Origin of the sequence: Metasolibacillus sp. (assembly GCF_025291715.1) — a bacterium.
GTDB classification, from domain to species: Bacteria; Bacillota; Bacilli; order Bacillales_A; family Planococcaceae; genus Metasolibacillus; species Metasolibacillus louembei.
In genome coordinates this window covers 1-113,958 of sequence record NZ_JAMBIZ010000008.1, presented here as the reverse complement: position 1 = coordinate 113,958, position 113,958 = coordinate 1, and the positions used below count along the sequence as shown (strand labels likewise).

At 38.9% G+C, this 113,958-nt stretch carries 112 protein-coding genes, 3 pseudogenes and 1 other annotated feature; of the genes and pseudogenes, 22 read left to right on the top strand and 93 right to left on the bottom strand.

The genetic code is table 11. The features are described from left to right. A partial coding sequence (locus tag M3Z76_RS07785) for an IS4 family transposase (protein ID WP_295655778.1) occupies positions 1–960 on the top strand: 960 nt, incomplete at its 5' end. Between the two features lie 210 nt (positions 961–1,170). Continuing rightward, positions 1,171–1,680, top strand: a complete 510-nt coding sequence (locus tag M3Z76_RS07780; RefSeq protein ID WP_293921948.1) for an Rgg family transcriptional regulator — start codon at positions 1,171–1,173, stop codon at positions 1,678–1,680. 228 nt (positions 1,681–1,908) lie between these two features. Here the strand turns inward: M3Z76_RS07780 and M3Z76_RS07775 are convergent, their stop codons facing one another. The 6 genes from M3Z76_RS07775 to M3Z76_RS07750 form a co-directional block, all read right to left on the bottom strand. After that, positions 1,909–3,552, bottom strand: a complete 1,644-nt coding sequence (locus tag M3Z76_RS07775; protein ID WP_293921950.1) for a DAK2 domain-containing protein — start codon at positions 3,550–3,552, stop codon at positions 1,909–1,911. Between the two features lie 19 nt (positions 3,553–3,571). Further along, entirely contained in the window at positions 3,572–3,934 is a 363-nt protein-coding gene (locus tag M3Z76_RS07770; protein WP_107839200.1) for an Asp23/Gls24 family envelope stress response protein, read from the bottom strand. 235 nt (positions 3,935–4,169) lie between these two features. Next, positions 4,170–5,780, bottom strand: coding sequence for a M20/M25/M40 family metallo-hydrolase (locus tag M3Z76_RS07765; RefSeq protein WP_293921955.1), 1,611 nt, complete (start codon positions 5,778–5,780; stop codon positions 4,170–4,172). An 18-nt stretch (positions 5,781–5,798) separates the two neighbouring features. Then, positions 5,799–7,139 (bottom strand): amino acid permease, encoded by a 1,341-nt coding sequence (locus M3Z76_RS07760; RefSeq protein ID WP_293922198.1) that lies wholly within the window; start codon positions 7,137–7,139, stop codon positions 5,799–5,801. A gap of 146 nt (positions 7,140–7,285) precedes the next feature. After that, positions 7,286–8,047, bottom strand: a complete 762-nt coding sequence (locus M3Z76_RS07755; protein WP_293922201.1) for a dimethylarginine dimethylaminohydrolase family protein — start codon at positions 8,045–8,047, stop codon at positions 7,286–7,288. Between the two features lie 79 nt (positions 8,048–8,126). Continuing rightward, positions 8,127–8,999: a dimethylarginine dimethylaminohydrolase family protein gene (locus tag M3Z76_RS07750; RefSeq protein WP_293921957.1), complete on the bottom strand. Its 873-nt coding sequence runs from the start codon at positions 8,997–8,999 to the stop codon at positions 8,127–8,129. Between the two features lie 204 nt (positions 9,000–9,203). Here M3Z76_RS07750 and M3Z76_RS07745 point away from each other — a divergent pair, with 204 nt between their 5' ends. Both M3Z76_RS07745 and rpmB read left to right on the top strand, forming a co-directional pair. Beyond that, the gene (locus M3Z76_RS07745) at positions 9,204–9,941 is read left to right on the top strand and encodes an IclR family transcriptional regulator (protein WP_293921959.1); all 738 of its coding nucleotides are present in this window, start codon (positions 9,204–9,206) and stop codon (positions 9,939–9,941) included. 147 nt (positions 9,942–10,088) lie between these two features. Continuing rightward, positions 10,089–10,277, top strand: coding sequence for a 50S ribosomal protein L28 (rpmB, locus tag M3Z76_RS07740; RefSeq protein WP_004227417.1), 189 nt, complete (start codon positions 10,089–10,091; stop codon positions 10,275–10,277). A 189-nt stretch (positions 10,278–10,466) separates the two neighbouring features. Here rpmB and spoVM read toward each other — a convergent pair whose 3' ends face one another. The 15 genes and pseudogenes from spoVM to M3Z76_RS07665 all read right to left on the bottom strand — a co-directional run bounded on the left by spoVM (position 10,467) and on the right by M3Z76_RS07665 (position 24,224). Continuing rightward, the gene (spoVM, locus tag M3Z76_RS07735) at positions 10,467–10,550 is read right to left on the bottom strand and encodes a stage V sporulation protein SpoVM (protein WP_295655779.1); all 84 of its coding nucleotides are present in this window, start codon (positions 10,548–10,550) and stop codon (positions 10,467–10,469) included. Between the two features lie 18 nt (positions 10,551–10,568). Further along, positions 10,569–11,216: a thiamine diphosphokinase gene (locus tag M3Z76_RS07730; RefSeq protein WP_293922007.1), complete on the bottom strand. Its 648-nt coding sequence runs from the start codon at positions 11,214–11,216 to the stop codon at positions 10,569–10,571. Continuing rightward, positions 11,213–11,881, bottom strand: coding sequence for a ribulose-phosphate 3-epimerase (gene rpe, locus M3Z76_RS07725; protein WP_293922008.1), 669 nt, complete (start codon positions 11,879–11,881; stop codon positions 11,213–11,215). Before rpe ends, M3Z76_RS07730 begins: the two co-directional genes overlap by 4 nt. 3 nt (positions 11,882–11,884) lie before the next feature. After that, positions 11,885–12,766 carry a ribosome small subunit-dependent GTPase A gene (gene rsgA / locus M3Z76_RS07720; RefSeq protein ID WP_293922009.1) on the bottom strand — a complete coding sequence of 294 codons (882 nt, stop codon included), beginning with the start codon at positions 12,764–12,766 and terminating at the stop codon, positions 11,885–11,887. 11 nt (positions 12,767–12,777) lie between these two features. Next, positions 12,778–14,730 carry a Stk1 family PASTA domain-containing Ser/Thr kinase gene (gene pknB / locus M3Z76_RS07715; RefSeq protein WP_293922011.1) on the bottom strand — a complete coding sequence of 651 codons (1,953 nt, stop codon included), beginning with the start codon at positions 14,728–14,730 and terminating at the stop codon, positions 12,778–12,780. A gap of 3 nt (positions 14,731–14,733) precedes the next feature. After that, complete coding sequence (locus tag M3Z76_RS07710; protein ID WP_293922012.1) at positions 14,734–15,483, bottom strand: Stp1/IreP family PP2C-type Ser/Thr phosphatase; 750 nt, start codon at positions 15,481–15,483, stop codon at positions 14,734–14,736. 9 nt (positions 15,484–15,492) lie between these two features. Beyond that, positions 15,493–16,632 (bottom strand): dual-specificity RNA methyltransferase RlmN, encoded by a 1,140-nt coding sequence (gene rlmN / locus M3Z76_RS07705; protein ID WP_293922014.1) that lies wholly within the window; start codon positions 16,630–16,632, stop codon positions 15,493–15,495. Positions 16,633–16,637: 5 nt separating this feature from the next. After that, positions 16,638–17,996, bottom strand: coding sequence for a 16S rRNA (cytosine(967)-C(5))-methyltransferase RsmB (gene rsmB, locus M3Z76_RS07700; protein WP_293922016.1), 1,359 nt, complete (start codon positions 17,994–17,996; stop codon positions 16,638–16,640). Beyond that, the gene (fmt, locus tag M3Z76_RS07695) at positions 17,993–18,934 is read right to left on the bottom strand and encodes a methionyl-tRNA formyltransferase (RefSeq protein WP_293922018.1); all 942 of its coding nucleotides are present in this window, start codon (positions 18,932–18,934) and stop codon (positions 17,993–17,995) included. The genes rsmB and fmt overlap by 4 nt, the downstream gene beginning before the upstream one ends. Before the next feature lies 1 nt (position 18,935). Next, on the bottom strand, positions 18,936–19,421 hold the full coding sequence (gene def / locus M3Z76_RS07690; protein ID WP_293922020.1) for a peptide deformylase: 486 nt from the start codon (positions 19,419–19,421) through the stop codon (positions 18,936–18,938). A 17-nt stretch (positions 19,422–19,438) separates the two neighbouring features. Continuing rightward, positions 19,439–21,853, bottom strand: a complete 2,415-nt coding sequence (gene priA, locus M3Z76_RS07685; protein WP_293922022.1) for a primosomal protein N' — start codon at positions 21,851–21,853, stop codon at positions 19,439–19,441. 17 nt (positions 21,854–21,870) lie between these two features. Next, positions 21,871–22,404 (bottom strand): annotated as a pseudogene (gene coaBC, locus M3Z76_RS07680) (bifunctional phosphopantothenoylcysteine decarboxylase/phosphopantothenate--cysteine ligase CoaBC); the annotation flags it as partial. Between the two features lie 76 nt (positions 22,405–22,480). Beyond that, the gene (gene rpoZ, locus M3Z76_RS07675) at positions 22,481–22,705 is read right to left on the bottom strand and encodes a DNA-directed RNA polymerase subunit omega (RefSeq protein ID WP_293922024.1); all 225 of its coding nucleotides are present in this window, start codon (positions 22,703–22,705) and stop codon (positions 22,481–22,483) included. A 3-nt stretch (positions 22,706–22,708) separates the two neighbouring features. Next, positions 22,709–23,326 (bottom strand): guanylate kinase, encoded by a 618-nt coding sequence (gmk, locus tag M3Z76_RS07670; protein ID WP_293922026.1) that lies wholly within the window; start codon positions 23,324–23,326, stop codon positions 22,709–22,711. Between the two features lie 22 nt (positions 23,327–23,348). Next, positions 23,349–24,224 (bottom strand): YicC/YloC family endoribonuclease, encoded by an 876-nt coding sequence (locus M3Z76_RS07665; RefSeq protein ID WP_293922028.1) that lies wholly within the window; start codon positions 24,222–24,224, stop codon positions 23,349–23,351. 156 nt (positions 24,225–24,380) lie between these two features. Here M3Z76_RS07665 and M3Z76_RS07660 point away from each other — a divergent pair, with 156 nt between their 5' ends. The 4 genes from M3Z76_RS07660 (at position 24,381) to M3Z76_RS19765 (ending at position 27,432) form a co-directional block, all read left to right on the top strand. Beyond that, entirely contained in the window at positions 24,381–26,045 is a 1,665-nt protein-coding gene (locus M3Z76_RS07660; protein WP_293922030.1) for an Rqc2 family fibronectin-binding protein, read from the top strand. Between the two features lie 164 nt (positions 26,046–26,209). Further along, positions 26,210–26,353, top strand: a complete 144-nt coding sequence (locus M3Z76_RS07655; protein ID WP_293922032.1) for a hypothetical protein — start codon at positions 26,210–26,212, stop codon at positions 26,351–26,353. Positions 26,354–26,485: 132 nt separating this feature from the next. Continuing rightward, positions 26,486–27,265 (top strand): class I SAM-dependent methyltransferase, encoded by a 780-nt coding sequence (locus tag M3Z76_RS07650; protein WP_293922033.1) that lies wholly within the window; start codon positions 26,486–26,488, stop codon positions 27,263–27,265. 17 nt (positions 27,266–27,282) lie between these two features. Next, positions 27,283–27,432 carry an NUDIX hydrolase gene (locus M3Z76_RS19765; protein WP_363319858.1) on the top strand — a complete coding sequence of 50 codons (150 nt, stop codon included), beginning with the start codon at positions 27,283–27,285 and terminating at the stop codon, positions 27,430–27,432. Positions 27,433–27,925: 493 nt separating this feature from the next. On the opposite strand, the gene pyrE is transcribed toward M3Z76_RS19765, so the two are convergent. The 12 genes and pseudogenes from pyrE to lspA form a co-directional block, all read right to left on the bottom strand. Continuing rightward, the gene (gene pyrE, locus M3Z76_RS07640; protein WP_293922036.1) at positions 27,926–28,555 is read right to left on the bottom strand and encodes an orotate phosphoribosyltransferase; all 630 of its coding nucleotides are present in this window, start codon (positions 28,553–28,555) and stop codon (positions 27,926–27,928) included. A gap of 1 nt (position 28,556) precedes the next feature. Then, on the bottom strand, positions 28,557–29,264 hold the full coding sequence (gene pyrF / locus M3Z76_RS07635; RefSeq protein WP_293922038.1) for an orotidine-5'-phosphate decarboxylase: 708 nt from the start codon (positions 29,262–29,264) through the stop codon (positions 28,557–28,559). Beyond that, positions 29,264–30,175 carry a dihydroorotate dehydrogenase gene (locus M3Z76_RS07630; RefSeq protein ID WP_293922040.1) on the bottom strand — a complete coding sequence of 304 codons (912 nt, stop codon included), beginning with the start codon at positions 30,173–30,175 and terminating at the stop codon, positions 29,264–29,266. The genes pyrF and M3Z76_RS07630 overlap by 1 nt, the downstream gene beginning before the upstream one ends. Beyond that, positions 30,172–30,945 (bottom strand): dihydroorotate dehydrogenase electron transfer subunit, encoded by a 774-nt coding sequence (locus M3Z76_RS07625; RefSeq protein ID WP_293922042.1) that lies wholly within the window; start codon positions 30,943–30,945, stop codon positions 30,172–30,174. The genes M3Z76_RS07630 and M3Z76_RS07625 overlap by 4 nt, the downstream gene beginning before the upstream one ends. After that, complete coding sequence (gene carB, locus M3Z76_RS07620) at positions 30,942–34,142, bottom strand: carbamoyl-phosphate synthase large subunit (protein WP_293922044.1); 3,201 nt, start codon at positions 34,140–34,142, stop codon at positions 30,942–30,944. The genes M3Z76_RS07625 and carB overlap by 4 nt, the downstream gene beginning before the upstream one ends. Next, on the bottom strand, positions 34,135–35,229 hold the full coding sequence (locus M3Z76_RS07615; protein ID WP_293922045.1) for a carbamoyl phosphate synthase small subunit: 1,095 nt from the start codon (positions 35,227–35,229) through the stop codon (positions 34,135–34,137). Before M3Z76_RS07615 ends, carB begins: the two co-directional genes overlap by 8 nt. Positions 35,230–35,231: 2 nt before the next feature. Continuing rightward, a complete protein-coding gene (locus tag M3Z76_RS07610; RefSeq protein WP_293922046.1) occupies positions 35,232–36,506 on the bottom strand; it encodes a dihydroorotase in 1,275 nt (424 codons plus the stop codon). A gap of 1 nt (position 36,507) precedes the next feature. Then, positions 36,508–37,386, bottom strand: coding sequence for an aspartate carbamoyltransferase catalytic subunit (locus tag M3Z76_RS07605; protein WP_293922048.1), 879 nt, complete (start codon positions 37,384–37,386; stop codon positions 36,508–36,510). A 28-nt stretch (positions 37,387–37,414) separates the two neighbouring features. Continuing rightward, a pseudogene (locus M3Z76_RS07600) lies at positions 37,415–38,625 on the bottom strand (uracil-xanthine permease family protein). 221 nt (positions 38,626–38,846) lie between these two features. After that, positions 38,847–39,425 carry a bifunctional pyr operon transcriptional regulator/uracil phosphoribosyltransferase PyrR gene (gene pyrR, locus M3Z76_RS07595; RefSeq protein ID WP_293922049.1) on the bottom strand — a complete coding sequence of 193 codons (579 nt, stop codon included), beginning with the start codon at positions 39,423–39,425 and terminating at the stop codon, positions 38,847–38,849. A 217-nt stretch (positions 39,426–39,642) separates the two neighbouring features. Further along, the gene (locus tag M3Z76_RS07590) at positions 39,643–40,548 is read right to left on the bottom strand and encodes an RluA family pseudouridine synthase (RefSeq protein ID WP_293922050.1); all 906 of its coding nucleotides are present in this window, start codon (positions 40,546–40,548) and stop codon (positions 39,643–39,645) included. Then, entirely contained in the window at positions 40,545–41,024 is a 480-nt protein-coding gene (gene lspA, locus M3Z76_RS07585) for a signal peptidase II (protein ID WP_293922052.1), read from the bottom strand. Before lspA ends, M3Z76_RS07590 begins: the two co-directional genes overlap by 4 nt. 146 nt (positions 41,025–41,170) lie before the next feature. Here lspA and M3Z76_RS07580 point away from each other — a divergent pair, with 146 nt between their 5' ends. Both M3Z76_RS07580 and M3Z76_RS07575 read left to right on the top strand, forming a co-directional pair. Continuing rightward, on the top strand, positions 41,171–42,253 hold the full coding sequence (locus M3Z76_RS07580) for a type III polyketide synthase (RefSeq protein WP_293922054.1): 1,083 nt from the start codon (positions 41,171–41,173) through the stop codon (positions 42,251–42,253). Continuing rightward, entirely contained in the window at positions 42,241–42,777 is a 537-nt protein-coding gene (locus M3Z76_RS07575; RefSeq protein ID WP_293922055.1) for an isoprenylcysteine carboxyl methyltransferase family protein, read from the top strand. The genes M3Z76_RS07580 and M3Z76_RS07575 overlap by 13 nt, the downstream gene beginning before the upstream one ends. Before the next feature lie 79 nt (positions 42,778–42,856). Here the strand turns inward: M3Z76_RS07575 and M3Z76_RS07570 are convergent, their stop codons facing one another. The 34 genes from M3Z76_RS07570 to M3Z76_RS07405 form a co-directional block, all read right to left on the bottom strand. Next, positions 42,857–44,086 carry an EAL and HDOD domain-containing protein gene (locus M3Z76_RS07570; protein WP_293922056.1) on the bottom strand — a complete coding sequence of 410 codons (1,230 nt, stop codon included), beginning with the start codon at positions 44,084–44,086 and terminating at the stop codon, positions 42,857–42,859. Between the two features lie 397 nt (positions 44,087–44,483). Beyond that, a complete protein-coding gene (gene ileS / locus M3Z76_RS07565) occupies positions 44,484–47,243 on the bottom strand; it encodes an isoleucine--tRNA ligase (RefSeq protein WP_293922058.1) in 2,760 nt (919 codons plus the stop codon). Between the two features lie 48 nt (positions 47,244–47,291). Further along, positions 47,292–47,517: a binding site (T-box leader), on the bottom strand. Positions 47,518–47,579: 62 nt separating this feature from the next. Next, positions 47,580–48,101 carry a DivIVA domain-containing protein gene (locus tag M3Z76_RS07560; protein ID WP_293922059.1) on the bottom strand — a complete coding sequence of 174 codons (522 nt, stop codon included), beginning with the start codon at positions 48,099–48,101 and terminating at the stop codon, positions 47,580–47,582. A gap of 92 nt (positions 48,102–48,193) precedes the next feature. Beyond that, the gene (locus M3Z76_RS07555) at positions 48,194–48,982 is read right to left on the bottom strand and encodes a YlmH family RNA-binding protein (protein ID WP_293922061.1); all 789 of its coding nucleotides are present in this window, start codon (positions 48,980–48,982) and stop codon (positions 48,194–48,196) included. A 57-nt stretch (positions 48,983–49,039) separates the two neighbouring features. Beyond that, a complete protein-coding gene (locus M3Z76_RS07550) occupies positions 49,040–49,303 on the bottom strand; it encodes a YggT family protein (protein ID WP_293922063.1) in 264 nt (87 codons plus the stop codon). 22 nt (positions 49,304–49,325) lie between these two features. Next, positions 49,326–49,823 (bottom strand): cell division protein SepF, encoded by a 498-nt coding sequence (locus tag M3Z76_RS07545; RefSeq protein ID WP_293922065.1) that lies wholly within the window; start codon positions 49,821–49,823, stop codon positions 49,326–49,328. 16 nt (positions 49,824–49,839) lie between these two features. Further along, positions 49,840–50,508, bottom strand: coding sequence for a YggS family pyridoxal phosphate-dependent enzyme (locus M3Z76_RS07540; RefSeq protein WP_293922067.1), 669 nt, complete (start codon positions 50,506–50,508; stop codon positions 49,840–49,842). Positions 50,509–50,711: 203 nt separating this feature from the next. Beyond that, positions 50,712–50,954 (bottom strand): YlmC/YmxH family sporulation protein, encoded by a 243-nt coding sequence (locus tag M3Z76_RS07535; RefSeq protein ID WP_293922069.1) that lies wholly within the window; start codon positions 50,952–50,954, stop codon positions 50,712–50,714. A gap of 242 nt (positions 50,955–51,196) precedes the next feature. After that, a complete protein-coding gene (gene sigG / locus M3Z76_RS07530; protein ID WP_293922072.1) occupies positions 51,197–51,970 on the bottom strand; it encodes an RNA polymerase sporulation sigma factor SigG in 774 nt (257 codons plus the stop codon). Between the two features lie 91 nt (positions 51,971–52,061). After that, complete coding sequence (sigE, locus tag M3Z76_RS07525) at positions 52,062–52,766, bottom strand: RNA polymerase sporulation sigma factor SigE (protein ID WP_066170302.1); 705 nt, start codon at positions 52,764–52,766, stop codon at positions 52,062–52,064. Between the two features lie 16 nt (positions 52,767–52,782). Continuing rightward, positions 52,783–53,607 carry a sigma-E processing peptidase SpoIIGA gene (locus tag M3Z76_RS07520; protein WP_293922077.1) on the bottom strand — a complete coding sequence of 275 codons (825 nt, stop codon included), beginning with the start codon at positions 53,605–53,607 and terminating at the stop codon, positions 52,783–52,785. Between the two features lie 341 nt (positions 53,608–53,948). Then, positions 53,949–55,091, bottom strand: a complete 1,143-nt coding sequence (ftsZ, locus tag M3Z76_RS07515) for a cell division protein FtsZ (protein ID WP_293922079.1) — start codon at positions 55,089–55,091, stop codon at positions 53,949–53,951. A gap of 40 nt (positions 55,092–55,131) precedes the next feature. After that, the gene (ftsA, locus tag M3Z76_RS07510) at positions 55,132–56,424 is read right to left on the bottom strand and encodes a cell division protein FtsA (protein WP_293922080.1); all 1,293 of its coding nucleotides are present in this window, start codon (positions 56,422–56,424) and stop codon (positions 55,132–55,134) included. 286 nt (positions 56,425–56,710) lie between these two features. Next, positions 56,711–57,073, bottom strand: a complete 363-nt coding sequence (locus tag M3Z76_RS07505) for a small basic family protein (RefSeq protein WP_293922081.1) — start codon at positions 57,071–57,073, stop codon at positions 56,711–56,713. A gap of 3 nt (positions 57,074–57,076) precedes the next feature. After that, on the bottom strand, positions 57,077–57,796 hold the full coding sequence (locus M3Z76_RS07500; RefSeq protein ID WP_293922082.1) for a DUF881 domain-containing protein: 720 nt from the start codon (positions 57,794–57,796) through the stop codon (positions 57,077–57,079). A 12-nt stretch (positions 57,797–57,808) separates the two neighbouring features. Then, positions 57,809–58,537, bottom strand: coding sequence for a DUF881 domain-containing protein (locus M3Z76_RS07495; RefSeq protein ID WP_293922084.1), 729 nt, complete (start codon positions 58,535–58,537; stop codon positions 57,809–57,811). After that, positions 58,515–59,336 carry a cell division protein FtsQ/DivIB gene (locus M3Z76_RS07490; RefSeq protein WP_293922086.1) on the bottom strand — a complete coding sequence of 274 codons (822 nt, stop codon included), beginning with the start codon at positions 59,334–59,336 and terminating at the stop codon, positions 58,515–58,517. Before M3Z76_RS07490 ends, M3Z76_RS07495 begins: the two co-directional genes overlap by 23 nt. Before the next feature lie 83 nt (positions 59,337–59,419). Beyond that, a complete protein-coding gene (gene ftsW / locus M3Z76_RS07485) occupies positions 59,420–60,505 on the bottom strand; it encodes a putative lipid II flippase FtsW (protein WP_293922088.1) in 1,086 nt (361 codons plus the stop codon). 19 nt (positions 60,506–60,524) lie between these two features. Then, positions 60,525–61,877 carry a UDP-N-acetylmuramoyl-L-alanine--D-glutamate ligase gene (murD, locus tag M3Z76_RS07480; RefSeq protein WP_293922090.1) on the bottom strand — a complete coding sequence of 451 codons (1,353 nt, stop codon included), beginning with the start codon at positions 61,875–61,877 and terminating at the stop codon, positions 60,525–60,527. Continuing rightward, the gene (gene mraY, locus M3Z76_RS07475; protein WP_293922092.1) at positions 61,874–62,848 is read right to left on the bottom strand and encodes a phospho-N-acetylmuramoyl-pentapeptide-transferase; all 975 of its coding nucleotides are present in this window, start codon (positions 62,846–62,848) and stop codon (positions 61,874–61,876) included. The genes murD and mraY overlap by 4 nt, the downstream gene beginning before the upstream one ends. 21 nt (positions 62,849–62,869) lie before the next feature. Beyond that, positions 62,870–64,798 (bottom strand): penicillin-binding transpeptidase domain-containing protein, encoded by a 1,929-nt coding sequence (locus tag M3Z76_RS07470; protein WP_293922093.1) that lies wholly within the window; start codon positions 64,796–64,798, stop codon positions 62,870–62,872. A gap of 72 nt (positions 64,799–64,870) precedes the next feature. Beyond that, positions 64,871–67,021, bottom strand: coding sequence for a penicillin-binding protein (locus tag M3Z76_RS07465; RefSeq protein WP_483310150.1), 2,151 nt, complete (start codon positions 67,019–67,021; stop codon positions 64,871–64,873). A gap of 65 nt (positions 67,022–67,086) precedes the next feature. Then, positions 67,087–67,464 carry a cell division protein FtsL gene (gene ftsL / locus M3Z76_RS07460; RefSeq protein ID WP_293922095.1) on the bottom strand — a complete coding sequence of 126 codons (378 nt, stop codon included), beginning with the start codon at positions 67,462–67,464 and terminating at the stop codon, positions 67,087–67,089. Positions 67,465–67,479: 15 nt separating this feature from the next. Next, the gene (rsmH, locus tag M3Z76_RS07455) at positions 67,480–68,418 is read right to left on the bottom strand and encodes a 16S rRNA (cytosine(1402)-N(4))-methyltransferase RsmH (RefSeq protein WP_293922097.1); all 939 of its coding nucleotides are present in this window, start codon (positions 68,416–68,418) and stop codon (positions 67,480–67,482) included. A 21-nt stretch (positions 68,419–68,439) separates the two neighbouring features. Continuing rightward, positions 68,440–68,871 carry a division/cell wall cluster transcriptional repressor MraZ gene (mraZ, locus tag M3Z76_RS07450; RefSeq protein ID WP_042471679.1) on the bottom strand — a complete coding sequence of 144 codons (432 nt, stop codon included), beginning with the start codon at positions 68,869–68,871 and terminating at the stop codon, positions 68,440–68,442. A 176-nt stretch (positions 68,872–69,047) separates the two neighbouring features. Continuing rightward, the gene (gene bshC / locus M3Z76_RS07445) at positions 69,048–70,664 is read right to left on the bottom strand and encodes a bacillithiol biosynthesis cysteine-adding enzyme BshC (protein ID WP_293922100.1); all 1,617 of its coding nucleotides are present in this window, start codon (positions 70,662–70,664) and stop codon (positions 69,048–69,050) included. A gap of 94 nt (positions 70,665–70,758) precedes the next feature. Further along, positions 70,759–71,148 carry a DUF3397 domain-containing protein gene (locus M3Z76_RS07440; protein WP_293922103.1) on the bottom strand — a complete coding sequence of 130 codons (390 nt, stop codon included), beginning with the start codon at positions 71,146–71,148 and terminating at the stop codon, positions 70,759–70,761. Then, positions 71,145–72,050: a 2-dehydropantoate 2-reductase gene (locus M3Z76_RS07435; RefSeq protein WP_293922105.1), complete on the bottom strand. Its 906-nt coding sequence runs from the start codon at positions 72,048–72,050 to the stop codon at positions 71,145–71,147. Before M3Z76_RS07435 ends, M3Z76_RS07440 begins: the two co-directional genes overlap by 4 nt. Positions 72,051–72,162: 112 nt before the next feature. Then, positions 72,163–73,698, bottom strand: coding sequence for an acyl-CoA carboxylase subunit beta (locus M3Z76_RS07430; RefSeq protein WP_293922107.1), 1,536 nt, complete (start codon positions 73,696–73,698; stop codon positions 72,163–72,165). Positions 73,699–73,719: 21 nt separating this feature from the next. Beyond that, on the bottom strand, positions 73,720–73,932 hold the full coding sequence (locus M3Z76_RS07425; protein ID WP_042471665.1) for an acetyl-CoA carboxylase biotin carboxyl carrier protein subunit: 213 nt from the start codon (positions 73,930–73,932) through the stop codon (positions 73,720–73,722). 116 nt (positions 73,933–74,048) lie between these two features. After that, positions 74,049–74,438, bottom strand: a complete 390-nt coding sequence (locus M3Z76_RS07420) for a transcriptional regulator (RefSeq protein WP_293922109.1) — start codon at positions 74,436–74,438, stop codon at positions 74,049–74,051. Between the two features lie 184 nt (positions 74,439–74,622). After that, positions 74,623–75,387 carry an enoyl-CoA hydratase/isomerase family protein gene (locus M3Z76_RS07415; RefSeq protein ID WP_293922111.1) on the bottom strand — a complete coding sequence of 255 codons (765 nt, stop codon included), beginning with the start codon at positions 75,385–75,387 and terminating at the stop codon, positions 74,623–74,625. 143 nt (positions 75,388–75,530) lie between these two features. Continuing rightward, positions 75,531–75,704 (bottom strand): 50S ribosomal protein L32, encoded by a 174-nt coding sequence (gene rpmF / locus M3Z76_RS07410; RefSeq protein WP_107839265.1) that lies wholly within the window; start codon positions 75,702–75,704, stop codon positions 75,531–75,533. Positions 75,705–75,727: 23 nt separating this feature from the next. Further along, on the bottom strand, positions 75,728–76,261 hold the full coding sequence (locus tag M3Z76_RS07405; RefSeq protein ID WP_293922114.1) for a YceD family protein: 534 nt from the start codon (positions 76,259–76,261) through the stop codon (positions 75,728–75,730). 187 nt (positions 76,262–76,448) lie between these two features. Between M3Z76_RS07405 and M3Z76_RS07400 the strand changes: the two genes are divergently transcribed. Further along, positions 76,449–77,648 (top strand): nucleotidyltransferase, encoded by a 1,200-nt coding sequence (locus tag M3Z76_RS07400; RefSeq protein ID WP_293922115.1) that lies wholly within the window; start codon positions 76,449–76,451, stop codon positions 77,646–77,648. Positions 77,649–77,715: 67 nt separating this feature from the next. Here M3Z76_RS07400 and M3Z76_RS07395 read toward each other — a convergent pair whose 3' ends face one another. Beyond that, positions 77,716–78,762, bottom strand: coding sequence for a SepM family pheromone-processing serine protease (locus M3Z76_RS07395; protein ID WP_293922117.1), 1,047 nt, complete (start codon positions 78,760–78,762; stop codon positions 77,716–77,718). 377 nt (positions 78,763–79,139) lie between these two features. Between M3Z76_RS07395 and M3Z76_RS07390 the strand changes: the two genes are divergently transcribed. Further along, positions 79,140–80,057 (top strand): hypothetical protein, encoded by a 918-nt coding sequence (locus tag M3Z76_RS07390; RefSeq protein WP_293922119.1) that lies wholly within the window; start codon positions 79,140–79,142, stop codon positions 80,055–80,057. A 63-nt stretch (positions 80,058–80,120) separates the two neighbouring features. Here M3Z76_RS07390 and coaD read toward each other — a convergent pair whose 3' ends face one another. The 3 genes from coaD to M3Z76_RS07375 are packed head-to-tail and all read right to left on the bottom strand — an operon-like array spanning position 80,121 to position 82,620. Next, positions 80,121–80,609: a pantetheine-phosphate adenylyltransferase gene (gene coaD / locus M3Z76_RS07385; RefSeq protein WP_293922121.1), complete on the bottom strand. Its 489-nt coding sequence runs from the start codon at positions 80,607–80,609 to the stop codon at positions 80,121–80,123. Then, positions 80,602–81,177 carry a 16S rRNA (guanine(966)-N(2))-methyltransferase RsmD gene (gene rsmD, locus M3Z76_RS07380; protein WP_293922123.1) on the bottom strand — a complete coding sequence of 192 codons (576 nt, stop codon included), beginning with the start codon at positions 81,175–81,177 and terminating at the stop codon, positions 80,602–80,604. Before rsmD ends, coaD begins: the two co-directional genes overlap by 8 nt. Positions 81,178–81,192: 15 nt before the next feature. Beyond that, entirely contained in the window at positions 81,193–82,620 is a 1,428-nt protein-coding gene (locus tag M3Z76_RS07375) for an RNA polymerase II (RefSeq protein WP_293922125.1), read from the bottom strand. 55 nt (positions 82,621–82,675) lie between these two features. On the opposite strand from M3Z76_RS07375, the gene M3Z76_RS07370 reads away from it, so the two are divergent. Further along, a complete protein-coding gene (locus tag M3Z76_RS07370; protein ID WP_293922126.1) occupies positions 82,676–83,071 on the top strand; it encodes a DUF7147 family protein in 396 nt (131 codons plus the stop codon). On the opposite strand, the gene M3Z76_RS07365 is transcribed toward M3Z76_RS07370, so the two are convergent. Next, positions 83,066–83,338, bottom strand: coding sequence for a YlbG family protein (locus tag M3Z76_RS07365; RefSeq protein WP_293922127.1), 273 nt, complete (start codon positions 83,336–83,338; stop codon positions 83,066–83,068). The genes M3Z76_RS07370 and M3Z76_RS07365 overlap by 6 nt on opposite strands. Before the next feature lie 407 nt (positions 83,339–83,745). Between M3Z76_RS07365 and M3Z76_RS07360 the strand changes: the two genes are divergently transcribed. Next, the gene (locus M3Z76_RS07360) at positions 83,746–84,654 is read left to right on the top strand and encodes a glycerophosphodiester phosphodiesterase family protein (protein ID WP_293922129.1); all 909 of its coding nucleotides are present in this window, start codon (positions 83,746–83,748) and stop codon (positions 84,652–84,654) included. 52 nt (positions 84,655–84,706) lie between these two features. On the opposite strand, the gene M3Z76_RS07355 is transcribed toward M3Z76_RS07360, so the two are convergent. The 4 genes from M3Z76_RS07355 to M3Z76_RS07340 form a co-directional block, all read right to left on the bottom strand. Beyond that, positions 84,707–85,153, bottom strand: a complete 447-nt coding sequence (locus M3Z76_RS07355; protein WP_293922130.1) for a YlbF/YmcA family competence regulator — start codon at positions 85,151–85,153, stop codon at positions 84,707–84,709. 126 nt (positions 85,154–85,279) lie between these two features. Further along, positions 85,280–86,245, bottom strand: a complete 966-nt coding sequence (locus M3Z76_RS07350; protein WP_293922131.1) for a 2-hydroxyacid dehydrogenase — start codon at positions 86,243–86,245, stop codon at positions 85,280–85,282. Between the two features lie 127 nt (positions 86,246–86,372). Then, complete coding sequence (locus M3Z76_RS07345) at positions 86,373–87,830, bottom strand: UDP-N-acetylmuramoyl-L-alanyl-D-glutamate--2,6-diaminopimelate ligase (protein WP_293922134.1); 1,458 nt, start codon at positions 87,828–87,830, stop codon at positions 86,373–86,375. A gap of 47 nt (positions 87,831–87,877) precedes the next feature. Beyond that, positions 87,878–88,954, bottom strand: a complete 1,077-nt coding sequence (locus M3Z76_RS07340) for a CAP domain-containing protein (RefSeq protein ID WP_293922137.1) — start codon at positions 88,952–88,954, stop codon at positions 87,878–87,880. 149 nt (positions 88,955–89,103) lie between these two features. Here M3Z76_RS07340 and M3Z76_RS07335 point away from each other — a divergent pair, with 149 nt between their 5' ends. Beyond that, complete coding sequence (locus M3Z76_RS07335; RefSeq protein ID WP_293922139.1) at positions 89,104–89,460, top strand: YugN family protein; 357 nt, start codon at positions 89,104–89,106, stop codon at positions 89,458–89,460. Positions 89,461–89,497: 37 nt separating this feature from the next. On the opposite strand, the gene M3Z76_RS07330 is transcribed toward M3Z76_RS07335, so the two are convergent. After that, positions 89,498–90,385 carry a DMT family transporter gene (locus M3Z76_RS07330; RefSeq protein ID WP_293922142.1) on the bottom strand — a complete coding sequence of 296 codons (888 nt, stop codon included), beginning with the start codon at positions 90,383–90,385 and terminating at the stop codon, positions 89,498–89,500. A gap of 212 nt (positions 90,386–90,597) precedes the next feature. Between M3Z76_RS07330 and M3Z76_RS07325 the strand changes: the two genes are divergently transcribed. Continuing rightward, positions 90,598–91,083: an Lrp/AsnC family transcriptional regulator gene (locus tag M3Z76_RS07325; RefSeq protein WP_293922145.1), complete on the top strand. Its 486-nt coding sequence runs from the start codon at positions 90,598–90,600 to the stop codon at positions 91,081–91,083. A gap of 264 nt (positions 91,084–91,347) precedes the next feature. Here M3Z76_RS07325 and M3Z76_RS07320 read toward each other — a convergent pair whose 3' ends face one another. Continuing rightward, complete coding sequence (locus M3Z76_RS07320; RefSeq protein ID WP_293922148.1) at positions 91,348–91,809, bottom strand: DUF420 domain-containing protein; 462 nt, start codon at positions 91,807–91,809, stop codon at positions 91,348–91,350. Between the two features lie 23 nt (positions 91,810–91,832). Further along, a complete protein-coding gene (gene ctaG / locus M3Z76_RS07315) occupies positions 91,833–92,747 on the bottom strand; it encodes a cytochrome c oxidase assembly factor CtaG (RefSeq protein ID WP_293922150.1) in 915 nt (304 codons plus the stop codon). A 252-nt stretch (positions 92,748–92,999) separates the two neighbouring features. On the opposite strand from ctaG, the gene dapF reads away from it, so the two are divergent. Continuing rightward, positions 93,000–93,839, top strand: a complete 840-nt coding sequence (dapF, locus tag M3Z76_RS07310) for a diaminopimelate epimerase (protein ID WP_293922152.1) — start codon at positions 93,000–93,002, stop codon at positions 93,837–93,839. Positions 93,840–93,868: 29 nt separating this feature from the next. Then, a complete protein-coding gene (locus tag M3Z76_RS07305) occupies positions 93,869–95,047 on the top strand; it encodes an LL-diaminopimelate aminotransferase (protein ID WP_293922155.1) in 1,179 nt (392 codons plus the stop codon). Positions 95,048–95,169: 122 nt separating this feature from the next. Here the strand turns inward: M3Z76_RS07305 and M3Z76_RS07300 are convergent, their stop codons facing one another. The 4 genes from M3Z76_RS07300 to coxB are packed head-to-tail and all read right to left on the bottom strand — an operon-like array spanning position 95,170 to position 99,195. Beyond that, positions 95,170–95,511, bottom strand: coding sequence for a cytochrome C oxidase subunit IV family protein (locus tag M3Z76_RS07300; protein ID WP_293922158.1), 342 nt, complete (start codon positions 95,509–95,511; stop codon positions 95,170–95,172). 1 nt (position 95,512) lies between these two features. Next, positions 95,513–96,148, bottom strand: coding sequence for a cytochrome (ubi)quinol oxidase subunit III (locus tag M3Z76_RS07295; RefSeq protein WP_293922161.1), 636 nt, complete (start codon positions 96,146–96,148; stop codon positions 95,513–95,515). Further along, positions 96,148–98,088 carry a cytochrome c oxidase subunit I gene (locus M3Z76_RS07290; RefSeq protein ID WP_293922204.1) on the bottom strand — a complete coding sequence of 647 codons (1,941 nt, stop codon included), beginning with the start codon at positions 98,086–98,088 and terminating at the stop codon, positions 96,148–96,150. The genes M3Z76_RS07295 and M3Z76_RS07290 overlap by 1 nt, the downstream gene beginning before the upstream one ends. A gap of 39 nt (positions 98,089–98,127) precedes the next feature. Beyond that, positions 98,128–99,195 carry a cytochrome c oxidase subunit II gene (coxB, locus tag M3Z76_RS07285; protein ID WP_293922164.1) on the bottom strand — a complete coding sequence of 356 codons (1,068 nt, stop codon included), beginning with the start codon at positions 99,193–99,195 and terminating at the stop codon, positions 98,128–98,130. A gap of 858 nt (positions 99,196–100,053) precedes the next feature. Here coxB and M3Z76_RS07280 point away from each other — a divergent pair. Then, positions 100,054–100,974: a COX15/CtaA family protein gene (locus M3Z76_RS07280; RefSeq protein ID WP_293922167.1), complete on the top strand. Its 921-nt coding sequence runs from the start codon at positions 100,054–100,056 to the stop codon at positions 100,972–100,974. A gap of 121 nt (positions 100,975–101,095) precedes the next feature. Here M3Z76_RS07280 and pyc read toward each other — a convergent pair whose 3' ends face one another. The 3 genes from pyc to M3Z76_RS07265 are packed head-to-tail and all read right to left on the bottom strand — an operon-like array spanning position 101,096 to position 106,057. Continuing rightward, positions 101,096–104,530, bottom strand: a complete 3,435-nt coding sequence (gene pyc, locus M3Z76_RS07275; RefSeq protein WP_293922170.1) for a pyruvate carboxylase — start codon at positions 104,528–104,530, stop codon at positions 101,096–101,098. Positions 104,531–104,545: 15 nt separating this feature from the next. Beyond that, positions 104,546–105,718 carry an FtsW/RodA/SpoVE family cell cycle protein gene (locus M3Z76_RS07270; RefSeq protein WP_293922173.1) on the bottom strand — a complete coding sequence of 391 codons (1,173 nt, stop codon included), beginning with the start codon at positions 105,716–105,718 and terminating at the stop codon, positions 104,546–104,548. Between the two features lie 57 nt (positions 105,719–105,775). Next, entirely contained in the window at positions 105,776–106,057 is a 282-nt protein-coding gene (locus tag M3Z76_RS07265) for an Fpa/YlaN family protein (protein WP_293922176.1), read from the bottom strand. A 391-nt stretch (positions 106,058–106,448) separates the two neighbouring features. Between M3Z76_RS07265 and M3Z76_RS07260 the strand changes: the two genes are divergently transcribed. After that, on the top strand, positions 106,449–106,946 hold the full coding sequence (locus tag M3Z76_RS07260) for a peptidyl-prolyl cis-trans isomerase (protein WP_293922179.1): 498 nt from the start codon (positions 106,449–106,451) through the stop codon (positions 106,944–106,946). A 14-nt stretch (positions 106,947–106,960) separates the two neighbouring features. Then, positions 106,961–107,164, top strand: a complete 204-nt coding sequence (locus M3Z76_RS07255; protein WP_293922182.1) for a YlaI family protein — start codon at positions 106,961–106,963, stop codon at positions 107,162–107,164. A 183-nt stretch (positions 107,165–107,347) separates the two neighbouring features. Here the strand turns inward: M3Z76_RS07255 and M3Z76_RS07250 are convergent, their stop codons facing one another. From M3Z76_RS07250 to typA, 5 genes are all read right to left on the bottom strand, one after another. Further along, entirely contained in the window at positions 107,348–108,187 is an 840-nt protein-coding gene (locus M3Z76_RS07250; RefSeq protein WP_293922206.1) for an ABC transporter permease, read from the bottom strand. Next, positions 108,123–108,893 (bottom strand): ABC transporter ATP-binding protein, encoded by a 771-nt coding sequence (locus M3Z76_RS07245; RefSeq protein WP_293922185.1) that lies wholly within the window; start codon positions 108,891–108,893, stop codon positions 108,123–108,125. Before M3Z76_RS07245 ends, M3Z76_RS07250 begins: the two co-directional genes overlap by 65 nt. Before the next feature lies 1 nt (position 108,894). Continuing rightward, positions 108,895–109,890, bottom strand: a complete 996-nt coding sequence (locus tag M3Z76_RS07240; protein WP_483310149.1) for an ABC transporter substrate-binding protein — start codon at positions 109,888–109,890, stop codon at positions 108,895–108,897. 237 nt (positions 109,891–110,127) lie between these two features. Then, complete coding sequence (locus M3Z76_RS07235) at positions 110,128–110,538, bottom strand: YlaH-like family protein (RefSeq protein WP_293922188.1); 411 nt, start codon at positions 110,536–110,538, stop codon at positions 110,128–110,130. 29 nt (positions 110,539–110,567) lie between these two features. After that, positions 110,568–112,418, bottom strand: a complete 1,851-nt coding sequence (gene typA, locus M3Z76_RS07230; protein WP_293922190.1) for a translational GTPase TypA — start codon at positions 112,416–112,418, stop codon at positions 110,568–110,570. Positions 112,419–112,543: 125 nt separating this feature from the next. Here typA and M3Z76_RS07225 point away from each other — a divergent pair, with 125 nt between their 5' ends. Beyond that, positions 112,544–112,759 carry a DUF5325 family protein gene (locus M3Z76_RS07225; RefSeq protein ID WP_293922193.1) on the top strand — a complete coding sequence of 72 codons (216 nt, stop codon included), beginning with the start codon at positions 112,544–112,546 and terminating at the stop codon, positions 112,757–112,759. Positions 112,760–113,210: 451 nt separating this feature from the next. On the opposite strand, the gene M3Z76_RS07220 is transcribed toward M3Z76_RS07225, so the two are convergent. Both M3Z76_RS07220 and M3Z76_RS07215 read right to left on the bottom strand, forming a co-directional pair. Continuing rightward, positions 113,211–113,600 (bottom strand): hypothetical protein, encoded by a 390-nt coding sequence (locus tag M3Z76_RS07220; RefSeq protein ID WP_293922195.1) that lies wholly within the window; start codon positions 113,598–113,600, stop codon positions 113,211–113,213. A 30-nt stretch (positions 113,601–113,630) separates the two neighbouring features. Continuing rightward, positions 113,631–113,840: pseudogene (locus M3Z76_RS07215) on the bottom strand (IS110 family RNA-guided transposase); the annotation flags it as partial. Positions 113,841–113,958: the final 118 nt, after the last annotated feature.

The window sequence follows — 113,958 nt, the reverse complement described above, 5'->3', positions numbered from 1 at the left end:
GAAAGTTTACGTGCTGTCAGTGAGACATTGTTTTCAGACGACCTTCAAAAAGCAACGGATTTAGAATCGATTAGCTTTTCGCAATTAGGCCGCCGATTAAATCAAATTCCAACAGACGTGTTCCAGCAAGTTTTTCTGGATTTAGTCGCTCAGATTCATGAGAAATCTCAATATGAGCAGCGCCGGAAAACGACAACACCGCTGAAAATCATTGATTCGAGTACGTTGCCACTCAATTTGAATAATCACAAATGGGCGGAGTTTCGTAAAACAAAATCAGGTATCAAGCTTCATTTGCGCCTTGTTTACGCAGAAAAAGGCTGTTCCTATCCTGATAATGCGGTGCTGACAAATGCAAAAGAACACGATCGTGGCCAGCTAGAGGTACTCGTTGACGACAAAGAATGCATGTACGTTTTTGATCGTGGTTACTTAGATTATGAGCGATTTGACCGCATGATCGATGATGGCTATTTCTTCGTCTCACGCTTGCGAAAAAATGCGGTCATTCATGTCGTAGAGCCATTTAAACTGCCAATCGATTCAACTGTATTGTCGGATGAAATGATTCTGATCGGCACCACACAAAATCGTGCAGAAAATGTCTTTCGCCTCATCAAAGTGCTCGATTCAAAAGGTAACGAACTGCATCTAATTACGAATCGATTTGATTTAAGCGCCGATGATATCGCTGAATTGTACAAATCGCGCTGGGCAATCGAGTTATTTTTCAAATGGTTGAAGCAGCACCTGAACATCAAAAAGTTCTACGCGCAGAGCGAACAAGGCGTACATAATCAAGTGTATATCGCAATGATTGTCTATTGCCTAAATGTACTGGCACAGCTGAACACGAACAGTTCAAGGACGTACTTACAAATTAGTCGCTTACTCAAAGCGGCACCATGGAAATCCGCTCATTTATGGCTACGAAAAATCGTAGGGAAAACCGTGCCCTAAAGAATTTCACAGGTCTGTTGCACTCGTCAAAGGTTATAGTGAAAAAATGGATGTTAACTACCTCTATTCAAATGTCTTTGTTTTTCTTCTCATGAGTAAAAACAAGAAAACAGAAAATTCAGTTAAAATTTATGCGACGCTAGTGAAAAAATACACAAAGACTATAAAATATTTTTAGATAAGAACGATGACATCTTACTAGGGAATATATTGATTATATTAGAAAGTTTAATTATATTATCTGAAACTCATGATTTTAAAAAAGCAGCCCGAAAAGTGGCACCAATATGGACCCAACTACAAAAACGTAACACATTATATTTCATAGACTTGTTTATTTTAAGTTCTATTTTATTTTTCTTCCCATTAGAAACAGCACTTGATATTAGAAAATTTGCTGAACGAAATATTAATAAGTATAAAACGTTTCAGAACATTCATCGTTTGAAAATAAATCTATCAATAAATTCAATGTTACTGTTAATGAAAGATAACCAATTTAATATAGCACTTGAAGAAGCAGAAAAAGCGATTGTGCTCTGTCAAGAAGAACAAATGTATATACATCTATCTGTATTTTATATTAGAAAGGGGATTTGTTTATCAAAATTAAATAAAGGTGGTGATGAATGGATTGAAAAAGGCCAAAATATATTGAATGTACTTGAACAAAAATCTCTCGCACAGCTTATGAGTAATGAAGTGCTACGCTACAAATGATTATGATAAAAGGAACAAAAAGTTTTACTGTAACTTAGAGTTGTCATACACTCCATTACTTTATATCTGTTTTAAAAACTATAAATAAGGCTAATCTCTTCAGTAAAGATAAGCAAATAGGTAAATAAATCTCTTTAGAATGAATTGTTTTTTAACTTTCTTAACAAAAAACTCCCTACACCCATATTTTGGGGAGGGGAGTTTTCCTACATAATTTTCAATTCAATTTTATTCCACTGATAAAATAAACGGATATAACGCTTGCTTTCCTTCAACAACTTCTACTTCTGCATCAGGATAATTTTCTTCGATAAATGCAGCTAGCTGTGCGGCTTCATCTGCTGTTGCATCTTCACCGTAAATAACTGTGACAATTTCCGCATCTTCGTCAACAAGTGATGTAGCAACTGTTTGCGCCGCCTCCATCATCGTCGGTGTTGATAAAATAATTTTGCCCTCAGCTAATGCCATAAACTCGTCTTTACGGATTTCTACACCATCAATCGATGTATCGCGTACCGCAAATGTTACTTGCCCTGTTTTCACATGTGCAAAGCTATCTACCATGCTTGCTTGATTTTCCTCCACAGATACCTCTGGGTTGAATGCTAAAATCGCAGCCATCCCCTGTGGAATTGTTTTTGTTGGCACAACCGCTGCCTCAATATCTAATAATTCAACCGCTTGCTCAGCAGCCATAATGATGTTTTTGTTATTAGGTAAAATAACAACGCGCTCTGCACCGATTTCTTTTACGGCTTTCACGATATCCTCTGTTGAAGGATTCATCGTTTGTCCGCCTTCAATGACATATGAAGCACCGATTGAACGCAATAAATTCGCTACACCTTCACCCATTGCAATCGTCACAACCGCGTATGGATGCTTTTCCACTTTTGGTACTGTTGCTACAGGGGCTTCCCCAACAATTGCAGAATGTTGCTCACGCATATTATCTACTTTAATTTTGATTAAGCTACCATATTTTTGCCCTGCTGCAAGCACTGCTCCTGGTGTTTCTGAATGAATATGCACTTTAGCAATTTCATCATCCGAAATAACAAGCAAGGAATCACCCATCGGATTTAGCTCTTGGCGGAATTGTTCCTCGTCGAACGGCTCTTTATCTGACTCAAAGCGCACCATAATTTCTGTACAATAGCCAAATTCAATATCTTCCGTGTTCATAAAATCTTGCACACGATGATGCTCGGCATTGATTAAATCATCTAATGAAGATTCATTTTTTTGTGGCAGTGGCTCGCCTTTTAATGAAGCAAGGAAACCTTCGTATACAAACAATAAGCCTTGTCCACCGCTATCGACTACGCCTACTTCCTTTAAAACAGGAAGCTGCTCTGGTGTGCGTGCAAGTGAGGCTTTCGCTTCTGCTACAAGCGCCTCCATGACAACAATAATATCATCTTCATCTTGCGCTACTTCCACTGCCTTTGCAGCCGCTTCACGAGCTACTGTTAAAATTGTTCCTTCAACAGGCTTCATTACTGCCTTATATGCTGTGTCAACACCTGCTTGGAAAGCATCAGCAAAGCCAATTGCATCGATTTCTGCGTCCTTTTCAATCGCTTTTCCGAAACCACGGAATAATTGCGACAAAATAACACCCGAATTTCCACGTGCACCCATTAATAGGCCTTTCGCTAATCCTTGTGCTGTTTTCCCGATATGCTCCTGTGCTTGTACCTCTGTTTCTTTTGCACCTGATGTCATCGACAAATTCATATTCGTTCCTGTATCACCATCTGGTACAGGGAATACATTTAATGAATCTACATAAGCCGCATTTTGATATAAATGGTGTGCCCCCATTTGTACCATTTCTGCGAATTTCATTCCGCCTAAAGACTTCATTAGATTTGCTTCCTCCTCATTACACATTCATCACACGAACGCCTTGCACGAAAATATTAACGGACTTCACGCTCATACCTAATGTTTTATTTACTGTATATTTTACTGTTGATTGTACTTGATAAGCAATTTCAGAAATTTTTGTACCATAGCTTACAATAATGTACATATCAATATGTAAGTCTTCGCCTTCTTGACGAACTAGCACACCTTTTGTAAAGTTCTCTTTACGTAAAATATCTGTTAATCCATCTCGAATTTGATGTTTGCTTGCCATTCCAACAATACCGTAGCACTCAACCGCTGCGCCACCTGCAATTTGTGCAATCACATCATTCGAAATATCGATTTGTCCGAATTCATTGTGGATTTCTATTGACATAAATACGCCCCCTAAGTACTTTTAAACTACTCTTTATTGTACTACATAAACAATAATTATAAAAGAAAACGCCATAATTCGTCTAGTGCCGCTTAAGATAAATTAAAAACAGACTGTCAATTTAACAGCATGACATGAATAAAACGCATGAAATCAAAGTGCAAAGCTTTAATCTCATGCGCTACTATTTAACATTTCTGTTATTTCAATATTATATATGAAATACTTCTGAATATCACTTTAGACCTACCTCAGATAAACTTTTAATAAGCTTCTCAATCATCACAGGCATTTCTACAAAGGCACTATCAACATGCAATCTTTCTGTTTTTTGATGCGGGTCTTTACCAAATGGTCCTACATTTAACACTGGACCTTGTAGCGCTGCCATCATATCAAAAGGAATGCTATATGTTTCTCCCCAAACAGGTGTATTTTTCTCGAATGCTAACCAACCATTCTCACTATCTGAATAATTAACATAGCTTAAATCACATATGCCGTTAAAATAATGAATTTGTTCAACTTCATTATTAAATGTCTTCGCTACCTCTTTCAGCAATTCAATTGATTGTTCAACAATTGGATGGTTCGATGCGTTAATTGCTGGATAATATGGTGGTGCATAAAGTAACACCGTTGCAGGTGCTAGCTCCTGACAACGAATCATCAGCTGATCCACAATGCGAATGGATTTCTCTCGATCATCCCAGCTCTCATGATGAATAACTCGCTGTTTAATTGCCTCCACCTCTGCTTCTCCAAGCTTCTCTATAGCAAGCTCTAAAAGTGCCTCATAACGTATAACCTTTACAGCACCTACACCTTTGACACCCTCACGCTGGCAAACTTGCTGATAATGCGTATTACAAGCGTTCATAGCTTCCACTGCCACCTGTTCAAAAATATCCATCACCTCTGTCGCTGTGCGCTTCATTAAAAAGACATTATACAGCGCTGCAGCACGATAAGGTGTTTGTGTCGAATATTCCATCTTCAAATCCTTTAATTGCAGCGATACTGGAAGGGGTGTACTTTCACCTAAATCTTGCTCACGGAAAATAGGGTTCCATTCCATATGCTGTGTCATATAGGAAGCAATAAAATTAGCTGTCATGCCTTTTAAAGGTTCTCCTACATGTGTTTCTTTTCCATAAAATAAAGCGGCAGGCATAATTTTCCCAATAGTGCCAGAGTAAATATATTCTTTAATATCAGTAGGCTCTTGTGAGAAGGAGGGCTCACTATTTAAAAATAATTTATATGTTAGATGATGCTGCTCACGTAACCGTACTAATTCTACAACTGCTGCTCGCATTCCAGCGGAGTTCACTTCTTCATCTGGAACAGCGGTTAATAGAAGGTTGATTGGCCATTCTTCAACGCTTGCCTTCTCCATTAACTGCATATGCAATGCTAGTCCCATTTTCATATCCATCGTGCCGCGCCCAAATAAATACTTCCCCGACTCCAAATCAATTTTCACTTGTTCTGGTAAATCTTTAAAATACTTAGGCTCCATCAGCTTTTTTGTCAGCTTTTCTGGATAAAAGGCAAGCGGCTCTAACTCACCATACTCCTCTGTATGCACCGTATCAAAGTGACTGATTAGTACTACCGTTTCTGTTGCGGTTGGATGCTTATAAAGAGCCGTTACGGCATGTCGACCAAGTCCCGCATCATGCAATTCAACAAATTCAGGTTGTTGTTGAAAATATGACAATGTCTGCAATTTATCCTTTAATTTATAAGCAAATTCATTTTCACCTTGTGTTAATGTCCTGCTTTCCCAGCTGACAATTTCACATAATAATGCGCGTAGCTTCTCTGGTGTATTCCAATTCATAAACAATTCTCCCCTATGTTATCCATGCTGTTGTTTACTTAATTTTACTTTATAAAAAATCATACATGCAATAAAGAAAGCAATTCCATATATTAAGCCAATTAATTGTGTTGGATCAAATGCTAAAAATACAAGAATTAATACACAAAAGGCTATGCAAACTAGCGGAATTATTGGATAAAACGGTATTTTAAATTTTAAATCAGCAATATTGCCTCCCTCTTGAATAAAGCGACGTCGAAACATAAATTGCGATGCACAAATCCCCATCCAAGATATCGTCACAGAAATACCTGCTACTGACATTAAAATAACAAATACTGTATCCGCTTCCATAACGCTTGTTAATAATGATAACAATGAGAATAACATTGTAAATATGAGCGCATTTAATGGCACTTTATTTTTAGTTAAACGCCCAAACATTTTAGGCGCCATCCCTTCATTTGACATCGACCATAGTAAACGAGTTGAAGCAAATAGACACGAATTCCCTACCGATAAAATAGCAGTTAAAATAACAAAATTCATAATATCCGCCGCATATGGCACTCCCGCAATTTTCATTAAAGTAACGAACGGGCTTTCTAACAAACCAAGCTCAGATGCTGGGAAGATGGCTGATAATACAATAATAGAAGCGATATAAAAGACAATGATTCTAAAAATAATTGTACGTATTGCCTTCGGTATATTTTTTTCTGGCTCCTCTGTTTCCCCAGCTGCAATTCCTACTAGCTCAGACCCCTGATAAGAAAAAATAACATTCATCATCGTCACAAAAATAATGGCAATACCTGCTGGAAACCATCCAGATGGGGCTAAATTTGTGAAGTGTGGCGTTGGACGGTCTGCTAAAGGAATAATTCCTAAAATAGCTGCTGCTCCAATTACGATAAAGGCAATCACTGCAACCACTTTAATGCCTGCAAACCAAAACTCTGCCTCTGCAAATCCTCTTGTTGTCAAAGCATTCAAGCCAAATAACAGCGCCATAAACACAGCACACCATATCCAAATCGCTACATCTGGAAACCAATGCTGCATTAATATACCCGCAGCAGTAAATTCAACACCTGCTGTAGCAGCAGAGCCAACAAAGTACATCCAGCCTAAGGAAAAGCCTGCTGCTGGACTAATAAAACGAGTTGCATATGTTTGAAAAGAACCTGTTACAGGCATATAAACTGCTAATTCTCCAAGGCAATTCATTACCATAAATAAAATTAAGCCACCAAATAAATAACCAATTAACGCACCACCAGGTCCAGCTTGATTAATTGTATAGCCAACATTTAAAAATAAACCTGTCCCAATAACACCACCAAGTGATAGCATTAATAAATGGCGGCTTTTCATGGAACGCTTTAATGTATTATCGTGCTGCTGTTGTCCATTGCTCACTGTTCTCTCCTTCTTTCCATACAGCATTGACTCTGAAGTCTACTATTTTTAATGAAAAACCCTTTGGATTAACTCAATTAGCTAGCACATATTTACTATCATTAAAAACGCAATGACAAACAGCTTAAGCCACCATCATGCTTGCGAAATTCAGACATATTTAATTCAATTGTTTGATAGCCTAATTCTACTAATTTTCGATTTGTTTCTGGGTAGCCTGCTGGGATAATAACGTAATCATTTACTTGAATACAGTTTGCTGAGTATTCATCCTCTTTTGGAATAATAATTTTGTCATAAGAAGTAAAAGCAGGATGATCAATAAACTCTCCAGCAAGCACCATGCGATTATCTCCTACATAAGCAATCCCCGTCTTTAAATGGAAAAACTCTTTTAATGGAATAATCGTCGCCTCATAGCCTTCCTTTTCAACAATTTCTTTAAACTGACGTGCCCCTTCTTCATTTGTACGGTCAGAAATCCCTACATAAAACTTCTTCTCTGCCTGTAACACATCTCCACCATCAAGTGTACCTGGAGCTTTAATATAATAAATCTTGTCGTAAAATTGTTGAATTGCTGGCTCTATCGTTTCAATTTCGCGATTGCGTGCCTCTGCACCAGGATTTGAAATAATCGCAAACTCAGCTGTTAAAACAGCCGTATCTTCCACAAATGTAGAATCTGGAAATGTCTCATCTGCCGCTAGCTGCGTCACTTCCACACCGCACTTTTTTAATGCCTCTACATATTGTGCATGCTGCTCAAATAATTTTTCTAATATCGGTTTTCCTAAATCGCTCGTTGTTAAGCCATTTACAAAGCTATTTCCTGGATTTTTCACAATTACATTTTTAAACATCATTATTTTTCTCCTTTTTTCTAACAATAGTTATTTGTTTCGTATTAAACATATGATAGCGTGTAAAAAAAGCCTTGCTTTATCCTCTAACTACTGGGCAAGTTAAACATGTTGGTCCACCTGTCCCTTTGACCGTAATTTCATCACCTTTATATTCATAAACAGTCGCACCTGCATCTATTAGTTGCTGCTTTGTAACTGGATTACCAGCAGGAATGACACAAACTCTTGGTGCTAGTGCTAACACATTGCAGCCTAGTACATCGTATTCTTCCTTTGGTACTTCAATTAACTGAATCCCGCGTGCTAATAACAGCTGTCGGAAAAAGACCGGCATTAATCGTGAGTGTACAACAGCTAAATCTTTATCAACCATGCTAATAAAGGACATCAGATGTAGGCACTCTGCTTCACCCAAATCATGCGGGAGCTGGACAACGATAAATTCATCTACCATATCAGCCGTCATTTCCTTTAACTGACGAATAGCCTCATCATTCGTACGATAGCCTCGCCCTACTGCTAATGTGCGATCATCTAACCAAACAATATCGCCTCCATCCGATACAGCTTCACCTGTTAGCTCACCAATAATCGGTATATCCTTAGCCTGTAAAAATTCCTTATAAACCTTTGCCTCTGGCTGTCTCAATTCTTTGCCTGACTTTAAAATGATAGCCCCTTTTGGTGTGAATTTCACTGGATCATGTGCATAAAGCGAATCCAAGCCAACAGATTCAGATTTTGGTAAATAATCAATATGCTCAACATAATCTTCTAAAATAGCAATAAAATCAGCATATTCATTAATCGCTTCCGCATAATTTGGTTCTGCTAAATAGTTAAATGTTTGCCACTCTGCATGCAAATAATTTTGATTTTGAAAAGCATCTTTTGGATGTTTCACAATTACATGCTTCAATGGCGCATACATAGATGAACAATAATACATTACACCACTCCTTTTTCCGTTAAACGGAAATAAATTCCGTACAAAGGAAAGTTTATATAAAAAATATATGCTCTCTACACCCAGATGTCAATATATTCAGAAATTTTATTTTTTAGAGCACTCTATTTGTTGAAAACTGCTATTCTAAAACTAGACGCATCGTCAAAATCACAATAGAATAGACGAAGAAGAGGTGATATATTTATGCAATTATTAGAACGAGCAATGACTATCACAAAAATTTTAGCATCTAAAGCAAACGATGCTGGCATGTCCATTTCCGAGCTATCTACAAAATGCGATTTACCATTAAGTACATTACATAGAATTTTGCAGGCAATGATTAAACAAGGTATGGTTGTACAAGATAGCCAAACAAAGCATTATCATCTCGGAACAATATGGATGGAAATTGGCTTGCAAGTATATGATTCAATGGATTATATTAGCAAAATCAGAGTGGAATTAGAGCAATTAGCCCGATTAGTAGGAGAAAGCGTTTATTTGAATAAACCTGCAGATTTAGACACAATTATTATCGAAAGAATTGATAATCCTACCAATCCTATTCGCATTTATGATCAATTAGGTATTCGTGTCCCAATGCATATTGGTGCAGCTAATAAAGCGATTCTTGCTGCACTGCCACCACAGCGCGCTAAAGAAATTTTACAGCAGCTTGTGTCTAAAGAGGAAATGGAGCGAATTGAGACACAGCTGGAGCAAATTAAAGCTCAAGGCTTTGCCATCAGTCATGGTGAACGTACAGCTGGAACTTCCGCTATAGCTGTTGCTATTTTTAATGGCTTTGGTGACATTGTTGGTGCTATTAGTATTGGCTTTGTTAGCTTCAATGTATCTACAGAAAGAATTGAACAATTAACACAACAACTAATCACCACAGGTCGCCAAGTTTCTATGAAGCTTGGTTACCGTGGATAATAACAAAATTGCTGTAAAGGTTTTTTTCTTGAAAGGTTGTTGAAAAATTGTTGCACTCACATGGAGACTGTGTTAAATTAATATGGTATGTGAAATATCGAACTGAAATATATTGCTTTCAGATTCAACTGTAGGGAGGGAATTTACATGCCAAAACAATGTGTTATCACTGGCCGTAAAGCTCGTACAGGCAACAACCGTTCACACGCAATGAACGCTAACAAACGTACTTGGGGTGCTAACCTTCAAAAGGTTCGTATCTTAGTTGACGGTAAGCCAAAGCGCGTATGGGTTTCTGCTCGTGCATTAAAATCAGGTAAAATTGAGCGCGTATAATCGCGATAAAAAACATCGACCATATAAATGGTCGATGTTTTTTGTTTATAAAGCATTGGATGTTAATGGACTAATAATTGTCTAAAGTTTGTCGTAAATTCTATCAAAAATATTCCTAGATACCTTAAAATAAAAATGCAAAATAGCTGTCGGAAAAGACTTGCCTAGGCAAGTTTTTCCGACAGCTATTTAACTCTTCTTCTCTTTCTTAAATAGCTTCAAACACGCACGTGTCATCGAACTAATAAACTTTGGTAATTGAAATGTGTACACCTTCACACTCGCTCCCCCTTAATCAGCACTTCTTATCATTAAACATATGCCAGATGTAAAGGTAATATGCGCTTGTTCCACAATCTCATTACTTGTAAAGCGCGATGACCATAAGCTAATTTCCTCATTCGTCGTTTCATATTTCACGCCACGCAACGTCACATTTTGCACAGCTTCCCCATAAGCAAAGAAAGATAAATAAGGATAATCTAAATTGTCGTAAATTGTGTGTGTGCCTGGCACTAAAAAGCGTAGCTGGTTATGGCGGTTGCAGATTTCAAAGACGATATCGCTATATTTTTGCTGCAAGCCACACACGGTCCGTAACACCGCCTCATAATGATCTAAACGCCCTCCAGTTACACCTGTGAGCACAATTTTATTTGGCTGATAGGAAATCGCTTTTAGCAAGGCTAAATCGGTATCCGTTTCATCTTTTTCTGCAGCATATATATCAATAGGAATGCCTGTCTCTACTAATGCTTGACGTTCATTTGGTGTAATAGAATCCAAATCACCGACGATAACAGTGGGACGAATTCCTCGTTCTAATAGATGGTATGCTCCTCGGTCAGCGCCAATAAAAATAACATCTTCCCCATGAATAAAAGGCTCAAATGAACAAAGCTCTTCGCTTGGTCCACCTGAGCAAATTACGGCAATCATCGCACGTATGCCGCTTCACCAGCTGCTTTAATGGCTTGTAATGCAGCTGCGCGGTCTTCTTGATTGTAAATCGCAGAGCCTGCAACAAAAATATTGGCGCCCGCTTCTGCACATGGAACGATTGTTTCTGCTGTAATACCACCATCAATTTCAATATCAATAGTTAAACCACGCTCTTTAATGATTTTTGATAATGCAGCGACTTTCGGTACAACCGATGAAATAAACTTTTGTCCGCCAAAGCCTGGATTGACCGTCATAAACAATACCATATCAATATCCTCTAACACATGCTGAATCGTTTCAATCGGCGTATGTGGGTTTAACACCACACCTGGCTTCACACCATATGAACGAATTAATTGAATTGTGCGATGTAAATGGCGACAAGCCTCCACATGCACTGTAATATAATCCGCTCCAGCTTTTGCAAACTGCTCAATATATTGATCTGGATTTTCAATCATTAAATGCACATCAAGTGGCAATGACGTTAAAGGACGAATTGCATCTAAAACGATTGAGCCGAATGAAATATTCGGAACAAAATGTCCATCCATAACATCGATATGAATCAACTCTGCGCCAGCAGCTTCTACTTCCTTTACTTCTTGTCCTAATTGCGCGAAATTCGCAGCTAAAATAGATGGTGCGATTTTAATCATCTTTTAATACCTCGGCTTTCGTTCCATAATTTCTTGTAAAAATTGTTCATAATGCTCATAGCGATATTGACGAACCTCTCCACTTGCTAATGCTTCTTTGACCGCACATTTTGGCTCCTTCGTATGTAAGCAGCCACGGAATTTACAATTTTCGCTCAAGCGTTGAAACTCTGGGAAACATGCTGTTAGCTCCTCTTTTTCAATCGTATCAAAATCAAAGGAGCTAAAGCCTGGTGTATCCGCCAGCAAGCCATTGCCTACTTCAATCAGCTCAACGTGACGTGTCGTATGCTTACCACGCCCTAAACTTTGCGAAATCTCTCCTGTTTTCAATTGTAAATCAGGTAATAATGTATTTAATAACGTAGACTTACCGACACCAGACTGTCCTGCTAACACGCTAATTTTCTCTTCTAATAGCGGATATAATCGCTCCATCAGCGTGCTATCATCTTGATAAGTTGTTAAGACCGTATAACCAATTGCCTCATAATCTACAATTTTCTCTTGTAGCCGCTGCTTTTCGTCCGCTGTTAGTAAATCCATTTTTGTTAAACAAATAACAGGCTGAACGAAAAATGATTCAAGTACAACTAAAAAGCGATCTAATAATAGTGTATTAAAATCAGGCTCCTTTACGGAAAAAACTAAAATTGCTTGGTCGATATTAGCAATAGGTGGTCGCACGAGCTCATTTTTACGAGGGTGAATTTTCATCACATAGCCATCTGAGTCACCCTCTTTTGTATAATCAACAATATCTCCAACGAGCGGAGATTCGCCGCGATTGCGAAAAACACCACGCCCACGGCATTGAACAAGCTCCCCGTCCTGATATACATAATAATAACCACTTAATGCTTTACGAATTTGGCCTTGCGCCATCAAATGCCCCCTTACTCTGGATATGGAATTGTACCTTCAGCAATTTTGAAGGAATCACGATCAATACGGTAGGCAGCCTCGCTACCTTCCTCAATTTCGAAATTCATGCGATACTTCGTAGTTTCTGTAATTGTCAATGTATCATATATTTCATGCATTTTATTGTTTTTATCTTGAATATAAATATGGATTGTCTGTTCTCGATATTCCTCTTCGCCCTCTTCATTAAATATTGGCTCATACGGAATTTCAACTTCTATGCTTCTAAACCTGACTTGCTTAGCAGGTGGTCCTGCTGAAATAACGACTTCAATCGTTTGTCCTTCCTCAACCTCTTCTCCTGCACCAGGTTTATGGGAAATAACACTGCCTTTAGGAATCGTTTCAGATGTTTTTTCATCTACAGCACGCCATTTTAAATTATTTCGCTCTGTGTATTCGTCAAGTGCCGCATTAGAGAAATTAGCAAGGTCAATCAATTTCACCGTCTTTTTGCCTTCACTAACAACGAGTGTAACGACTGTATCCTTCACGATAATGTCCTCTCCAGCAGCTGGCTCTTGACGAATAATTGTGCCTTTTTCGGCATCGCTATTTTCGTATTCTATTTTGTGCTCTTTAAAATCGTCAAGTAGTGATGTTACTTGCTCAAGCTTTTGATCCACATAATTTGCCATTTTGGAAGTTTGTGCTCCTTTACTTGCGATAAGCTTTATTTCGCTACCTTTTACTCTTAAAGTACCTGTTTTAGGGCTTGTTTCGATAATTTTACCTTCTTCGATTTCCTCATCAAACCGTTCCTCTGTTTCGCCAACTTTAAAGCCTAATGATTTTAGCTCCTCTGTTGCTTCCTCTATCGTCATCCCAACAATTTCTTTCGGAATTTCCACTTTTTTCGGCTTCAAAAAGTAAACGGTAGCTATTGCAATGATGATAAGTAGTACGATACCCCCAACTACCATAGGCCATTTCTTCCTTTTTTGCGGTGCTGGTGGCTGTTGTTGAGGTGGTGCTTTTTTCACAGCCTCCATTTTTTTCGTTTCTGCTATATCATGCACTGGCATTTTATTATCTTTAATAATCGGTAAAATTTTCGTTGCATCATCATCAATAGGTAAGCTGAATTTCGCTTCATGAATACGCTCCGCTGATAAGCATGTTTCTAAATCGTGCTCCATTTCCTCTGCGCTGTTGTAGCGATGGCTTGCATCCTTAGCAGTTGCCTTTAATACGATATTTTCAACGCTTTGTGGAATGGAACCATCAAATGCACGAACAGATGGCGTTTCTGTTTGTAAATGCTTTAAAGCAATCGCTACTGCTGATTCACCTGAAAATGGCAATTCTCCTGTTAATAGCTCATAAAAGACAATGCCTAATGCGTAAATATCTGATTTGCCTGTTGCGATACCACCACGTGCCTGCTCTGGTGATAAATAATGCACCGTTCCAATGACCGAATTCGTCTGCGTATAGCTCGTTGCACTTAATGTTGTCGCAATACCAAAATCCGTTACTTTTACATTGCCTTCTAAATCCATTAAAATATTTTGCGGTTTAATATCGCGGTGAATAATGCCATTTTCATGTGCATGAGCAAGTGCTGATGTAAGCTGCTTCATAATATGAACACTTCTTGCAGGCGATAAAGGAGAAAATTCCTGTATGTACTGCTTTAACGTTTTACCTTTAATATATTCCATGACAATATAATGCATATCGCCATCTTCACCAACATCATAGACGCTGACGATATTAGGATGTGTAAGGCTCGTTGCTGAAAGTGCTTCACGTTGAAATCGGCGATGCAACTCTTCTTCATTCGTAAAATCATAGCGTAAAATTTTAATCGCCACATCGCGGTTTAAAATCATATCATGCGCTAAATAAACATTGGACATGCCACCGCCGCCAATTAACTCAATTATTTTGTAACGGTCACTAATTCGTTTGCCGATCATCATTCCTTACACCTCCTTATCCTTCAGTGTCAATAAAATAAGGGAAATATTGTCCTCACCACCGAGTTCATTTGCTAGCTGTACGAGCTTTTTCCCCTTTTCCTGTAAAGCAAGCGGCAATGTAATCAAAGCCGCCATTTCATATAAGCTCAATTTATCACTTAAACCATCTGAGCAAATAAGCAAATAGGAATCCTCTTGCAGTTCCATGCTGTAAAAATCTGCCTGAATCGTTAATTCAGTGCCTAACGCTCTTAAAATAAAATTCTTTTTTGGATGATGCTGTGCCTCTTCCTCGCTGATTTCACCATTATCAACTAGTACATTGACATAGGAATGATCACGTGTAATAAGCCTGCCATCCTCTTCCGTAAAGTGGTAGACGCGGCTATCACCGATATGTGCAATTGTACAATTTGCCTGATCGATTATGACAGCGATTAGCGTCGTCCCCATGCCTTTACAGCCTTCATGTGATAATGAATAATGATAAATGTCTTCGTTTATTTGCGATATCACGGTTTCAAGCCATTGCTGTCGCTTTTCCTCCGTCAATAGTGCAGCAGCATCCACTTGCATGAATGCACGCTGCAACGCCGTAATCGCCATTTCACTTGCTACATCTCCCGCATTATGTCCGCCCATACCATCAGCTAATATCGCTAGCTTATAGTTATCTAACCGTTCACAAAAAGCTACTCGATCCTCATTTTCTGAACGCTTTAAGCCAACATCACTTTCAACTGTAAAGTTCATACTTTCCACCTACTTTGTTTCTTGTGCTCGCTCCTTTGCACGCAGCTGTCCACATGCTGCATCAATATCCGAGCCATGTTCGCGACGAATTGTCACATTAATGCCGTGCTTCTTTAACGTTTTTTCAAAATCAAAGATTTGATTGCGTGGTGTTCTCACATAGTTTCGCTCTGGCACATAGTTCACAGGAATTAAATTAACATGACACTTAATGCCTTTAATTAATTTTGCTAGCTCCTCTGCATGCTCAACAGAATCGTTTTCGCCACCAAATAAACCGTACTCAAAGCTCACGCGACGTCCCGTTTTCTGTGTATAATAACGAATCGATTCCATTAATTGTTCCAGCTTGTAAGCACGTGCGATTGGCATAAGCTTTTGGCGCAATTCTTGATTTGGTGCATGTAGCGATAGCGCAAAATTAATTTGTAGCTGCTCATTGGCAAAATCATAAATTTTTGGCACGATACCTGAAGTTGACACTGTAATATGGCGAGCGCCAATATTTAAGCCTTTTTCATCATTAATGACCTTTAAGAAATTCATCATCGCATCATAATTGTCGAATGGCTCCCCAATCCCCATAATAACGATATGGCTCACACGCTCCTCAACTTCATCCAAAGCTTGCTGAACCTTGACAACTTGCTCAACAATTTCACCAGCAAGTAAGTGGCGCTTTAAGCCGCCTAATGTAGAGGCACAGAACGTACAGCCAATACGGCAGCCTACTTGTGTTGTTACACAAACAGAATTGCCATAATCATGGCGCATTAATACGGTTTCAATTGAATAACCATCTTGCAATTGGAATAAAAATTTAATTGTGCCATCCTTCGATTCCTGCTGAATAATTGTCGATAGTGTTGTTAATGCAAAGTTTGCACTTAATTTTTCACGCAAAGATTTTGATAGGTTTGACATTTCCTCAAATGTTTTGACGCGCTTATGATAAAGCCAATCAAAAATTTGTCCTGCACGGAATGCTTTTTCTCCATTTTCTACTAACCAATTTTGCAATTCATCAGGGCGCAATGAATAAATCGATTCCTTTAATTGCGGCTTTTCTTTTTTCTCACGGCGTACGGGCTTTTCTTCTGCTTCCTCGACTAAGTCTAAAATACGTTCATCGAATTTATTTTGTTCCATAAAGTTTAATTTGTCTCCTTTTTTACGAAGGCAGCAACGAAAAAGCCATCGCTGTCCATATGTTGTGGGAATACTTGAAGCATTCCGTTATGTTGCTCCTCAGCAAGCTGTTGTGGTAAATTTTCTAGCAAGATTGCTTCCATCATCGGATGTGCTGCCAAAAAGGCTTGTACCGTACCTTCATTTTCTTCTTTATCGATTGTACATGTGCTATAAACGAGGCGTCCATTCGGCTTTAATAGCTCCACTGCATTTGCTAAAATACCAAGCTGAATCGCTTGTAAATTGGCGAAATCCTCTAGTCTTTTTGTGTATTTAATATCTGGCTTGCGACGCATTACACCAAGCCCTGAGCACGGTGCATCAATTAAAATCGCATCAAAGCTTTCCTTTTGTAATGTGCTAGCTGCTTTGCGCCCATCTAATGGCGCTGTTTGTACAATCTCAATGTCTAAGCGCGCTGTGTTTTCATCGATTAGCTCAAGCTTATGTGGATGCAAGTCGAGCGCTAGCACTGAGCCTTGATTATGCATTTTTTCTGCTAAATGTGTCGTTTTCCCGCCTGGTGCTGCACACATATCGAGTACACGCATCCCTGGCTGTGGGTTTAAAACGTTTGCTGGTAACATCGAGCTTTCATCTTGAATCGTAATGAATCCTTTTTTGAATGCTTCTGTACGTGCTGCTTGTCCACCTGTCAATGTTAAGCATTCAGGTAGAAATTCGCTTTGTACCGCTGTAATCCCCTCTTGCTCAAGTAGTGCAATCGCTTCAGCTGACGTCGCCTTTAATGTATTGACACGTACTGTTTGCTTTGCTGGCAAATTGTTATACGCAAGCATTGTTGCTGTTTGTTCAATGCCATATGTCTCGATATAGCGCTCCACTAGCCATTGTGGATGGCTTGTTGCAATCGCTAAACGCTCCATTTCATCCTGAATTTCATCTGTCGAACGCACACCTTGTCGTAAAATTGAACGCAAAATACCATTAACCATTGAGGCAATTCCTTGATGCCCACGTCGCTTTGCAATTTCCACTGCCTCATTCACTGCGGCATGTGGTGGGATGCGTGTTAAATAATGCATTTGGAATAATGAAAGGCGCAGTAACCATTGCACCCATGCTTCTACTTTCCCTCTTACAAATGGTGCTAAATAATAATCAAGCGTTAATTTGTGCTGCAATGTACCATACGTGATTTCCGTTAATAACGCACGGTCCTTTGCTTCTATTTTATATTTTTCAATTGTTTGATGTAGTAGCAAGTTGCTATATGCTTGATTTTTATCAACTGCTAATAAAATGCTTAACGCCGCATCTCGTACATTACCATTCCAAATTTGCTGTTTTTTCTTTGTCATTCAAAGCGATCTCCAATCTGCAATTTTGCCCCTGTGCCACGCAAATATTCCTCTGCGCTCAGACGCTTTTTCCCCGCAGGCTGTAAATCATAAACAGCAAGCGCCCCGCCTTCACCTGTTGCAATTTCAAAATAATCTTTCGCAATATGCACAACCTCACCTGGTGTAGCTGTGTGCTTCGTACTACCAATTTGTGCCCACCAAATTTTCACATTGCTTTCTTCCAAAGTTGTGTAGGCAACAGGCCATGGATGCAAACCGCGTACTTGATTGTAAATCGTGCGTGCGTTTTGCTGCCAATCAATGCGTTCTTGCTCACGACTAATATTATGCGCATAAGTAACCAATGTTTCGTCTTGGACTGTACGATTATTTGTACCTGCTTCAATTGCAGGCAATGTTTGCTTTAATAAGTCACGTCCTACAATGCTTAGCTTGTCAAATAAACTGCCTGTATGATCCGTTTCTTCAATCGAAATCGCCTGTTGACTAATGATATCGCCAGCATCTAGCTTTTGTGCCATATACATAATCGTCACACCAGCTTCCTGTTGTCCATCTATAATCGCTTGATGAATTGGTGCACCACCTCGGTAAGCAGGTAGCAATGAAGCATGAACGTTGATACAGCCTAAGCGTGGTGCATCAAGCAACACTTTCGGTAAAATTTGTCCAAATGCCGCTGTCACGACTAAATCTGGCTGTAATGCTAAAATTTGCTCTAATTCTACTGAGTCACGTAGCTTTTCTGGTTGAATAACAGGTAAGCCTAAACGCACAGCCTCCTCCTTAACAGGTGGTGGCGTTAATACTTTTTTACGCCCAACAGGACGGTCAGGCTGTGTTACCACTGCTAGCACATTGTAGCCCTCTTCATGTAGCATGCGTAAAATTGGTACAGAGAAGGCTGGTGTGCCCATAAAAACGATGGATAACATACTATTCCTCCTCTGCATACATTTCTTCGAGCTCTTCCTCTGTTAGCACACGCGTAATTTTTGAGTCGAATAAAACGCCATCTAGATGGTCAATTTCATGTAAAATCGCGCGTGCCTCAAAGTCCTCTGCCTCTAGCTCATAAATGCGTCCTTCACGGTCAGATGCTTCAATTTTCACATATGTCGGGCGCTTTACCATGCCGAATAATTCAGGAAAGCTTAAGCAGCCTTCCACATCTTCCTCTTCCCCTTTTGTCTCTAATACAATCGGGTTAATCATTTCTAAAATATCTTCCCCTAATTCCACAATGGCTACACGTAAGCCTACATTAATTTGCGGTGCCGCAATGCCAACACCATCGTATTCCACCATCGTGTCATATAAATCATCTAACAGCTCAATAATTTCCTCATTGATAACCTCGACTTCCTTGGTCGCTGTTGTTAAAATTGCTGCTGGGTTTTTCACTACTTCTTTAATCGCCATTTTCTAAGTCCTTCTTTCTAAATAACAGATGGGTCAAGGTCTACGATGAGCTGAATCCCCTTCTTACTCCAATCTGTGCGGTATATTTTAATCAATTGTAATAATGTTTCGATCAAATTCGGTTCTACTTTGTATTTTATCAAACATTGATAGCGATATCTATTGTTGAGACGGCTAATGCTAGCAGTCGTCGGACCAATAATAGCAACATTGAATGAGAGCTTTTCACGTAAATAATCAGCTACTCGACCCGCATATTCTGCCGCCATCATAACATCCTCATGCGATACTTGGACGAGCGCTAAATAATAATACGGTGGGTAACCCGCTTGATGACGTGAATACATTTCTCTTGTATAAAATGGTTCATATTGCTGTGCTTGCGCTAGCTCAATCGCATAATGCTCTGGCGTATACGTTTGAATAATTACCTCACCTAATAAATCATGGCGTCCTGCACGACCACTTACTTGTGTTAGTAGCTGGAATGTGCGTTCACTTGATCTATAATCAGGTAAATGTAATGATGTATCCGCACTTAACACACCAACTAACGTAATATTTGGGAAGTCAAGCCCTTTAGCAATCATTTGCGTGCCGAGTAAAATATCAGCTTGTCCGCTGCCGAATATATCTAAAAGCTGTTCGTGTGCACCTTTTTGTGACGTCGTATCAACATCCATACGCACGATTCTTGCCTCTGGAAACAGCTTATAAATTTCCTCTTCAACCTTTTGTGTACCTGTGCCGAAAAAGCGAATATGCTCACTTTGACATTGCGGACAGCTTTGCGGTACATATTCATCGTAGCCACAGTAATGACATTTTAATTTTTCGTTGTAGCGATGATAGGTTAAGGAAATATCACAGTTAGGACATTGCACAACCGTTCCACAATCACGGCATAACACAAAGCTCGAATAACCTCGTCGATTTAAAAACAAGACGATTTGCTCTTTGCGCACTAATCGTTCACGCATTGCCTCGATTAAGCTCGTTGAAAACATCGAGCGATTGCCGAGCTTTAGTTCTTCACGCATATCTACAATTTCTACAGTTGGTAATGCTTGCTGCTTGGCACGCTCTTTTAATGTTAATAATGTATAAACATCTTTTTTCGCCCGTGCAAACGATTCAAGCGCCGGTGTTGCACTACCGAGAATCACAGGGCATTGATGAAACTTACTGCGCCATATTGCCACATCACGTGCATGATAGCGAGGAGCATCCTCCTGCTTATATGTCGATTCATGCTCTTCATCTAAAATAATGAGCCCAACATGCTGAAATGGAGCAAAGATTGCTGAACGTGCACCAACAACAACCTTTACTTTGCCTTGCTGAATTTTGCGCCATTCATCATATTTTTCACCAACAGATAAGCCACTATGCATTACAGCGACCATCTCGCCAAAGCGTGAGCGAAAACGCTCTGTCATTTGTGGTGTCAAGGAGATTTCAGGCACAAGCATAATCGCCTCTTTGCCGTCCTGTAAAGCCTGCTGAATCGCTTGCAAATACACTTCGGTTTTGCCGCTTCCTGTAATACCATGCAATAGAAATGTTTCATTATGTTGTTTTTTCATTGCCGCTGTGATGTAGCTCAATGCCTGCTCTTGCTCAGCTGTTAAATTTAGTGCTGTCGTTTGCGCTACATCCTTTGTAAATGGGTCGCGATATACTTCCTCTTGAATAAATTTCGCTGCACCCATTTCAATCAGTGCCTGCAAAACTGTTGCAGTGACGCCTGCTTGTTCGTATATTTCCTCTGGCGAGAAAATTTCACCACAATGTGTTTTCATCCACTGCACTAAGTGAATTTGCTTTTTTGCTCGCTTCGATATTTGCTGCTCAATTTCAGCTATATAGCTTGCCTCCGCATGAATTTGCACTTTACGGACTTCCTTAATATTACCTTGCTGCTTTACTTCGTTTTCAATGCGAACATGCCCTTTGTTAACTGCTTGCTTTAATTCTTTTAACAATGATTCCTTTTCAAATTGCTTGAAATTTGCCTTTGCGGATTTTTTGAAAAAGGCTGCAAGAATAGGGTCTAACTGTTCTATCGCTACTTGTAAGTGCACTATTTTCTCATATTTCGCACGCAATGCCGATGGCAACATCACCTGTAATGCATCAATTTCATAACAAATTGTCTGTGTTTTTAGCCATTTTGCTAAGCTGAGCATTTCCTCTGTTAAGACAGGCTCAATATCTAGCACTTGGGTAATTGGCTTAATTTTATCGAGAGGCACGTCTGTTTTGCTTGCAAGCTCGACCACAAAGCCAAGCACATTGCGTGGTCCGAATGGTACTTTGACGCGACAGCCACATTCCATTAGATCATGCCAATCTGTCGGTACGAGATAGTCGAATGGGCGATCAACTGGGTATGCCGCCACATCAACAATCACTTTGGCAATACGTGTCATTGCTGTCCGCCTTCTTTAAAATACGACAACACTAATGCCGTTATTTTCTCTGGCTCCTCTAAGCGTCCTTTGCCAATATAACCACATGCTAAAAATCCTTCAGAGGGCTCAATAAAATGACAGCCATCCTCATGTAGCTGTTGAATATTGCGCTTTACTGCTGGGTGGTCATACATATGCACATTCATTGCAGGTGCAATCCATACAGGTGCCGTTGTTGCGAGTAGTGTTGTCGTCACCATATCATCCGCAATACCGTTTGCCAGCTTCCCGATTACGTTGGCTGTCGCTGGTGCCACAATGACTAAATCTGCCCAATCAGCTAAATCAATATGGGCAATGACACTTGAATCCTTTTCATCAAATGTATCAAAAAAAACATCATTTTTAGACATGACTTGGAAGCTAAGTGGCGTGACAAATTGTCTTGCAGATGCAGTCATCATAACCTTTACATTCATTCCTGCCTGTGATAGCTTGCTGACGAGTGCTACCGCCTTATAAACTGCAATGCCACCTGTCACACATAATAAAATATTTTTTTTGCTCATCGCTTTCCCACCCTTTCAAACGATAAGCTCCCAAAGAACATTTCCTCGGGAGCTACATCATCAGTCTTTAAATCGCTTAAATTTCGTCCTCGTAAACAGTTGAAGCATCTTCTGCCTCTCTGCGTAAAACGCCTGCTGCTACTTCCTCTAGCGCACGACCTACTGGTTTATAAGATACGTACTTGTTTAGCTTTTCGCCACCTTGCTCCTGCATTTGGCGTGCACGCTTAGAAGCTAGGCTCACAAGTGAATATTTTGAATCAATTTCCTTTTTTAAGGCATCTACTGATGGGTATAACATGAATTATTCTCCTTTCAACATTGACAAATATATTTTTTCGACGCGCTCACGTCGGCAATGCTCTGCTTTAATAATAGCATTAATTTTATCGCATGCGTTTTGCACTTCATCATTTTCTACAACATAATCATAAAGACTCATCATTTCAAGCTCTTCACGCGCTGTTGCAATACGCTTTGCAATAATATCTTCCGTTTCTGTTCCTCTTCCAACCAAACGATCCTTTAACTCTGAAAGGCTTGGTGGCGCTAAAAAGATAAATAGCGCATCAGGTGCTTTCGCACGAATTTGGGCAGCTCCTTGCACTTCGATTTCTAAAAAAACATCTCGCCCTGCTTCTAGCGTATCATTTACATAAGCAAGTGGCGTACCGTAATAATTGCCAACAAACTCCGCATGCTCTAATAAACCACCTTGCTCAATTAGCCCTTCAAATTCCTCACGCGTTTTAAAGAAATAGTCTACACCATCAACCTCTCCTTCGCGAGGTAGACGTGTTGTCATGGAAATCGAATATTCATAATTTGTATTCGCTTGTGAAAATAGCTCTTTTCGAACCGTTCCTTTTCCAACACCAGATGGACCGGATAATACGATTAATAAGCCACGTTGTTTTCTCATTGATTATTAAATCTCCCTTTAGCTATTCGATATTTTGAACTTGCTCTCGCATTTTCTCTAAAATGGCTTTTGCTTGTACGACCGCTACTGAGCTTTCAGAGGATTGATTTTTGGAGCCAATCGTATTAATTTCCCGATGCATCTCCTGCATTAAGAAATCAAGCTTACGCCCAATTGCACCATGCTCCTGCAATATTTCCTCTAGCTGACCAAAATGACTATCAAGACGGTCTAGCTCCTCCGTAATATCTACTCGTTCTGCGAATAATGCCACTTCCATTAACAAACGTTCCTCCAACAGCTGCCCACTCGCAATTTCTTCGATACGCGCTTTTAAACGCTCTCGATATTTCATTACAGCATCTGGTGACGTTGCACGGATCTGTGCAATTTGCTGTTGTAATTGTTCTTTATATTGTAACATAACTAGCTTCAACTCTTGTCCTTCACGCTCACGCATTTGCACTAAATTTTCAATTGCTTCCTGCATCGCTCGCTCTACCGCAATTAAAAAGTCTTCTTGCATCGCCTCTTGCTTTTCAACAACTAACACTTGATCAAGCATAGCAATTTCCTGCATTGACCATTTTTCCTGCATCGCAATTTTTTGTGACAATGCTTCCTTTGCTTTTATGTACGCTTCAAGTAAAGCCCAATTAATTGTTACGTGCTGTTCTTCTACTTGCAGCTCCTTCACCGCAATGAGTACATCTAGCTTTCCGCGTGAAACAGCTGTTGAAAGCATTTTTTTCGCTAACACTTCCGATTCCATCCACTCTTTCGGAAATTTTGTGCTTATTTCTAAAAAGCGATGATTCACAGCACGAACTTCAATCGTTAATTGATACGATTTTGTCGTTGTGACACCCCTGCCAAAGCCTGTCATACTACGCACCAAGGTCCGTCACACCTTCCTTTAAAATACTGCACACCATTATAACATACTCTGAACTGTTTTTTCGTACATTTTGCAAGAAAAACATCTAACTAGAGCATGACATAAGAAAAATGCTATGATAGAAGAATCAAGTACTGAACGAAAGAGGAATCAATTATGGCTTTTGATGGATTATTTACACGCGCAATGGCGCTAGAGCTACAACAATTAGTAACAGGACGCATTACGAAAATTCACCAGCCGAATGCAATGGAAGTAATGCTTCATATTCGAGCAAATGGGGCAAATCATAAACTGATTATTTCTATCCATCCATCCTATGCACGTATACATGTAACAGAACAAACGATTGATAACCCTGCTGAGCCTCCGATGTTTTGCATGCTTTTGCGCAAACATTTAGAGGGAGGCTTTATTCATTCAATCACACAGGATGGAACCGAGCGTATTTTACATATTACAGTTGAAAGTAAAAATGAAATTGGCGACCCAATTATGCGCAAGCTCATTATCGAAATTATGGGCAGACATAGCAACTGTATATTAGTCGATGCAGATAACGATAAAATACTCGATAGCTTAAAGCATTTACCACCTTCATTAAACAGCTACCGTACCGTTTTACCAGGGCAAACATATATCGCACCACCTGCACAGCATAAGGTAAATCCGTATGAATCGACAGAGGAGCATTTTTTTGCTGAGCCGAAAAATGCCAAGGAGGTCGTTGCGCATTTTGCAGGCTTCTCTCCATTGCATGCCGAGGAGCTACTAGCGCGTTTGGCGCAAAATTCATCAGCATTCCAGCCATTTTTACAGGAGTTAGCGCGCGCGGCAAATCCTACTTATGTTGAAACTGGTGGAAAAGCTGCATTCTCACCAACTAATTTGACACATTTACAAGGGCATGTCACGACATATCCAACACTCGGTGCTTTGTTAGATCGCGTCTTTTTCGCAAGAGCAGAACGAGACCGTGTCAAACAGCAGGCCGGTGATTTAGAACGCTGGCTAAGCAATGAAGTTGATAAGCTAAAGCTCAAAACAAAAAAGCTTGAAAAGGATTACGAGCAGGCTTCAAAGCTCGACCAATTGCAGCTATATGGTGAGCTGTTGATGGCCAATATTTATCAGTTTGAAAAAGGGCAAGACAGCGTAACGGTGGAAAACTATTATAATGGTGAAACAGTAACGATTGCGATTAACCCTCGTAAAACGCCAATTGATAACGCACAGCATTACTTCCAACGCTACAACAAGGCAAAAAATGCACTTGTCATGATTGAGGAACAGCTAGCAAAAACACGTACAGATATCGATTATTTTGAAATGCTCGCACAGCAAGTTGCCCAAGCAGCGCCGAGCGATATCGAGGAAATTCGTGAGGAATTAGCAGAACAAGGCTTTTTACGTTTACGTGCCTCAAAGAAAAAGAAAAAACCGACAAAGCCAATGCCTGAACAATTTGTATCTTCAACAGGTATGACGATTTCTGTTGGTAAGAATAATAAGCAAAATGATTTTTTAACATTTAAATTAGCGAAGAAAAATGACATTTGGCTGCATACAAAGGATATTCCAGGCTCACATGTCGTCATTCATAACGAATCACCTGATGAAACGACATTACATGAAGCCGCTATGCTTAGCGCTTATTTCAGCAAAGCACGCGAATCTGCCTCTGTCCCTGTTGACTACACAGAAATTCGCCAAGTGAAAAAGCCAAATGGTTCAAAGCCCGGCTTTGTCATTTATTTCGAGCAAAAAACATTGTACGTGACACCTGATGAGGAATTGGTGTTGAAATTGAAGAAAAAATAAACGAAAGGGGTTTATCTGAAGTGGATAAACTCCTTTTTTAAGCTTGGTTGAGTGAGTTGCTACTTTTGAGATAATAAATTGCTGTCTAAACTTTTAATTTACCTATTTTAAAAACATTCTGAATATTGTATAATTAAGAAATATTCTATCTGGAGGTGTTGCATATGCCATATCAAGCATATTTAGAGCAAGTACAAAGCAAGTATCCGTACACATACGAGGAAACTTGTGACCACAATAATAATTCTTATTTACATGAAGAGCGTTGTGAAGATACATTTGATTACTTCGGTGATAATGACTTCTAACAGAGGGGTATAGGCTATGACAATTGAAGACATCTAGAAAATGTATGGTGGATGATGCCATGCATTTTTTGTTGTTTTAACTGAGTTATGTTAAAATTTGTATCCACTTTTTTTATAAAGGAGCATAAATATATGACATTACTGAATCCAACTACTTTCTCGAACTGGTTAATACCTCACTCACTCGAGTGGTATGCACAATTAGGTGAACTACAGCAACGCTATGAATATCCATGGGCTTCCTCTCTTGCAAAGCCGAATGGCGAGTCGATGTTTGATGAAATTTTAGCTCAAACAATTGTAGGGAAGAAAGTATTAGATGTCGGTTGTGGACACGGTGAATTTACATTAAAGTGCAGCTTATTAGCGAGGGAAATCACTGGCTTTGATGTAACCAATCATTTTATTCAAAAAAGACTTAACACTGCAAGATCAAATGCCTCCTTTGTTGTTGGAAATACAAAAAACGGGTTACCTTTTCAAACAAATGAATTCGATTGTGCCTACATAAGAAAAGGCCCTACCTCTGCTTACCCCTCTCTTAAAAATGTTGTGAAAAAAGGCGGCGCAATTATTGGATTACACCCTGGAGATGCGCTAGGGAGAGAGTTACCTATTTTATTTCCTAATCTTTTTGAATCAACAATTGGAACACCTATTTTAAATAAGATTAAAGAAAACCTTGCAAATAGTGATTTTTCAGAATCAACAATTGAAACAGTCAATAGTACTGAATATTTCCAGTCTCCAGAAGACATATTGAAGCTTCGTTGCTTCGGTCAGCATCCATCTATTTATGAAACATTGACAGTTGAAAACTTAGATGAAATCGCCTCTACTTTTAAGCAACATGCAACAGCAAATGGGTTGCCTATTACATATTCACGCTATATTGTAAAAGCAATTATTTAATAGAGTGAGGTGAGAAAATGAAATATCAGATGACGTCGGCATGTCTAGTATTAAACAATCAACAAGAAATCCTTTTAAAAAAAGACCCAAAGCGTGGCTGGGAGCTACCTGGTGGCATGGTCGAATTGAATGAAACTTTTAAAGAAGCTGCTATACGAGAAGATTGAGCGATTTTGTGGTATCTCACAAGAATTAAGTAAGCAATTATGCAATATTTGGTGGGTAGGTAAACCTGTAGGTGGGAGTCTAACAACCAGTAATGAAAGCTTAGAAGTCGGGTTTTATAGTCTAGAACAGGCTTTGCAATTAATGAAGAACGAAGATTTTAAAGCGGAGCTGCTAGCCTGTTTTAATGAGTCCACTCAGCCGTTCACTCTGTTCTTCGATTAACTATCTATTCCACGTTTTTGCGGATTTATTCCACGTTTTCAAACATTTATTCCACGTTTTTCGAGTTTTATTCCACGTTTTCGGAAGTTTATTCTACGTTTGAAAAAATCTCCTTTAAAATTAGAGAAAAGTTCGGCTGTTTGCCGAACTTTTCTCTGTGTTGCAAAACTTAAAGCTCTCCGGCTTTAAGCGGTGAAGATTCAGCCATTGCTGAATCTTCTATCCCCTGTGCTCCTGCGGTGGCTGCGCCATCCTCGTCGCATGCAAAACTTAAAGCTCTCCGGCTTTAAGTTTTGCATGCCACTCCTTCAAGAACGGAATGTGCTCTTCTGCAACGTTGCCTGATTCAGAGGCTGCTTCTACTAAGTAATCAAAGTTTGTTAAAGAAACATATTTTACGCCGATTTCATCGAAGGCTTTTTCTGCTTTTGGTAGGTTGTATGTGTAGACACATACTACACCTAGCACTTCACAGCCCGCTGCGCGTAGTGCTTCTACCGCTGTGATGGATGAGCCGCCTGTTGAGACGATGTCTTCTACTACGACCACTTTTTGACCCGCAGCATATTTACCTTCAATTTGTTTACCACGACCATGTTCTTTTGCTTTTGAGCGCACATAAACCATTGGTAATTGTAAAATATCTGATACCCATGCAGCATGTGGTATGCCTGCTGTTGCTGTGCCTGCTACCACTTCTACTTCTGGGAAAAATTCCTTAATGTTTGCTGCTAAGCCGTTTGCGATTTGCTTACGGATGGCTGGGTCTGAGATTGTTAGACGTGTGTCACAGTAAATTGGTGATTGGATGCCTGATGCCCATGTGAACAAGTCTGTTGGATTTAGCTCTACTGCACCTACTTGTAGCATGCCGGCAGCAATTTCTTTTTGTAATGTCATGTTATTTTGCCTCCCATAATTGACGAACTTCTTTGTATGCTTCAACTGGATTTGCTGCGCCTGTAATTGCGCGCCCTACAACGATTAATGAAGAACCGTCACGTTTTGCGCCATCCGGTGTTGCGATGCGCTTTTGGTCATGAGCATCGCCACCTAGCATGCGGATGCCTGGTGTTACGCGTAAAAAGTCTTCGCCACAAGCATCTGCGATTGCTTTTGCCTCATGTACCGAACATACGACGCCATCTAAGCCCGCTTCTTTTGTTAGCTTCGCATAATGCAATACCGACTCTTGTAAAGATAAAGCGATTTTTTGCTCATCTCGCATTTGCTCTTCCGTTGTTGATGTTAATTGTGTCACAGCGATTAATGCTGGGCGCTTGTTGCTTGCTGCTGTACCAGCTTCTAAGCCTTCTAAAGCGCCTTCCATCATTGATTTGCCACCCGCTGCATGGACATTGATTAAATCAATGCCTAAACGCGCTAAACCTTTCATTGCAGATTGCACTGTGTTTGGAATATCATGAAGCTTTAAATCTAAAAAGATAGCGTGTCCTTGCTCCTTGATTTTGCTCACAATGCTTGGACCTTCCTGCATATAAAGTTCCATGCCGACTTTCACGAACAATGGCTCATTAAATTGCTGTAAAAAGCTAAACACTTCTTTCTCACTTGGAAAGTCGAGTGCAATAATTGGTTTGTTATTCATTAGCGGTGACTCCTTCCAATAATCTCTGAAATATGGCTTACACCTAGCTCATCTAGCTTCGCTGGCAATGCATCGATAATATTTGGGCAAACGAAGTGGTCGACGAAGTTCGCTGTGCCAACTGCTACAGCCGATGCACCTGCCGACATAAAGTCGATGACGTCCTGTGCATTCGTGATGCCGCCCATGCCGATAATCGGAATTTCGACTGCTTTGTAGACATCGTAGACCATGCGAATCGCAACTGGCTTTACGGCTGGACCAGATAAACCGCCAGTACCGTTTGCGATAACGGGCTTTCCTGTTTTTTCGTGTAAACGCATGCCAACTAATGTGTTAATCATCGTAATACCATCTGCCCCGCCTGCTTCTACTGCCTTTGCAATATCTACAACATTCGTTACGTTTGGTGATAGTTTCACATAGACAGGAACGCTCGATACGGCCTTAACAGCCGCTGTTAATTCCTGTGCTGTCGCTGGGTCTGTACCGAATTGAATACCACCACATTTAACATTTGGACAGGAAATATTTAATTCAAGTGCTTTGACATTTGGTGCAGTAGAAATTTGACGTGCTACCTCTACATAATCAGACACTTCTGTCCCTGCTACATTGGCGATAATTGGCACATCGTAGCCTTCTAAAAATTTTAATTCTTCGTTCATTACTTTTTCAAGGCCAGGATTTTGCAAGCCGATTGCGTTTAACATCCCTGCCGCGGTTTCTGCTACACGTGGTGTTGGATTACCTGCGCGTGTTTCAAGCGTCGTCGCCTTAATCATGATTGCGCCTAGCTTTGACAAATCATAAAGCTGTGCATATTCGCGACCAAAGCCAAAGCAGCCTGATGCTGGCATAATCGGGTTTTTCAACGATAGTCCTGGTAATTCTAAGTTAATGCGGCTCATAGTTGGACAACTCCTTTCGGGAATACTGGCCCATCTGAGCACACTTTTACGTAATCTTTCTCCACTTGATCTGTTGTTTGACAAACGCAAGCGAAGCAAGCGCCAATGCCACAGCCCATACGCTCTTCAAATGATAAATAGCCTTCTTTTTCTGGATAGGCATTTTCCATCGCCTTTAGCATTGGTAGCGGTCCACAACAGTAAAATGCATCAAATTCTGGCTTTAACTCATCAAGCAATGTTGTGACAAAGCCTTTTGTCCCTTTTGTCCCATCTACCGTTACATAATACGTATCGCCTAGTTTGCTAAATTCTTCCTCATAAAATGTTACATTTTCCGATTGGAAGCCAAGTACATGAATTGTGCGTACACCACGCGCATTCAACTGCTTCGATAGCTCATGCAGCGGTGGTACACCGATTCCTCCGCCTACTAATAGCGCTGTGCCACCAGCAGGTACGGCTTCAACAGGGAAACCATGACCAAGCGGACCTAGCACGTCTACCTTTTGACCTGTAGCTGCTAATGATAGCACCTCTGTTCCACGACCCTCTGCACGATAAATCATCGTAAACTGGCTATCTTGCTTGTTGACATCCGCAATACTAATTGGTCGGCGCAATAGTGGCTCCAATGTATCCGATACTTTGACATGGACGAACTGCCCAGGCGTCATATCCTGGACTAGTTCTCCTTGTAATACAAGCTCGAAAATATTATGAGCAATTTTTGCTTGGCGAACGACTGTCATACGTTCACTTTGAATCATGAATGTTTAACCTCCGCCTTTGGCATTTCTTCTGCTGTAAATGTCATGGATTCAATGACACGCAGCATTGCCTCTGCTGTATCTAATGATGTTAAACATGGCACACCATTTTCGACTGACTCACGGCGAATACGGAAGCCATCACGCGCTGGCTGTTTGCCTTTTGTTAATGTATTAACAACTAATTGTGCCTCGCCATTTTGAATAACATCAATTAATGTTTTACCTTTTGCACCGATTTTTTCAACAACATCTGTGCGTACGCCCGCTGCCTCAAAGCTACGTGCTGTACCTTCTGTTGCCATAATACGGTAGCCTACTTTTGAGAAGCGCTTTGCAATGGCGATTGCTTCTTCTTTATCTTTATCCGATACCGTAAATAATACTGTACCGTATGTTTTAATTTCTGTACCAGCTGCTACTAAGCCTTTATAAAGTGCTTTTTCTAATGTTGCATCTTTCCCCATTACTTCACCTGTTGATTTCATTTCAGGTCCTAATGTAATGTCTACGCGACGTAATTTCGCAAATGAGAATACCGGTACTTTAACGAATACGCCTGGTTGCTCTGGTGCTAAGCCTGTTGGGTAGCCTTGTGCTGGAATTGATTGACCTAAAATTGCTTTTGTTGCGATATTGGCCATCGGGATGTTCGTAATTTTACTTAAGAACGGTACTGTACGTGATGAGCGTGGATTTACTTCGATTACGTAAATTTCGCCTTCGCTCATAACATATTGAATATTCATTAAACCAACGATGCCTAAGCCTTTAGCTAAGCGTGTTGTGTAATCTACTAACGTTTCTTGCTGTGCAGCTGTTAATTTTTGCGGTGGGTAAACAGAAATCGAGTCACCTGAGTGAACGCCTGCGCGCTCAATATGCTCCATAATACCTGGAATTAAAACATTTTCACCGTCACAAATTGCGTCAACCTCGATTTCTTGACCTGTTAAATAACGGTCAACTAATACCGGGTGGTCTGGAGAAGCCTCTACTGCATGCTCCATATAATGCGCTAATTCTTCCATGTTATAAACAATTTCCATCGCACGACCGCCAAGTACGTAGGATGGACGTACTAACACTGGGAAGCCAAGCTTTTCAGCAATCGCCATTGCCCCTTCTGCTGAAGTTGCTGTATCACCAGGAGGCTGTGGAATATCCAATTGTTGTAACGCTTGCTCGAATTTATCGCGGTTTTCCGCGCGGTCGATATCTTCCAATGTCGTACCTAAAATTTTCACACCGTTTGCTTCTAATTTATCTGCTAGATTAATTGCTGTTTGTCCACCGAATTGCACCACTACACCGATTGGTTGCTCTAAATCGATGATGTGCATAACATCTTCAATTGTTAATGGCTCAAAGTACAGCTTATCTGAAATCGAGAAATCTGTTGAGACAGTTTCAGGGTTGGAGTTAATAATAATCGCCTCATAGCCTGCCTCTTGAATAGCCCATACAGAATGCACTGTTGCATAGTCGAACTCTACACCTTGACCGATACGAATTGGACCCGAGCCTAGTACGACAACAGATGGCTTATCAGAGCGCACTGATTCGTTTTCCTCTTCGTATGTCCCATAGAAGTACGGTGTTTGTGATTCGAATTCTGCCGCACATGTGTCTACCATTTTATAAACAGGGATAATGCCGTTTTCTTTACGGAATGCGTAAATTGCTGCTTCTGTTGTTTCCCAAAGCTCTGCAATCTTTTTATCTGCAAAGCCTAAGCGTTTTGCTGTGCGCAAGATGTCTTTGTCATTTTTATTGGCAGCTACTGTGCTTTCCATTGTCACGATTTTTTCTAATTTTTTCAAGAACCATAAGTCAATTGCTGACCATTCATGAATTTGCTCGATTGTAACACCGCGACGCAATGCTTCACCGATGAAGAATAAGCGCTCATCACCTGCTTTGCGAATACGTTTTTCAATCCATGTGTCTGTTAATTCTTCCGCATGCTTCATTTCGATATGGACATGACCTGTTTCAAGTGAGCGTACTGCTTTTAACAATGCCTCTTCAAATGTACGACCAAGTGCCATGACTTCGCCTGTTGCCTTCATTTGTGTTCCTAAATTACGCTTCGCTGATTCGAATTTATCAAATGGCCAGCGTGGAATTTTTGCAACGATATAGTCAAGTGCTGGCTCAAAGCAAGCATATGTTGAGCCTGTTACAGGGTTTTTAATTTCATCCAATGTTAAACCTACTGCGATTTTCGCTGCTAGCTTGGCAATTGGGTAGCCCGTTGCTTTTGAAGCTAATGCAGATGAGCGAGAAACACGTGGGTTTACTTCGATTACATAGTATTGGAAGCTATTTGGGTCTAACGCTAATTGGACGTTACAGCCACCTTCGATTTTTAGTGCGCGGATAATATCTAAAGAGATATTGCGCAGCATTTGATATTCGCGGTCAGATAATGTTTGAGATGGTGCAACAACGATAGAATCACCTGTGTGAATACCAACAGGGTCAAAGTTTTCCATGTTACATACAACGATGGCATTGTCTGCTGCATCACGCATTACTTCATATTCAATCTCCTTAAAGCCTGCGATTGACTTTTCAAGTAAGCATTGTGTCACTGGTGAATATTTTAAGCCTGATGTTACGATTTCCTCTAGCTCTTGGTCATTGTGACAAATACCACCGCCTGTACCACCTAAAGTGAAGGCTGGACGTACGATTACTGGGTAGCCAATTTTGGCAACAAAGCGCTTCGCTTCATCTAAGTTATGAATAATATCTGATTCAGGTACTGGTGCGCCTAGCTCATACATTAAATTACGGAATAAATCGCGGTCTTCCGCCTTATGAATGGCATCAAGCTTTGTTCCTAAAATTTCAATGCCTAGCTCCTCTAAAATACCCGATTCATCTAACTCAATCGCCATATTTAAGCCTGTTTGCCCACCAAGCGTTGGTAAAATTGCATCTGGGCGCTCTTTACGTAAAATACGTGAAACGAATTCTAATGAAATTGGCTCGATATATACTTTATCTGCAATTTCTGTATCTGTCATAATTGTCGCAGGATTTGAGTTAATTAAAATAACACGGTAGCCTTCTTCTTTTAATGATAAACAAGCTTGTGTACCAGCATAGTCAAATTCTGCTGCTTGACCGATGACGATTGGACCTGAGCCGATTACTAAAATTGTGTTAATATCTGTACGTTTAGGCATGTTTTTTCTCCTTTTCTGCTTCCATCATGTCAATGAATTCATCGAATAAATGATTTGAGTCTTCTGGGCCTGGTGAAGCTTCAGGGTGATATTGCACCGTGAATACTGGGTGTGTTTTATGACGTAAGCCTTCAACTGTCCCATCATTTAATGCAATATGTGTAATTTCTAAATCTGTATTCGCTAATGATTCTACATCAATCGCGTAACCATGGTTTTGTGATGTCAATTCTGTGCGACCTGTGCGTAAGTCTTTTACAGGGTGGTTCGCTCCGCGGTGTCCAAATGGTAATTTAAAGCTTGTTGCACCGCTCGCTAATGCAAATAGCTGGTGACCTAAGCAAATTCCAAATATCGGCACTTGACCGATTAATTTTTTAATTGTTTCAACACCCTCTGTTACATCCGCAGGGTCTCCAGGGCCATTTGACAGCATGACACCATCTGGATGCCACGCTAAAATTTGCTCTGCTGGTGTGTTGTAAGGTACTACTAAAACATCACAATCGCGTTTATTTAACTCGCGTAAAATACCGTGCTTCATACCAAAGTCCATTACCACAACACGCTGACCGCGACCTGGAGATGGGTATGCTGCTTTTGGTGATACTTCTTTTACATGATGTGTAATCAATGGTGTTGCTTGTAATTGTGCAACGATTTCATCTACATTTACTTCTTCATCTGCCGCTGTTAAAATGGCACGTACCGCACCTTTTGAGCGAATAATGCGTGTTAATTTGCGCGTATCAATGCCTTCAATCCCCGGGATATCTTGGCTAGTTAAATAGTCGTTTAATGTTGTATCAGAGCGGAAATTTGATGGATGCTCCTCTAGCTCACGCACAACAAAGCCGCGAATCGCTGGTGTAATGCTTTCAAAGTCGTCACGATTAATACCGTAGTTTCCGATTAAAGGATATGTCAATGTAACAATCTGTCCATAGAAAGAAGGATCTGATAATGTTTCTTGATAGCCTACCATACCTGTTGTAAAGACAACCTCACCTTGTGATGCTTTGTCGCTACCAAATGCAGTACCGCTAAATACTGTACCATCCTCTAAAATTAATAAACGCTTCTTCATACTTATTGTGCCTCCTCGAATGCGATTTTACCTTCTACCATCGTTAATACCGGCCAGCCTTTTGCTACCCAACCGTTAAATGGCGTGTTGCGACCTTTTGAAACAAATCCTTCTGCATCAACTGTTTGCTCTTTGTTTAAGTCAATGATTGTTAAGTCTGCTGACGCACCTACTGTTAATGTACCGTATGGTAAATCAAAAATTTGAGCAGGCTTCACTGTCATCCAATCAATTAATTGCTTTAATGTCCATTTTCCTGTTTCTACAAAGCTTGTATATAAAAGCGGAAATGCTGTTTCAAAGCCAACGATACCGAATGGCGCGCCTACCATACCACAGCATTTTTCCTCTACTGTATGTGGTGCATGGTCTGTTGCAATACAATCAATCGTGCCGTCTAACAATGCCGCATGTAAAGAATCTTTATCTTCTGTTGCACGTAATGGTGGGTTCATTTTCCAGTTCGCATCATCTGAAGGGATGTCCATTTCCTCAAGCAGTAAATGGTGTGGACAAACCTCTGCTGTCACGCGAATACCTGCCGCTTTTGCATCGCGTACTGCACGTACAGATTCCTTTGTCGATACGTGACAAACGTGATAGCGAGCGCCTGCCGCTTCCGCTAATAATACGTCACGTGCGATTTGTACCGATTCACAAATTGACGGAATTCCTGGCAAGCCAAGCTCTTTATTGCGTTTACCCTCATGCATCACGCCGTCATAAATTAGTGAGTTATCCTCACAGTGTGCAACTACAACCGCATCAATGCGAGCCGCTTCCTTCATTTGTTCATACATTGTTGCTGCTAGTTGAATGCCGACACCATCATCTGAAAAGGCCACTGCGCCCTGTGCTTTTAGCTCCTCCATATTTGTACGTACTTCACCTGAAATATCTTTTGTTAATGAGCCGTATGGCAATACGCGAATAACAGCACTCTCTTTAATTAAGCCATTAATCAATTGCATGTTTTCAATTGAGTCAGGCACTGGCTTCGTATTTGGCATTGCGCAAATTGTCGTAAAACCACCTTTGGCTGCAGATGCCGTACCTGTTGCAATCGTTTCTTTATGCTCAAAGCCTGGCTCACGTAAATGTGTATGTACATCAACGAAGCCTGGTGCCACTAAATTGCCTTGCCCATCAATCACTTGTGCATCTGCTGGCTGTTCGTCACCGATTGCTGTAATTTTGCCTTCTTCAATTGTAATACTTGTCGTTATTAGCTCGCTTGCTTCGTTCACCATTTTGATGTTGTAGATAAATGTTGTCATATTATTCTCTCCCCTTCAAAATTGTTTCTAAAATTGCCATACGTGCAAAAACGCCGTTACGTACTTGCTGGAAAATACGCGAACGCTCACATTCCACTAGCTCATCTGCGATTTCCACATCGCGATTCACCGGCGCAGGGTGCATAATGATTGCTCCATCCTTCATTTGCTTCTCACGCGCTACTGTTAAACCATATTGCTCATGATAGCTTTCTTTTGAGAAGCTTTTGCTTACTGAATGACGTTCATGCTGAATGCGCAATAGCATAATCACATCGCTATCATGGATTAGCTCGTCCCATGAATGATGCGCCTCAAATTGCCCTGCCCATTCTTCTGGACACAGAAAGTGAACGTTCGCTCCTAGCTTTACTAACGCAGCTGCATTCGATTTTGCTACACGACTATGAGAAATATCTCCAACAATCGTAATATTTAAGTTTTCGAATGTGCCAAATTCCTTCTGAATTGTGTATAAATCAAGCAAGCTTTGCGATGGATGCTGTCCTGCACCATCTCCTGCATTAATCACAGCGCAATGAATGCCTTCTAGCAGCTCATTGTAATATTCATCTTCCTTTGCACGAATTACGACTGCATCTAACCCAATCATTTCAAGCGTCTTTACTGTATCGTACATCGTTTCACCCTTTAATGCACTTGAAAATTCCGCATCAAACGGAATGACTGTACAGCCTATGCGTCGCTCCGCCATCTCGAAGCTTGTTTTCGTTCTTGTGCTTGGCTCAAAAAATAAATTAGCGACATTGTAGGAGCGTGCTAACTGTGGCTCTTCACCATTTTCAAAAGCTTTCGCTCGCTCTAATATGTGTAAAATTTCTTCATTTGTTAAATGCTCCATGGATAATAAATTTTTCATTTGAATGCCTCCATTTACAATGTGCTTTTTACTCTTCGTCTAAATTTGCAACCTCTTTTTCGCGCCCTGGTAATAGTAGATTTAATAAAACCCCAACAATTGCTGCTAATGCCATTCCTTCTACTTTAAAGGCATCTGTAAAGTGAAATGCTGCGCCACCGATACCGATGACTAAAATAACAGATGAAATGACTAGGTTGCGGTTGTTGCCAAAATCAATATTATTTTCAACAAGCATGCGCAAGCCGCTTGATGCAATAATCCCAAATAATAAAATCGAAATGCCACCTAATACCGCTGTTGGAATTGTTTCAATCAATGCCATCGCTTTGTGACATACACTGAGTAGACCCGTGTAATCGCAAGAACTCCGATATTTTCACCGTACGTTGTTTTCGGTGGTCCACCGATTAAGGCACTCAAAAATGTGCCTATCCCGTCCCCTAGTATCGAACGATGTAAACCAGGGTCTTTAACATAATTGCGATTGACTACTTTCCCTAACACAAGCTGATGCCCGATATGCTCTGACAATGTTACGATAACGATTGGCACCATCGCCCAAAAGATTGTCGAGGTAATCGTAAATTCATAATGGACACCTGGTATTAAAAAGTCTGGTAGCGCAAACCATTTTGCCTCACCTACTGCTGTAAAATCGACAAGTCCAAGAATCACCGCGTATAGATAGCCGATAATGATGCCGAGTAAAACAGGCATTGCACTTAAAATATTTTTGAAGTAGACCGTGAAAATAATTGCAGAAAATAATGTCACTAGCGCTACTGTGAAATGCTTAAAGCTGTAAACCGTTTCTTTCACCATTTCACCTGTCGCTGTATCAAGCGTTTCCACCGTAATGTTCATCGCCATATCGACAGCCGTTGCAGCTAACCCTAAACCGATAACCATAATGACTGGTGCTACCACGATTGGTGGTAAAATATTCATCAACCACTTATAGCCTGTCTTCCATATGACTAATGAAACTATCCCATATGTAATTCCGACGAGCATTGCTCCTATCATCGCATTTCCAGGGCTGACACTCTCACCATTTTTTAGTCCGCCTGCCGCAATCAAGATTGGTGCGATAAAAGCAAACGAAGAGCCTAAATAAGCAGGTACTTTAAACTGTGTAATTAATAGAAAGACGATTGTAGCAATTCCGCTTGTTAATAAGGCGATTGCTGGGCTTAAACCAACTAGCTTTGGCACTAAAATCGTTGAGCCAAACATCGCAAACATATGCTGGAAGCTCAATGTCACTAACTGAATGCCCGATGGCTTTTCATGAATATCTAATAGCGGCTTCGACATATCGCTCCTCCTAATTTTTATCCCGTATTAACAGGCTGTACTTCTATGACGGATAACACAGACCCCACTTCCAATCATTAGATCAGACTAAAATATTGAAATCTGGAATTCAACAGCCTGTAAAAACCCGATTGGTGAAACTAACAATCAGTAGGAGGGAAATTACTTCCCACTGATTGAAGGTTCACTTTATGAATACTTACTTGATCTAGCCCGTCCACTTCTGTCAAGCTAACAACAATGCGTTCTTGTCCGGATGTCGGGATATTTTTTCCGACATAGTCAGCACGAATTGGGAGCTCTCGGTGTCCTCGATCTACTAAAACCGCTAGCTGAATTTGTGCGGGTCTTCCTAAATCCATAACCGCATCAAGTGCCGCACGCACTGTACGTCCTGTGTACAGCACATCATCCACTAGCACGATTTTTTGCTCGCTTACTTGGTAATCAATTGCAACTTGCTGTACTCTTGCCTCATCCTGCTTTGTTGTTAAATCATCTCGATATAATGTGATATCAAGCTCCCCTGTACGAATCGGCTTGCCTTCGATTTTTTCAATGCGCTCTGCTAACCGTTTTGCTAAAAAAGCACCGCGTGTTTTAATCCCTACTAAAATACATTGGTCAATCCCTTTGTTGTGCTCAATGATTTCATGTGCAATGCGTGTTAAAGCACGATTCATTGAAGCACTATCAAGTAAAACATTAATGTTTGACATTTGTGATCCCCTTTCTCAGTATGCAAAAAACCTCCCAAGCAGTTGCTTGAGAGGTTTGAAAATTCCATGTTGAAATAGCATGTAGTAAGAATTTTGCGCACAAAAATCCCCTACACTTCACAAGTTACCTTCTCAGCCTCTCTGGACTGCCATTAAAGGTGCAATATTTATTTTTACTGCTGTTTATTATAATACTATGCTTGTTCACTGTCAATAGCTATTGACGTAACTCTGTAAGCAGCTGCTCAAAATCCTCAGGTAATGGCGTCGAAAACTCTAAATATTCACCTGTAGCAGGATGAATAAAGCCTAAAATGCCTGCATGCAACACTTGTCCACCAAAATCCAGCGTTTTTTTCGGTCCATATTTAGGATCACCTACTAATGGAAAACCGATGTACTGCATATGCACACGAATTTGATGTGTACGTCCTGTTTCTAAGCGACATTCTACTAATGTATAATCACCGAAGCGTTCAATGACTTGGAAATGCGTTACAGCATGCTTACCATTATCAACAACGGCTTGCTTTTGACGATCTTTCGTATCGCGCCCAATCGGTGCATCAATCGTTCCTTTATCATGCGCTATATGTCCATGCACTAAAGCCGTATATTTACGTGTTACTGATTTTTCTACAAGCTGATTCACTAACGATTCATGTGCAACATCATTTTTCGCAACCATTAATAAGCCTGATGTATCTTTATCAATGCGATGGACGATACCTGGACGTAATATGCCATTAATGCCCGATAAATCTTTGCAATGATGCATTAAGCCATTTACTAATGTACCTGTCGTATGACCTGGTGCTGGATGAACAACCATTCCCTTTGGTTTGTTCACAACGACAACATCCGCATCCTCATAAATGATATTTAAATCTAGCTCTTCCGCAATTACCTCTAACGTTTCTGGCTCAGGCACGTCCACTTCGATGACATCGCCCTCTTTTACTTTGTATTTCGCCTTCACTGCTGTACCATTTACTTTTATAATGCCATCCGTTACCCAGTTGTTAATTTGCGTACGTGACCATTCTCCTTGTAAGCTTGCTAACGCTTTATCAATACGCTCGCCTACTTGTTCTACTTCAATTGTATATGTGACTACTGTCATTGTTTCACCTTTTTCTTTTGTTGTCGTTCATCTAAAATTACTGCGATTAATAGCATAACAACTGCAATCGACAATGCAGCATCCGCTACGTTAAAAATCGGGAATTCATAATTGATAATAGGAATAAGCACATCGACAAAATCGACAACTTCTCCTCTAAATAAGCGGTCGATAAAATTCCCTACAGCCCCACCAAGTAGTAGCATTAAGCTTGCTTGTAGCAACGGCTTGCCTTTTGCCTCTGTATAGAAAAAATAAAGAATCGCCACAATCACACCAATTGTTACAATTGTGAATAACCACATTTGTCCTTGTAGCATCCCCCATGCTGCTCCACGATTGCGATGTGATAATAAGCCGAGCCAAGGATCCCAAATCGCAATACGCTCACCAAGTTCCATATTTTTAACAATCATCCATTTTGTAATTTGATCCAATAAAATAGCAAGTATAGCTATTCCATAATACTTCTTCACAAACGCCGCCTCCGTTTACACAGTATGCTATACATTTTACCACAGACTGTGTAAGACGAATAATATTATCTTTTATAACGGGTAGGCATGTTGTCCGCTCCATGTTGCATACATTACATCATACTTGAATTGGAGGGAAAATTTACATGCCTAAAATTTGTTCAATTAGTACATATAAAATGGCACATACATTGACACAGCAGCATGCACAACAATTAACAAAGGACCTTTTTCACAAACAGATGCCTCGACTTGAAAGGCTATTGCAAGTTTTTGATAACGGCGGCATTGAAAATCGGCAGCTTTGCGTTCCTGCTGAATGGCATCGCATTCCACACACATTTGCCGAGCGCAATCAATTGTATGTGGAGCTAGCTACACAATATAGTGTTGAAGTTATTCAACACTGTCTAACAAATACAGATTTTCTTGCTTCACCTATTGATCCAATTGATATTGATGCCATCATTTTTGTTAGCACAACTGGGCTAGCTACACCAAGCATTGATGCACGTGTTATGAATATATTGCCTTTTTCTGATCGAGTAAAGCGTACCCCTCTTTGGGGGCTTGGCTGTGCAGGTGGGGCCGCAGGAATTAGTCGAGCATTCGATTTTTGTCAAGCATATCCTACAGCGAAAGTGCTTGTCGTTTGCGTAGAGCTTTGTAGCTTAACCTTCCAAACAGAGGATGTACGTAAAAGCAATATTGTTGGCGCATCGCTATTTGCAGATGGGGCCGCAGCTGTCCTTATATGCGGAGACCGAGCAAATGTGGAATTACAGGGCGCTGTGCCACATATCCTTCATAGCGCTTCAAAACTATTACCTAATTCTGAAAATGTAATGGGATGGGATATACAAAATAGTGGCTTACACGTAATTTTTCAAAAAAGCATTCCAGCAATTATCGATAGCTGGCTTCATCCATTTATTATAGCGTTTTTAGAGGAGCAATATTTAACCGCAAGGGATATTTCTTATTTTATTGCCCATCCAGGTGGAAAAAAAGTGCTGGAGGCTTATGAAAAAGCACTAACATTAACAGTCGAGCACACCGCTATTGCTCGCACTATTTTGCAGCAATATGGCAATATGTCATCACCTACTGTGCTGTATGTTCTTGAGCAATTTATGCTACAAAATAGGACGTCTGATGCATTCGGCTTACTCGTTGCCTTAGGTCCTGGCTTTTGTGGGGAAGCTGTCTTAGTGAAATGGGGGGCATAAAGGTGTCTTATTTATTTATAGGAATTATTATTTTACAACGCTTAGCAGAGCTGTTTATTGCCCAGCGCAATGAGCGTTGGCTTCGTGCACAAGGAGCCTATGAGGTTGGGACATCACATTATCCATCTATGCTTGCATTGCATAGCAGCTTTTTTATAGTTCTGCTGCTAGAAATAACGTTCAAAAAAGCATCGCTATCTTCCTTTTTCCCGATATTGCTATTGCTGTTTCTGCTCGTGCAAGCTGTACGTATATGGTGTATCCATTCCTTAGGTCGCTTTTGGAATACTAAAATTTTGATTTTGCCAAATGCTAACGTTGTGCGCAAAGGGCCTTATCGCTTTTTACGTCATCCTAATTATCTTGTTGTTAGCCTAGAGCTTTTCCTGCTGCCTTTCATGTTCCAAGCTTACTTCACTGCATTTCTTTTTACTATATTAAATATAGTCATGCTCTTTGTTCGTATTCCAATTGAGGAACGAGCATTACGACAAGCTACTAATTATAATGAAACGTTTAAATAACGCGAGGGTTTTTGCACGCCCTTATATCGATAAAGAAACTACATTGAAAAGTGCATAATGCTTTCAATGTAGTTTCTTTTTATAATAATTTATCAGCCCAAGTCGATGCTTCACTATACAATTCATCCATTTCATAAGCATCCAAACCCAAAGGCGCTCCCATTTCCTCAAGCTTATCCCACTCTAGCTTACTTAGTGTAATACTAAATTGTAAATAAGGCGTTATATCTGTTGGATCGCCTAAAAGCGTATGAATGACATTGTTTGATAAAGGAAGTTTTTCTATAATATCTTCTAAATTGCTCTTCAATAATGTATCAATTAATGAAAACATACCTGTTAAAAAATATTCTGATGAATTTTTCTTATTATTACGCTTTGCCAGCAGTTCACAAACTTTTGCTCTAAATAAAGATGAACGCATAATCTCCTTGTAAAAATCTCCATTGTCTCCAAAATGCTGCTCACTCATTGCTATAAAATAAATCCATTTTCTTAAGTTTGGAATACCAATCATCATAATTGCTTGTCTAACCGAGTGAATTTTTGATTTGGATTGTGCAGTTGTAATATTGATTGTTTGTAAAAGTTTATATGTTAACGATAAATCATTTTCTATACTTTCAGCTACTAATTGAACATTCGGCTCTTCGTCATTTAACAATACTAATGTATTTAAATATTGAATTGTATTTGACGGAATACTCGCGCCAGTCAAAGTCTGCGGCTTTTCGAAAAAATAACCTTGGAATAGTGTATATCCTGAATTTTTAGCAATATGAAAATCATCATATGTTTCTACTTTTTCTGCAAGTAACTGAATATGTGGAAAATGCATCTTTACTTTTTTCTCGACTTTATAACGCTCTTCTATAGGGGACAATAAAAAATCGATTTTAATATAATCGATAAATTGAAATAGTTCGTCGTATTCTTCTATTTGCTCATTTAAAATAAAATCATCTAGTGCAATTTGAAAGCCTTTTGCTTTTATCTCTCGTGCTCGTTCAGTCAGCTTTTTTGTAACCGCAATATCTTCCAATATCTCGATTACTATTTGAGTAGGATCTAACCAATCGAAAATAGAGCTATATAATAAATTCTCAGTAAAATTCACAAAAACCGGCTTGTCCTTCATCACTTTTTCTGCACCAAAAAGGAGGAGCGTATTCACTAGCACTTTTGCTGTAGCAGTATCAGAATCAATATTAGGAAATTCATTTAAATCTTTACTTCTATATAATAATTCATAAGCAATAACTTCTTTTTTAGCATTAAGAATTGGCTGTCTACCAACAAAAATCTCCATTCCATTCCCCTTCTTTTTATATAATTTTATGGACAATTATTCTATTTTATTTATAAAAAAATAAAAATTTAAGTATTAAGTCATAAATAATTCTTAAATACAATCAATTTATGAAAAGATTAGTTATATAGCATTATATATAATATATAAAAAAAAACAAACTTTAATTGCCTGCTTTAGTATAGATAAATGAGTAATAGCCAAAATTCATTTCATACAAAATTGCTATGATTATTTATTGCTGCCTCTTCCTTCTTAAAAAGCTCTAAAAAACCCTGAACTACTCCATTTCATAAAATAGTTCAGGGTATTTAGCTAAAATTATTTATCAATTATGCCTCAGTGTAATTGTGTCAGTGGCTTGATTTGAATCAGCAATAAACATTGCTGAATTAAGTTAAATATAATATTTTTCTACAACATCCGCACAGCGAGCGCATAATGTCGCATGCTTATCATTTGTGCCAACAGTTGGTGTAATTGTCCAGCAGCGCTCACATTTTTCACCTTCTGCTTTTTCCACAACAATTGCTGTTTTATCTAAAACTAAAGCATTTGCTGGTGCATCTGCTTTCACGCCAGCTACTTCAAATGCTGAAACGATAGATAATTGTGCAAAGTTGATATTCGCATCTTGCAATAATGTTGCTACTTCTTCATCCGCATAAACCGTTAATTTTGCCTCTAACGATTTACCAATTGTTTTCGCATTACGCGCTTCCTCTAATGCTTTTAACACTTCATCACGTACCGCAATAATCTTTGTCCATTTTACGCGTAGCTCTTCGAAGTTTGCTTGCTCATCAACTTCTGGGAAGTCCGTTAATTGTACAGATACTTCCTCTTGACCTAAGTAAGACCACATCTCATCTGTCGTATGCGGTAAAATTGGCGTTAATACTTTTAACAATGTCATTAACGTATCATACATCACTGTTTGCATTGCACGACGATCTTTTTGATCTGCACCTTCAATATAGACAACGTCTTTAGCGATATCTAAATAGAAGGAAGATAACTCTATTGCTACGAAATTGTTGACAACTGTATAAACTGTTGAAAACTCGTAGCGGTCATAAGCCGCACGTACTGTTTTTAATACGTCTTGCAGGCGCATATACATATATTGATCCATCTCACGTAGCTCACTATAAGCAACGCGGTCTGTCGCTGGATTGAAGTCTGCTACGTTACCATGTAAGAAACGCAATGTGTTACGGATTTTACGATATACTTCCGATACTTGCTTTAACATATCCATTGAAATACGTACATCACCTGTGTAGTCAACAGACGCCACCCATAAACGCAAAATATCTGCACCATATTGATCCATTACCTTTTGCGGGATGATAACATTGCCTAACGACTTACTCATTTTGCGTCCTTCGCCATCTAATACGAAGCCATGTGTTAATAAGCCTTTATATGGTGCATGACCATTAATTGCAACAGATGTAATTAACGATGAATTGAACCAGCCGCGGTGTTGGTCAGAGCCTTCTAAATAAAGGTCTGCCGGATACTGCATACCACGCTCTACTAGTACGCCTTGATGTGACGAGCCTGAATCGAACCAAACGTCCATAATATCGTTTTCTTTCGTAAACTCACCGTTCGGGCTACCTGGATGTGTAAAGCCTTCTGGTAATAGTTCCTTCGCTTCTTTTTGGAACCAAATATTTGAGCCGTGCTCACGGAACAATGCTGCAATATGTGCAATCGTTTCTGGTGTAATAATCGGCTCACCATTTTCCGCATAGAAAATTGGAATCGGCACGCCCCATGCACGCTGACGGGAAATTACCCAATCTCCACGGTCACGAATCATATTATATAAACGTGTTTCACCCCATGCTGGTGTGAATTCTGTTGCTTTGACAGCATCTAGTAATTCACTACGGAACATTTCAACAGATGCAAACCATTGTGGCGTTGCACGATAAATAACAGGTTTTTTTGTACGCCAGTCATGTGGGTATGAGTGTGTGAAGAAGTTAAGCTTTTCTAATGCACCAACTTCCTTTAATTTTTCCGTAATCACTTTGTTCGCATCATCGTAGAAAAGACCTTCAAAGCCCGGTGCTTCGCTCGTATAACAGCCACGATTATCAACAGGTGATAACACCTCTAAGCCATATAACTTCCCGACATTAAAGTCGTCTTCCCCGTGTCCTGGTGCAGTATGAACGCAGCCTGTACCAGCATCTGCTGTAACGTGGTCGCCAAGCATCACAAGTGAATCACGGTCGTAGAATGGATGTGCTGCTACAACACGGTCTAATGCTTCACCTTGTAGCTCCTGCACAATTTCATAGCTTTCCCATGCTAATTCTTGTGCGATTGTTTCAAGTAAATCTTTTGCGATAATAAATTTATTGTCAGCTACTGCGACAACAACGTATGTTAATTCTGGGTTTACTGTAATACCAAGGTTTGCTGGTAATGTCCAAGGCGTTGTTGTCCAAATAATAAATTTCGCATCTGCTGGCACAACACCTTTTGCATCTTTAATCGCAAAGCTTACATAAATCGATGCAGATTTGACATCTTTATATTCGATTTCTGCTTCCGCTAATGCTGATTCAGATGATGGTGACCAATAAACTGGCTTTAAGCCTTTATAAATATAGCCTTTTTCCGCCATTTTACCGAACACTTCAATTTGACGTGCTTCAAATTCAGGCTTTAATGTGATATATGGATTTTCCCAATCGCCACGCACACCTAAACGCTTAAATTGTTCACGTTGATTAGCGATTTGCTCATAGGCATATTCCTCACAAAGCTTACGGAATTCAGCTACCGACATTTCTTTACGTTTTACACCTTTATTTGTTAATGCTTGTTCAATTGGTAAACCGTGCGTATCCCAGCCAGGTACATATGGCGCGTGATAACCAGTCATTGAACGATGACGTACGATCATATCCTTTAACACTTTATTTAACGCATGACCAATATGGATGTCGCCGTTCGCATATGGAGGTCCATCATGCAATACGTAATGTGGTCGATCCTTCGTACGCTCAGCAACAAGCTGATAAATATTTTGTTCATTCCATTTTTCTTGCATTTTCGGCTCATTTGCTGGCAAATTTCCACGCATTGGGAAATCTGTTTTCGGCATTAATAACGTGTCTTTATACTCTACCATTTGTTTAAAACCCTCCTTAGATAAATAAAAAAAGCCTCTCATCCCTCAAAAAGGGACGAGAAGCTATAACTCGTGGTACCACCCTAATTTACACAAAAGTTTGTGTCTCTTAGAACGCTGTAACGTTGCGTCAAACGAAATTACTTACTCATTTTTGTTTTCAGTAATTTAGCTTAGAAGTGATGTTCTGCTCTAATTGTTTCGTCTGAGCTCCCACTATCCCCAGATCGCTAGTCAGCAATTAAAACATACTGTCTTCCTTAAGTGCCATTGTGCATATATACCTCAGTATATGAAAAACAGAAAAAAACGTCAAGCGCTATAGCAACGCTCAAATTATTTTTCGATGTCCTCTACAACCTTCACCTGCTCCTGAATATCTGTTAAATCTACATCATATTCAAGTAAATGCTCCCAATCATCCGTATTCAGTAAATCAAGCTGTGCCTCAACAAGCATTTTGAAACGGTTGCGGAACACCTTTGATTGCTTTTTTAGTTCGTCAATTTCAATCGTAATTTTTCTTGCCTTTGTTAAAGCATCGTTCACGATACGGTCGGCATTTTTTTCTGCTTCCTTGACAATTAGCTTCGCTTCCTTTTGTGAATTGCGACGAAGCTCTTCAGCAGCATCCTGTGCGACAACGATTGATTTTTGTAAAGTATTCTCTAATGTATTGAAATGACTAATTTGCTCTGACATCATTTTCACTTTTTCTTCAAGCTCTTTTTTATCGCGCAAAATAATTTCATAGTCTTTAATAATTTGGTTTAAAAATTCATTTACTTCATCTTCCACATAGCCGCGAAAGCCTCTCGTAAACTCCTTATTATGTATATCAAGCGGTGATAACGGCATTACATGACACTCCTTTATCCATATCATCTTTTCATCTATTATAAAGCTTTTATGCGATTATGAACACGAAAATTCATAAAAAACAGCGATATTTATGATTTTTGCTCTAAACGTCCTATTTGTAATCGAATTTTATCCTTTTTTGTTCGTCCTTCCGTCATCAGTATTTTGAAGCGTCCAAAGCCTCTGACAGATACGATATCGCCTTCCTGTAATTCAAAGCTTACATGCTCACGCACTGTCCAATTGACCTTCACTCTTCCTGATGTTACTAAGCTTTGTGATTTTTGACGTGACATATTTAAGACAGTAGCAAGTACAACATCCAGCCTCATCGATGAAATAAGCACAAGCTGCTCTACCCACTCTTCCTCTGTTTGAATTAAAGGAGCTTGTTCATCTAATTCCTCTACATGAATCTTTACTTTACCAATCGATGTTAAATTCGCCCTCACATAATCTGCTACTTCTGTTGCGACAGCAAACTGAGCTGTACTATCTGCTACGCGAATATCACCAAATTTACTGCGATCTATGCCGAGTGACAATAAAGCCCCAAGCACATCTGGATGCTTTAATTGGACAAATTTAGCCGGATAATTGACACGAAATATTGTAATTTGGAAATCTTCTGCTGCTTCCTCAAAATAGCTTGGCGCAATCATCATGCGCTCACGCTCAGCAGTATCAAACACGCCTGCTGATTTCACTTGCAACTCATCCACTTGTCCAACAACTGACATCACAATAAAGCGTTGACGCGGATCTAAAAAATCCGTCAATTTTGGTGCATAGCGATCCTCTACCTCTCGTTGCCAGCCAACAACTTGTTCAATAAAAGGCTGCTCATCTTTGCGAAAATGCTGAATTAAATGTTCCATCTTTTCTCTCCATTTGTCAGTAAATATAATAAAAGCCCCCTAAAAGGAGGCAAATGTTTAAAATACGATATAGCTTGCGACAGTAATAACTCCTTGCTGAATAAAACGCAATGCAAACAATGCAACGATTGGGGAAATATCAATCATCCCTAGTGGTGGAATGAATTTTCTAAAAATCCCCAAATAAGGTTCTACTAATGTTGCTAAAAAACGACCTACTGCTGAATCCTGTGCTGCTGGTATCCAAGACATTAAAATATAACCAATAATCATAAATGTGTATATTGTAAAAACTTGGTTAATAATTTGAAAAATCATCATATAAATTATATCCTCACTAATTTTAAATATCTTCTAAATAGCTTGAAATCTCTCCTGAAACCTCAACATTATCCGGTGTACATAAGAAGATATCTACACCTACTCGTTGAATATCGCCACCTAACGCATATACTGTACCGCTTAAAAAATCAATAATGCGTCTACCTTGATCAATATCAATACGTTGTAAATTGACAATCGTTGCACGCTTATTTTTCAAATGCTCTGCAATATCCTGTGCTTCTGCGTAGACACGTGGCTCAATCAATATCACCTTTGAGCCTTTTGATGACACTGCTGCCTGTAAGCTTACGACATTATTCACAGCATGTACTTGTGCAGGCTCTTCATGCACTTGAATTTTACGTTCTTTTTTCACGCGATTATTAACGACTGGTTTGGGCTGTTCTTGTTGCTTCGGCGGCTCATATGAAGTTTTGGGCGCTGATTGCTGCGCTACTTCCATTTCTTCTTCCTCGTCTAAATAAAAGAAGTTTTTTATTTTATTTTTCATGCTCATATTTTATCCCTTCCTTCTAGCCAACAAGAGCTGTGCCGATTCTTACAAATGTCGCACCTTCCTCAACGGCAATTTCGTAATCGTTAGACATCCCCATTGAAAGTTCTGTACAAGGCGCATATGGTAGTTTTAATGCCACAACTTCCTGCTGTAATTTTTTCAAATTGCGAAATACTGACCGTATCAGCTCTTTATTATCTGAATATGGAGCCATTGTCATTAAACCAACAACTTCAATTTTTGTCATATTTGCTAAGCTATGCAGAAAATCAATTGTTTCTTCAGCAGTTAACCCATGCTTTGACTCTTCGCCTGACACATTTACTTGCACAAAGCATTTCACAACATGCTGTGCTCGCTTTTCAATTTCCTCAGCTAGGCTTAAGCGGTCTAGTGAATGTAAATAATCAATTTCATTAATTACTTGCTTTACTTTACGCGTTTGCAATGAGCCGATGTAATGCCAATTAGCAAATTGCTGTATCGCTTCTCTTTTCACTAATAATCCTTCTGGACGGTTTTCACCTAAATGTAACAAGCCTACATCAATCGCTTCTGCTGTACGTGCTACATCTACTTCCTTTGTAACAGCAATAATCTGGACTGGCTGCCCGTAATTACTTCGTTCTTTCGCCTGGTCTATATTCACTTGAATTTGTGCTAAGTTTTCAATAATTTTTGCCAATGCTTTCCCAACTTTACATTCAAAATTTATTCACTTTAATTGTATTATATATGAACAAATGCTCACGATAAATCAAAAATTCTATGAGCTGTTGTTTATTACTAACGTAGTATTAGTCTTTCAAGTATTTTTACTTTGTTTCATTGTAACAAGCCTACTATAATTTATCAATGAATAGCTTAAGTTATTATCATTCTTTCCCGCTATGCCAAAACACCTTTTACTAAAATAACATCCTTACCAATTGTCAAAATATCATTTATAGAAATTTTTCGTGTTACTTCTTCCCCCTGAAAAATATGCAATATTTTTTTCGGCTCTGCCACAAGAAACCCTGTAATCATACCGCTCTTTTCGCAAATTTCAGCATCAACAATATAGCCGATAAAGCGACCGCTTCCTGCCTCAATAATTTCCTTTTGCTGCGCCACTGAAAAACGCATCATATCCACTCCTCGAATTGTGTCTAAATTGTAGGTGTGCCTGGCACTCTAAAATAAAAAAATCCACTTACAACGAGTGCGTCTAAGTGGATTTTCATTATTATATCGTCTGAAAGTGGCACGTTAGACCGCTTTCTTCTTGAAATATTCACCATTAAGAAAATGGTTACTTTTATGGACTTCAAAGTCTTTTTTTTAATTTTAAAACAGATAAGTGCAAGTAGTGCACTAGCAACGCTCACCTATTACTGCAAATAATCGGCCTGCATCATTTCAATTGCGCTTTTTTCTAAGCGTGAAATTTGTGCCTGTGAAATGCCCAATGATTTAGCAATCTCCGTCTGCGTTTCACCATAGTAAAAGCGTTTCGCTACAATAAGCTGCTGTCTTTCATCTAATTTTTGCAGACTTTCCTTCACTGACACATAATCAACCCATTGATCCTCAGACACATCGCCCTTTAGCTGATCCATTAAATACATCGCATCACCGCCATCGGAATAAATTGGCTCCTGCAATGAAACAGGATCTTGAATGGCATCGAGTGCAAATAGCACATCCTCTGGCTTCATTTCAATCGCCGCTGCTAATTGTTCAATCTTTGGCTCATATAAATTTTCCGTGATAAATCGCTCTTTTGCCTGCATCGCTTTGTAAGCAATGTCTCGCAATGAGCGTGATACACGCAGCGCATGATGGTCACGCAAATGTCTGCGAATCTCTCCGATAATCATCGGTACAGCATATGTCGAAAAACGTACATTATGCTTTAAATCAAAATGATCGATTGCTTTTAATAAACCGATACAGCCCACTTGGAATAAATCATCAGCCTGCTCACCACGATATGAAAAGCGTCCTACAATACTTAATACTAAACGTAAATTACAAATAACAAGCTCCTCACGTACAGCGATATTTCCCGCTTGTAATTGAATGAATAACTCACGCATTTCCTCATGTTTTAACACTGGGAGCTTTGCTGTGTCTACACCACATAGCTCTACTTTTGTTCGCATCAACTATTCCCCTCCGAACGATTATCTTTCGTTCAGTTTGTCCCGGGATAAAGTAGGCTATGCGTAAAAATGGACGGCAAATTCATCCAAGTTATGCAATTGGCGCATTTAAATATTCGCGCAATTCCAATATTATTTTTTTCTCTAAGCGTGAAATGTATGATTGCGAAATTCCTAAATGATCAGCTACTTCCTTTTGTGTCATTTCTTCTTTACCATTTAAACCAAAACGACATTCCATAATGTATTTTTCTCGTGGGTTTAGGCAATTAATTGCACTAAACATATGTTGACGCTCGATTTTGCGCTCCACATCATTCGTTATAATATGCACCTCTGTACCTAAAATATCCGATAGTAATAACTCATTGCCATCCGCATCAGAATTCAGTGGCTCATCAAATGATACTTCACCTTTCATACGGCTTGTTTTTCGTAAATGCATTAAAATTTCATTTTCAATACAGCGTGAAGCATATGTTGCGAGCTTTATATTTTTTTCTTTATTAAATGTTTCAATCGCTTTAATTAAGCCAATCGAACCAATACTAATTAAATCCTCAATCGGTGTACCTGTATTATCAAAGCGTCTTGCGATATAAACAACGAGACGCAAATTTCGTTCAATCAATGTATCTCTTGCGGATAAATCCCCATTCATAAAGGCTTCAACGACAGTTAATTCTTCTTCTCTAGTCAATGGTACTGGCAATGAATCATGTCCTCCTATATAGTATGTTCCTTTGCGAAAGAACTTACTCCAAATATTTTGCAAATACGCTACTAGTTTTTGAATCAATCATTCTCCTCCTTTATTGTTGACTGGAAAGCGCTAAAACATGAAGCATCATATCAGCTTGCTGCGGAAAATTGGCATCATTTTTCGTTAGTACGACATAATGTCCCGTCACCTTTTGTTCATTAATCGTCCATTCTGTTAAACGAAATGCAGGTACAATCGCCTTACTTTGCACAGTTGTCAATGGTATTAGACGAATAGATGTTAACCACTCACGTGGAAACATCGACAAATTATAAGGGGATGCCGCATCCCATAAAGTGATTGCCTCATTGATAGCATCAGGTAGCTTATCCTTAATCATCTGATAGGAAATAAAATGTACAGGTTGTTGACTAATAGGCTCTGTACACATATTTCCCGTATCGATAAAGCCCCGTAGCTCCAATTTTGTATCACCTAAATGCAATTTACATGTTACTACATAGCTTGCCTGTATTTTTTGTTGCCAAAAGTTGCGCCATTTTATTTCTGCCCCTTTTGAGCTAAAAATGGCAAGCAGGCTACAAAGTACAATATAAAAAAGCAATGAACGACCTGCTAAAAAAGGTTGTACTGCTGTTAATAAGCCTCCTAGAAATATCGTTGCCACAACAAGTACTGCTGTTTGTTTCAGTAAAATACGATATTGGAATGAAAAGGCTATGCCAGCTAATAAAAGGGCACTTATAACAGCAACCATAAATGATTGTGTAAAAATTGCACTAATTGCACCACTTATAAAAGCAGCAAATAAAGCTCGCCTTTTCGTCACATAGACATTAGTTATTTTGCTTATAAACAAGACGAGTAAATAATTAAATAGTGTATTTATTAATACAAGCCATTCGCCAACCATGTATTCGCTTCCTCCTAGTTAGAAGCTTACCATTAACACTATGTTAGAAATTGTCACTTCATTGTATTCATTTCATAAAAAATTTAGACAAGAAAACGCAAAAAAATTGGGAAATTGACAAAATAGGCAGGGAACGATAGAAAAAATGAGAGTAATACAGCACTCTTTCTGTAGCTATTCGTATTTTCTTTAGAAATATTGACTAGTAAAAAAAGTAAAATAAAGAGGCATTGTTGCGAAGTCATTATAGAAGCGAATCTCTATATCATCTATTTTCATGAACAAAACAAAAATGAGGATGTTAGGAAAAGCTTTGCCTTTCCTAACATCCTCATCATTTGCTACCCACGATTTCTACGGTTACGTAAAAATGTTGGGATATCTAATGTATCTTCTTGTTGATAGTTTTGTGTTTGACGTGGTGCTTCCTGTTGTACAGGCTCTTGACGAGACGTTTGCTGTTGCTGTACAGGAGCTTGCTGTTGTCTCACACCCATGCTTGGTCGCACGTTTTGACGTTGTGTTAATATATCATCAGAGAAGCCTGTTGCGATAACTGTTACGATAATTTCATCATCTAAGTTATCATTAATAACAGAACCGAAAATCATATTTACTTCTTCATCTGATGCAGAAGCTACGATATCTGCTGCTTCTTGTACTTCGAACAAGCTTAAATTTGTGCCACCTGTAATATTCATGATAACACCTTTTGCACCATCGATTGATGTTTCAAGCAATGGACTTGAAATTGCTTTTTTGGCAGCCTCTGTTGCACGATTTTCACCAGATGCAATACCAATACCCATTAATGCTGAGCCTTTATCAGACATAATTGTTTTTACGTCCGCAAAGTCTAAGTTGATTAAACCAGGTGTTGCAATTAAATCTGAAATACCTTGTACCCCTTGACGCAATACATTATCTGCCTCACGGAATGCTTCTAGCATAGGCGTTGATTTATCAACAATTTGTAATAGCTTATCATTTGGGATAACAATTAATGTGTCGACAGCTTCTTTCATTGCACCGATGCCACCTACAGCTTGTGTTTGACGCTTACGGCCTTCAAATGAAAATGGTCGTGTCACAACCCCTACTGTTAATGCACCTAAATCGCGTGCAATTTGAGCGATTACTGGAGCTGCACCAGTACCAGTACCACCACCCATACCTGCAGTAACGAATACCATATCAGCGCCACGTAGCACTTCTTCAATTTGCTCACGGCTTTCTTCAGCCGCCTTTTTCCCTACTTCCGGGTTTGCACCTGCCCCTAAACCTCTAGTAAGCTTTCCGCCAATCTGTAATTTATGTTCGGCTTTTGATAAATTTAAAGCTTGAGCATCAGTATTTACAGCGATAAAGTCTACACCTTGTACACCATGTTCAATCATACGATTTACAGCATTATTACCGCCGCCACCTACACCTATTACTTTAATGACAGCAAGCTGATCACTACTTGTATCAAATTCTAACATTCATTTATCCTCCCACTTCACTCGACTTTTCGTAAGCCTACTATTCAAAGAACTTATTAAAGATATTTTTTGCTTTATCAATAACGCTCACTTTATTACTATTATCTGTGTATTCTACTTGCTGAGATTGCTTTTTAGTAGGAGCTGCTTGCGATGTTACCGCAATATATGGTGAAGCATCTGTGACCGCACTTCTTCCGTAGAACTTATCATCTGCATATGCATAACGAATTAATCCTACTGATGTTGTAAATGCTGGGTCGCGTACACCTATATAATCTGGTACAAACACCCTTACACGTGTTTGCATTACTTCTCGTGCAAGCTGGGCAAGACCTTCTAGCTGTGCAACACCACCAGTAATAACAATACCTCCTGGCAAATCGCTAACACCTAGACGTGCTAGTTCATCTAGCACGAGCTCAAACATTTCTTCTAGACGTACCCCAATAATTTCAGCAATATAACGTTGATTATATTGATCTGTTGCATCTGTCCCTACTACAGGTACTTCAAACAACTCATCATCTGAGGCATCATCATAGAAAGCATGCCCAAATTGTCTTTTTATTTTTTCAGCTTGCTCAGTCGGTGTTTTTAGGACAATCGATAAGTCTTTTGTAATATGTTCCCCACCTACTGGGATAACTCCTGTATGCTTTAATAAGCCTTCTTCAAAGACAGCAATTGTTGTTGAACCGCCACCTAAATCGATGTAAGCAGTGCCTTGATTTTTTTCATCTTCTGTCAAAGCAAAATAACCTGCTGCTAAAGGCTGTAAATAAATTTCTCGAATTTGTAAACCAGCTCGCTCTACACAACGCAACACGTTATGTAGTAAAGTTTTTGAAGTTGTAATCATCGTTGCATCCATTTCTAAACGAATGCCTATCATACCGCGCGGGTCTTTAATTTCATCAAGATTATCCACAATAAACTGCTTAGGTATTAAGTTTACTAACTCACGCTCTGGCGGGATAGACATAACTTGTGCAGACTCAATGACGCGTTCTAAATCGTCATCACCAATTTCACGATTTTCACTATTTACAGCAACGACACCTTTTACCGGTTGTAAAAATGTTTGATTTGCTGGCACACCTAGTATTACATCGTGTATTTTAATCCCTGTCATTCTTTCAGCTTGCTCAACTGCTTTTTTAATTGATTGTACCGTTGCATCAATATCAACAATGGCGCCTTTACGAATTCCAGTCGATTTTACATGACCGACACCAATTACATGTAATTGTTGCTCACTCATTTCACCTATTAGCACTTTAATAGAGGATGATCCAATATCCAGCGAAATATAAATATCCTGTTGACTCAACTCGCTGCACCTCCTTCTAATACTCCTAATGTTCATTCTATTGCAATTTTTCGTTGTTGTCTAAGCTTATTCGCTTTTGTAATGAAATTTTAATGAGATTTCACTTCATTCAGTACAATACTCCCACCTCTATCGTTAAAGAGATAGCTACTTTTTTAATAAATGTCTAAATACCTATTAAACTGCGCTAGGCTTACAACGAATATGATAACTTAAAAAATGAAGCGAATTGGCTATCTATATATACTTTACCGCTTATTTCCTAGCAATTCACTCTAAAAATTTATTATATTTCTTGTTTTTTTACTTTTCTCTCATCCAGTTTCGTTAATAGTATACGTCGAATGACCGCTATATTTTGAAACAAGCGAACACCAAATGCAAAAATTGCGGCTAAATATAAATCAACACCGATATGGACACCTAAAAAGGCAAGACCTGCTGCAAGTGCAATGTTAAAGAAAAAGCCTGATATAAATACTTTATCATCGTATACTTCCTGCAATTTTGCGCGTATACCACCAAACATTGTATCAAGTGCAGCCAACACTGCAATCGATAAATAATTTTCATACACTGCTGGAATTTGAATATCCGTTAATAGACCTAGCGCAACACCTAAAATCAGTCCTAATAATGGCAGCCACATATTCTAATCCCCTTTAGTTGCTTCGCTCAAATAGCTCTTAGTTATTTGAGTTGCTATATTTTTAATTTGAATAAAGCTTTTCACATCGCCAACAACGAGCTCTAGATTATCAATATAAAACTCGTCCATTAATGAAGATGAAAGCAAATAATTATACAATTTTTGCGCTAGTTCTTTAGATGGCATAATAATTTTCACTTCGACATCCGTTTTGCTAATTGGCACACTATTAATTGTTGTGGCTCCATTAATATCTCGAATAGCTGAGGTATATAGGAGTCGCTGACCATCAATTTCAACATATTGACCACCATTCCGATAAATATCATTAACTAAACGAAATAAAAGCTCTGGAGAGATCGCCTCTATCTCATAGCCATACTCAATTAATTCTTTGGCAGGTTTAATTGTAAGCGTTAAACCTGGTCCTGTAACAGGTGCTAATCCAATTTGACGATGTAAATCAAGAACTGTTTCTTGCAATACAAGCTCTGGATTGCTTGAGTTCGCATCCTCATATTTACTTACGACTTCATTCATTGCTTGAATATTTGTTAATAATTCAGAATGGCGCTTTTTTTCCTCGGATAGTGCTTGTCTAATTTCCCAAATATCCCTCGTATCTCGTTCCTCTGGATTTTGCATCGTGTTATACTGCACAGCTAGCATAAAGCCTATGACAAAAGAAATAAGCGTAATATGCAAGCTTTTATTCTTCTTCATTTACCTCCCCCCTCAACTTTCTGCCGTATTGGAAGGCATGGAAATTAAATTGCTTTTTTCAAAGGTCACATTAATTTGCTCATTTAATAATTGATCAAAAACGCCTCCTGGAATTTCTAATGAGGCAATAAGCGTATTCGGCTCTCCTATCGCTTCAATAACAAATGGCGCTGGCGATTGCTTGCCATCAATCGTAATGACAGGACCATTACAGCTTATATAAGAATTTGTTTTTAAGCGCTGGCCGTTAATAGCAATTGCCTCTGCTCCTGCAATTTTCAGCTCTGTTAGCACTTTAAAAATATGGCTTTCATGCACGATATAATCATTTGGATTCGTCGAATTTGGATCATACGCTCCATCTGCTAACGTTAAGCGGATGCCTTGTCCTTGCCCCGCAATATCACCAAGCAAAAGTCGTAAGCGCTCCGCCTCTGCCACTAAATCCTCATGCTGCTCTGCGTTAGCTGTTAAATTCTTCTCATAGCTGCGAATGGTTTGTTGCAAATGATTCAGCTCATCAGCTAGCTCTTTATTGCGCTCTTGCTGAGTAATGAGCTCTTCACGATATGTTTCCTGCTGTTGTAAATAGATAGGTGAGCGTGAGCTTAATTTTTTATTATCCTTTGTTAAATTATAGGAAATACCAATGATAAAGCCTATCATGATACAAACGATCAGCATAATAAAATATTTACGTTGAAAGAAGGAGGGCCTATTATTCCTCTGATTGTTCTTCATTTTGCTCCACTCCTTGTTGCTCGTCCTCAGCTTCCTCAACTTGGGCATACTCTTTGACATAAGAGCGATAATACTCCCCTACTTCAATGTCAATAACGCCTTTTTCATGCCCCTCTGTATTTTCAATTACTGCCACAATTTTTGGATAATGATTTAGCTTACTCGCAAGCGTCGTAATTTCTGCACGTACCTCATAGCCATCATTCATAAATAAAGTAATTGCATAGGGGTCAGTAGCTGTTGGTGTTGCTTTAATTTGTGAAATCATCGCTAACACCTCTTTATTTAGCTTGGCAAGCTCCTTTAATAGACGTTTGCGAACTTTTTCATCATCAAACTCAAGAAATATTGGTGCATCAATTGGCACAAGCTTGTCCTGCCATGATAAAATCACACCATTTTCTAGCATCGGATAAAAGTTACTATCCTTTGCTATATAGGCTACCTTGCTCCATTCCTCTATTTGAATAGAAACTGTTGTCAGCCATTTTCGCTTAACAGTGACGGCCTTCACCCAATCTTGCTTCAATATTCGAGCCTCAATATCATTTTCTTTAAAGCTCCACATAGAGTCTCCAACATTCAAGCCTGATTGCTCCTTATAAAATGTCTCATCTTCAATACTTCCACCGGTGACATCAATTGTTTTAATATCACTATAAGGTGATTGGAAGTAAAGGAGTAAAAATAAAATCACACCGAATATTGTTGTTAATAAAATAAATTTAACGTTTGAGCGCCGCCGACGTTTCGCTCTTAGTGTAGGGATACGTTCTTCTATATCAATTACTTTTTTCAATTTTTACTCCTCCTTCCTGTTGTATTCATTTACTATTTTTCATTGTCCTAAGAGAGAAAAATTGCTTTTCAATATCAAATTCATTACGTCTCGGCGTAATTGATTTTTATAATGAGCGCAACCGTTATCCAAATAACGATTAATGAAGTGCCACCGTAGCTAATGAATGGTAGCGTTACCCCAGTTACTGGTAATAGACCAATAACTACACCAATATTCAAACAAGTTTGTAGCACGAGCATCGTCGTTAAAGCACTTATCATATAAAATTGCTCTAAACCATATGCTCGAATGGCTAACGTATAGCCGCAATAAAATAAAGTAGCAAATAAAACTAATATTACGCCCCCACCAACGAATCCCATTTCCTCTAATATAATCGAGAAAATAAAATCATTTTGTGGCTCTGGTAAATACAAATATTTTTGGCGACTTTGCAAAAAACCATGTCCAAATAATCCTGCTGGTCCTATAGCCATTAAAGATTGCACTGCCTGAAAGCCACTGCCAAGCGGATCAGACCATGGATCTAAAAAGGATTTAATACGCTCTAAGCGATATGGTGCTGAAATGATGAGCCCTATTAAGCCAGCTCCACCAGCTAGCATTAAAAAAATATACAGCTTAATCGGATACTTTGCGATAAAAAGTACAATAAAGGCTGTCACAACTAAAATAAAAACAGAGCCAAAATCGGGCTGTAGCATAATCAAAATCACTGGTAAAAATATGATGATGAAATGCTCTAGCTTTACAACTTTTTCAAAGGACTTCACCTTTGAAAGCCGTGCACTTAAATATAGCAATGTTGTAATTTTCACAAGCTCTGCTGGCTGAAGTGTTAATGGACCAATACCAATCCAGCTTCGAGAACCGTTACGCCAAATCCCAATACCTGGTATTAACACAAGCACAAGCAGCAATAAAGAAAACAAATAAAGCATGAAAAGCTTTTTTTCCGTTAACGCTGGACCTTTTATAATCATGACAAACACAAGACATGCTATAACAAAATAAATCATTTGTTTAATATAAAAGGGCGTTTGTCCTTCATAATGAATTGCGCTCCAATATGTACTAGCTGAGTACACAAATACAATTCCAATTATCGTTAACAGCAATGCACAAAAAGCGAATAGCTTCTGATAATAGTGCGTCAGTAAGGGCATCCTTTCTTATAGGACTTTTTTAAATAAGCTTCATCACCGCATCAATAAACAAATCACCACGAATTTCAAAGCTCGCATATTGATCCCAGCTTGCACATGCTGGCGATAATAGCATGACATCTCCTGCTGTTACAAGCTTCGCCGCATACATCACCGCATCCTCAACATTCGTTGCTGCAACAGTTTGCTCGACACCACACGATTTAGCAAACTCAATAAAGCGTGCCCCTGTCTCACCAAATGCAACAACCGCCTTTACATTTTCCATGACATTGCGCAATTCCTCAAAGGAATGTCCACGATCAAGACCGCCAGCTAAAAGAACAATCGGTTGAGAAAATGCGGATAAGGCACTTTTTGTCGCAAGACAGTTTGTCGCTTTGGAGTCATTATAAATTTGCACACCTTGCCAATTGCGGACAAATTGCGTACGATGCTTAACGCCAGCAAATGTTGCTAAAATCTCCTTTATCGCAGCAAGTGGACATTCCACTAACAATGCAGCCGCTACAGCACATAAAATATTTTGTAAATTATGCTCTCCTGGCAAGACAATGCTAGAACGATCAAATAAATATTCTCCCTGCCAATAAATAGCTGTCGCATCTGCACTAATTCCTTCTGCAGCTCTTCCGCTTGTTGTAAAAGGAATTTTTTGTGCCTTTGATTTGGCCGCATACGCTGCTACAATTGGCTGCTCTGCATTGTAGATGAAATAATCATGCTCATCCTGATTGCGTGTAATCGCAAATTTTGCATCAGCATATTCCTCAAAGGAGCTATGATAGTCTAAATGCGCCTCATAAATATTCGTTAAAATGGCAATATGCGGCTTAAATGTGCGTGTCCCCATTAATTGAAAGCTTGAAAGCTCTGTCACTAAAACTTGCTCTTTCGTTGCTGTGGCAGCTACACTACAAGCAACCGTTCCGATATTCCCTGCAATTAACGGCTGTCGATTGCCATGCTCTAGCATTTCAAACAGCAATGTCGTTGTAGTTGTTTTACCGTTTGAGCCAGTAATGCCAATAAAAGGAGCCTCACTTACTAAATATGCAAGCTCCATCTCCGTAATGACTGGTAATTGCCGATTTATTGCATCTGCTATAATCGGATTGCTATACGGAATACCTGGATTTTTGACAATTAACTCAAATCCTTCATCAAGTAAATCTTCTGGATGGCGACCACAAATAACGGTAATCCCCTTTGCTAAAAGGCTTTGCGCTTCTGGGTTTGCATCAAATGACTTCGCATCATTTACTGTCACAAATGCCCCGAGGTCATGTAGTAATTCAGCAGCTGCAACACCGCTTTTCGCAAGACCTAATACGAGCACTTTTTTATGCTGCAATCCTGTATAGTGAATCATAGAAACGCCTCCATTATTACTGCGATTAATGCCACAACTAACCCGGTAAACCAAAATACTAAAACAACCTTCCACTCAGACCAACCAGATAATTCAAAATGGTGATGGATTGGGCTCATCTTAAAAATCCGTTTTTTGCGCAATTTAAAGCTGCCTACCTGCAAAATAACTGACAATGTTTCAATAACAAACACTAACCCAACTAATAACAATAAAAGCTCTGCCTTGATTAAAATTGAAATCATCGCTAGTGCTCCACCAAGTGCTAATGAGCCTGTATCACCCATAAATACTTTAGCTGGATTGATATTAAAAATTAAAAACCCTAGCAATGCGCCTGTAATTGCAAATGCAACTAATGCGATGTCTGCCTGCTCATTAAATAAGGCAATGACAGCAAAGGCAGCAAAGGCAATGGATGCCGTTCCTGCAACAAGACCATCTAATCCATCCGTTAAATTAACAGCATTAGAGAAGCCGACAAGCCAAAAGATTAAGAAGGCTACATAAAATAAACCGAAATCAATTGAGTAATCTGTAAATGGAATTGCGACAGCTGTATCAAATGTTCCTAATCGCAATAACATAAATGCAGCAATCGCAATAATAATTTGACCAAGTAATTTTTGTAAAGACGTCAAACCTAAATTGCGCTTGAAAATTACTTTAATGCCATCATCTAAAAAGCCAATCACACCAAAGCCAATTAATACAAGTAACAGCACGACTGTATGTGTTGTAAATAAATTGAAGATATTAGCTGTAACCAATGTAGTCACAATAATAGCTACTAAGTAAATGATTCCACCCATCGTCGGCGTACCTGCTTTTTTCATATGCGATTGTGGACCTTCTTCTCGAATGCTTTGACCAAACTTCAATCTTCTTAAAAGTGGAATTGCGATAGGTGCTAACACAACCGTTAATATGAATGCTGTTGTTAAAATGGTCAATGTTGTTGCAAGTTTCATGTTAAATCTCCTTTAAGTTCATCAATGTTCATGTTTTTCTTCTGTTAAATATAAATGTATTGTACCTTGTTGTTCAAGCTTGCTCCCCGCAGAAGGCATTTGCTCAGAAACAATCGTTCCTTCTCCATGCCATTCAATCGTTAATGGATAATGCTGCTGTACGACTTCATCAACAGTTTGCCCAACAAAATCAGCTACTTCCACCATAATTGGATCTGTCCAAACCGTTACCTTATCAATTTGTTCCTTTGACTTTTCAATGCCAACAACTGGGGCAACGTCCTCTATAATTTGCCCAACAATTGGCGCTGCAATAAGCCCACCAAATTGCAAATGATTTTTCGGATTATCAATTGCTACATAAACGATAATTTCTGGTTTATCTGCTGGAGCGAACCCAATAAATGATACAATATAATCGCCTTCTTTATATCGTCCATTTTCTACCTTTTGGGCTGTTCCTGTTTTTCCACCTATTCGCAAGCCTTCGCGAAATGCTTGCTTACCAGAGCCCTTTGCAACAACAGACTCTAATGCATGGCGCACTTGCGCTGATGTTTGTTCACTAATAACTTGGCGCTTTGCTTCTGGCGTATGCTCCACGATGACCTCTCCATCATCTGCAACAATTTTGGATACAACATGTGGCGTGTATAGCGTCCCTCCATTAATTGCAGCCGCTACAGCTTGCATTTGCTGAATCGGTGTCACAGAAATACCTTGCCCGAAGGATGTTGTCGCATGCTCAACAGGTCCAAAAGCCTTTTCAGAAAATAAAATACCACTTGCCTCACCTGCTATATTTGAGCCTGTTTTTTGACCAAAGCCAAAATCCTTAATATACTGCAATAGCTTTTGTGATCCAACACGTTGCCCGAGTTCAATAAAGCCTGGGTTACAGGAATTTTGAACAACCTCTAAAAATGTTTCATCCTTATGCCCTTCACGCTTCCAGCAACGCAAGCGTGCGCCCTCAACCATCGTATAGCCAGGATCGTAAAAGTGATCCTTCTCCAAATCAACGACTCCTTCTTCTAAAGCAGCGCTCAATGTAATGATTTTAAAGGTAGAGCCTGGCTCATATGTCATGAAAACAGGTAAATTTCGATTGTAAATTGATGAATCAACTTTTTTAAAGTTGGTCGGGTCATATGTTGGAAAAGAGGATAAGGCTAAAATTTCACCTGTATTTGGATTCATTGCAATGCCAATTGCTTGATCCGCATCATAGCGTTGCATTGCTTGCGCTAATTCTCTTTCCATTACTTGCTGTATTGTTAAATCAATCGTTAATTGAACGGTTGCACCCGACTCCCCCTCTTTCCATTCATCATCGACATGCTCCATCTCCATATTTTTCGCATCTGTAAATAAACGAATGGCAGCATTATTACCTGTCAGCATTTCATTATATTCATATTCAATTCCTGCTAAACCTTGGTTATCATAGCCCGTAAAGCCTAGAAATCTTGACAATAATGAACCGTATGGATATTGTCTTACATAATCAACACCGCTATATAAACCTTTAATTTTTAACGCCTGTATCGCCTCCACTTGCTCCTCCGTGATGTTTTTCCCTTCTGGTGCCAGCTTCACTAAATACACAGACTTCTTCATCTTCTCAAGTAATTCTGCCTCACTTGCCTGTAAAATTGGGGCAATTTGCTTTGCAGCAAGCTCCACATTATCATTTTGCTTCGGAATAAAGTAGAGCGTTGGTGCCAGCTTATTCGTTACAATCACTTCATTTTTCCGATCTACAATATTCCCACGCTCTGTAACAAATGGAATTTCGCGGTCCCAATTTGCCTTTGCAAGATCTGTTAGCTCATCATGTTGAATAATTTGCACATATACTAATCGTGCAATAATTGCGAGCCCGTATAAAAAAAAGGCGTACACAACAATTTTCAAGCGCTTTTTTGAAAGCAGTGAAATCCACTTCATTCGACACACTCCGTTTTTAACAAAGTATGTACAGAAGTGGACTTCTATTCTAACTATACAAAACGAACAACCTTAGTCTTGTGGTAATTGCTCGCCGTCTTCGTCAGTGTTTTCCACTTGCGGTGCAAAGCTTTCTTCAGGTGTTTTTAACTTTACAACGATTGGTGCTGTATCTTGAATAGCGGTATTTTCTGAGACGCTTTGACTATCTACATAGCCCTCACCAACAATTTCAATTGGCAAGCCAGATAATGCTTTATATATTAATACATTGCGCAACGACCAGCCGATAAATGATGGCAACGTAATCGTTCCCTCCGTCTTTAAAAAGACGATGCTTCCTTTAGCTACCTCAGTATCTTTTGCAGGGTATTGCTCCACAATTGGTCCACCTTCACCAACAATGACTGGCGTAAGCCCTTGGTTAATAAGGTCTACTTGTACAGTTTCAGCGGATTTTTTTTCATAATCCGCTAATTTTGTTAGCTCTACCTCAGCACTTTCCTCAGGGTTAATATTAAAATATTTCAAGCTATTTTCCATTACCATTTTAAATACAGCTGCTGTTGGTTCAGAGCCAACTTCTGTTTCACCAAGCTTCGGTTTTTTCACAGCAATATACATAATAAGCTGTGGGTCCTCTACTGGCGCCATCCCTAAAAAGGAATACAAATAGTGATTTTTCCCTTCGTAGTAGCCTCCGCCATGCTCTCGAGCGATTTGTGCAGTTCCAGTTTTCCCTGCAACCTCATAGCCTTCTAAGGCAAAGCGTTGAGCCGTTCCTTTGTCGCTCGTTACAGTGGATGCTAAAATTTCTCGCACTTGCTTTGCTGTGTTTGCTGAAACAGGTTGTCCTTTAACAATTGGCTCATCATCTAAAATCACCCTTCCTGTGCTTGGATCAACAATTTTATCAATGACATATGGCTGCATCATTTTGCCATCATTCGCAATAGCCGTCATCCCTTGAATAAGCTGCATTGGTGTTACAGTAGACCCTTGACCAAATGCTGTCGTTACTTTATTAACCGGATACTTAGATAGCAATGTACCTGTTACTTCGCCAGGCAAGTCAATACCTGTTTTCTGTCCAAAGCCAAAGCGATCTAAATAGTCATAAAAAGTATCTGCACCCATAATAGATAGCATATGTGCCATCCCTGTATTAGAGGAGCGTTGAAAACCTTCTAAGTAGCTGATTGGTCCCCAGCCTACTTTATTATGGTCACGAATTGTACGATCATAAACTACATATTGTCCTGACTGAAATTGCGTATTCGGATGCCAGTTACCTGAGTCAACCGCTGCTGCTAATGTGAAAGTTTTCATTGTCGAGCCTGGCTCGATAACATTTTCAATCGTTTCATTGAGCCAGTTACTTTCTAAACCGACGCGGTCTGCAGGATCAAATGTTGGACGCTGTGACATTGCTAAAATTTCACCTGTTTTAGGATTGGCAACAATCGCTGTCATCGATTCAGGATTATATTGCTTGTCCACTTGTGTCATTGCTTCATCTAAAAAGTTTTGAATTGTCTTATCTAATGTTAAGTAAATATCCGCACCGTCTTTTGCGGGCTGAATCATTTTTTCACTATTTGGCAATAAGTAGCCTTTGCGATCGCTCTCATAGGATATTGAGCCAGGTGTACCTGTTAACTGTTCATTATATGTGTACTCTAGCCCCATTTTCCCAACAGTTTTTATTGTATTATCCTCCTGCTTTTCCTCGACTGCAAAGCCAATTAAATGCGAAGCGAATGGTCCATTTGGATAATAGCGCTTCGTATCCTTTTCAAAAATAATACCTGACAATCCATGCTCTTCAATTGCTAATTTTGTATCATAGCTAATCTTCCGTCCTGCCGCACCAAATTCAACCTGATATGGCGTTCTACCATCTGATAGCTTTCTCGTTAAAATTTGATAAATCTCTTGTTCATCCATTTCAATGTATTGCGCTAATATTTTTGCTGTTTCTGCTGGATCGACAACATGAACAGGCTCTTTTGAATTTTTAGATGCATCTTCATTAACAACTGCGACAAGCTTATATGCTAAAGTGTCTTCAGCAATAACATTGTCATTACGATCTAAAATACGCCCTCGATTTGCTGCAAGATGCACCTCTCGTGCATATTTAGCAGCAGCCTCCGCCTGTAATGAATAGCCATTTACTTCACTAGCCGTTTGTAAATGGACTATCCGCCAAAATAATAACAAAAAGAGCCCTCCATATAGTAAAAACATCAGGAAGGCTCCTTTTTGGAAACGAAATGTACTCTTTTTCATTCTCCCGGCACTACCTTTACATTTTTCTCGTTAAGAGTTAAACCGAGTTCTTGTGCTCTTTTCAAAATTCGTTCATAAGCCGACAACTCACTAACCTGCACTTTCAAACCTACATTTTGATTCGCAATTTCAGATATTTCTTTTTCGATTTGCTGTATTTCCATACTTGTTGTTTGAATTTTACTTTGTGTATGTAGGATTGCAACTGCCATAATTGCTACTACTACTAAAAATAACATGTATAAAAACTTTTCTCGTTTAGAAATAAATGCTTTGCTCTTTTTATAGTTCGGTTTCTTGCTAGGCTGCTGTGGTGGTTGTGGTGATACTGCAGGTTGTTGGATATACGGTTGTTGTCTTACACGTACTGCCATCGTCAGCCACTTCCCTTATTGATTAATTTTTTCAGCGATACGAAGCTTCGCTGAACGTGAACGGTTATTAGCCTCTAGCTCCTCTTCTGTTGGAACAATTGGCTTTTTCGTAATTAATTTTAGCCTTGGCTTCATATTATCTGGAATAATCGGTAAACCTGGCGGCAATTCCGGTAATGAAGAAGCCTCTTTAAATATCGTTTTGCAAAGACGATCCTCTAATGAGTGGAATGTAATAACGCTAACTCGTCCACCAATCGCCAATAGGTCTATCGCATCCACGATAGAGTCCTCAGCTACTCCAAGCTCATCATTGACAGCAATGCGAATCGCTTGAAATACGCGCTTTGCAGGATGTCCTCCTGTACGACGAGCAGCCGCAGGAATTCCTTCTTTAATTAATTCTACTAATTGCCCTGTCGTTTCAATTGGGGCAGTTTTACGTGCCGCTTCAATTTTGCGAGCAATTTGCTTTGAAAACTTTTCTTCACCATAGCGGAAGAAAATCCTCACTAAATCCTCGTATGACCATTCATTCACTACATGGAATGCTGTTAATTCAGCAGTTTGATCCATGCGCATATCAAGCGGGGCATCATGATGATAGCTAAAGCCTCTCTCTGGTGTATCCAATTGTGGGGAAGATACGCCTAGATCATATAAAATTCCATCCACTTGTTGAATATTTAGTGCATATAGCTCGTCCTTTAAATATCTAAAATTTGAATGGACAAACGTCACACGATCTAAATAATCGGCTAATCGCACCTTTGCATTATTAATTGCTATCGTATCTTGGTCAAAACATATAAGCCTTCCATTCGGAGACAGCTGCTGTACGAGGTATTCGCTATGACCAGCGCCACCTAATGTGCAGTCTACATATACCCCATCTGGATTGATGTTCAATCCATCAACCGTCTCCTTCAATAATACAGTTGTATGATTGAACATAGTCTTTACTCCTTCAAAGCTTTAAAAATCAAAGCCTATCATATTTTCTGCTATTTCGTTAAATGATGCTTCAGATTCATCATAGTATGTATCCCAAGCTTCCTTCGCCCAAATTTCTATCCTACTTGATACACCTAATACAACACATTCTTTTTCAAGATTTGCATATTGGATTAATGTAGCTGGAATATTGATGCGACCTTGCTTATCCAATTCAACCTCCGTTGCACCTGAAAAGAAGAAACGCGCAAATGCACGAGCATCCTTTTTCGTCATCGGTAGGTTCTTTAATTTTTCTTCAAGCTTTCGCCATTCATCCATAGGGTATCCAAAAATACAGTTGTCCAATCCACGTGTAATAACAAACGTTTCACCTAGTGATTCTCGAAATTTCGAAGGCACTATGAGACGTCCTTTTACATCGACGGAATGTACGTATTCCCCCATGAACATGCTACTCACCCCACTTTACTAATAAATGTACCACAAGCCCCCACTTTTCACCACCCATTCCTCCCATTTCTTGTACTATAATAAGAAATTACGTAAATAGACCTTGCTTTCCTAGGGGTGAATGATAATTTAAGCATACTAAAAAGCTATTCCTTAAAAGAAATAGCTTTTTGGTCTCAAATCATTATACAATTATGTCGGAACGAAGGGACTAAATTTAGTTCAATAAGACTATCTATTAAAGTCGGACCATATAGGTTTAAATACTGATACGGATTAAATAAGCGTTCTTGCAAATTATTATTAGGGAAAAGCTCTGTTAACAACAAATCAAATTGCTTTATTTTCACATCATGCTTCTGCAATATTTCTTGTTCAATCTTAGAAGCCAAATAATCAAATTGCATACGATGATATTGCTTATTTTTTTCTACAATATTATGCAGGTTTAATTGCTGACCATCTAAATAGTGCTCAAGCTCCTCATAGTGTGCAAGTAATTGCTGCTGCATTTGAGCAATTTTCTCTTTTACCTGCTCGTCTTGCACTTGCTCAATAAAGCGATTTTTTAATTGCTCCACCTTGCCTTCCATAACGTTAAGCACCGTTAAATTATGCTGTGTCAACAAAGGCTGTACAGCGCGCGATACTAAGGTAATATTTAATCTCGGAGCAAAGATCGGCATTTGTAATTCCAATAAAGAAAAGGCTGGCTTTAATGTTGCCCAATAGGCTAATTCCCCAGGCCCCCCTACAAAAGCTAGTACAGGAATTGTCATTTCTTGCATTAATGGGCGTGTCACCACATTATTGCTTAATTTTTCAGGCGTTTGTTGCGCCACTTCCAGTAGCTGCTCCTTTGTCAGTTTGATATGACCTAGTGTATTTGTAAAATAGCCATCCTTACGCTCTAGTAAAAAACGTTCTCCATCTTGTACGAAAAATAGATTGGCATTGCTTGCTGTTGCTTCAATAGGTTTGCCATAGCCTGCCTGATTGAATGCCTCCTCCTGTAAAACAACTCCTTGCGCAATTTCCTCATTGCGCTCTATTAATCTCACAAAAAACTTAGCTTCATATTGTCGGAATGCTGAAAATGCTGCATCTAACATCAGCAAGCCATGCTTTGCAAATAGCTCATTCATCAACGCTGTGAAGAAGTCTGTAAATGTTGTGCTCGTTTGCAAGTGCATTAATACATTATGTAGTAAATCTTTTGTATAGGCAGTTTCGCCAAAGTCCGCAAAAACGGTACGTACAAATTGTTCCATCTCTTCTTTATTAATTGCTGTTGTCGATGCCATCGTTTTACGCTTTGAACGCTCTTTATAAGCGCGCTTTTTTAACGTTGCATCTACAGTTGTATACGTGTGGTTAATTTCCTCAATATCGTGATCCTCACCAGCAATCCAAAATAACGGTACAACAGGTTTACCAAGCTTTTCACGTTGTTCCTTTGCTAGTAAAATAACCGAAATCGCCTTATGCACTGAATATAAAGGCCCTGTTAATAAACCAGCTTGTTGCCCCCCAACAACGATAAAGGCACCTGCCGCTAGCTCATCTAAATGATGCTTGCTTGCCTCTGATAAACCAAATGGTGTCATATATAACTGAATAATTTTGCTTAATTGCGCTGTATCATATGTTTTTGTTGCTAAATATTGTGCCCGTGCTTGAAAGGCATCTTCATTGAATGCATAATCAAAAAAGTCGTGTATCGTAGACTGCTCATTCCAATACTGTGCCAATATTTCATTTTGTACTGGTAAAACGTTTTGTTCCAGCTTCATTATTCAAACCCTCTCTATCCCTTACTATCTTCTAAAATGATATGCCAACTTACTACATTGTAAACGTTCTGTCGCATTTCGAAAAAGAATTTGCTTACATCGCGACATACTCCAGTACGTTTAGTGTGAGCCCTGCAATGAAAATGAAAAAATAACTTACGCTCAATAATATAAAATAAACACGCCATATTTTTTTTAACAGTTGTGGTACCGCAATTTCTTTTTTTGTTCGCCAATCAATATATGTAAAGGTAATGGCAATAAAAATAGCCATTATAATAAGCGGAATAACAATGGAAACCTTCCAAATGCTTGCAACAGCCATTGGCACTGAGAAAAAGAGTAAAAATGTTGCTACATCTGCCGCAAAACCAAATGCTTTTGTGCTGTTTAAGCGCATTTTACGGCATATAAAATAAGTGATAAAAAGTGCTATTAAGGGACAAATAATAATAATCGCTATTAAAAAAGATAAAAACTTCACATTTTTTCACCGCTCTCCTCTATTGCTAACAGTAGATAGTATAACACGCTTAGTGTTGGTACATCTGCTCCTATTTTTTTCGCTCTTTGAATAACTGCTCCGACAATCGTATCAATTTCAGTTTTTCGTCCAGCTTGTCTATCTGCAAGCATTGAAGAAGTATTTTCAGCTGTCCGTTCACATAATTGATAAACAGCTTGAAACGGAAATTTTTGCTGCATTTCAGGAAATGCCTGCATTAATTCTTGATACAGCTGCTGTAATAAATGATACGCATGTGTATTTTGAATCAATTGCCCATTCCTTACCTGCAAAAGAGCTGTAAGCGGGTTGACGAAGCAATTGAGCAAAGCTTTTTCCAACAGCATTTGCTCCGCATCTGGCTGCTGCTCTATGAAAAACCTTTCGTTACTAGCCGCTTCAAAAGCTTTAATAATGGCTTCATTCCCTCGACCTATAGCTAATTTTAATACACCTAACCCTCGTTGATAAACAGTCGTTTCATTTATTTTCTCTGCACCAAACTGCGCTGAACCGAACATAATATTAGTTTGCTTTAATGTTAACGCTTGCTCATAATGAAGCAAGCCGTTTTGCATAAACAACAGCGAAACATTTTCTAATTTTTTTAATGTAGGAAATAGTGTTTGCAATGCATTATACTTCGTTGCCACAATCACAATGGCTCCACCCTCAACCTGCAATTGCTGCTCGGTAATTGCCGCAACATCAAATTTTTGTGGCTCCCCATTGACATTAAAACGCGTAATACCACCCTTACAAATTTCTATCGCCTGCTCCTCACGTCGCGTCACAATTGTTACTGGATAATGTGCCTCACTTAAAAAGCTTGCCATTAACAAACCAACAGCACCAGCGCCAATTACATAAATACGCTCCATACGCTCACCATCTTTTGTAGTAAATTTTCAGAATTGTTTGTGTGCCTGGCACTCAAAAAACTGCTCTTACTAGTCATTATACATGACTTTCAGAGCAGTTTTCATTGTAAGGTTAAACTGGGTAAACAGGGTGTTTACGGAAAGGTGGTAATATTTGCTTTGAGCCATAATAATGTAAGCGCTTCACTAACGTTTCACGCAAATGGCCTGGTGCAATGATTTCATCGATTACTAGCTCTGAGGCAAGCTTATATAAATCGATTTCTTGTTTATATTCCTCGATTTTTTCTTTCACAAATTGCATGCGCTCTTTCGGGTCCTCAATCGCTTCAATTTTATTTGAATATACCGCATTTACAGCTGCCTCTGGTCCCATTACAGCAATTTGCGCTGTTGGAAGGGCGATGCATACATCTGGTTCAAATGCTGGACCACACATTGCATATAAGCCTGCACCATATGCTTTGCGCACAATAACAGAGATTTTTGGCACGGTTGCAGAGCTCATTGCTGAAATCAGCTTAGCACCATGTCGGATAATTCCTGCTCGCTCCACCTTCGTGCCAATCATAAAGCCTGGTACATCGGCTAGGAATAGCAACGGAATTGAAAAGGCATCACATAGCGTAATAAATTTTGCCGCTTTGTCAGCTGAATCAACGAAAAGTACGCCACCTTTGACTTTTGGCTGATTTGCAACGATACCAACTACTTGCCCATTGATTCTCGCTAAGCCTGTAATAAGCTCTGGTGCAAATAGCCTTTTAATTTCAAAGAAGCTATTTTCATCAATTAATTGATTAATTGCCTCGTACATATCGAACGGTGCATTTTGATTTTCTGGAATAATTTCCTCCAACGTTCGCCCCGCAATAGGTTGAAGTGCCTCTTGCTCAGGTGGCATTTCTCCAAAATTGCTAGGAAAATAGCTTATATATTGCCTCGCCTGTTCAATTGCCTCTTGCTCAGATGTAGCAAGTACATCACCACAGCCACTTACTGAGCAATGCATGCGTGCTCCGCCCATTTCCTCCAATGTTACTTTCTCACCAATTACCTTTTCTGCCATACGTGGTGAGCCTAAATACATTGAGGCATTGCCTTCCACCATAATAACGATATCGCAAAATGCCGGAATATAGGCACCACCAGCCGCTGAAGGTCCAAATAAAATACAAATTTGCGGCACAACTCCGCTCATTCTCACTTGATTATGGAATATTTTACCTGCACCACGTCGTCCTGGGAACATTTCGAGCTGGTCAGTAATACGTGCACCTGCGGAATCAACTAAATAGAGCATCGGTACTTGTAATTTTTCAGCTGTTTCCTGAATGCGAATGATTTTTTCAACTGTACGTGAGCCCCATGAGCCCGCCTTAATTGTTGAATCATTTGCCATCACACAAACTGTTTCACCGTTTATTTTTCCGATAGCACAGACCACGCCATCCGCAGGTAAATCACCTGCTTCACAATTGGCAAAGCGGCCATCCTCTTCATATTGTCCATCATCAAATAGCAAGGCTAAACGGTCACGTACAAATAGTTTATTTGTTTGAGCTAGCTTATCATGATATTTTTGTGCGCCACCTGCATAAATAGCATCGATTTTTTGCTGTAGCTGCTCATTATATTGTTTTGTCATTTTACTCACCCCTTTGTGGCACTATTCTAGCTCTAAAAGGACCGCCTCTTCATCAATAAAGTCGCCCTCTGCTACAAGTATTTTCTTTACAGTGCCAGCAACTTCCGCTTCACATGGAATCTCCATTTTCATTGATTCTAAGATGATTAATGTTTGTCCAACCGTTACAGTATCCCCTTCTTTTACGCTTACCTCGAAAACTGTACCTGCCATTGGTGCTTTTACTTGTGTCATTTGAAAATCCCCCTTTGTGTAATTGAACAAAGTTGTTCCTCTTTATTGTACGTTACTCGTATAATGGTTTCCAACTATTTTTCACTTTTTCTTCTTTTATGCAGTCTATTTCTGCTCTAGTCCTTATTTTTATTTTGTATAAATTGCGCTCCTTGCTTCAACCATTTAAGCAAACGTTCATGCTCTGTTTGAAGCTCATGATATTTCAATTCTAGCTGCCCATACGCCTCTGTTAATTCCTCAAAGCTCGTTAAAGCAAGCTTCAAATGACTACGCATCAGCTGCTTTGGTCTTTTCTTGACGGTGCCGAGCATTTGCCCATATTGCGCTCTTAATGTTTTATTCCAACGAAAGCCACATGCTTGCTTCGTACGGTTTAATACAGCGGCTGCCTCTTCAAACGCTTCAAGCTGTGTTTTTCCATTTTGTACAAATTGAATAACAATTTCCGCTAATTTTTCATCATCAGCAACTGTCCATTGATCTTTTCTTCTTTTTGCTTCCATCTCTATCACCTCTTATTTTTTTACTACTATATGCAGCAGATGGTGAAATAGAATCGGGAATCTATTGAAAATATTAAATAGAATATACGTTTCTTTGTGGCTAGTTAACGTAGGTACAAATGGTTTTTAGCAAATAAATTAAGGCTGTCTGAAAAAATATAATTTTTCTCAGACAGCCTCTTCCTCATTTTTTTGGTTTTGTTAAAAAATCGTTAACAGCTTGGTGATGTGCATCACTCTCCCATAGCTTTGCACATGTCCGCACTTCCTCCATCACGCGCTCATACATATTGCGCTCACGCCATTTGCGCAGCTCAATCTCTTTATATGCTTGATGGACAGATGGATGGATTTTACGCATATCGTCAATAAAATCTAGTAGTGCCTCTTGCTTCGTTCCATAAAAAACATGCATAGCCCATCCGATATCGTATAATGTTTGCGCATCATAGGCCTTTGCATCAACAAGCATTTTTAATGCCTGGTCATGACGTAAGCCTCTTTCAAATAAATACGTACCGCCACCCCAGCCACTCGTAATCGCCAAAGTCCCTTGAATAAAGCCTGCCTTCGCATGATTTGCTATTAAACGGAAATCACAGGCTGTCGCAATTTCACAGCCTCCACCGACCGCTGTTCCATTAATCAACGCAATTGTTGGCACTGGTAATGTCGCAAGCTTATATAAAATTTTCGCCATTTTACTCAGCATACCAAATGCTTCGTCCTCTGTTTGCAATGCGTGAAAAACAGATAAATCCCCACCAGAGCAAAAAGACCTTTCACCTGTACCCGTAATAACAAAAAAGCGAACATTATCGTTTTGTTCCACATATGTAATTGCCTCTTGCAGGCCATTCATTACTTCATCATTCACCGCATTGCGTTTATCCTCACGATTGATTGTAAAGGTGGCAATTCCCTCTTTATGTTCTAATAAATAAGCCATTTCCATTCCCCCTCGAGTGCCAGGCACACACACAATTTACACACAATTTAATCGTAGCGAATAACATGCTGTTTGACAATACGAAAAAAGGCGAATGAAGAGCCATGGCCTCTTCATTCGCCTTTATATAGCGCAATACTGAATTATTTCGCTACTACTTCTTTACCTTTATAGTGTCCGCAAGCTTTACAAACACGGTGAGCTAATTTATGTTCACCACAGTTTGGGCAAGCTACCATACCAGGTACAGATAATTTGAAATGCGTACGACGCTTTCTTTTTGCAGTTTTAGAAGTTCTTCTAAATGGTACAGCCATTATTGGCACCTCCTTACAGATAGTTATTCATCTGTTTGATCAAAATACTTAGCTAAATCAGCCAGTCTTGGATCCACTTTTGGTTCGTCATCTTTACGACTAAGAGCCACATCTTCATCCGTAGCATAAGACCAGTTTTTTCCACCATGCACTTGTCCTTCGGTATTTTCTTTAAATACTTGCATTGGCACTTCAAGAAGCACTAGCTCCTCTAAAACCGGCTTCATGTCGATTACTTCGCCTTCGATATAATGTATATCTCCATCTAAATCGCCACGCTTATCCTCATCAATCCAGCTAAATACTTCAACTGTATCGACTTCAATCGGAAATTCCACATCTTCCCATGTTCTTGCACAAGGAAGCGTTAATGTCGCACTTAATGTAAATTGACAAGTCATTTGCGATGCACCAAATGTGCATAGCCCTTTTACATGTGCGGGTGAGATTGCACGAATATCTGTATTGCGTTCTTTCACTTCATCCAATTGTATTTCTGCATCAAGTGGAAGCCCGTTTTGACGATATTTCGACAGTTGATGAATTGACCATTTCATTCATTAATCACCTCGTTAGACAACAATGTTGATTATATAGATTTATAAATTAGATGTCAAGATAATTTCTTGTCACTATATGAAATTACGTTAAGACCATTTTTGAAGTATGCAAGAAAGCGACATCTCTATCATGTATAATGTGTATATTATACATTGAACATACTTATTAGTGGGGTGAGAATTTATGCAGGCTGTCGGTGTTGTCGTGGAATACAATCCCTTTCATAATGGACATGCTTATCATGTACAGCAAGCAAAGAAATTAACAGGGGCAAATATTGTGATTGCTGTCATGAGCGGGCAATTTTTACAACGTGGTGAGCCTGCACTTGTCGATAAATGGTCTCGTACAAAAATGGCACTTGCCAGCGGTGTTGACCTTGTCATAGAGCTTCCATATGTTTTCAGCACTGCGCATGCCAAACAATTTGCCTATGGAGCAATTTCTTTACTACATGCGGTAGGCTGTAAAACTTTTGCGTTTGGCAGTGAAGATGGCAGACTTCAGCCATTCCTAGATAGCTTTGCGCTTATTGAGCGAAATAGAGCCCTCTACGACGCTCTAATTAAAGAATATATTGCGACAGGTATTAGCTACCCAAAGGCTTTACAACAGGCGTATACGACTTTACAGCAGCAATTCCCTGGAGCTTATATTGATTTAGCGAAGCCGAATAATATTTTAGGCTTTCATTATATTGAAGCAGCATATTCATTAAGTGCTGAAATACAGCCTGTGACAATTACACGCATTGGTGCTGGCTATCATGATGCAATTGACGAACAAAGCCAAATTGCTAGTGCGACAGGTATACGTCAGGCCTTGTTTCACAAGCAAACTTTGCAGCATGTAGCACAGTTCGTACCATCTACTACCTATCAGCTTTTAGAGGAGTGGCAGCAAACATACAAAGCGTTTGCAAGCTGGCATGCTTTTTGGCCACTTTTGCGCTTTGCTATTTTACGCCATACCCCTGAGCAGTTAACAATGTTTCCAGATGTAGCAGAAGGGATTGAACATGCCCTTATAAAGCACGCTAAAAATGCAAGGTCATTCGATGATTTTATGGAAAAAATCAAATCAAAGCGCTATACGTGGACACGCCTACAAAGAATTTTAACACATATTTATACAGGCATTACGAAGGAGCAGCTTCATGCTCATGTCACACCTTCTTACATTCGATTACTTGGTATGTCAGAAAATGGCCAGCGTTATTTGTCCATTCATAAAAAACATATGACATTACCCTTAATTAGCCGTGTCGCTGCTGTTCAAAATGCTATGCTAGCACTTGATATACAAGCGACAACGATGTATCAACAAGGTTTGCCATGCCAAACAATCCACGATGACTACAATGTGCCGCCTATACGCAAGTAAAATGTAGCAGCAGCCTAAAAAGCTGTCAGAAACGCTAGGTCCATCTACGTTTCTGACAGCTTTCCTCTTATTTTTTCGGCTCTAGTGCTTGTAAATAAGCTAATGCATCATCCACTGTTTTAACAGGGACAATTTTCATCTTTGTGCCAATATCCTCTGCGGTCTTAACTGCAGCTGCATAGTTGGACTCGATTTTAGGGTTATACTGGCGCATTTCTGTTGTAATTTCATCATCTGGTGCAAAGAAAATCTCCATACCATCACGATCTGCAGCGATTACCTTTCGTTCAATACCACCAATGCGCCCTACGGTACCATCTTCATTCATTTCACCTGTTCCCGCAACAGCGTAACCCTTTGTTAAATCTTCATCTAATAATTGATTCAAAATTTCCAATGTAAACATTAAGCCTGCAGAAGGTCCACCGATATCCTCTGCATTGATTTTCACTTTTGGATCGGTTTTAATTGATTTACTTTCTGTAAACATAATGCCTAGCCCTACTCGCCCATCCGAATCAGGAATTTCCTTTAACTGTACATTTTTCGTTAATAATTCGTTATTGCGATTAATAACAAGCTCCACAGCATCATCTTTTTGCGCCTTACTAATAATTTCTACTAGCTCTGATTGCTTCTGTATGCGCTGTCCATTTACTTCAACAATTTCATCCCCAGCCTTGACGATACCTTCAGCGGCACCTCCAGCTAGCACGTTTAATACGTAGACGCCTTTCCATGTTACATTATAGTCTAGCCCTGCTTTTGAAAAGGCTACATAAAGTGCGTTAAATTGTGAATCTGTCATCAGCTTTAATTGACGAATATTATATTCTTCTTCATCTTCTTCTTTTTGACGTACAGTATTGAGCTGCATAATTTCCTGATGCTCATTAAAGAAAGCAACTGCATATAAAAGCGGCGTCGCCCTCATCATGGAGACAGTCATTAAATTAAATGTTCCTTCATCTTCTGTATCTCCATTTTGAACATTTACAAATTCACTAACATCATACGCACTTCCAGGGCTCATAATGTACGAATCAAGCTTGTAAAGCGTTAAAAAACTGAACATGAGCAAAGCCACTACAATAATGGCTAACCTTTTTTTCATAGTGCCTCCGACTCCTTTTTGCCTCTTACAATCAATAACATCTAGATTTTTTCAAATAAATTTGAAAAAATCTGCGATATCCTCTGAATTAAAACAATGTATGCATACGCTATACAACTTATAAATTCAGGCGCATTCTGATGAATCATGATCAATTACGCCTCAGCGTAATTGCGTCCAGATTTTTTCGAAATTGTTCGAAAGGCTCTTCTTCAAAATCTGTGACATCCGCCGGAGGCTTTATCTTGATTCAGTAGGTGTTTGGACACCCGTTAATTAAAAAGCGATCTAAGTATTCATCTCGTCACCTGCGGAGGTGAGCGTATTCTGATGAATCATGATAAATAGCACGAATGCATATAGTTAGTGTAACACTTGTGACAAAACTTCACAAAATATTGAAAAGAGTTGATGTTATTACACAGTTTTTCGCTATTTTCATTTGTTTCACATTAATTATTTTACTCCTTCTTTTCCCTGGTGTCGCACATGAAGGAGCAGATTTAGGTGTTCATTTATTTATGGAGGCACTATTTCCATATTTGCTGCCATACTTAATTTTAACGAGCTGGTTGTTGCGCATTACTAGTAAGTACACAGCACATCCATTTTTATTATATGTGAAAACATACGTCATTAGTGCCCTAGGTGGATTTCCTACAGGAGCCGCTGCAATTGCCCAACTTGTCAAATCGCAGGAGCTGTCACAAAGAGAGGCAGCTATTTTACTTGGCATTTGTCACTGTCCAAGCCCTCTCTTTATTATAGGCTTTGTCAGTTTAGATTTAATAAGCGATGTCACGATTGGATGGCAATATTTAATTGTGCTACATATTTTCTCACTTCTCTTGCTTTGTATCGTTTATTTTGCTTTACCTCATCATAAAAGACAAAAAGCATCGCAATCCATTGCCGCTCGCCATGCTTTTGCTCATAGCCTTAAAGATAGCGTACCAACAGTGCTCGTTGTTTGTGCAACAATCGTTTTTTTCACAACGATTTATTCAGTTCTCTTGCATAGTATGAATCATTTCTTCACATTGAATAACAATTTGCAAATTTTCTTCGCTGCTTTGCTTGAAATGACAAATGGCTTGCGTTTAATGCAGCTAAATTACGAGGGTACATTACTTGTGTTAGCACTTGTAACAGGATTAACTGCACAAAGCTTAAGTATTCATATGCAGGTGCTTGTTATTGCCAAGTCGAATGCTATCGCCTTTCGACCATATATATATATGCGTCTTCTTTATATTGCTGTTATTCCTGTATTGTATTGGTTGATTTTCATCTAAAATTTTTTAACGAAGAGAATAGAGGATACCTAAAAAGATAGATCTCTTTAGGCATCCTCTACGTTATTTTTGATTAAATTTTTCCTTTAAAGCTTGCTCTACGATTGGTGGTACGAGCTCAGCAATATTGCCACCGTATTTCGCTACTTCCTTCACAATGCTAGAGCTTAAGAAAGAATATTGATTTTTTGTCATAATGAAAAATGTTTCAATGCTTTCATCGAGCACACGGTTCATCGATGTAATTTGCATCTCATATTCAAAGTCAGATACCGCACGCAAGCCACGGACAATAGCCTGTGCCCCTTTTTCCTTCGCATAATCCACCAATAAGCCTGTCGAGCTTTCGACGCGAATATTTGGGCGATTTTTCGTTACCTCTTGAATTAAATGAATACGCTCATCTATTGTAAATAAAGGATTTTTCGATGAGTTATTAAGTACCCCTACATACACGATATCAAAAACATCGGCTGCTCGGTTAATAATATCTAAATGTCCATTTGTTATCGGGTCAAAGCTTCCAGGTACTACTGCAATTTTTTCAGCCAACTATTTCTCCCTCTTCCTTCGTACAACGATAAACCGATACGACCGCTGCCCCATATATTTCTTGTCTGATTAATTGAAATTCACCGTAGCTTTCAGGTAGTGTAACTTCTTTCGCATGCTCACATACAATAATACCTGTTGTGGCTACTTTATTATTTTCCACAAGCTGTGCAACTAAATCATAATACATTGCTTTATGATATGGTGGGTCCACAAATACATAATCAAGTACAATATCACGTTTTAATAAGCCTTTGATTGCACGCATCGCATCTGTTCTGAAAAGCTCTGTAACATCATCATAACGGCATTTTTTTATATTTTCCTGAAGCACTTGAAAAGCGCGCCCATCCTTTTCAACAAAAATAGCCTTGTCCGCTCCACGACTAAGTGCCTCGATGCCTAGGCCTCCACTGCCTGCAAATAAATCCAATGCGACACCGCCTTCAAAAAACGGACCGATAATATTAAAAATTGATTCTTTCACCTTGTCTGTTGTCGGTCTCGTCGTTGTGCCATCTATAGCCTTTAACGGCATTCCTTTTCTTTCCCCTGCTACAACGCGCATAGTTTCACCAAACCTTTATTTTTCCTGCTCCATTTCAGCAGTTTGTAAATTAATATTTTCCTCTGTTTTTTGCACCTCAACTAAAAATAGGCGCTGCAACCATGTTTCCTCTATATAGTATTGTCCAGCTATTTGAACAATCGGCTCCGAATTTGTATTGTAACGTCGCTGGTTAAAGACATAGAAGCCTGGTTCATTTGGGAAGCGGAAAGCGCGAGTAGCACTTTCAACATAGTAGCCTTTTGGACCTTTTCTAGCTGTGTAGCCTAGTCCATTCAATACATCCTGTGCAGAGTATAGCACAAGCCCATCTTTAAAAATTACATCGATTGATTTTTGTTGCTCTCCATTCAAATAAACAGTACGTTTATCATTAAACAAGAATGGGAATATTTCTTTAGAAGCTGTATTCAGTGAAAAATACGATGTGTGAATGCCGAAGACAGCAGATAGTGCCTCGTCTAAAACGCTTGGTGTCACTTCCTTGCCTTCTAGCGCCTTTAGCTGCTCAAGCCATTTTGCTAGCTGCTCATCTGTCATTTTATTCGTCAATGTCTGGATAATCTCGGTTGCTCGCTCTCCACCAAATGAGCTACCTGTTAAATAGCTGACCATTACTTCCTTAACCCATCTTGGCGTATCAACAAAATGATACATCGCATTTAATTGAGCAAATAGGACATGGCGTTGAATTTCATTCGTTGTAATTTGTGGTAAAAATAAAATACGCTTACTTGGCAGCTGTGAATTATTTTCCCCTTCTACAACGGCAATATGCTCATCGCTTAAAAATTCAAGCTTTGCTAGCTTTTCATTAAAAGCAGCAGTAGTCGGTTTTTTCGCATACACAGAAATAGTATTTGTCATTTGCTGTAATGATAAATTACCTGCCTTCCAATACAGATCCTGTACATTGCCCTCTCCGTTAAACATTGAATAATTTACAAGCGACAATGATTGTTGACCAACTAACGGCAAACCAGTTACCCATTGCCCACCAATTTCACTATCTGTTGAAATATGCAATGTTGTATATTTGACAGTACCATCCTTTAATTTAATAAATAAATCTTTCATCAATTCATTCGATTTCAAGCCACCATTTAAAGGAATTATGTAAGATAACGACTGCGTACCATTTTCTCCACTATTAAATGTGTTTAAATCTTCACTTAAACGAGAGCAGCTATATTCTGTTTCAATAAAGCAGCTTGCATTTTCCGCTTTATTTGGCCAAACAATCGCAATTTCGCTATTCGGCAAATTTTTGAAATGATGGCGGATATCTAAGCTTTCTCCTCGATAAACAATTTCAATTTCCTGTGAATAATTAAATGTATGCTCATTCAAATCAATATGATCTGAATAAACCTGAAACTGCATAAATAGCAGCGCACTGATTGTAGTAACTAAAATAACGAAAAAGCTAATGGCAAATTTCATGTGCTCATCCTCCTGCATCATGATACTATTATGGTTGGAAAGGGTGTGACTTATAATGATTCAACAATTTATCGAATTAGGGCAAGGCTATGGTGATGTTTTTGAGCTTTGTGAGCTAATGCAAACAAATAAAGCCCGCATTCATCGCACATTTGTCTTTACCTCACAAAAGGAAGGAAAGACGTATGCCTCCTTTGCGCTTGCACTTCAGCCTGCACAAGAAAGTAAATTTATGCCGATTTACATATGCCGTGAAGGAATTCCTTATAATGAAGAAAAGCCGACACAACGCTTTGAAATTTTTAAACAAGCGTCTGAACAAGTAAATCAGCCAATACACTATCTTGAAGTAAAGCATTCTTCTAGCTTTACCGAGCCGACTTTATTTTACCAATATTTAATTGGGATTTTGCGATTAAATCACTATATTCCTGCAATGCATGCACTATAAACCTGATTTATAATCGTATTCTTTCGCTTTATCAGGCTTTGCATTTTCAAATTCCGTTTTTAAAAATGGACGGAATGACTCTACAACGTCTTTCACAAATGGAAGGCGTTGTAATTTATTTGTAATTGCCTCAATCTCGTCGCGCTGACAATACATAACAACATACTTTAGCCTTCTTGAAATATAGTGAACATGACCATACTTACGCAAAGATTTGGCATGCTTCAATTGATTAACATAAACAATAAGTCCCTGTCTTTCATTCATAAATCTTCCTCATTTCTTCATCCTTTACACTTGGATACGCTGCTTTCAAATTATTATAGCAGCTGTAAGTATATTTTAAATCAGCAAGATGCTCTCAACCTGCTGGAAAAACGCATGTTACACAGCTCGCTCACCATATATAAAAATGGGCATTTGCGACTGAATCATGATAAAAGCATACCAAATGTCTAATTTGATAGCAACAGAGTTTAGACAGTAAGTAACATTTTCAGCTATAATGAGGAATAATAGGCTTATTTGAAAAATGACAGCTGCTGTTAATCCAGTTGTTAGCTTCCATGTACTAGGCTTTATAGGTCATTTTCTAAGCTGTTACAACAAAATCAATACAGTCTATTTGTTTTCAATTCACAATGCTTGAGGGAACAATTTGAGGAGGAAGACATATGGGGAAAAAAGCAAAAGTTGCACTTGCTATTGCAGCTGCAAGCGCAGCAGTTTGGGCTGGCTCTAAAGCGGTAGCGAAGCCACAAAAACGACAAGTAAAAGAGTTATTGCAAGGAAAGCCGTTCATTTTTGCACATCGTGGTGGTGCACATTTAGCACCTGAACATACGCTATTGGCGTTCGATAAAGCAGCTGAGCTAGGAGTCGATGGCTTTTATGTTGATTTACGTTTAACAAAAGATGAAGAAATTATTGCCTTCACCGATGAAACTTTAGAGCGTACATCCACTGCGATTGGTTTTGTAAAAGATTTCACATTAGCTGAGCTTCAAGAAATTAATTTCGGTGAGAAATTCGAAGATTTAGAAGGTCATAAACCATTTGTCAATGAACATGTTACAGTTGTCACATTGCAAAAATTATTCGAAACATATCCAGATAAGAAATTTATTTTAAATATTCAAGATAACCCTGACACATATGAAGGTAGCTTAATTCCTTCAAAGCTATGGCGCATTATTGAAGAATTTAACCTTGCCCCACAAGTGATTGTCACAAGTCCTTATCAGGAGCAAATTGATCGCTTTAATTTATATGCACAAAATCAAATCGTGTTAGGTGCTAATGAGGGCGAGGCGACAAAAGCATACACATCCTTTACAAGCCAATTTGGACATTTATTTAACCCAAAGGTCGATGTGTTTACAATCCCAACAAAATCTGCGCTCATTGCATTTGATTCAACGAAATTTATCCAATTTTTAAATGGATTAAATGTTGCTATTTTCTTTAAAGAGGTCAATGATTTAGTGGCGATGAGCCGCTTATTACGCACAGGTTCACAAGGCATCGTGACAGACCGTCCAGACTTAGCACAGCCTATATTATTGAAATATAAAGACGAATAAATACCTCAAAATAAAAAGGCACATGAAATTTCATGCGCCTTTTTAACTTGCTTTATGCTGAGCAAGAGCAGCTGCCACCTGTACCGCAGCCTGTGCCACAGCTACTACCACTATTAAAAAATGGATTGCTTACTGGCACTTTGACCGCTTCTGAGACGGAACGCCCTATAATTAGGCTAATCTCGTCCAATAAATCTTGCACATCATTTTCTGCAAGCTTTAATGCAGCAATGCGATCATCAAGGTCTAATGCTCGCTTTTGCTCGCGTATTTTTTTCATAATTGTATGGTAATCTGGGTGATATTTACCGAAGCGTTGCACGTCCTCATAATGCTCCTTCATTCGCCCAAATGCTTGAATTTGACTAGCAAGCTCGACATCTGTATAAACTACTGCATATGCCTCTTTCAGCCTTTTCACTGGCTCTGAAGAAAGAATCATCGCGCTTAATTCATCCGCTTCATCTAAAATAAATGCCCATTCAGAAGTCATTAACATTCTTTTTTCCTCCAGTCTGTCATTATCATAACAGAAATATAGATTATGTGGAATCGGAATGCTTATTCATCTCATACAAAATTTGTAAAAGACACTATATTCATTTGCCAAGTCTGTTGATATTTATCAGGAATCAACTCGATTCAATACCGTTTCACCTTTCGCATAAGCAACTAGCGCTGCAACATTTAATTTCATCATTGCTGTTCTCGTTTGTAAGGAGGCACTCCCTATATGAGGCAATGCAACAACATTTGGTAGTGTAAGAAGTGGATGACTCAAAGCAATTGGCTCTTGTTCAAAAACATCTAGCCCTGCTGCCCACAGTTTACCATCTTTTAATGCTTGGTAAAGCGCAACTTCATCGACAATACCTCCACGTGCCGCATTAATCAATACTGCATCTTTCTTCATCAGCGCCAATTGTCGCTCAGCGATAAGTCCCTCTGTTTCCTTACTAAATGGTGCCATCACGACAACAAAATCCGATTCCTGCAACAAATCCTCAAGCGTTTTATAATGAAAACCATACTGTTGTTCTTCAACAAGCTTACGGCTGCGATTATGATAAAGCACCTTCATATTAAAGCCTGATGCTCGTCTCGCTACAGCTTGGCCAATCCGTCCTAATCCAATGATCCCAATAGTAGCACCACCAACATCTTTTCCAACGAGCTGTAATGGATACCAGCCTTGCCATTTCCCTTCACGTAAATAGCGCTCCGCCTCTGGAATTCGACGTGCAGTAGCTAATAATAAAGCAAATACTAAATCTGCTGTCGTCTCTGTTAAAACATCTGGTGTATTCGTTGCAATAATTCCTCTACTACGCACTGCATCCACATCAATATTATTAAAACCAACTGATAATGTACTAACGATTTGTAAGTTTGGTGCATGTGCTAAAAGCTCTGCATCCACCTGATCAGCTAAAGTTACCCACAGTGCATGACAATCTTTCACCGCCGCTAAAAGCTTTTCACGTGGTATGACAGCCTCCTCTTCAGACCATTCAGCAACATCAAAATAACTATGTAACGGCTCCACAATATGTGCTGGTAATTTGCGTGTAATGAATAATTTCTTTTTCAAACTGCTTTACCTCCAGTACAAAGAAGTCGCCTTAAAATAAATTTTCAAGACGACTCCCACTTTTATAATTCTTAAAATTATCATAATACAAATAGCGTTAGATAACAATTAAGCACATGGTGACTATTCATTCTGCACAGCCTAATTTTTTCAAGGCATTTTCCACACATTCTTTATCGGAAAATGGAATTGTGATAGAGCCAATTGTTTGTGTTTGTTCATGCCCTTTCCCAGCAATGACGATTACATCGCCTCGTCTTGCCTCGCAAATCGCTTTTTCAATCGCTCGTGCTCGGTCCTCTATTTCCTCATACGGCTGCTCGCTATAAAAGCCTGACTTTATTTGCGCATTAATATCAGATGGCTTCTCATTTCTTGCATTATCTGTCGTTAAATAAATTTTATAGGCATATGTTGAAGCAATTGTACCCATCTTTCGCCTTTTATCTTTATCCCTTTCACCACCACAGCTAAAAACAAGGCGTATCCGTTCCATTTTTAATGCTTGTAGCACCGCTTTCAAAGCTGCTGGTGTATGCGCATAATCAATAATAATACGCAAGCCTCTATCATTCGTTATTTCCTGCATACGTCCTTCTGGCAATTTTACGTGCAAGCATCCTGGAATGAGCTGTGCTATATCAAAATTTAAAACATATAATGTGGCAAGTGCCGCAACGATGTTTTGAATTTGAAATTCACCAACAAATGGGAGCACAAGTATATGGTCCTCACCTTTGTATTGTATGCAGCATGTGCTATGTCCTTCATTTTCCGTCAATAGCTGCCACTGCATATCAACTCGTCCCTTTGAGCCAAAGAGCACTGTTTTTTTCTTTAAATTGATGCCAACGGAGCGACTAAATGGGTCATCCCCATTTAAAACGACATTTTTCGCCAATACGGCAAGTCGTTGCTTCGCCTTTTTATAATTTTCAAGTGAGCCATGGTCCTCAATATGCTCTGCTGATAAATTTAAAAAAATGCCGACATCAATCGCACAATCATCTAATCGATGATGCGCCAAGCCCATTGAGGAAGCTTCTAAAATGGCATATTCGACACCTTGACGTACAGCAATTTGAAATACTTCTTGTAATTGCTTTGCCTGCAATGTTGTCAAAGATTCATAAGAAGTAAGTAAACGCTCACCATTTAAAAACACACCGTTCGTTCCGATAACGACACAGCTTTTCCCCTGTATTTGCAGCAGTTGACTAATAAAATGGCTGACCGTCGTTTTTCCATTTGTTCCTGTCACTGCAATTACGGTTAAAGCCTCCGCTGGAAAATTCCGCAGCTTTGCACTTGCAAATGATAAAAACTGCATACTATTTGGCACCCAGACAATTGGAATTGACAGTTTTAAATCGAGTAGTGCATCATCCTCTACAATAATAGCGCTTGCTCCATTGCGGATTGCTTGCTGTAAAAATGCCTGCCCATTATATTTTCTTCCTTTTCGCAGCACGTATATATAGCCTTGCTGAATATTTTGCGCATAATCATCAATTCCTGTTACTTGCTCTCGAATTGAGCCTTTTACAATACACGGCCAATCTTTTAACAATTCGGCTAGCTGCACATTTAGTTCACTCCTTTTCATTACTGTATGAAAAGAAGTAATAAATGCTACTGTAGCCCAGACAAATCTCGGTTATTTTTTGTGATTAATATTTGCGTATAATAATCCATATATGCACCTGTACCAATATGTGTAAAGCCTTCATCAAGCAATACTTTGCGATGCTCTTTTGAATTAAGCCAGCCATGCATCGCCTCAATAACATCGATATAGGTCGTAGCAGTTATTTCACTTGCTGATTTAAATTGAATATCTAGAGCAGTAAGACGATCCTTTAAGGAAATATCCTCAATCTCTGTTTCTTGCGTTGTCGCGTTTCGTAAAAATAAATTCTCGCTATTTTTCATCGCTAACTCCTGAATTACTGGGTCGCTTACAAGCAACTGTAAACCATACTGCTCTCGAAACACATTTGTTAAATCTAAAAGCTGGTCTACGTTTGCTTGATGGATATATTTTTGATGATAAGAAGATGGTGTGGGCGTATTAATAATTTCTCCAATAAATTGCATCTCATAAGGTTTATGCGTTACGAGCGTCTCCTTATCTAAAAAGCGGACACCTATTAATTTTTCTGTTTCTGTATCGATATAAAGCTGCGCAAAGATATCTTGAAACTTCACTAATATACGACTATGCAAATCGTAATCATTCATCGCAAACATATAAATATTATCGCCAATTTGAGCTGTCACTTCCGATTCAATAATCGTCATACGATAAATATCTCCTAGCATTTCTCCAATTTCATAAGGAGCGACATCCATATTGGGGCTATTCGTATAAACTTGCACGACAGTATCGTCCGCAATGCCAAACATTTTCAACCCATCTTGATTATGATAAACCCACCACTTGTAATGAAAAGGCGTTTTATCGATGCGTGTAGGTCGACCGTATGTAGATAAGATTTCCTTGCTTTGCTTTCCAATATACGTTGACAGGCCCTCTGTCGGTCGTGTTAATGTCTGCTCACTATCGACAATATCCTTTTCTTCTAAAATCGGCTGCTGGACAACATTTGGTCCTTCTAGTGGATCATGCTGCTTTGCATTAGGTCCTGCGTAATAATATATAATACCTATAAAGGCGACAATAATCAAAATTCGGAAAAGGGATTCCATTTGTACCTCCTTAAACCTATTTGTTACTTCACATTATAGCAATTAAAGCAAGCTTGACACAATGTTGTCATTGCAACAAAGCTAAATTTGCTCTATTATAAAATGGAGCATATATAAGTATGTACGATTTTTTAGAGGAGGATTATACAATGTATTTTGAAAACACAAACCTTGAAGACGTAGTAGTTGATCAACAAGTGTTGACACGACTTTTAGAAAAACATGGATTAGAATGTCATGGTGCTTGGGATTATGACCGTATGACTTTTGACCGTCGCTTCGATGTACGTGAAGGTCGCTATTATTTACGCTTATTCTGCACTGCTATTTCAGGCGATGTAGGCGCTCATGATGCAACATTAAAATTACTTAAACCTGTTATTGGTAAATACTACTATCCACATGGCGTAGAATACACTGACGAAGTATTCCCTGCTCATTTAGTAAAAGATTGCGAAAAAATCTTAGCAGACGTTCGTAAGGATTTAACTGAATTTGGTATTTAATCAAAATGAGAGGCTGTAAGGAAAGATTAATCTTTCTTTACAGCCTTACGCATTTTTCCGTTTTAAAGTGAGAAAATAAGTAGCACCCTCCTATAACAAGAAGCCCCCCCATCACTTGTACTGAGGTCAATTGCTCTCCTAACAAAAGAAGTGCCAAAATAGCAGTAAAAATCGGATTAAAATTCAAAAAAACTCCCGCTGTCGTTGCTCCTAATTTTTGTACCCCTACATTCCACAACAGCATGCAAACAACCGTTGAAATAATCCCTGTATAAAGCAACGCTTGAATAAAGGAAGTATTGATATTCGTAACAGAAAAGCTTGCCACATTAAAAGGTAATAAAATAATAAGTCCAAAAATTCCTGCATATAACGTACATAGTAACGGAGAAACAATTTGCATTGCCCACTTACTACAAATAGAATAAATACCCCATATGCAAACCGCCACAATCATCCATACATCTCCTATGTTAAAGCCAACTGATAGAAGCATCCCTAGCTTTCCTTGCGTCAAGACTAAAATAACCCCAAATAGCGAAAGTAGCACTGCACCTATTTGCCAAATAGTAATCTTCTCTTTTAGAAAGATCAAGGAGAAAATAGCAATTGATATCGTATTTAATGTTGAAATTAAACCTGCATTTGTTGAAGTTGTATGCTCTAGCGCTAAAAACTGACAAATATTAAATAAAACAACCCCTGTTAGTCCCATTAAAAATAGTGGTAGCAATGCTTGGCGTGGAGGCAACAGCTTTTTTTCTTTCCACCATACGATTGGCAACAGGCAAACAACCGCAATCAACCATCTTAGGCTTGTCAACGTCATCGGAGAAGCATGTTCTACAAGCGATTTACTAACAACAAAATTTCCTCCCCAAAATAAACTTGTCACAAGCAATAATAATACATAACGGCTCGGCATTCCCTTTAGCTCCTTTCCCCATTGAACATAGAGCATTGCACAATGACATTTGTATTTAGTATAATAGATTCGTTCACACAGCAAAATAACATTCTTTTAAAACCTATAAAAACAAAATAAAATTAAGTAAAGACTAATATTAATAAAATAAAATTCAAAATACATATTAGAAATAGCTTGAAATTTGAATGATTATTAAGGAGAGATTTTTGATGGAGTCATATGTAAGTAAAGTGTTAGATGCGATTGATTTCGAAATTTTAGATTTACTTCAAAAAGAATCACATATTAGCAATGCGGAATTAGCAAGGCGTGTAAATTTATCGTCACCAGCTACACATGCTAGAATTAAACGACTAGAAAGCGAGGGCTTTATCGAAAGACAAGTAGCTATTCTAAACCAAGAAAAGCTCGGCTTCGATTTACTTTGCTATATTTTTATTAGCACAAATATCCATCAATCTGAGCTACTAGAAAAACTCGAAGGCTCTTTAGCAACAATGGCTGAAATATTGGAGTGTCACTGTTTAACGGGGGAACACGATTATTTATTAAAGGTGGTCATTCGCGATCGTAAAGAATTAGATTACTTTATCAGAAAGCTAAACACACTTGGTATATCTAAAATCCAAACAAATTTATCATTAAGAGAAGTAAAAAATTCGACCATTTTACCAATCATCAATCATGAGCAATAACATAAAAAAGAGGGCGCCCAAAAAGTCATTTTGGGACGCCCCCTTTGCGACGAGGGTGGTGACAATTTGCTCCTGCGGTTACTCGTCGCAGTTAAAACCATTTGCTCCTGCGGTTACTCGTCGCAGTTAAAAACATTTGCTCCTGCGATTACTCGTCGCGGAAAAGCTCTATTGTGACAACCGCAGGAGCACAATTTTAATCAAAAATTGATTATGTAAAAAAGCGGAGCTGTCCAGAAAGTGAATTTTCTGGACAGCTCCTTTTTAAAATCCTAAAATCGCCTTAATAACCGAAGTTGTTTCTCCACCTTTGTAAATTACATATAACAGCATGTACACTGCTACACCTGTAATCGCTACGAAAAACCAAATAAGGCTTGTAATTGGTCCAATTCGACGGTGCAATTTTAAATTTGTTTTTAAACCAGATAAAATGCTAACGATACCAAATACCGCTCCAACTGTAGCTAAAATAATATGGAAAATTAAAAAGAACGTATAGTATCCTTTCACTTCATCAGGTCCGCCGAAAGCTGTATTGCCAACAAAAATTGTACGAGATGCATAAATAATAAAGAAGATTAACGCCGCAACACCTGCTGCTAGCATCACCTTTTTATGTGCTTCTATTTTGCGCTTATAAATTAAATACCACCCAATCGCAACTAAAACTGCACTAATTACGATAAACGTTGTACTAATTGTAGGTAAAATCGGTACACCCATTTTTCATTCTCCAACTCTCTGTCTTATTTATAAATTGTTTGCTCTTGAAATTCTTTTAATGCTTTCGCTGTAATTTCATCAGGGTCTTTTCTTTCACTGTTCCACCATATACGGAACACTCTAGCTAAAATAACAGCAAAAATAATTTCCTGAATAATTTTCATCAGCACACCACCGACTTGCTGGTCGCTCAGTGGGCTCATCGATGAAAACAGCTCTGGTCCTGATAATGTTAAGCCAGATAACGTAGATTGAGGTACACATAGCTCCATCGCTTTCAGCCATACATCCGCATCTGTATACGTTGCGTACATCGGGTTTGATGCAAAGATAATTAACGCACAAGCTGGTGTAATTAATACGGCATTCCCAATAATATAAGCAATTTTATACAGTGGCTTTAATTGATGCTGCCCCTCTACCATGTTTAATAACGGCCAGTACATAAAAATAGCTGAGACAAATAAAATAAATGTGTATAAGCCATGCAACGTTTCATCTAGCTTAATCGTATCAAAAATTGATGGGATATGATAAAACGAAAATAATGCAATAAACACAAATATAGCTACAAGCGGCTGTGTAAAGATTTTAAAAATCTTTCGAATCACAGGTGCATGGACCACAACATTCCACACCCACCATGGTATTCCCTTTATTAAAAAAATCGGGATTAGCAATAATAAAAATGCCATTTGTACCATATGAACAGTAAACATAATATGACCTAGCAAATCGACTGGTGAGCCCTTAATAATATAAAGAGTAATCATGGCTAATATAAAGTAAATCGCTTCACTTCTCTTCAAAGGCTCGCTCACTTTAAAATCTTTGCGCCATGTCACAGTAACTAAAAAATAGACAACAGTTAAAAATATGATGACCCCTATAAAATAAGGGCTCCATAAAGCTTGAAATCCAAAAATGCTCAATGGCATAATACCGCGCTCCTTTAACTTCAATATCTCTATTATAAAGCGCTATAACCATTAACATCAATAGAAGAACTATGACAATTAAAGCAATTTTGATAAGTAGACATCATCGAGTGAGAAAAAACACTTTCTCGGCATAACAATTATCTAAATTTAGCATTATTTCTGATATTGACAGACAAAACATATGTACTGTATGATTTAACACATTAAAACTACAGAATATGTTTAGCATATTCAAGAAAGGATGAATATATGGAATTAAAATTCACAAAAATGCAAGGTCTAGGAAATGATTATATTTATATCAATTGCTTCGAAGCTGAAATTAACTCACCTGAAGCCCTTGCTATTAAGCTGTCCGATAGACATTTTGGAATCGGGGGCGATGGCATTGTTTTAATACTTCCTTCCAATGTAGCTGATGCAAAAATGCGAATGTTTAACCTTGATGGCAGTGAAGGAAAAATGTGTGGAAATGCGATAAGATGTGTTGCGAAATACTTATATGATTACAACATTGTAGCAAAAGAAGAACTAACAGTCGAAACGCTTTCAGGTATTAAAACACTTAGCCTTTACATAGAAAATGGAGCTGTAGAAAATGTAATGGTTGATATGGGGAAAGCTGAGCTTCTTCCAGAAAAAATACCTGTTTTATTGTCAGGAGAAGGCATTATCGCTGAGCCTGTGACAATTGGAACAGAAAATTATGAGATTACATGTGTATCGATGGGAAATCCTCACTGTGTCGTATTTAAGGACAATATAGATGATTTAGACCTACCAAAGCTTGGACCTTTATTTGAAAATAGTCCTCTTTTCCCTGACCGTATAAACACTGAATTTATCGAGGTCGTAGAGCGCAATGTTTTAAAAATGAGGGTATGGGAGCGCGGCAGTGGTGAAACACTTGCCTGTGGAACTGGTGCATGTGCCTCGGCAGTAGCGGCAGTTTTAAACGGCTATTGTGAGAAAAATGTCGATATTCAAGTCCATCTTTTAGGTGGTATGCTCACAATCCGATATACGGATGATACAGTCTGGATGACAGGTGGCTGTGCTAAAGTATTCGAAGGTACAATAAATATATAAATTAAACGATTCCTGAGGAGGAAAATCCATTGAATATTAATCAACATTATTTAGAGCTTCAAGACAGCTACCTTTTTTCTCTCGTCACTAAAAAAGTAAATGCCTATAAAGAAAAAAACCCTAGCAAAGAAGTGATTCGACTAGGTATAGGCGATGTCACGCTACCTCTTGTTCCAGCCGTTGTGGAGGCCATGCAAAAAGCCGTCGCTGAACAAGGCGAGAAAAGCACCTTTAAAGGTTATGGTGAAGAACAAGGCTATGAATTTCTTCGTCAAACAATTTGCCAATACTACTCCGAAAAAAAAGTTTCTCTCTCTGATACAGAAGTTTTTATAAGTGATGGCGCAAAAAGTGATATTGGGAACATTCTCGATATTTTCGATATAGACAACACAGTTCTTATTCCTGATCCTGTCTATCCTGTTTATGTAGACACAAACGTGATGGCTGGTCGAAAAATCATTTATGCAAACGGTACTGTAGAAAATAACTTCTCTCCTCTTCCAGATGAAAATATAAAAGCAGATATTATTTACCTTTGCTCACCAAATAACCCTACAGGAGCAGTTTATAATAAAAAGCAGCTTGAAAGCTGGGTATCCTATGCACTAAAGCATGATGCTGTTATTCTTTTTGATAGTGCCTACGAAACATTTATTCAAGATGAAAGCTTACCTACAAGTATTTATCAAATCGAAGGTGCAGAAAAATGTGCAATTGAATTTTGCTCTCTTTCTAAAACAGCTGGATTCACAGGAACACGCTGTGGCTATACAATCGTCCCACATGCGCTTATTCGTAATAATACGTCGCTTAATAAGCTATGGCTAAGAAGACAAACAACGAAATTTAACGGCGTTCCATATATTGTACAAAAGGGCGCAGAAGCTGTTTTTTCAAATGATGGACTGCAACAAATTAAAGAAAACATCGCATATTATATGGAAAACGCCAAGCTTATTTCAGGAACACTGAAGGAGCTTAACATTTGGCATGTAGGCGGTGAAAACTCGCCGTATATTTGGCTGAAATGTCCGAACGATATGACATCATGGGATTACTTTGATTACCTTTTAGAAAATGCTCAAGTTGTTGGCACACCTGGCTCAGGGTTCGGCTCAAATGGCGAAGGATTTTTCAGACTTTCAGCTTTTGGAGAAAGAAAAAATGTGATAGAAGCAATGGAAAGATTGCGTAAACTGAAATAAAATTTTTAAGAAGCAGTTTGAAAGGAAGTTATCTTTTTTCAAACTGCTTCTTTTTCATTTTTACAGTAATGAAAAAGGTACTTGGCAAGTTAACTTGCCAAGTACCTTTTTTGAAGCAACAATTACCACCAAATAATTGTTAAGAAGCATAAGAAGAATGTGAAGGCGATAAAAGCGCCTCCCCACATGAAGAATGAAATTACTCCGATGTGGTGACCATTTTTATCATCCATATGCATGAATGCATATAATTGCTGTACTACTTGAACACCAGCAAGCAATAATACAAATGGCTTAACAAAGTTTGGTGCAAAATCTGCTACTGCTGATGCAAATGCTACGAAAGTTAATAAAATCATAATCGCAAATTGCGTTACTTGTGTGCGCATTTTTGCTGCATTTGCTTTACGATAATACTCTTGTTGGACTTGAGAACGAGCTTCGAAATGTGTATCGTGTGCCATATTATCCTAACACTCCCATCAAGTAAACTACAGTAAAGATGAATACCCATACAACGTCAATAAAGTGCCAATAAAGCGATGCAATAAAGTACTTTGGTGCGTTGTATAAATTTAATCCACGCTTCATATTACGGAAGATTAAACTAGAAATCCATACTAAACCGATAATAACGTGTAATCCGTGCGTTCCTACTAATGTAAAGAATGCTGAAGAATACGCTGAATGTGTGTAACCAAAGCCGATGTGTACATAGTGATAGAACTCGTAAATTTCAAGGCATAAGAAACCGATACCTAAAATTACTGTAATCCCCATCCATGTTTGAACACCTTTAAAGTTAAAGTTTTTCATATGGTACATTGCGTACACTGATGTTAAAGATGATGTTAAAAGCAACATCGTCATTGCAAATGCTAAAGGTAACTCATAAAGTGCCTTCGCTGAATATTTTGTTAAATCCATACTAGCAGGACCTGAATCCTTTAACGCTAAGTATGTTGCAAAAAGACTTGCGAACAGAACAACCTCACAGGCAAGGAAAATCCAGAAGCCAACAAACTTATTTTTCCCTTCCATTGTTGCTTGTTCAGCATGCTCAGGCCAATTTTGAGGAGTGAATTTAGTATTTAAATCCATTAGTTGTTCCCTCCTTTTTTACCTGCTGCACGGAATTGTGCTAAATCCTTCTCGATTGCTTCAACTTCAGCTACATGTACATGATAGCCTAAGTCGTCTTTCAATGAACGAGTAATCATTGAACCAACTGTAATACCTAAACCTACAACAATTAAACCAACAGATAATGCTGGTGATACACTTTCTGCTGTACCTGCAAGTGCTTGTTTGCCCCATGGACTATATAATGCACCAAATGCAGCGATAAATGTACCGATTGACATAATTAACGGTAAAATTGAGTTGTTCGGCATATGAATATCGCCTAGTGGCTCAGCATAAACCATACCCTCTTTATTTCCTTCTTGCTTCTCAATCCAATATGGATCATATCCACGTACAAGTGGCGTTTGCTTAAAGTTATAGAATGGTAGTGGTGTTTCAAGTGCCCACTCAAGTGAACGTCCATCACCCCAGTAATCGCGACGATTAAGAGGTTCAGATTTAATTGATAATAATACATTAAGTACTAATAAAATTACACCTACACCCATCATTGCAGCACCGATTGTTGAAATCATGTTGAATAAATCCCAACCTTGGTCTGGCATATATGTGAATACGCGACGTGGCATACCCATTAAGCCTAAGAAATGCTGTAAGAAGAATGTTAAATGGAACCCGATAAAGAAGATCCAGAAAGTTAATACACCTAGCTTTTCATTTAAAGCGCGGTTGAACATAATCGGCCAGTAGAAATGCGCTGCCCCGAATAATGCTGTAACGATACCACCTACGATTACGTAGTGGAAATGCGCTACGATAAAGTAAGAATCGTGTAATTGGTAATCAAGTGGTGCAGCAGCCTGCATAACCCCTGTTACCCCACCCGCTACGAATGACGGGATAAAGCCAAGTGCATAAAGCATTGGTACAGTAACTTTAATGGAGCCACCCCAGATTGTTAAAATCCAGTTGAACACTTTCATACCAGTAGGTACAGCAATTGTCATTGTTGCTACTGCAAAAATAGCGTTCGCTGTTGCACCAAGACCTGTTGTGAACATATGGTGAGCCCATACCATGAATCCTAAGAATCCAATTAAAATTGTAGCGAATACCATTGAAGAGTATCCGAATAAGCGTTTACGAGCGAATACTGGAATAATTTCAGAGAATAAACCGAACGCTGGTAATACTAAAATGTAAACTTCAGGGTGACCAAAGATCCAGAATAAATGCTCCCAAATAATTGTGTTACCACCCATTGTATGTTCGAAGAAGTTAGCGCCAAACATACGGTCCACTAACATTAAGAATAAACCTACAGTAAGTGGAGGGAATGCGAATAAAATTAACGTACTTGACACTAATGATGTCCACGTAAATAGTGGCATACGCATAAATGTCATACCAGGTGCACGCATCGTAATAATTGTTACGATAAAGTTGATACCAGAAATTAGCGTACCAGCACCAGAAATTTGTAAACCAAGAACATAAAAGTCAATACCATGTCCTGGAGAATATAAAGATAATGATGCATATGAAGTCCAACCTGCATCAGGTGCTCCACCTAAGAAGAATGATAGGTGAAGGAAAACTGCTCCTAGGAAGAATAACCAGAAACCTAGTGCATTTAAGAATGGGAACGCAACGTCACGTGCCCCAATTTGTAATGGTACAATGGCATTCATAAATGCAAACAGTAATGGTGTAGCAGCTAAAAATAGCATCGTTGTACCGTGCATTGTTAACAATTGGTTAAACATTCCCGCTGATACGAAAGTATTCTCTGGGAACAATAGTTGAAATCGCATAAACAATGCTTCAAGTCCGGCAATAGCAAAGAATAGCGTACCGGCTGCTAAATACAAAATGGCGATTTTTTTATGGTCGACAGTCGTTAAATAGTCCCATACTTGTGCGCCAAATCCTTTTTTTTGTGCAACAGAGCTCACAACTTTAACCTCCTTCAAAGTTTCTATCTCTTGTAATTATTATTTTTCTACAGATAATGTCATTAAGTACTCAGCAATCGCTTGAGCCTCTTCTTCTGAAACATTATATTTACCAGTCATTAAGTTACCTGGCTTGTAGTATTCTGGATCATTAATCCAAGCAGCTGTTTTTTCTGTTGTATGCTCTAAGAAACCAGCTACACGGTTACGATCTCCAAATGTCGTTAAGTTTGGTCCCATACCGCCAGATACACCAACACCAGAAATTGCGTGACAGCCTAAGCAGCTGTTTGCGAATGTTGCTTCACCTAAATCCGTAGAATCAGCTGATGCTGTTTGACCTTCAGTAGCTTTCATTGCTGCTACCCAAGCATCAAATGCTGGTCGATCTAAAGCTTTTACTTTAAAGTCCATTAAGGCATGTGATGGTCCGCAAAGCTCCGCACACTTACCGAAGAATACGCCTTCTTTTAAGCCTTCTGATGTTTTATCAAACTCTAAGTAGAATTTGTTTAAGTTATCTACGTTTGTATCCATTTTCCCACCAACAGCAGGAATCCAGAATGAGTGCTTAACGTCTGCTGCCATTAAGTTGAAATATACTTTTTCATCCGTTGGCACTACTAATTCTTGAGCAGTAACAATTCCTTGGTTTGGATATTCAAACTCCCACCAATATAATTTTGCTGTTACATTAACTGTTAAAGCTGTTTTTTCTCCATTTTCATCTACCTCTTCCATTGCAGCAACATCTGCAAATTTATAAGTAGATATTAACACTGGAACAGAAATGATAATTAATAAAATAATTGGAATAACTGTCCAAATTACTTCTAGCGTGTGACTTCCTTCAACTTGCTTCGGAATTACGTTTTCTCCGACTCTTGAGCGACGGAATTTAACGAATGCAAGTAAGTAAATTACTGAAACAATAATCGTTACTACTGTCATGATGATTGTTGTCAGCAGTAAAAGATTCAATTGTTCTTTCCCGACAGCACCAGATGGTCTTAGAGTGGAAAGATGTTCTTCACCACAAGCTGCAAGGAACACTGTCATTACTGCTAAAAGTGAAAATAGACGCCATTTTTTAAGCCCTTTCATCATAGCTTAATTAAACCCCTCTTTCTTTTTTGTATTTCCATGTGTGACTCGGACTATGGTTCTCTATATGAATTATTGTTACAGAAAGAACCTTTACCTAACGCTCAGTGTAATTACAGCTCTCGTACTAACTTCAAGCTGCCTTCGCCACTTTAATAACATTGATTGCCCCATACTAGCTTATCCTAAATGGGCAACTAGTATAATGTTATTTAGTAGAACGAATATTATTTTCTAATTGCACACTGAACAATCCTCGTATTTCTTCACATGCTAGCACGATAGATGCTAAAATTACAAAATCTCGCTTACAGCATTACTAAACAGCTTTTACAAATCAGCTTCAATTATGAAAAATAAAGTTTTTCTAAATTTCCTTCAATAACCTCTGCAAGGAAAAATTAAATAAAAAAGTTAGATTAAACGATAACAATCTGTCTAATAAATGCGAGAAGATTTTTGTACGATAGAAATCGTCTAAGCGCTACCTTTTTTCCATTGCTAAAGCGTTATCTAAATTGTAAATGAAACTGCCTTTCATTTTTGTAAGCATATTCCGCTAACATAACTATAGCGAAATTTGTCTTCAATTTCTAGACGTTTGGTGAAATTTCAGTGAAGAATACAGAAAAAGTCCATATACTGTTCTGAATATAGAAATACCATATTCTATAGTAAGCTATTTTACAATCACTTTTGTGAATGTAACGGCACGAATTTATGAACAATTTGTGAAAAGCTTTCTACATTGAAATGTCATTTTATGAATGAAGTTGTCTTTTACGTTATAATTCGCTATCATCTAAAACTAGAGACGCTTTTTTTTAAGCGATGTTGATAGACAAAGTAGGTGGCATATCATTGCAGCATAGTAAATATTTAAAATGGCTTGCAGTAGCAGCAACAATTGGGATGTTATTAATCCTTCTAGGCGGCGCGCTTGTGACAAAAACTGATAGTGGTTTAGGCTGTGGACGAAATTGGCCTGATTGTAACGGTTCGCTCATTCCAAAGGAAATTACAACAGAAGTATTAATTGAATTCTCACATCGTGCTGTAACTGGCTCAGTATCCATTCTTATAGTTCTTTTAGTCGCATGGACTTGGCGCACGCTTGGCCATATTCGTGAAGTAAAGTTTTTAGGCTTTTTAGCTATTTTCTTTTTAGTCGCTCAAGCATTAATCGGTGCCGCACAAGTGTTGTGGGGACAAGGCGATTTCATTTTAGCACTGCATTTCGGCATATCATTAATCTCCTTCGCCGCCGTATTGCTGTTAGCACTCATTGTATTTGAAGTCGATCGCAAATTCGACGCAGATAAAGTGTATATTGGTAAAACATTGAAATGGAATATCATTGGTGTGACACTTTATTCTTACATTGTCGTATACACAGGTGCATTAGTACGTCATACGGACTCTAGTCTTGTCTGTCCTGACTGGCCATTTTGCCGAAATAGCTCTCCAGCTGAGCTCCCTCGCAATATGTATGAGTGGGTACAGATGGGGCATCGCTTCGCAGTATTACTTATCGTTATTTGGATTGCCTATATTACATGGCATGTTGTCAAGCATTACAAAAATCAAGCAGTCCTTTATTGGGGCTGGATTCTCGCTTTCGGTCTTGTCATTGTACAAGCATTAGCAGGAATGCTTGTTGTTATTACAAGATTGAATTTATTTGTTGCATTATTGCACTCTTTATTTATTTCTATCTTGTTCGGTCTATTTTGTTATATGATTCTACTCGTTTCTCGTAGCAATTTGAATCAGAGACAATAATAAAAAAGTGAAGCCAATGCGGTTTCGCTTTTTTATTTCTTCAAATGAGAAATACTTCAATAAAATGCAAATAGCTGATGAGCAATGTAGGAACTAGCCCACATTGCTCATCAGCCTTATTTTATTCTAGCTCGACTAATAAATCGCCTGTTGAAATCGCATCGCCTGCTGCTGTGTAAATTTCTTTGACAATGCCATCTTTCGGTGCTTGAACTGTCGTCTCCATTTTCATTGCCTCTGTAATTAAGAGGTGGTCGCCTCGCTTCACAGGACTACCTTTTGATACAACAACTTTTAACACTGTGCCAGGCATTGTTGCTGCAATTTGGTTTGGATTAGATGGATCTGCCTTCATTGCAGCATTGCCATCCGCCTCAACCGTTAAATCTTGAATAACAAGTTCACGTGATTGACCATTTAGCTCAAAGTAAATTGTACGTGTACCATCATGCTGTGGCTCCCCAATTGATACGAGCTTAACGATTAATGTTTTTCCTTTTTCAATCTCTACTTCGATTTCTTCCCCAAGCTTTAAGCCATATAGGAATGTCGGTGTATCTAAAACAGATGTATCACCAAATTGTGCATAAACATTCGCATATTCCTCAAATACTTTCGGATATAATGCATATGCAAGCACATCCTTTTTCGTTACAGCGCGCCCGATTTTCCCTGCAAGCTCAGCTTCTAATTGCTCAAAATCCACTGGTGCTAACAGCTCGCCTGGACGAACTGTAATCGCCTCTCGCTCCTTTAATACTACACGCTGTAAATCTTGCGGGAAGCCGCCATGTGGTTGCCCTAAATAGCCTTGGAAAAACTCAATAACAGAGTCTGGGAAGTCGATACTTTGCCCACGCTCTAAAATATTATCCTCTGTTAAATCATTTTGTACCATGAACAACGCCATATCCCCAACAACCTTTGAAGATGGTGTTACTTTAACAATATCTCCAAACATAAAGTTAACACGTGAGTACATTTTCTTTACTTCATCCCAACGATCGCCAAGTCCAACCGCCTTTGCTTGTTGCTGTAGATTACTATATTGTCCACCAGGCATTTCATGCACATAAATTTCTGAGTGTGGACTATTCATACCGCTCTCAAAATCTTTGTAGTATTTACGTACATCTTCCCAATAATAGTTTAATTGCTCCAATGCTTCAATATCAGCACGTACTTCGCGGCTACCGCCCTTTGTTGCATAGTATAGAGAGTTTGCGCTTGGCTGAGATGTTAAGCCTGCCATTGAGCCTAAAGCAGTATCAACGATATCTACTCCTGCTTCAATTGCCTTCGCATATAGGAAAATACCATTGCCGCTCGTATCATGTGAATGCAAGTGAATTGGTAAGCTTGTCGCCTCTTTCAATTCTGAAATTAGGCGATACGCCGCTTCTGGCTTTAATAAGCCTGCCATATCTTTAATCGCTAAAATATGTGCGCCTGCTGCCTCTAGCTCACGTGCCATATCTTTATAATACTGCACCGTGTATTTGGCACGACTATCATCTAAAATATCGCCTGTATAACAAATTGCTGCCTCAGCGATTTTCCCTGTATTGCGTACTTCATCGATTGCAACTTCCATTCCTTTAATCCAGTTCAAGCTATCGAAAATGCGGAATACATCAATACCTGATGTCGCTGATTCTTGAATGAATTCACGAATTAAATTGTCTGGATAGTTCGTATAGCCAACCGCATTTGCTCCACGCAATAGCATTTGGAATAGTACATTTGGCATTTGCTGACGCAATTTTTCTAAACGAGCCCATGGATCTTCCTTTAAGAAACGGTAAGCAACATCGAATGTTGCACCACCCCACATTTCCAGTGAGAAGAAATTATGCATCATGCGTGCCGTATGGTCTGCAATTTGGAACATATCCTGCGAACGCATACGTGTAGCAAGCAATGATTGATGTGCATCCCTAAACGTTGTATCTGTTAACAGCACACCTTCCTGTGCTTTAATCCAATCAACTAAACCAGCCGCACCACGCTCATCTAAAATTTGCTTCGTACCAGCAAGTGGTGCTGTTAATAAATCGATTTTAGGTTTATTTGGCTGTACAAAAATTGGCTTTGTTCGCTTTTCTACTCCTGGGAAGCCATTCAGCGTCACATTACCAATATAGCTTAATAGCTTTGTTCCACGGTCTTTTCTTTCTGGGAATCGGAACAGCTCTGGTGTTGAATCGATGAAGCTCGTATCAAATTGCCCGTTTAAAAACTTCTCATGCACAACGACATTTTCCAAAAATGGAATATTTGTTTTCACACCTCGAATTCGGAATTCTCGCAAATTTCTGTCCATTTTAGACGCAGCTTGGGCAAAAGTCATTCCCCATGTTGAAATTTTCACAAGAAGTGAATCGTAATAAGGTGTCACAACTGCTCCTTGGAAGCCGTTCCCTGCATCTAAACGCACACCGAAGCCACCGCTTGAACGATACACCATCAGCTTGCCTGTATCTGGCATGAAATCATTCGTTGGATCCTCTGTCGTTACACGAGATTGAATTGCATAACCAAATAGCGGAATATCATTTTGTGCTGGGATGCCAATCGCTTCAGAATGTAATGCATGCCCTTCAGCTACTTTAATTTGCGCATGGACGATATCGATTCCTGTAATCATTTCTGTAATTGTATGCTCCACTTGAATTCGTGGATTCACCTCGATGAAATAAAAATCATCACCTGCTACTAAAAACTCCACAGTACCTGCATTAATATAGCCTACATTGCGCATTAGCTTTACTGCCGCATCGCAAATACGTTGACGTAAATTAGCAGAAATAGAGTTCGATGGTGCAATTTCTACTACCTTTTGATGACGACGTTGGATTGAGCAATCGCGCTCATATAAATGAATAATCTCACCTGTTGTATCCCCTAAAATTTGCACTTCAATATGCTTAGGCTTAACAATGCATTTTTCAACATACACTTCATCAGAGCCAAAGGCTGCTTTCGCTTCTGATTTAGCTCGCTCATAAGCTGAAGCAAGTTCTTCTTTTGCTTGTACCATACGCATTCCACGACCACCGCCGCCTAATGCTGCTTTAATCATAATTGGATAACCATGCTTTTCACCGAATGCCTCTACTTCTGCTAAATCTGCTACAGGACCATCCGTACCTGGAATTACCGGAATATCTGCTTTAATTGCTTGCTCACGTGCTTTTACTTTATCACCAAACATATCTAAATGAGCTGACGTTGGTCCGATAAATTGAATGCCTTCCTCCTCACAGCGTCTAGCAAAGTCGACATTTTCTGATAAAAAGCCATAGCCTGGATGAATGGCATCAACTTTCGCATCTTTGGCAATCGAAATGATGCTTTCTATATCTAAATAGGCATCGATTGGCTTTTTGCCAATCCCTACTAAGTATGCTTCGTCTGCTTTGTAGCGATGATAAGCGCCGCTATCCTCGCGTGAATAAATCGCAACGGTTTTAATATTAAGCTCGTTACATGCTCGAAAAATTCGAATTGCGATTTCTCCTCTGTTTGCTACTAAAATTTTGTTGATTTTCTTCATTCCCCAAAATCCCTCCTATGATTGCTTACGCTTATCAAATTTATAGTACATGGAAATATTGATTAATATTCCCATAGCTAACGATAATAAAAGTATTGACGTACCACCATAACTAATAAATGGCAACGTAACACCTGTTAAAGGGAAAATCCCAGCTAAACCTGCCAAATTTAAAAACGCTTGGAAGCCAATCCATACAGCAATTCCACCAGCAATCATACGCGCTAATGGATCTTTTGTCGTCATAGCAATATATAAACCTCGTAATACAATAAAGGCAAGTCCTCCAATCACAATTGCTACCCCAAGCACCCCAAGCTCTTCTGCAATAATTGCCATAATAAAATCGGTTTCAGGGTGAGGTAAATAGCCGAGCTTTTGAATCGATTGCCCTAGCCCCCGACCTTCAAGCCCCCCTGCTCCAATTGCCAAATAGCCATTCACAATTTGATAACCCGAGCCATCAGCATATTCAAACGGATTTTTTAAAACTAAAAAGCGGCCCATACGACTTTCAGTAAGAATATCGCCTTTGATTAAAAATACAGCAGCTATAATAATCGTACCGAAAATACCTAGTACCGCCACAAATTTCCCTAGCGTTCTACCTTTAATACCGCTAAACGCTAAAATAGACATCGCGATGACACCAATGATTAAAACAGCTCCTAAGTCTGTTTCCATCCCAACGCTAAATAAAATAAGCAGCCATATAGAAATTGGATAAATAATATCATTAGGCTGTACATTTTGAATGGAGCTTTCACGCAAGCCCTTTTTATAAAGTGAGCCTGCAAAGTATAAAATGACAAATAGTTTAGCATATTCGGAAGGCTGGAAGTTCATGATACCAAATAAGGAAATCCAACTTTTAGAGCCTCCTGCCGACATCCCATTGATATTTACCCAAGCTAAAAGGACTGCCATTACACACATTAACATGAATAGAATTGTTTTATTACTATAGTGTTTATACGGAAAAAAGGCACCTACTATAAAGGCTAATGCCGCAACTTTTAAATTGGTTAATTGCTTTGCATAATAAGCATCTGGTGGCTTCTGTTCCGTAATAGCTACCATCATACTAGAGCTATAAATCATTACAAGCCCAAAAAGACATAGTAAAATATATGTAATAAATAATGGGTAGTCAAAATTGCGGAAATAAGTAGCAAAATATTTTTTCATTTCAAAAAACCTCATTTTAGAAAAAAAACTCAAAGCGCGTAAAGCGTTTGAGTTTTTTTATTTTTCTGTATACGCATCATGTAAAAGGGATAATTCTTTTTCTAATGAATCAAGAATCCCCTTTCCTTGCTCACGCTCAATTAAGCCAAGCTTCACAGCAAAATCGATTTCGCGTGATAAGCCAAACATTTGTGTATCTAATACTTCTTCGTATAAAGGACATTGTGGCATTGTCAAATTATCCATTTGCACTTTAATTAAGCGAGCAATTTTCTCTGCATCCGCCTGCAATTGTGTTAATGCCTTTTCCTGAAAAGAAGATTGTGATGTAGTATCCATGAGGACGCCCCCATTATTTGATATTTCTTGGATTGTATATTACTAAATTTTATCTTTTAGTGAGTAAAAATGCAAGTATCTATATAAGGAATCTACTCTTTTACTCTACTTCACTATGATAAACCGAGGCAGCCACTAATAGCAAGTAACTTTTTTAACTTGACTCAACAAATCTTTTTGCGATGAATAGCAGGATAAATACTAAATGCCATTTTAATCAAAGGGCATCCCCATCAAGCCTCTAGCAGATGTCACAACTTCTGCTATGAGGTATGGACACAATGTCAGTGAGACATAATTGATAATAGAAATTAATTACCATGAATTGATTATTAAGCTAGAAAAACGGTATACTATAGTTTGATGTAAGGAAGAAGGAGGATTTCGTAAAATGCAAGGAATAATTCCGATTAAAGGCGCTGTTACATATAACTTAACACTTGATCCAACTGTTTGGATTTTTGATGACCGTAAACTTGATTTAAAAACATACTTCGATGAAAAGCCGGTACAGGAAGAGGATGAAAAATATTTGCGTGAGGTTGGTGCACACTGGTCACGTGAAATTATGGAAGGAGCTGTCTTCCCCCCTACTTTAAAAACGGAAAGAAAATTCGACCGTAAAGGGATGGTAACAGGAACATTCGGCATTGAAATTAAACCTTTCTTAAACAACGCTGGCATTAAAGAAGACGCAACAGAGGTTGTTTTTGAATGCCGTAATGGAGAAGAGCATACTTTTTCAATTGAAGAAGCAAAAACGTTAATTTTTAAATATAGTCAAGATGGCAAGCCGTTAACTGAAGATGGACCAGTGCATATATTATTGGCTGATGGCTCAAACATTGATAACCCAATAACACATGTAGAAGCGATTCGTGTTCAATAGGAGGAAATTTAATTATGCGTGTTAAATGTGTCATTTGTGATACAATCCAGCAGCTTGAGGATGATTTACCCCTTGCAAAAAAGCTGCGCAATCGACCAATCCATACGTATATGTGCAATTCATGTTCTACACGCATTGCTGATAATACTAAAAGAAGGCTCGCTACAGGCAAGTTTCGTTTTTTCCGCACCTCTTCAAAGTTTGATGAGGAATTTTAAAAAACAAATGATGCTGCCAAAAAAGGGGAATTTGCTTTTCTGGCAGCAGTCATATCGCATCAGTTTAGATTTTGATACTTCACTTTTATTTGCGACTCTCTCATTTCAAGTGTGATTTAACCCACAAAAATACTGATTACCCCATCCAAAGTGAATGTAGCAATCAGCTAAGCTTAATAATCTCTATCTACTTTTTTTCACTAATTTGCGCTCTACAAATTCCACAAGCTGATACATGATTGTGGCAAATACAGCAATAATCATCAATGCTAAAAATACAAGATTGAAATTAAACACCTGGAAGCCATAAATAATTAAATAGCCTAGCCCTTTTGCCGACACAAGAAATTCCCCAACGATTACCCCAACCCAAGATAGCCCAACATTGACCTTTAATGTCGAGATAATAGTAGGAAATGATGCTGGTAAAATGGCCTCTTTAAAAATTTGTGCACGGTTAGCATTAAAGGTTTGTAGCACCTTTACATAATTTGTATCTACTTCGGTAAAAGCTGTATATATAACAATGGTGGAAATGATAACGGAAATAATGGCGCCCATTGTAATAATCGATGTCATGCCAGGTCCCATCGCCACAATTAATATAGGGCCAAGCGCCACTTTAGGCATCGCATTTAAAACGACAAGATAAGGGTCTGCCACTTTCGAGAAAAAAGGAGACCACCATAAAATTGCCGCAATAATTGTGCCAAGCAATGTGCCAATAATAAAGCCCAATACCGTTTCAAATAGTGTAATATTGACATGTAGCATTAGCGTGCCATCTGACCACTTTTCAATAAATAGATGCCATACTTTTGATGGTGCACTAAAAATAAGTGGATCGACCCAACGATTGGACGAGGCAAACTCCCATAAACCGAGAAAGCTGAGAAGAATGATTACTTGAATAAGTCGAACAATATATTTTTCTTTTTTCAATGCTCTTTTATACTGTTCATGAAGAAGTTGAATGTTCAAGGCTTTCAAGCTCCTTCCAAACGCTTTGGAAAAATGCACCATAACTCGCATGTGTACGTGCTTCAAATGGTGTCAAAGCGGCTAATTGTTGCGGCACATCAAATATTTTATGAATCGTGCCAGGCTTTGCACTCATCAAAATAATACGGTCGCTCATAGCAATCGCTTCACCAATATCATGCGTCACTAAAATTGCCGTTTTTTCATAGCTTTTCAGCATGGCGCATACTAAATCCTCAAGCTTTAATTTTGATTTATAATCCAACGCTGAAAACGGCTCATCTAATAATAATATTTTAGGATTCACCGCTAATGTCCTTGCTAATGCAACGCGTTGCCGCATCCCGCCGGATAACTGTCTTGGATATTTTTTTTCAACGTTAGGTAAGCCAACAGCATCGAGCAATTGCTGTGCTGTTTGTTTTGCCTGTGCTTCCTCATGCTTGAGCAATTTTAAACCGAGCATGACATTTTCCTCAATTGTTTTCCAAGGAAATAAATAATCCTGCTGTAGCATATAGCCAATCGACGTACTTTGACTATTTCCCTCAACTGCAATATCGCCTACTGTTGGCTCTAGCAACCCTGCCATAATTGAAAGCAATGTCGATTTTCCACAGCCACTCGCCCCTAAAATTGAAACAAATTCACCATGCGCAACAGAAAAATGAATATCACGCAATGCCTCTGTCGCTACCTCTTGTGAAAAATACGTATGAGAAATATGATTGACTGTTAGCATCGCCATATTAATTCAGCGCTTTCTCAGCAAATGAAGTATCTACAAATTCATTATAATCCATTCTTCGCGGTAGCTCGCCTGCTTGCTCAATAACATCCTGTAGCAGCTCCCATTCTGCCTCATCTAAAATAGGATTTTTAGCATATGATTCCTGCGCTCTATAACGCTCAACAACGGTAGCTATTAAAGACAGCTCTGTATTTTCAAAATAAGGAGCAATTGACTTCGCTACATCTTCTGCACTATTTGCATAAACATAATTTTGTGCCTTTTGAATAGCACGTGTAAAGCTTTCAGCAACTTCTGCCTGCTCCTCTAAATAGCTTTTCTTTGACATGAATGTCGTATATGGTAGATGCCCTGATTGCGCACCAAAAGAAGCAACAATATGTCCAACTCCTTCTAGCTCAAAAAGGCTTGCAGTAGGTTCAAACAATTGCACAAAATCACCTGTTCCTGAAGCAAAGGCAGTTGCCACATTAGCAAAGTCGATATTTTGAATTAGCTCAAGGTCGTTATGTGGATCAATGCCATGCTGACGTAACACATATTCTCCAGCCATTTGCGGCATACCACCTTTGCGCTGTCCAAGAAAAACAGAGCCCTTCAGCATTTCCCATGAAAAATCATCAATTTTCTCCCTTGCCACTAAAAATGTCCCGTCCGTTTGTGTTAGCTGTGCAAAATTAATAATCGGGTCATTTGCTTCCTGTGCATTGACATAAATCGATGTTTCTGAGCCAACAAGTGCCACGTCTATGCCATCAGATAAAAGTGCTGTCATCGTCTTATCACCACCTGCAATCGTCCTTAAATCAACTTGCAAGCCCTCTTCCTCAAAGAATCCTTCCTCTATTGCTACATAAAGCGGAGCATAAAAAATCGAGCGTGTGACTTCTCCGACCCGAACCTCCGTCAGCTTCTCCTGCTGACAAGCACCTAATAGGAAAAACATCAAGCACGATAGCATCACTAGAAAACCTTTCCCCCTGTGTCTAAACATAACCAATCCTCCTCACGTACAACTGTTATATCTAGAGTAGCGTATGCATAAAGGGAAAAATGTGTTCGCAGAGGATACTTTACTTGCTTGAAATGAAACGATGCTATGAATATCAGCGGATTTTCTTGATATATCGGCGACTTTCATGATGATATCAGCGAAATTTCCAATATATCAGCAACTTCCCCTAGCTCATAAAAAAAACTGCCATGCCTAAATAACAGCATGACAGTCCTATTAATTATTATTTTCAGCAGCTTGCTCTCGTTTTTCGCGCCACATACGTGTTTTATAAACAATTAAAATTAATGCGGCGACAATTAATCCTTCAATCATTGGTAGGAAGAAGGCAAACAGTGTGAGTAAAATACAGCCAACAAATAAAAATAGATAAATAATTATATTTTTCATTAATGGTAGCTCACGCGCAAAGCCTAGCTTAAATACTAGTGCTGATAAAGCGAATATTACTACTAGTGTAATATATCCTGGAATCGTATAATCTACTACACCATCTGCATCTATACGTGAAAAATTTTCATAAATAAAGCGTGTAATTCCTGACATACGTCCATAAACTAATGGATCATTAATCGTTGCAACAGATGTAGATGCTTGAATCAAGTTTGAAGCTAAATTCAACAACATTACTCATCCTTTCACATGTTCACGCGAAATTATTGCTCCGTTTCCGCGTATTTTTTCTTTTTCGCAATACGTTCACGTTCGTTTTTATCTAAAATTTGCTTACGTAAACGAATTGACTCTGGTGTTACTTCTAAATATTCATCATCACTTAAATATTCAAGTGCTTCTTCTAATGTCATAATACGTGGTTTTTTAATGACGTTTGTTTGGTCTTTGTTCGCAGAACGGATATTTGTCTTTTGCTTCATTTTCGTAATATTTACTGTAATATCGTTTTCACGCGTATTTTCACCAACGACCATACCTTCATATACTTCTGTACCAGGCTCTAGGAATAATGTACCACGATCCTCTACTTGCATCATACCATAAGTTGTCGATTTACCGTTTTCCATTGAAACAAGTACGCCTTGGTGACGTCCACCCACTTTGCCCGCTACTACTGGCTGGTAAGAATCGAATGTGTGGTTAATGATACCGAAGCCTTTTGTTAATGACATAAACTCTGTTGTATAACCGATTAAACCACGTGCAGGTACGTTGAAAATAATACGTACTTGTCCATTACCATTGTTGACCATATCAAGCATTTCGCCTTTACGTGTCCCCAGTGATTCAATAATTGAACCTACGCAGTCCTCTGGTACGTCAACTTGCACGCGCTCGATTGGCTCACATTTTACGCCATCGACTTCTTTAATGATAACTTGCGGTTTTGATACTTGTAGCTCGAAGCCTTCACGACGCATGTTTTCAATTAAAATCGATAAATGTAATTCACCGCGACCAGAAACCGTCCATGCATCTGGTGAATCTGTATCTTCTACACGTAACGATACGTCCGTTTGTAATTGTGCACGTAAACGCTCCTCAATTTTTGAAGACGTTACCCATTTTCCTTCGCGTCCAGCAAATGGCGAGTTGTTTACTAAAAACGTCATTTGTAATGTTGGCTCATCAATACGTAATGGTGGCAATGCCTCAGGATGCTCTACAGGACATACTGTTTCCCCTACATTGATTGCTTCCATACCTGATACTGCGATTAAATCGCCCGCTTTAGCTGTTTGGATTTCTTCACGTTTTAAGCCGAAGAAGCCGAAAATTTTCGTTACACGGAAGTTTTTCACTGTGCCATCAAGCTTCATTAATGATACTTGCTGTCCAACTGAGATTGTCCCACGGAATACACGACCGATACCGATACGACCAACGAAGTCATTATAATCTAAAAGAGCTACTTGGAATTGTAATGGCTCATCTGAATTATCTACTGGTGCTGGAATATGCTCAATAACTTGCTCAAATAAGCATTTCATATTTTCTTCTTGGTTTGCTGGATTTGGATCCAGGCTTGCTGTACCATTTACACCTGATGCGTAAACAACAGGGAAATCTAATTGGTCATCATTGGCATCAAGCTCGATTAATAATTCAAGCACTTCGTCTACTACTTCCTCAGGACGAGCTGAATCTTTATCTACTTTGTTAACAACAACGATGGGTGTTAAATTTTGCTCTAACGCTTTTTTCAATACAAAGCGTGTTTGAGGCATACAGCCTTCATAAGCATCTACTACAAGTAATACGCCATCTACCATTTTTAAAATACGTTCAACTTCCCCACCGAAATCGGCATGTCCTGGTGTATCTAAAATGTTAATGCGTGTACCTTCGTAGTTTACTGCTGTATTTTTAGCGAGGATTGTAATCCCACGCTCACGTTCAATATCATTTGAGTCCATTGCGCGTTCTTCTACTTGCTCATTTGAACGAAATGTACCCGATTGCTTTAATAATTGGTCAACTAAAGTTGTTTTCCCATGGTCAACGTGCGCGATAATCGCGATATTACGTAAATCTTGACGTAAGTTTGTCATTATTCCACTCCATATTCTTTTTTCGAATGTTTAACTGTGATATTATAGCATAAGAATAGTTAATTGTCTTTGTCAATTGATTGACATGAGTTAATTTTATAGAAGAGAGTTTGGAGGAAAAAATAATGAATAAAGCAAAATTCGTTATGTTCATTTATGCATTAGCTGCTATTTTATCAATGGTTGGCATCGGTTTTTCCGTATCGCTTATCGGCGTAACGGGAACAAAATACGATACAGCGGGCATTATCGGCGTTCTTGCCTGTATTATTGTGATGTGTATTATTTTTATGATGGCATTCAAAACGAAGCGGAAATTTAAAGAACAAGGTTTACTATAAAAAACAGCGCGAAAAATATTCTTCGCGCTGTTTTTATGTCATTATGTAAATTCGGCTGTGTTAGTGAAGCCTCTCTCGCCCTGTAAAATGTCGTCTTGCTTACTTTTATTGTTGGGTAATACTCATGATGGCACTGCCTTCATGATGTATTGATTTTGAATAGGGCATGACTTTATCTTATCAATAATATTGGATTATGAGTTCTTATCCTCGAATCTTATTATTTTAATCGTAATAAAAAAACCTTGAAAGGTGGTTAGCCAATCAAGGTCATATTTAAGATTGTCTTTGAAATTAAACTTGTACAGATAGTATAACTTCTAGCACCTTCATATCTATCAGTACCTTCGTTTAAAATAAAAATTATCTCTTAGTTGCATAAATCCTTTTTTAAATGTCCTTTACTGTTTATCACTTAATAATTCACATGGTAAAATGCCTTTTTAGTTAGTTATAAACATAAGCTACGTTTCACTTCTGCTAATAAATTTATCAACTCAGTTTTCCCTGGAGTTTTTTCCACTTCTTTTTTCACATTTTTGTCCAAATAATCGTAAAATGTTTGAAAGTCCAAAAAGGCCATTTGTTCAATTTCAACCGCTGGATAACCTAATTCTATTAAAACATGTTTTTCATCTAAAGGTCTTGGTAATTGTGCCATATCATATTCATCTAAATCCGATTGAAAAAAGGCAAATACTATCTCTTGTCCATATCCTTCTTTTTCGGCAAAGCTTTTTAGTGCTTTTTCTAGATATTTTCCACTTATGAAATTAAAATATGTTAGCATTAATTTATCAATATCTTCTTTACTTTCCTTCACTTGATATTCTCTACTCATTTCATTGTCACCTTCTAATCACGTCATATCTTAGTTAATAATGTTTACAAGCCTTCTCATGATATATACCAATGCTTGTCCCTTTGTTTTGCCTTCTTTTAATTTTTGTTGGTAGTAAGCATAGGATAAGGGATTTATTAGTAATTCACTTCCTTTTGCTACTTGTATTTGCTGGACGGCTAGGTTATAAAATGAGGTGTGTAATGCCTAATTTCCATACTTGCTTTTTTGTTCCCTGCCATATCATAATTAGCCTAGCCATGTAAAATATCATTCCGTTTCACTAGCGTCGCATTAAAATAATTCAACGCATCATATTAAACTGAATTTTCTGTAATATAATCCAAGCATAAAAAAA

What these genes read in the sequence shown, in the direction of transcription:
- M3Z76_RS07775 (WP_293921950.1), bottom strand. Translation starts at nt 3,552, where the DNA reads ATGAAGTCTTTAGGCGGAATGAAATTCGCAGAAATGGTACAAATGGGG.
- M3Z76_RS07770 (WP_107839200.1), bottom strand. Translation starts at nt 3,934, where the DNA reads ATGTCAATAGAAATCCACAATGAATTCGGACAAATCGATATTTCGAAT.
- M3Z76_RS07765 (WP_293921955.1), bottom strand. Translation starts at nt 5,780, where the DNA reads ATGAATTGGAATACACCAGAGAAGCTACGCGCATTATTATGTGAAATT.
- M3Z76_RS07760 (WP_293922198.1), bottom strand. Translation starts at nt 7,139, where the DNA reads ATGAAAAGCCGCCATTTATTAATGCTATCACTTGGTGGTGTTATTGGG.
- M3Z76_RS07755 (WP_293922201.1), bottom strand. Translation starts at nt 8,047, where the DNA reads ATGTTTAAAAATGTAATTGTGAAAAATCCAGGAAATAGCTTTGTAAAT.
- M3Z76_RS07750 (WP_293921957.1), bottom strand. Translation starts at nt 8,999, where the DNA reads ATGTATTATTGTTCATCTATGTATGCGCCATTGAAGCATGTAATTGTG.
- M3Z76_RS07745 (WP_293921959.1), top strand. Translation starts at nt 9,204, where the DNA reads ATGCAATTATTAGAACGAGCAATGACTATCACAAAAATTTTAGCATCT.
- rpmB (WP_004227417.1), top strand. Translation starts at nt 10,089, where the DNA reads ATGCCAAAACAATGTGTTATCACTGGCCGTAAAGCTCGTACAGGCAAC.
- M3Z76_RS07730 (WP_293922007.1), bottom strand. Translation starts at nt 11,216, where the DNA reads ATGATTGCCGTAATTTGCTCAGGTGGACCAAGCGAAGAGCTTTGTTCA.
- rpe (WP_293922008.1), bottom strand. Translation starts at nt 11,881, where the DNA reads ATGATTAAAATCGCACCATCTATTTTAGCTGCGAATTTCGCGCAATTA.
- rsgA (WP_293922009.1), bottom strand. Translation starts at nt 12,766, where the DNA reads ATGGCGCAAGGCCAAATTCGTAAAGCATTAAGTGGTTATTATTATGTA.
- pknB (WP_293922011.1), bottom strand. Translation starts at nt 14,730, where the DNA reads ATGATGATCGGCAAACGAATTAGTGACCGTTACAAAATAATTGAGTTA.
- M3Z76_RS07710 (WP_293922012.1), bottom strand. Translation starts at nt 15,483, where the DNA reads ATGAACTTTACAGTTGAAAGTGATGTTGGCTTAAAGCGTTCAGAAAAT.
- rlmN (WP_293922014.1), bottom strand. Translation starts at nt 16,632, where the DNA reads ATGGAACAAAATAAATTCGATGAACGTATTTTAGACTTAGTCGAGGAA.
- rsmB (WP_293922016.1), bottom strand. Translation starts at nt 17,996, where the DNA reads ATGACAAAGAAAAAACAGCAAATTTGGAATGGTAATGTACGAGATGCG.
- fmt (WP_293922018.1), bottom strand. Translation starts at nt 18,934, where the DNA reads ATGTTATCCATCGTTTTTATGGGCACACCAGCCTTCTCTGTACCAATT.
- def (WP_293922020.1), bottom strand. Translation starts at nt 19,421, where the DNA reads ATGGCGATTAAAGAAGTAGTGAAAAACCCAGCAGCAATTTTAACAACA.
- priA (WP_293922022.1), bottom strand. Translation starts at nt 21,853, where the DNA reads ATGACACGTATTGCCAAAGTGATTGTTGATGTGGCGGCATACCCAGTT.
- rpoZ (WP_293922024.1), bottom strand. Translation starts at nt 22,705, where the DNA reads ATGTTATACCCATCAGTAGATGCCTTAAAAAAGGAAATTGATTCAAAA.
- gmk (WP_293922026.1), bottom strand. Translation starts at nt 23,326, where the DNA reads ATGAGAAAACAACGTGGCTTATTAATCGTATTATCCGGTCCATCTGGT.
- M3Z76_RS07660 (WP_293922030.1), top strand. Translation starts at nt 24,381, where the DNA reads ATGGCTTTTGATGGATTATTTACACGCGCAATGGCGCTAGAGCTACAA.
- M3Z76_RS07655 (WP_293922032.1), top strand. Translation starts at nt 26,210, where the DNA reads ATGCCATATCAAGCATATTTAGAGCAAGTACAAAGCAAGTATCCGTAC.
- M3Z76_RS07650 (WP_293922033.1), top strand. Translation starts at nt 26,486, where the DNA reads ATGACATTACTGAATCCAACTACTTTCTCGAACTGGTTAATACCTCAC.
- M3Z76_RS19765 (WP_363319858.1), top strand. Translation starts at nt 27,283, where the DNA reads ATGAAATATCAGATGACGTCGGCATGTCTAGTATTAAACAATCAACAA.
- pyrE (WP_293922036.1), bottom strand. Translation starts at nt 28,555, where the DNA reads ATGACATTACAAAAAGAAATTGCTGCCGGCATGCTACAAGTAGGTGCA.
- pyrF (WP_293922038.1), bottom strand. Translation starts at nt 29,264, where the DNA reads ATGAATAACAAACCAATTATTGCACTCGACTTTCCAAGTGAGAAAGAA.
- M3Z76_RS07630 (WP_293922040.1), bottom strand. Translation starts at nt 30,175, where the DNA reads ATGAGCCGCATTAACTTAGAATTACCAGGACTATCGTTGAAAAACCCG.
- M3Z76_RS07625 (WP_293922042.1), bottom strand. Translation starts at nt 30,945, where the DNA reads ATGATTCAAAGTGAACGTATGACAGTCGTTCGCCAAGCAAAAATTGCT.
- carB (WP_293922044.1), bottom strand. Translation starts at nt 34,142, where the DNA reads ATGCCTAAACGTACAGATATTAACACAATTTTAGTAATCGGCTCAGGT.
- M3Z76_RS07615 (WP_293922045.1), bottom strand. Translation starts at nt 35,229, where the DNA reads ATGAAGAAGCGTTTATTAATTTTAGAGGATGGTACAGTATTTAGCGGT.
- M3Z76_RS07610 (WP_293922046.1), bottom strand. Translation starts at nt 36,506, where the DNA reads ATGACAACATTTATCTACAACATCAAAATGGTGAACGAAGCAAGCGAG.
- M3Z76_RS07605 (WP_293922048.1), bottom strand. Translation starts at nt 37,386, where the DNA reads ATGAAAAATTTATTATCCATGGAGCATTTAACAAATGAAGAAATTTTA.
- pyrR (WP_293922049.1), bottom strand. Translation starts at nt 39,425, where the DNA reads ATGTCAAACATTAATGTTTTACTTGATAGTGCTTCAATGAATCGTGCT.
- M3Z76_RS07590 (WP_293922050.1), bottom strand. Translation starts at nt 40,548, where the DNA reads ATGACAGTAGTCACATATACAATTGAAGTAGAACAAGTAGGCGAGCGT.
- M3Z76_RS07580 (WP_293922054.1), top strand. Translation starts at nt 41,171, where the DNA reads ATGCCTAAAATTTGTTCAATTAGTACATATAAAATGGCACATACATTG.
- M3Z76_RS07575 (WP_293922055.1), top strand. Translation starts at nt 42,241, where the DNA reads ATGGGGGGCATAAAGGTGTCTTATTTATTTATAGGAATTATTATTTTA.
- M3Z76_RS07570 (WP_293922056.1), bottom strand. Translation starts at nt 44,086, where the DNA reads ATGGAGATTTTTGTTGGTAGACAGCCAATTCTTAATGCTAAAAAAGAA.
- ileS (WP_293922058.1), bottom strand. Translation starts at nt 47,243, where the DNA reads ATGGTAGAGTATAAAGACACGTTATTAATGCCGAAAACAGATTTCCCA.
- M3Z76_RS07560 (WP_293922059.1), bottom strand. Translation starts at nt 48,101, where the DNA reads ATGCCGTTATCACCGCTTGATATACATAATAAGGAGTTTACGAGAGGC.
- M3Z76_RS07555 (WP_293922061.1), bottom strand. Translation starts at nt 48,982, where the DNA reads ATGGAACATTTAATTCAGCATTTTCGCAAAGATGAGCAGCCTTTTATT.
- M3Z76_RS07550 (WP_293922063.1), bottom strand. Translation starts at nt 49,303, where the DNA reads ATGATGATTTTTCAAATTATTAACCAAGTTTTTACAATATACACATTT.
- M3Z76_RS07545 (WP_293922065.1), bottom strand. Translation starts at nt 49,823, where the DNA reads ATGAGCATGAAAAATAAAATAAAAAACTTCTTTTATTTAGACGAGGAA.
- M3Z76_RS07535 (WP_293922069.1), bottom strand. Translation starts at nt 50,954, where the DNA reads ATGATGCGTTTTTCAGTGGCGCAGCAAAAGGAAATTATTGAGGCAGGA.
- sigG (WP_293922072.1), bottom strand. Translation starts at nt 51,970, where the DNA reads ATGCGAACAAAAGTAGAGCTATGTGGTGTAGACACAGCAAAGCTCCCA.
- M3Z76_RS07520 (WP_293922077.1), bottom strand. Translation starts at nt 53,607, where the DNA reads ATGGTTGGCGAATGGCTTGTATTAATAAATACACTATTTAATTATTTA.
- ftsZ (WP_293922079.1), bottom strand. Translation starts at nt 55,091, where the DNA reads ATGTTAGAATTTGATACAAGTAGTGATCAGCTTGCTGTCATTAAAGTA.
- M3Z76_RS07505 (WP_293922081.1), bottom strand. Translation starts at nt 57,073, where the DNA reads ATGTGGCTGCCATTATTAGGACTGATTTTAGGTGTTGCGCTAGGTCTA.
- M3Z76_RS07500 (WP_293922082.1), bottom strand. Translation starts at nt 57,796, where the DNA reads ATGAAGAAGAATAAAAGCTTGCATATTACGCTTATTTCTTTTGTCATA.
- M3Z76_RS07495 (WP_293922084.1), bottom strand. Translation starts at nt 58,537, where the DNA reads ATGAAGAACAATCAGAGGAATAATAGGCCCTCCTTCTTTCAACGTAAA.
- ftsW (WP_293922088.1), bottom strand. Translation starts at nt 60,505, where the DNA reads ATGCCCTTACTGACGCACTATTATCAGAAGCTATTCGCTTTTTGTGCA.
- murD (WP_293922090.1), bottom strand. Translation starts at nt 61,877, where the DNA reads ATGATTCACTATACAGGATTGCAGCATAAAAAAGTGCTCGTATTAGGT.
- mraY (WP_293922092.1), bottom strand. Translation starts at nt 62,848, where the DNA reads ATGAAACTTGCAACAACATTGACCATTTTAACAACAGCATTCATATTA.
- M3Z76_RS07470 (WP_293922093.1), bottom strand. Translation starts at nt 64,798, where the DNA reads ATGAAGTGGATTTCACTGCTTTCAAAAAAGCGCTTGAAAATTGTTGTG.
- ftsL (WP_293922095.1), bottom strand. Translation starts at nt 67,464, where the DNA reads ATGGCAGTACGTGTAAGACAACAACCGTATATCCAACAACCTGCAGTA.
- rsmH (WP_293922097.1), bottom strand. Translation starts at nt 68,418, where the DNA reads ATGTTCAATCATACAACTGTATTATTGAAGGAGACGGTTGATGGATTG.
- mraZ (WP_042471679.1), bottom strand. Translation starts at nt 68,871, where the DNA reads ATGTTCATGGGGGAATACGTACATTCCGTCGATGTAAAAGGACGTCTC.
- bshC (WP_293922100.1), bottom strand. Translation starts at nt 70,664, where the DNA reads ATGAAGCTGGAACAAAACGTTTTACCAGTACAAAATGAAATATTGGCA.
- M3Z76_RS07435 (WP_293922105.1), bottom strand. Translation starts at nt 72,050, where the DNA reads ATGGAGCGTATTTATGTAATTGGCGCTGGTGCTGTTGGTTTGTTAATG.
- M3Z76_RS07430 (WP_293922107.1), bottom strand. Translation starts at nt 73,698, where the DNA reads ATGACAAAACAATATAATGAGCAGCTACAGCAAAAAATCGATGCTATT.
- M3Z76_RS07425 (WP_042471665.1), bottom strand. Translation starts at nt 73,932, where the DNA reads ATGACACAAGTAAAAGCACCAATGGCAGGTACAGTTTTCGAGGTAAGC.
- M3Z76_RS07420 (WP_293922109.1), bottom strand. Translation starts at nt 74,438, where the DNA reads ATGGAAGCAAAAAGAAGAAAAGATCAATGGACAGTTGCTGATGATGAA.
- M3Z76_RS07415 (WP_293922111.1), bottom strand. Translation starts at nt 75,387, where the DNA reads ATGGCTTATTTATTAGAACATAAAGAGGGAATTGCCACCTTTACAATC.
- rpmF (WP_107839265.1), bottom strand. Translation starts at nt 75,704, where the DNA reads ATGGCTGTACCATTTAGAAGAACTTCTAAAACTGCAAAAAGAAAGCGT.
- M3Z76_RS07405 (WP_293922114.1), bottom strand. Translation starts at nt 76,261, where the DNA reads ATGAAATGGTCAATTCATCAACTGTCGAAATATCGTCAAAACGGGCTT.
- M3Z76_RS07400 (WP_293922115.1), top strand. Translation starts at nt 76,449, where the DNA reads ATGCAGGCTGTCGGTGTTGTCGTGGAATACAATCCCTTTCATAATGGA.
- M3Z76_RS07395 (WP_293922117.1), bottom strand. Translation starts at nt 78,762, where the DNA reads ATGAAAAAAAGGTTAGCCATTATTGTAGTGGCTTTGCTCATGTTCAGT.
- rsmD (WP_293922123.1), bottom strand. Translation starts at nt 81,177, where the DNA reads ATGCGCGTTGTAGCAGGGGAAAGAAAAGGAATGCCGTTAAAGGCTATA.
- M3Z76_RS07375 (WP_293922125.1), bottom strand. Translation starts at nt 82,620, where the DNA reads ATGAAATTTGCCATTAGCTTTTTCGTTATTTTAGTTACTACAATCAGT.
- M3Z76_RS07370 (WP_293922126.1), top strand. Translation starts at nt 82,676, where the DNA reads ATGATTCAACAATTTATCGAATTAGGGCAAGGCTATGGTGATGTTTTT.
- M3Z76_RS07365 (WP_293922127.1), bottom strand. Translation starts at nt 83,338, where the DNA reads ATGAATGAAAGACAGGGACTTATTGTTTATGTTAATCAATTGAAGCAT.
- M3Z76_RS07360 (WP_293922129.1), top strand. Translation starts at nt 83,746, where the DNA reads ATGGGGAAAAAAGCAAAAGTTGCACTTGCTATTGCAGCTGCAAGCGCA.
- M3Z76_RS07355 (WP_293922130.1), bottom strand. Translation starts at nt 85,153, where the DNA reads ATGTTAATGACTTCTGAATGGGCATTTATTTTAGATGAAGCGGATGAA.
- M3Z76_RS07340 (WP_293922137.1), bottom strand. Translation starts at nt 88,954, where the DNA reads ATGGAATCCCTTTTCCGAATTTTGATTATTGTCGCCTTTATAGGTATT.
- M3Z76_RS07335 (WP_293922139.1), top strand. Translation starts at nt 89,104, where the DNA reads ATGTATTTTGAAAACACAAACCTTGAAGACGTAGTAGTTGATCAACAA.
- M3Z76_RS07330 (WP_293922142.1), bottom strand. Translation starts at nt 90,385, where the DNA reads ATGCCGAGCCGTTATGTATTATTATTGCTTGTGACAAGTTTATTTTGG.
- M3Z76_RS07325 (WP_293922145.1), top strand. Translation starts at nt 90,598, where the DNA reads ATGGAGTCATATGTAAGTAAAGTGTTAGATGCGATTGATTTCGAAATT.
- M3Z76_RS07320 (WP_293922148.1), bottom strand. Translation starts at nt 91,809, where the DNA reads ATGGGTGTACCGATTTTACCTACAATTAGTACAACGTTTATCGTAATT.
- ctaG (WP_293922150.1), bottom strand. Translation starts at nt 92,747, where the DNA reads ATGCCATTGAGCATTTTTGGATTTCAAGCTTTATGGAGCCCTTATTTT.
- dapF (WP_293922152.1), top strand. Translation starts at nt 93,000, where the DNA reads ATGGAATTAAAATTCACAAAAATGCAAGGTCTAGGAAATGATTATATT.
- M3Z76_RS07300 (WP_293922158.1), bottom strand. Translation starts at nt 95,511, where the DNA reads ATGGCACACGATACACATTTCGAAGCTCGTTCTCAAGTCCAACAAGAG.
- M3Z76_RS07295 (WP_293922161.1), bottom strand. Translation starts at nt 96,148, where the DNA reads ATGGATTTAAATACTAAATTCACTCCTCAAAATTGGCCTGAGCATGCT.
- coxB (WP_293922164.1), bottom strand. Translation starts at nt 99,195, where the DNA reads ATGATGAAAGGGCTTAAAAAATGGCGTCTATTTTCACTTTTAGCAGTA.
- pyc (WP_293922170.1), bottom strand. Translation starts at nt 104,530, where the DNA reads ATGAAGAAAATCAACAAAATTTTAGTAGCAAACAGAGGAGAAATCGCA.
- M3Z76_RS07270 (WP_293922173.1), bottom strand. Translation starts at nt 105,718, where the DNA reads ATGAAAAAATATTTTGCTACTTATTTCCGCAATTTTGACTACCCATTA.
- M3Z76_RS07265 (WP_293922176.1), bottom strand. Translation starts at nt 106,057, where the DNA reads ATGGATACTACATCACAATCTTCTTTTCAGGAAAAGGCATTAACACAA.
- M3Z76_RS07260 (WP_293922179.1), top strand. Translation starts at nt 106,449, where the DNA reads ATGCAAGGAATAATTCCGATTAAAGGCGCTGTTACATATAACTTAACA.
- M3Z76_RS07255 (WP_293922182.1), top strand. Translation starts at nt 106,961, where the DNA reads ATGCGTGTTAAATGTGTCATTTGTGATACAATCCAGCAGCTTGAGGAT.
- M3Z76_RS07250 (WP_293922206.1), bottom strand. Translation starts at nt 108,187, where the DNA reads ATGGTGCATTTTTCCAAAGCGTTTGGAAGGAGCTTGAAAGCCTTGAAC.
- M3Z76_RS07245 (WP_293922185.1), bottom strand. Translation starts at nt 108,893, where the DNA reads ATGGCGATGCTAACAGTCAATCATATTTCTCATACGTATTTTTCACAA.
- M3Z76_RS07240 (WP_483310149.1), bottom strand. Translation starts at nt 109,890, where the DNA reads ATGTTTAGACACAGGGGGAAAGGTTTTCTAGTGATGCTATCGTGCTTG.
- M3Z76_RS07235 (WP_293922188.1), bottom strand. Translation starts at nt 110,538, where the DNA reads ATGTTGTTGAATTTAGCTTCAAACTTGATTCAAGCATCTACATCTGTT.
- typA (WP_293922190.1), bottom strand. Translation starts at nt 112,418, where the DNA reads ATGACAAACTTACGTCAAGATTTACGTAATATCGCGATTATCGCGCAC.
- M3Z76_RS07225 (WP_293922193.1), top strand. Translation starts at nt 112,544, where the DNA reads ATGAATAAAGCAAAATTCGTTATGTTCATTTATGCATTAGCTGCTATT.
- M3Z76_RS07220 (WP_293922195.1), bottom strand. Translation starts at nt 113,600, where the DNA reads ATGAGTAGAGAATATCAAGTGAAGGAAAGTAAAGAAGATATTGATAAA.